At 47.6% G+C, this 115,343-nt stretch carries 96 protein-coding genes, 3 tRNA genes and 1 pseudogene (1 of these 100 running past the window's edge); 59 read left to right on the top strand and 41 right to left on the bottom strand.

The window, feature by feature from the left end; genetic code table 11:
- Window positions 1–165: the 5' end (the start) of a HipA domain-containing protein gene (locus NG792_RS15300; protein WP_261235941.1), read on the bottom strand. Its footprint begins 750 nt before the window's first position; the window shows 165 of its 915 coding nt (coding positions 1–165); the start codon lies at window positions 163–165; its stop codon lies beyond the left edge, outside the window.
- A gap of 344 nt (window positions 166–509) precedes the next feature.
- On the bottom strand, window positions 510–1,697 hold the full coding sequence (locus NG792_RS15295) for a M48 family peptidase (RefSeq protein WP_261235940.1): 1,188 nt from the start codon (window positions 1,695–1,697) through the stop codon (window positions 510–512).
- A 384-nt stretch (window positions 1,698–2,081) separates the two neighbouring features.
- Between NG792_RS15295 and NG792_RS15290 the strand changes: the two are divergent.
- A pseudogene (locus tag NG792_RS15290) lies at window positions 2,082–2,339 on the top strand (DUF1830 domain-containing protein); the annotation flags it as partial.
- 209 nt (window positions 2,340–2,548) lie between these two features.
- Window positions 2,549–3,313, top strand: a complete 765-nt coding sequence (locus tag NG792_RS15285; RefSeq protein ID WP_261235939.1) for an HAD family hydrolase — start codon at window positions 2,549–2,551, stop codon at window positions 3,311–3,313.
- 107 nt (window positions 3,314–3,420) lie between these two features.
- On the opposite strand, the gene NG792_RS15280 is transcribed toward NG792_RS15285, so the two are convergent.
- From NG792_RS15280 to NG792_RS15270, 3 genes are all read right to left on the bottom strand, one after another.
- Complete coding sequence (locus NG792_RS15280) at window positions 3,421–4,392, bottom strand: glycosyltransferase family 2 protein (RefSeq protein ID WP_261197557.1); 972 nt, start codon at window positions 4,390–4,392, stop codon at window positions 3,421–3,423.
- Window positions 4,393–4,501: 109 nt separating this feature from the next.
- Window positions 4,502–5,584: a phospho-N-acetylmuramoyl-pentapeptide-transferase gene (gene mraY, locus NG792_RS15275; protein ID WP_261235938.1), complete on the bottom strand. Its 1,083-nt coding sequence runs from the start codon at window positions 5,582–5,584 to the stop codon at window positions 4,502–4,504.
- Window positions 5,585–5,851: 267 nt separating this feature from the next.
- Window positions 5,852–6,085: a DUF3134 domain-containing protein gene (locus tag NG792_RS15270; protein WP_261197555.1), complete on the bottom strand. Its 234-nt coding sequence runs from the start codon at window positions 6,083–6,085 to the stop codon at window positions 5,852–5,854.
- A 318-nt stretch (window positions 6,086–6,403) separates the two neighbouring features.
- On the opposite strand from NG792_RS15270, the gene NG792_RS15265 reads away from it, so the two are divergent.
- Together NG792_RS15265 and NG792_RS15260 are read left to right on the top strand one after the other, a co-directional pair.
- Entirely contained in the window at window positions 6,404–6,991 is a 588-nt protein-coding gene (locus NG792_RS15265; RefSeq protein ID WP_261235937.1) for a PAP/fibrillin family protein, read from the top strand.
- A complete protein-coding gene (locus NG792_RS15260; protein WP_261235936.1) occupies window positions 6,988–7,839 on the top strand; it encodes a PD-(D/E)XK nuclease family protein in 852 nt (283 codons plus the stop codon). The genes NG792_RS15265 and NG792_RS15260 overlap by 4 nt, the downstream gene beginning before the upstream one ends.
- A 134-nt stretch (window positions 7,840–7,973) precedes the next feature.
- On the opposite strand, the gene NG792_RS15255 is transcribed toward NG792_RS15260, so the two are convergent.
- Window positions 7,974–10,652 carry a glycosyltransferase family 39 protein gene (locus tag NG792_RS15255; RefSeq protein WP_261235935.1) on the bottom strand — a complete coding sequence of 893 codons (2,679 nt, stop codon included), beginning with the start codon at window positions 10,650–10,652 and terminating at the stop codon, window positions 7,974–7,976.
- Window positions 10,653–10,893: 241 nt separating this feature from the next.
- On the opposite strand from NG792_RS15255, the gene NG792_RS15250 reads away from it, so the two are divergent.
- The 5 genes from NG792_RS15250 (at window position 10,894) to NG792_RS15230 (ending at window position 12,425) form a co-directional block, all read left to right on the top strand.
- The gene (locus NG792_RS15250) at window positions 10,894–11,343 is read left to right on the top strand and encodes a PPC domain-containing protein (protein ID WP_261235934.1); all 450 of its coding nucleotides are present in this window, start codon (window positions 10,894–10,896) and stop codon (window positions 11,341–11,343) included.
- 116 nt (window positions 11,344–11,459) lie between these two features.
- Window positions 11,460–11,532 (top strand) — tRNA-Phe (locus tag NG792_RS15245).
- Window positions 11,503–11,658, top strand: a complete 156-nt coding sequence (locus tag NG792_RS15240; protein WP_261235933.1) for a hypothetical protein — start codon at window positions 11,503–11,505, stop codon at window positions 11,656–11,658. The genes NG792_RS15245 and NG792_RS15240 overlap by 30 nt, the downstream gene beginning before the upstream one ends.
- Before the next feature lie 60 nt (window positions 11,659–11,718).
- Window positions 11,719–12,171 carry a PIN domain-containing protein gene (locus NG792_RS15235; protein WP_261235932.1) on the top strand — a complete coding sequence of 151 codons (453 nt, stop codon included), beginning with the start codon at window positions 11,719–11,721 and terminating at the stop codon, window positions 12,169–12,171.
- Window positions 12,172–12,188: 17 nt separating this feature from the next.
- Entirely contained in the window at window positions 12,189–12,425 is a 237-nt protein-coding gene (locus tag NG792_RS15230; protein WP_261197521.1) for a hypothetical protein, read from the top strand.
- Between the two features lie 108 nt (window positions 12,426–12,533).
- Here NG792_RS15230 and NG792_RS15225 read toward each other — a convergent pair whose 3' ends face one another.
- The gene (locus tag NG792_RS15225; RefSeq protein WP_261235931.1) at window positions 12,534–13,997 is read right to left on the bottom strand and encodes a TIGR03985 family CRISPR-associated protein; all 1,464 of its coding nucleotides are present in this window, start codon (window positions 13,995–13,997) and stop codon (window positions 12,534–12,536) included.
- Between the two features lie 65 nt (window positions 13,998–14,062).
- On the opposite strand from NG792_RS15225, the gene crn3 reads away from it, so the two are divergent.
- The 11 genes from crn3 (at window position 14,063) to NG792_RS15170 (ending at window position 24,897) form a co-directional block, all read left to right on the top strand.
- Complete coding sequence (crn3, locus tag NG792_RS15220; protein WP_261197519.1) at window positions 14,063–14,971, top strand: CRISPR-associated ring nuclease Crn3/Csx3; 909 nt, start codon at window positions 14,063–14,065, stop codon at window positions 14,969–14,971.
- A 48-nt stretch (window positions 14,972–15,019) separates the two neighbouring features.
- Complete coding sequence (gene cas10, locus NG792_RS15215; RefSeq protein WP_261235930.1) at window positions 15,020–17,287, top strand: type III-B CRISPR-associated protein Cas10/Cmr2; 2,268 nt, start codon at window positions 15,020–15,022, stop codon at window positions 17,285–17,287.
- Entirely contained in the window at window positions 17,284–18,012 is a 729-nt protein-coding gene (locus NG792_RS15210) for an RAMP superfamily CRISPR-associated protein (RefSeq protein ID WP_261235929.1), read from the top strand. The genes cas10 and NG792_RS15210 overlap by 4 nt, the downstream gene beginning before the upstream one ends.
- Complete coding sequence (gene csx10, locus NG792_RS15205; protein ID WP_261197516.1) at window positions 18,009–19,220, top strand: type III-D CRISPR-associated RAMP protein Csx10; 1,212 nt, start codon at window positions 18,009–18,011, stop codon at window positions 19,218–19,220. The genes NG792_RS15210 and csx10 overlap by 4 nt, the downstream gene beginning before the upstream one ends.
- The gene (locus NG792_RS15200; RefSeq protein ID WP_261197515.1) at window positions 19,217–19,681 is read left to right on the top strand and encodes a hypothetical protein; all 465 of its coding nucleotides are present in this window, start codon (window positions 19,217–19,219) and stop codon (window positions 19,679–19,681) included. Before csx10 ends, NG792_RS15200 begins: the two co-directional genes overlap by 4 nt.
- Before the next feature lie 16 nt (window positions 19,682–19,697).
- Complete coding sequence (locus NG792_RS15195; protein WP_261197514.1) at window positions 19,698–20,831, top strand: CRISPR-associated protein; 1,134 nt, start codon at window positions 19,698–19,700, stop codon at window positions 20,829–20,831.
- 33 nt (window positions 20,832–20,864) lie between these two features.
- A complete protein-coding gene (csx7, locus tag NG792_RS15190; protein ID WP_261235928.1) occupies window positions 20,865–21,728 on the top strand; it encodes a type III CRISPR-associated RAMP protein Csx7 in 864 nt (287 codons plus the stop codon).
- Between the two features lie 79 nt (window positions 21,729–21,807).
- Window positions 21,808–22,755: an RAMP superfamily CRISPR-associated protein gene (locus NG792_RS15185; protein WP_261235927.1), complete on the top strand. Its 948-nt coding sequence runs from the start codon at window positions 21,808–21,810 to the stop codon at window positions 22,753–22,755.
- Window positions 22,752–23,186 (top strand): hypothetical protein, encoded by a 435-nt coding sequence (locus NG792_RS15180; RefSeq protein ID WP_261235926.1) that lies wholly within the window; start codon window positions 22,752–22,754, stop codon window positions 23,184–23,186. The genes NG792_RS15185 and NG792_RS15180 overlap by 4 nt, the downstream gene beginning before the upstream one ends.
- Complete coding sequence (locus NG792_RS15175; RefSeq protein ID WP_261235925.1) at window positions 23,183–24,190, top strand: RAMP superfamily CRISPR-associated protein; 1,008 nt, start codon at window positions 23,183–23,185, stop codon at window positions 24,188–24,190. Before NG792_RS15180 ends, NG792_RS15175 begins: the two co-directional genes overlap by 4 nt.
- A 71-nt stretch (window positions 24,191–24,261) precedes the next feature.
- Window positions 24,262–24,897 (top strand): hypothetical protein, encoded by a 636-nt coding sequence (locus NG792_RS15170; RefSeq protein ID WP_261235924.1) that lies wholly within the window; start codon window positions 24,262–24,264, stop codon window positions 24,895–24,897.
- Window positions 24,898–24,972: 75 nt separating this feature from the next.
- Here the strand turns inward: NG792_RS15170 and NG792_RS15165 are convergent, their stop codons facing one another.
- Entirely contained in the window at window positions 24,973–25,902 is a 930-nt protein-coding gene (locus NG792_RS15165) for a DUF4351 domain-containing protein (RefSeq protein WP_261235923.1), read from the bottom strand.
- 253 nt (window positions 25,903–26,155) lie between these two features.
- On the opposite strand from NG792_RS15165, the gene cas2 reads away from it, so the two are divergent.
- On the top strand, window positions 26,156–26,371 hold the full coding sequence (gene cas2 / locus NG792_RS15160; RefSeq protein ID WP_261235922.1) for a CRISPR-associated endonuclease Cas2: 216 nt from the start codon (window positions 26,156–26,158) through the stop codon (window positions 26,369–26,371).
- A 247-nt stretch (window positions 26,372–26,618) separates the two neighbouring features.
- On the opposite strand, the gene NG792_RS29155 is transcribed toward cas2, so the two are convergent.
- Complete coding sequence (locus tag NG792_RS29155; RefSeq protein WP_435387582.1) at window positions 26,619–26,798, bottom strand: hypothetical protein; 180 nt, start codon at window positions 26,796–26,798, stop codon at window positions 26,619–26,621.
- 989 nt (window positions 26,799–27,787) lie between these two features.
- Here NG792_RS29155 and NG792_RS15155 point away from each other — a divergent pair.
- From NG792_RS15155 to NG792_RS15115, 9 genes are all read left to right on the top strand, one after another.
- Window positions 27,788–27,859, top strand: a tRNA-Tyr gene (locus NG792_RS15155).
- A 580-nt stretch (window positions 27,860–28,439) separates the two neighbouring features.
- Window positions 28,440–31,766 (top strand): non-ribosomal peptide synthetase, encoded by a 3,327-nt coding sequence (locus NG792_RS15150; RefSeq protein WP_261235921.1) that lies wholly within the window; start codon window positions 28,440–28,442, stop codon window positions 31,764–31,766.
- Window positions 31,763–36,478: a non-ribosomal peptide synthetase gene (locus NG792_RS15145; protein ID WP_261235920.1), complete on the top strand. Its 4,716-nt coding sequence runs from the start codon at window positions 31,763–31,765 to the stop codon at window positions 36,476–36,478. Before NG792_RS15150 ends, NG792_RS15145 begins: the two co-directional genes overlap by 4 nt.
- Before the next feature lie 35 nt (window positions 36,479–36,513).
- Window positions 36,514–40,533: a non-ribosomal peptide synthetase gene (locus tag NG792_RS15140; protein ID WP_261235919.1), complete on the top strand. Its 4,020-nt coding sequence runs from the start codon at window positions 36,514–36,516 to the stop codon at window positions 40,531–40,533.
- 327 nt (window positions 40,534–40,860) lie between these two features.
- Window positions 40,861–41,196, top strand: coding sequence for an RNA-binding regulator (gene rbp / locus NG792_RS15135; RefSeq protein WP_261201333.1), 336 nt, complete (start codon window positions 40,861–40,863; stop codon window positions 41,194–41,196).
- A 250-nt stretch (window positions 41,197–41,446) separates the two neighbouring features.
- Entirely contained in the window at window positions 41,447–41,626 is a 180-nt protein-coding gene (gene rpsU / locus NG792_RS15130; RefSeq protein WP_015146781.1) for a 30S ribosomal protein S21, read from the top strand.
- Between the two features lie 288 nt (window positions 41,627–41,914).
- The gene (locus tag NG792_RS15125) at window positions 41,915–42,499 is read left to right on the top strand and encodes a pentapeptide repeat-containing protein (RefSeq protein ID WP_261201332.1); all 585 of its coding nucleotides are present in this window, start codon (window positions 41,915–41,917) and stop codon (window positions 42,497–42,499) included.
- A gap of 128 nt (window positions 42,500–42,627) precedes the next feature.
- Window positions 42,628–44,154, top strand: a complete 1,527-nt coding sequence (locus tag NG792_RS15120; protein WP_261235918.1) for a BamA/TamA family outer membrane protein — start codon at window positions 42,628–42,630, stop codon at window positions 44,152–44,154.
- A gap of 59 nt (window positions 44,155–44,213) precedes the next feature.
- Complete coding sequence (locus NG792_RS15115) at window positions 44,214–45,104, top strand: pentapeptide repeat-containing protein (RefSeq protein WP_261201330.1); 891 nt, start codon at window positions 44,214–44,216, stop codon at window positions 45,102–45,104.
- Window positions 45,105–45,219: 115 nt separating this feature from the next.
- Here NG792_RS15115 and NG792_RS15110 read toward each other — a convergent pair whose 3' ends face one another.
- Both NG792_RS15110 and NG792_RS15105 read right to left on the bottom strand, forming a co-directional pair.
- Entirely contained in the window at window positions 45,220–45,915 is a 696-nt protein-coding gene (locus NG792_RS15110; RefSeq protein WP_261235917.1) for a pentapeptide repeat-containing protein, read from the bottom strand.
- 329 nt (window positions 45,916–46,244) lie between these two features.
- Window positions 46,245–46,589 carry a hypothetical protein gene (locus NG792_RS15105; protein WP_261201328.1) on the bottom strand — a complete coding sequence of 115 codons (345 nt, stop codon included), beginning with the start codon at window positions 46,587–46,589 and terminating at the stop codon, window positions 46,245–46,247.
- Between the two features lie 277 nt (window positions 46,590–46,866).
- Here NG792_RS15105 and NG792_RS15100 point away from each other — a divergent pair, with 277 nt between their 5' ends.
- Both NG792_RS15100 and NG792_RS15095 read left to right on the top strand, forming a co-directional pair.
- A complete protein-coding gene (locus NG792_RS15100) occupies window positions 46,867–47,817 on the top strand; it encodes an EamA family transporter (protein ID WP_261201337.1) in 951 nt (316 codons plus the stop codon).
- Window positions 47,818–47,915: 98 nt separating this feature from the next.
- Window positions 47,916–48,317: a DUF4087 domain-containing protein gene (locus NG792_RS15095; RefSeq protein WP_261235916.1), complete on the top strand. Its 402-nt coding sequence runs from the start codon at window positions 47,916–47,918 to the stop codon at window positions 48,315–48,317.
- Window positions 48,318–48,791: 474 nt separating this feature from the next.
- Here NG792_RS15095 and NG792_RS15090 read toward each other — a convergent pair whose 3' ends face one another.
- Window positions 48,792–49,454 (bottom strand): class I SAM-dependent methyltransferase, encoded by a 663-nt coding sequence (locus NG792_RS15090; RefSeq protein WP_261201325.1) that lies wholly within the window; start codon window positions 49,452–49,454, stop codon window positions 48,792–48,794.
- Window positions 49,455–49,526: 72 nt separating this feature from the next.
- Here NG792_RS15090 and NG792_RS15085 point away from each other — a divergent pair, with 72 nt between their 5' ends.
- The gene (locus NG792_RS15085) at window positions 49,527–50,003 is read left to right on the top strand and encodes a hypothetical protein (RefSeq protein WP_261201324.1); all 477 of its coding nucleotides are present in this window, start codon (window positions 49,527–49,529) and stop codon (window positions 50,001–50,003) included.
- Between the two features lie 21 nt (window positions 50,004–50,024).
- Here NG792_RS15085 and NG792_RS15080 read toward each other — a convergent pair whose 3' ends face one another.
- Both NG792_RS15080 and tftA read right to left on the bottom strand, forming a co-directional pair.
- Window positions 50,025–51,758 carry a pentapeptide repeat-containing protein gene (locus NG792_RS15080; RefSeq protein ID WP_261235915.1) on the bottom strand — a complete coding sequence of 578 codons (1,734 nt, stop codon included), beginning with the start codon at window positions 51,756–51,758 and terminating at the stop codon, window positions 50,025–50,027.
- Window positions 51,736–53,109, bottom strand: a complete 1,374-nt coding sequence (gene tftA / locus NG792_RS15075) for a hormogonium tapered terminus morphoprotein TftA (RefSeq protein ID WP_261201322.1) — start codon at window positions 53,107–53,109, stop codon at window positions 51,736–51,738. Before tftA ends, NG792_RS15080 begins: the two co-directional genes overlap by 23 nt.
- Before the next feature lie 518 nt (window positions 53,110–53,627).
- Between tftA and NG792_RS15070 the strand changes: the two genes are divergently transcribed.
- Both NG792_RS15070 and NG792_RS15065 read left to right on the top strand, forming a co-directional pair.
- A complete protein-coding gene (locus NG792_RS15070) occupies window positions 53,628–55,847 on the top strand; it encodes a GAF domain-containing sensor histidine kinase (protein WP_261235914.1) in 2,220 nt (739 codons plus the stop codon).
- Between the two features lie 222 nt (window positions 55,848–56,069).
- Window positions 56,070–57,743 carry an ABC1 kinase family protein gene (locus NG792_RS15065; RefSeq protein ID WP_261235913.1) on the top strand — a complete coding sequence of 558 codons (1,674 nt, stop codon included), beginning with the start codon at window positions 56,070–56,072 and terminating at the stop codon, window positions 57,741–57,743.
- 121 nt (window positions 57,744–57,864) lie between these two features.
- Here the strand turns inward: NG792_RS15065 and NG792_RS15060 are convergent.
- The 10 genes from NG792_RS15060 to NG792_RS15015 form a co-directional block, all read right to left on the bottom strand.
- A tRNA-Glu gene (locus NG792_RS15060) sits at window positions 57,865–57,937 on the bottom strand.
- Window positions 57,938–58,203: 266 nt separating this feature from the next.
- The gene (locus NG792_RS15055) at window positions 58,204–59,247 is read right to left on the bottom strand and encodes a M42 family metallopeptidase (protein WP_261201319.1); all 1,044 of its coding nucleotides are present in this window, start codon (window positions 59,245–59,247) and stop codon (window positions 58,204–58,206) included.
- Between the two features lie 82 nt (window positions 59,248–59,329).
- Complete coding sequence (locus NG792_RS15050; RefSeq protein ID WP_261201318.1) at window positions 59,330–59,911, bottom strand: YdcF family protein; 582 nt, start codon at window positions 59,909–59,911, stop codon at window positions 59,330–59,332.
- A 116-nt stretch (window positions 59,912–60,027) separates the two neighbouring features.
- Window positions 60,028–61,383 carry an S-layer homology domain-containing protein gene (locus NG792_RS15045; RefSeq protein WP_261201317.1) on the bottom strand — a complete coding sequence of 452 codons (1,356 nt, stop codon included), beginning with the start codon at window positions 61,381–61,383 and terminating at the stop codon, window positions 60,028–60,030.
- 258 nt (window positions 61,384–61,641) lie between these two features.
- A complete protein-coding gene (locus NG792_RS15040; protein WP_261201316.1) occupies window positions 61,642–62,508 on the bottom strand; it encodes a glycosyltransferase family 25 protein in 867 nt (288 codons plus the stop codon).
- Window positions 62,509–62,645: 137 nt separating this feature from the next.
- Window positions 62,646–63,734, bottom strand: a complete 1,089-nt coding sequence (locus NG792_RS15035) for a tetratricopeptide repeat protein (RefSeq protein WP_261201315.1) — start codon at window positions 63,732–63,734, stop codon at window positions 62,646–62,648.
- Window positions 63,734–64,912: an 8-amino-7-oxononanoate synthase gene (gene bioF, locus NG792_RS15030; RefSeq protein ID WP_261235912.1), complete on the bottom strand. Its 1,179-nt coding sequence runs from the start codon at window positions 64,910–64,912 to the stop codon at window positions 63,734–63,736. The genes NG792_RS15035 and bioF overlap by 1 nt, the downstream gene beginning before the upstream one ends.
- A 198-nt stretch (window positions 64,913–65,110) precedes the next feature.
- A complete protein-coding gene (locus NG792_RS15025; protein WP_261235911.1) occupies window positions 65,111–65,341 on the bottom strand; it encodes a hypothetical protein in 231 nt (76 codons plus the stop codon).
- Between the two features lie 247 nt (window positions 65,342–65,588).
- The gene (locus tag NG792_RS15020) at window positions 65,589–65,978 is read right to left on the bottom strand and encodes a helix-turn-helix transcriptional regulator (protein ID WP_261235910.1); all 390 of its coding nucleotides are present in this window, start codon (window positions 65,976–65,978) and stop codon (window positions 65,589–65,591) included.
- 119 nt (window positions 65,979–66,097) lie between these two features.
- Complete coding sequence (locus NG792_RS15015) at window positions 66,098–66,439, bottom strand: helix-turn-helix domain-containing protein (protein WP_261235909.1); 342 nt, start codon at window positions 66,437–66,439, stop codon at window positions 66,098–66,100.
- 864 nt (window positions 66,440–67,303) lie between these two features.
- On the opposite strand from NG792_RS15015, the gene NG792_RS15010 reads away from it, so the two are divergent.
- The 11 genes from NG792_RS15010 to NG792_RS14960 all read left to right on the top strand — a co-directional run bounded on the left by NG792_RS15010 (window position 67,304) and on the right by NG792_RS14960 (window position 77,652).
- Window positions 67,304–67,552 (top strand): hypothetical protein, encoded by a 249-nt coding sequence (locus tag NG792_RS15010; RefSeq protein ID WP_254563869.1) that lies wholly within the window; start codon window positions 67,304–67,306, stop codon window positions 67,550–67,552.
- 232 nt (window positions 67,553–67,784) lie between these two features.
- Window positions 67,785–67,997: a hypothetical protein gene (locus NG792_RS15005; RefSeq protein WP_261235908.1), complete on the top strand. Its 213-nt coding sequence runs from the start codon at window positions 67,785–67,787 to the stop codon at window positions 67,995–67,997.
- A 294-nt stretch (window positions 67,998–68,291) separates the two neighbouring features.
- Window positions 68,292–69,509, top strand: a complete 1,218-nt coding sequence (locus NG792_RS15000; protein WP_261235907.1) for a vWA domain-containing protein — start codon at window positions 68,292–68,294, stop codon at window positions 69,507–69,509.
- A gap of 21 nt (window positions 69,510–69,530) precedes the next feature.
- A complete protein-coding gene (locus tag NG792_RS14995) occupies window positions 69,531–70,337 on the top strand; it encodes a PP2C family protein-serine/threonine phosphatase (protein ID WP_261235906.1) in 807 nt (268 codons plus the stop codon).
- Complete coding sequence (locus NG792_RS14990; protein ID WP_261235905.1) at window positions 70,337–71,800, top strand: protein kinase domain-containing protein; 1,464 nt, start codon at window positions 70,337–70,339, stop codon at window positions 71,798–71,800. Before NG792_RS14995 ends, NG792_RS14990 begins: the two co-directional genes overlap by 1 nt.
- A 54-nt stretch (window positions 71,801–71,854) precedes the next feature.
- Entirely contained in the window at window positions 71,855–71,986 is a 132-nt protein-coding gene (locus NG792_RS14985) for a hypothetical protein (protein ID WP_261235904.1), read from the top strand.
- A gap of 408 nt (window positions 71,987–72,394) precedes the next feature.
- Window positions 72,395–72,643 (top strand): peptidoglycan-binding domain-containing protein, encoded by a 249-nt coding sequence (locus tag NG792_RS14980; RefSeq protein WP_261235903.1) that lies wholly within the window; start codon window positions 72,395–72,397, stop codon window positions 72,641–72,643.
- A gap of 357 nt (window positions 72,644–73,000) precedes the next feature.
- Window positions 73,001–74,296, top strand: a complete 1,296-nt coding sequence (locus tag NG792_RS14975) for an ABC transporter substrate-binding protein (RefSeq protein ID WP_261235902.1) — start codon at window positions 73,001–73,003, stop codon at window positions 74,294–74,296.
- A gap of 93 nt (window positions 74,297–74,389) precedes the next feature.
- On the top strand, window positions 74,390–75,298 hold the full coding sequence (locus tag NG792_RS14970) for a carbohydrate ABC transporter permease (protein WP_261201305.1): 909 nt from the start codon (window positions 74,390–74,392) through the stop codon (window positions 75,296–75,298).
- A gap of 99 nt (window positions 75,299–75,397) precedes the next feature.
- Window positions 75,398–76,321 carry a carbohydrate ABC transporter permease gene (locus tag NG792_RS14965; RefSeq protein ID WP_261201304.1) on the top strand — a complete coding sequence of 308 codons (924 nt, stop codon included), beginning with the start codon at window positions 75,398–75,400 and terminating at the stop codon, window positions 76,319–76,321.
- Between the two features lie 155 nt (window positions 76,322–76,476).
- Window positions 76,477–77,652, top strand: coding sequence for an ABC transporter ATP-binding protein (locus NG792_RS14960; RefSeq protein WP_261235901.1), 1,176 nt, complete (start codon window positions 76,477–76,479; stop codon window positions 77,650–77,652).
- 51 nt (window positions 77,653–77,703) lie between these two features.
- On the opposite strand, the gene NG792_RS14955 is transcribed toward NG792_RS14960, so the two are convergent.
- The 7 genes from NG792_RS14955 to NG792_RS14925 all read right to left on the bottom strand — a co-directional run bounded on the left by NG792_RS14955 (window position 77,704) and on the right by NG792_RS14925 (window position 85,426).
- A complete protein-coding gene (locus NG792_RS14955; protein WP_261235900.1) occupies window positions 77,704–80,157 on the bottom strand; it encodes a GH116 family glycosyl hydrolase in 2,454 nt (817 codons plus the stop codon).
- Window positions 80,158–80,317: 160 nt separating this feature from the next.
- Window positions 80,318–80,812, bottom strand: a complete 495-nt coding sequence (locus tag NG792_RS14950; RefSeq protein ID WP_261235899.1) for a hypothetical protein — start codon at window positions 80,810–80,812, stop codon at window positions 80,318–80,320.
- Window positions 80,809–82,167 (bottom strand): AAA family ATPase, encoded by a 1,359-nt coding sequence (locus NG792_RS14945; protein WP_261235898.1) that lies wholly within the window; start codon window positions 82,165–82,167, stop codon window positions 80,809–80,811. Before NG792_RS14945 ends, NG792_RS14950 begins: the two co-directional genes overlap by 4 nt.
- A gap of 203 nt (window positions 82,168–82,370) precedes the next feature.
- Window positions 82,371–83,162 (bottom strand): kinetochore Spc7 family protein, encoded by a 792-nt coding sequence (locus tag NG792_RS14940; protein ID WP_261235897.1) that lies wholly within the window; start codon window positions 83,160–83,162, stop codon window positions 82,371–82,373.
- 230 nt (window positions 83,163–83,392) lie between these two features.
- Window positions 83,393–84,610: a DUF3747 domain-containing protein gene (locus NG792_RS14935; protein WP_261235896.1), complete on the bottom strand. Its 1,218-nt coding sequence runs from the start codon at window positions 84,608–84,610 to the stop codon at window positions 83,393–83,395.
- Window positions 84,501–84,821 carry a hypothetical protein gene (locus tag NG792_RS14930; protein ID WP_261235895.1) on the bottom strand — a complete coding sequence of 107 codons (321 nt, stop codon included), beginning with the start codon at window positions 84,819–84,821 and terminating at the stop codon, window positions 84,501–84,503. The genes NG792_RS14935 and NG792_RS14930 overlap by 110 nt, the downstream gene beginning before the upstream one ends.
- 446 nt (window positions 84,822–85,267) lie before the next feature.
- Window positions 85,268–85,426 carry a hypothetical protein gene (locus tag NG792_RS14925; protein ID WP_261235894.1) on the bottom strand — a complete coding sequence of 53 codons (159 nt, stop codon included), beginning with the start codon at window positions 85,424–85,426 and terminating at the stop codon, window positions 85,268–85,270.
- Window positions 85,427–86,225: 799 nt separating this feature from the next.
- On the opposite strand from NG792_RS14925, the gene infC reads away from it, so the two are divergent.
- Entirely contained in the window at window positions 86,226–86,759 is a 534-nt protein-coding gene (gene infC, locus NG792_RS14920; RefSeq protein WP_261201822.1) for a translation initiation factor IF-3, read from the top strand.
- A 58-nt stretch (window positions 86,760–86,817) separates the two neighbouring features.
- Here the strand turns inward: infC and NG792_RS14915 are convergent, their stop codons facing one another.
- Entirely contained in the window at window positions 86,818–87,084 is a 267-nt protein-coding gene (locus tag NG792_RS14915; protein ID WP_261201818.1) for a hypothetical protein, read from the bottom strand.
- A gap of 541 nt (window positions 87,085–87,625) precedes the next feature.
- On the opposite strand from NG792_RS14915, the gene NG792_RS14910 reads away from it, so the two are divergent.
- The 3 genes from NG792_RS14910 (at window position 87,626) to NG792_RS14900 (ending at window position 92,201) form a co-directional block, all read left to right on the top strand.
- On the top strand, window positions 87,626–90,670 hold the full coding sequence (locus NG792_RS14910; protein ID WP_261201823.1) for an MFS transporter: 3,045 nt from the start codon (window positions 87,626–87,628) through the stop codon (window positions 90,668–90,670).
- Window positions 90,671–90,770: 100 nt separating this feature from the next.
- A complete protein-coding gene (locus NG792_RS14905) occupies window positions 90,771–91,259 on the top strand; it encodes a Crp/Fnr family transcriptional regulator (protein WP_015146734.1) in 489 nt (162 codons plus the stop codon).
- Between the two features lie 159 nt (window positions 91,260–91,418).
- Window positions 91,419–92,201, top strand: a complete 783-nt coding sequence (locus NG792_RS14900) for an SH3 domain-containing protein (protein ID WP_261235893.1) — start codon at window positions 91,419–91,421, stop codon at window positions 92,199–92,201.
- A 2-nt stretch (window positions 92,202–92,203) separates the two neighbouring features.
- Here NG792_RS14900 and NG792_RS14895 read toward each other — a convergent pair whose 3' ends face one another.
- Complete coding sequence (locus tag NG792_RS14895) at window positions 92,204–92,938, bottom strand: M15 family metallopeptidase (protein WP_261235892.1); 735 nt, start codon at window positions 92,936–92,938, stop codon at window positions 92,204–92,206.
- Between the two features lie 485 nt (window positions 92,939–93,423).
- Between NG792_RS14895 and NG792_RS14890 the strand changes: the two genes are divergently transcribed.
- Window positions 93,424–96,234 carry a WD40 repeat domain-containing protein gene (locus NG792_RS14890; RefSeq protein WP_261235891.1) on the top strand — a complete coding sequence of 937 codons (2,811 nt, stop codon included), beginning with the start codon at window positions 93,424–93,426 and terminating at the stop codon, window positions 96,232–96,234.
- A 231-nt stretch (window positions 96,235–96,465) separates the two neighbouring features.
- On the opposite strand, the gene NG792_RS14885 is transcribed toward NG792_RS14890, so the two are convergent.
- From NG792_RS14885 to NG792_RS14860, 6 genes are all read right to left on the bottom strand, one after another.
- Window positions 96,466–97,539 carry an endo-1,4-beta-xylanase gene (locus tag NG792_RS14885; RefSeq protein ID WP_261235890.1) on the bottom strand — a complete coding sequence of 358 codons (1,074 nt, stop codon included), beginning with the start codon at window positions 97,537–97,539 and terminating at the stop codon, window positions 96,466–96,468.
- Between the two features lie 98 nt (window positions 97,540–97,637).
- Window positions 97,638–98,933, bottom strand: a complete 1,296-nt coding sequence (gene purB, locus NG792_RS14880; RefSeq protein ID WP_261235889.1) for an adenylosuccinate lyase — start codon at window positions 98,931–98,933, stop codon at window positions 97,638–97,640.
- Window positions 98,934–98,999: 66 nt separating this feature from the next.
- Complete coding sequence (locus tag NG792_RS14875; protein ID WP_261201811.1) at window positions 99,000–99,173, bottom strand: hypothetical protein; 174 nt, start codon at window positions 99,171–99,173, stop codon at window positions 99,000–99,002.
- Between the two features lie 88 nt (window positions 99,174–99,261).
- On the bottom strand, window positions 99,262–99,459 hold the full coding sequence (locus tag NG792_RS14870; protein WP_261201810.1) for a hypothetical protein: 198 nt from the start codon (window positions 99,457–99,459) through the stop codon (window positions 99,262–99,264).
- Window positions 99,460–99,832: 373 nt separating this feature from the next.
- Window positions 99,833–100,243, bottom strand: coding sequence for a DUF3887 domain-containing protein (locus tag NG792_RS14865; protein ID WP_261201809.1), 411 nt, complete (start codon window positions 100,241–100,243; stop codon window positions 99,833–99,835).
- Between the two features lie 39 nt (window positions 100,244–100,282).
- A complete protein-coding gene (locus tag NG792_RS14860; protein ID WP_261235888.1) occupies window positions 100,283–101,812 on the bottom strand; it encodes a YifB family Mg chelatase-like AAA ATPase in 1,530 nt (509 codons plus the stop codon).
- 367 nt (window positions 101,813–102,179) lie between these two features.
- Here NG792_RS14860 and NG792_RS14855 point away from each other — a divergent pair, with 367 nt between their 5' ends.
- The 7 genes from NG792_RS14855 (at window position 102,180) to NG792_RS14825 (ending at window position 113,072) form a co-directional block, all read left to right on the top strand.
- On the top strand, window positions 102,180–103,310 hold the full coding sequence (locus tag NG792_RS14855; RefSeq protein ID WP_261235887.1) for an RNA polymerase sigma factor: 1,131 nt from the start codon (window positions 102,180–102,182) through the stop codon (window positions 103,308–103,310).
- A 438-nt stretch (window positions 103,311–103,748) separates the two neighbouring features.
- Window positions 103,749–105,968 (top strand): transporter substrate-binding domain-containing protein, encoded by a 2,220-nt coding sequence (locus NG792_RS14850; protein WP_261235886.1) that lies wholly within the window; start codon window positions 103,749–103,751, stop codon window positions 105,966–105,968.
- An 83-nt stretch (window positions 105,969–106,051) separates the two neighbouring features.
- The gene (locus tag NG792_RS14845) at window positions 106,052–106,987 is read left to right on the top strand and encodes an RNA polymerase sigma factor (protein WP_261235885.1); all 936 of its coding nucleotides are present in this window, start codon (window positions 106,052–106,054) and stop codon (window positions 106,985–106,987) included.
- Entirely contained in the window at window positions 106,927–108,663 is a 1,737-nt protein-coding gene (locus NG792_RS14840) for a tetratricopeptide repeat protein (protein ID WP_261235884.1), read from the top strand. Before NG792_RS14845 ends, NG792_RS14840 begins: the two co-directional genes overlap by 61 nt.
- Window positions 108,664–109,177: 514 nt before the next feature.
- A complete protein-coding gene (locus tag NG792_RS14835) occupies window positions 109,178–110,065 on the top strand; it encodes a C2 domain-containing protein (protein ID WP_261235883.1) in 888 nt (295 codons plus the stop codon).
- Window positions 110,066–110,500: 435 nt separating this feature from the next.
- Entirely contained in the window at window positions 110,501–112,168 is a 1,668-nt protein-coding gene (locus tag NG792_RS14830) for an ABC transporter ATP-binding protein (RefSeq protein WP_261235882.1), read from the top strand.
- Between the two features lie 43 nt (window positions 112,169–112,211).
- A complete protein-coding gene (locus NG792_RS14825; protein WP_261235881.1) occupies window positions 112,212–113,072 on the top strand; it encodes a class I SAM-dependent methyltransferase in 861 nt (286 codons plus the stop codon).
- Window positions 113,073–113,339: 267 nt separating this feature from the next.
- Here NG792_RS14825 and NG792_RS14820 read toward each other — a convergent pair whose 3' ends face one another.
- Together NG792_RS14820 and NG792_RS14815 are read right to left on the bottom strand one after the other, a co-directional pair.
- Window positions 113,340–113,783, bottom strand: a complete 444-nt coding sequence (locus tag NG792_RS14820; protein ID WP_261235880.1) for a type II toxin-antitoxin system VapC family toxin — start codon at window positions 113,781–113,783, stop codon at window positions 113,340–113,342.
- Window positions 113,783–114,043 (bottom strand): hypothetical protein, encoded by a 261-nt coding sequence (locus tag NG792_RS14815; protein WP_261201799.1) that lies wholly within the window; start codon window positions 114,041–114,043, stop codon window positions 113,783–113,785. The genes NG792_RS14820 and NG792_RS14815 overlap by 1 nt, the downstream gene beginning before the upstream one ends.
- Window positions 114,044–114,753: 710 nt before the next feature.
- On the opposite strand from NG792_RS14815, the gene NG792_RS14810 reads away from it, so the two are divergent.
- Window positions 114,754–114,915, top strand: a complete 162-nt coding sequence (locus NG792_RS14810; RefSeq protein ID WP_261201798.1) for a tocopherol cyclase family protein — start codon at window positions 114,754–114,756, stop codon at window positions 114,913–114,915.
- Window positions 114,916–115,343 lie beyond the last annotated feature (428 nt).

Raw genomic sequence — 115,343 nt, 5'->3', positions numbered from 1 at the left:
CGCTATCTTTTCTGACCAATCTTCTCCGGTATTGGGACGAGATTGTTTATAGAGGCAATTACCCAATTCAGGATGGTTAAACCAAAATTTATATTTAGTTCCTAGTTGTTCTACTTCTTGAGTAGCATTTTCTGGAATTTCTATAATGGGGAACAATTCTGACATCACTTTAGTTCTATAAATGAGATTTATCGAATTAAGTTAAAGGTTACTAACCTTATTTTGTATTGTAGCCAAGCAATTAGAAAACCATTACTAGCGGTGAGTAATGATTCAATTATAGCCTTTCTCTTGTTGGTGAAGTACATCAATGATCCCCCTAAATTCCCCTTTGCAAGGGGGACTTGGACGGTCCCCCCCTTGGGAAGGGGGGCTAGGGGGGCTCGCATAAACGTACCTCATGAATAGGAAAATTGCTATATCCTCTTAATAGGATTCATGATAGCCTCTAAAATTTATAAAATTTTACGTTTACTCCAGATCTATTGTCTCTCCCTTCCCAAACTCTCCTACTCCGATGCCAACCGAGTGAGCCATTGATCCGCCTCTTTATACTTGCGGAACTTCTGCTCGTCTTGGCGAAATTCTGGGGTATGCACATTTAAGCGCCCATTGACCCATTTTCCTTCATGCTGTTTGTGGAGCAACTCGTGATACAAGACGAACTCAACGACATATTGCGGAACCCGATCGCTATCTAAGCTAATACTTAATACCACGCGATCGCGTCCGCGTTCATAATGGCCGAATTTGCGGGTGGTAAAGGACCGATTCCAGCTTAGGCGCGGTTTGACCATTTTCCCCCCAAAATACTCTTGGTTGAGGGTGAGAAACAGGCGATCGAGGTTGTAGCATTTTCCTTGGGGATTTTCCGCTGCTGTATCAGCAATCAAATCCAGCTCTAACACAACTTCGCTGTATTCTTCGGAAAGAGCGTACTTTTTAATAGCTTGACTATCTTCTTGATTTTTGCCCAGAAATGCTAATCTAACCAGGGCGGCTAAAATCTCATCATCAGCGTTGATAAATGCTTGGTTAATTTGTGCAGATGCCTCTAATGGGCTGATTTTTCCTTTGTACAGATGGGTGATATTTATAAACTCAACGGCAATGGTTTTGCAGGGATGCTGCATCTGACTCCACAGCATTTTTTCGGCAAGTTTCTGGGTGCGTCTTGTTGTATTCAAATGGCGTTCTAAATTCGCCTCGTCGGTTAAAAATTTTATCCAAGCATAAGTCTGCCTGGACGTTTTGTTTAATTGAGCAGGGGTGGCATTCTGTTGAGTGCAGATTGCTTCGATTGCGGCAGCGGTTTTTTGAAGACTCTTGAGTAGTTGCTGTGTTTGTGAATGACTGTTTTGCGAATTGGCGACGATGGAGGCGATCGCGGCTAAAAACTGCTGTTGTTGATTGCGAATATTTTTGAGGCGAATCGGTTGTACGGATACGGAGGGACTATTCTGGGATGCCACAGGCAGGTTAGATAAGTCGATTTGTGCCAGGAAATCATACGCTTTGCGCGAGGGTGCCGGGAGTTGCGAGGGACTCATATTGGCGTTGGCACAGATTTCTTCAATCTTGCCGAGGGTTTCTTGGACGAATTGCTGAAAACTGAGCCGCCGACTGGGGGGGACTCCTTCCTGTAACTGACTTCTGGCGATTTGTGCTGCTTTGACGATTCCCTGAATCCGAATCATGCCGTTTCCTCCTGGGGCGATCCCCGTGGCGATTCATGTTTGAGGGTAACAGCAAAGGGATTGCTGCTGCAAATCCTCAACTGGGAGTGATCCCCGGAAGAATACTCGTTGTCGTCAGGAGAGAATTTTTTGGTGTAAATTAGCTATTGCCAATTCATAATTACGGATTAAAAATTTATGAATTGCAGTATTTGAAGGGTTGAATTTGTTACTGATTAGGCTGAAACCCTGATAGGGCAAGGATTTTTAGATTCAAAACTCCAAATATTAACACAATCTTAAGATTGATCCCCAATAATGTAACAAAAGGTTAATATCAAAGAGAGGGTTGCACTCAGCGCAGCCCTGTGCGTCGGTAATTTGATAAAAAAGAGGCTCTGAACAATGGCTCAACTCCAGGCTCCCGAAACAGTTATAGGTAATGGTACGGACATTCTTTGCTGCTACGTTAACATTACCAGCAAAATTCAGATTATCCGAATCTGTAATATTGCTAATTGGTATTTTGAACGGGTCATGTTTCCCGGACAACGGCTCCTGTTTAAGGCTCCTGAACAGTCCCTGTTAGAAGTGCATACAGGAGGAATGGCAGGGGCGATTCTCTCGGATACGATTCCGTGCGCTCGCCTGCTTTGTGATGAATAGAAACAGGTTTAACTTGGCATTTTTTTGGGAAAATCCCAGACTGAACGCCCGAGGGGTTCGTCGATAAAAGATATCGAATTTAAAACCTGAAATATTGTTAAGATGGATAACCACAGATTACTAACCACAGATTACACAGATTTGCACTGATTAAGTTTGTGATAATTAGGGTAATCTGTGGTTAAATATTTTTAAAGGGTTGGGTGATGAGTGAACTTCGTGCTTTGATTTTTGATGTGGATGGGACTTTGGCTGAAACTGAGCGAGATGCTCATCGTCCCGCGTTTAACCGGGCATTTAGGGAGGTGGGGTTAGATTGGGAATGGTCGGTAGAGTTTTATGGAGAGTTACTAGAGATTGGCGGAGGGAAGGAACGAATCCGACATTATGTGCAGCAGTATCAGTCAGATTTCCCGATTCCCAATCAGGATTTAGATCAGTTTGTTGTCGATGTGCATGAGATTAAAAATAAGTATTTTGGTCAGTTGGTGGTAGATCTGATCCCCTTACGTCCTGGGGTGTTGCGGTTAATGCAGGAAGCAAAACGGGAGGGAGTGCGTCTGGCGATCGCCACGACTTCTGATCCCCATAATGTAGAGGCGTTGTTAAAAAGTGCGATCGCGCCGGATGGTCCTAGCTGGTTTGAAGTGATTGCTGCTGGGGATATGGTTGCAGTTAAAAAACCCGAACCTGATATCTATCAATATGCCGTCCAGGCATTAAAGTTAAACCCCGAGGATTGCTTGGCGATCGAGGATTCCAATCAAGGATTATTAGCCGCTCAAGCCGCTGGGGTGAAAACGGTGATTACCATTAATAATTATACCCGAAATCAAGATTTTACCGGAGCAGAATTGGTGATAGATTCTCTCGGGGAACCGGATGAACCCTTTACGGTTTTATCTGGGGATGCCGGTGAAGCGACTTATTTTGATTTGGCATTGGCGCGACAGTTGCAACAGAGGGGATGAGTTGTTCGTTTTGTGGGAACTACGCGCACTCGGAAACGACTTTAGCCGTTACTACGAACATTAGAAAACGAATGTAGGGGCGGTTCGACAATCGCCCCTACAATGGGTTATAGGGAATCAATTTTTCGGGCGGTTTCTGATAGGTTAGCTTCTCTTTGACCTTGCGATCGCGCTTGGACACAGATTAAACCGATGGGGGTAGAGAGGATATCAGCGAGGGTGGCTTTTTTAGCAAATGCTTTTAAAATATTTAGGGGTAACTCTTTTAAAACCCAGCGACTTAATCGATAAAGATATTCCCGTTGGTCAAATTCTCTCATCAAATCAATCCCGTGGAGTTCATGTAAGTAGCGATTAGACTTGCCATATCTGCGCCATTGACTTTGTAACTCTTTCAAGGTTGTCCGATGTCGATGTTTGACGATCGCACTGGGGGCAAATTCTAACCTCCATTCGGTTTCTTTCAGGATGCGCCAGCAGATATCCGCATCTCCTCCGGTTGTTAAATAACTGCGAAATAACCCAACTTCGCCAAAAATAGACCGACGAATGCCCAGATTTGCCGTTTGTCCGTAGGGACAAAAGGGATGAGCTAAGGTATGTTTTTGGGAAAGAGTTTCTTCCCGTTCGGAATGTTGTTCTAGGAGGGTTTTTCCCGGTAAGGCGGCAATTTCTCCGACGACAATTCCAATTTTGGGGTTAACAAAGGGCTGAATTAAGGATAATAACCAGTTGGGTTCCGGACGACAATCAGCATCGGTAAAGGCGAGGAATTCCCCCGTAGCGGCGCGGATGCCGGTGTTACGGGCAGCGTAGGAACTTTGGATTTCAGGTTCGCTCAGGGGACGAAGGGTGATTTCTGGGGTGTTTTGAACCGCATCTTGGAGGAGAGTTGGGGTGCGATCGCTGCTATTATTATCCACAATAATATACTCTACCTTTTCCCGGGGATAGGTTTGCGATCGCAGGCAGTCTATCAAGTCCGGTAAATCTTTTTCACCATTATAAACCGGCACCACGACGGATACTTGGGGCAAAAACGAGGGCGGCATCGGTTGGGATAGGAGTTCAGGGTTCATCAGAATTTATAAAAGAATAATTTTAACTGATTTTAACTAATTTTAAATGACAATGGCGCACAATTGTGCGCCATTGGAGGGGAGTCACTACGCCGAAGCGAAACGAGAATTAGCCCAAAGCCAAACCGAGGAGAGCCAGAACCCCACAAATCACATAAAATGCAGCGACGATTTGCAATTCTGACCAGCCACTCAGTTCTAAATGATGATGAATTGGAGCCATTTTAAACAGTCGTTTGCCAATGCCATCGGGTCCTTTAGTGGCTTTATAATAAAGCACCTGGGCAATCACCGAGAGGGATTCCACAAAGAACAGTCCACTGATGATAAATAAAGCCCAAAGACTATCACTGGTAAGGGCAACCGCAGCTAAGGCCCCGCCCAAGGCAAGAGACCCCGTATCCCCCATAAAAACTCGCGCTGGGTTGCGATTATAGGCGACAAAACCGAGACAGCTACCACTGATGCAGGCACAGAAAATTCCTAAACTGGGATGGGTGGAGGCGACTAATGCACCTAATCCCAGAAAGGCGACTGCCCCGGTTCCTCCCATCAATCCATCAACACCATCAGTTAAATTTGTCGCATTACTTTCCGCAACCAGGACGAATTGGGCTAGGATCCAAAAGAAGAAACCTAACGGTAAAACGACGCCAAAGGGGAGGGTAATATTAGTAATCGTTGGGGGTTGAGTTAAAGCCAATCCCACACAAAAGAGCGCGCCGAAACCAAATTGTAAGGCCAATTTCATTTTCGGAGAAATGCCTTTATTCGACTTGCGCCTCAGAATTTGCCAGTCATCCAACCAGCCAATAAAACCATAACTGAGGGTGAGGGCGACTGCCGCAGTCGCCTCCGGTGCAAACCCTGACCAAATCAGCGCCACGAGGGTTGCCACCGGAATAAAAAACACCCCGCCCATTGTCGGAGTGCCTGCTTTTTTCAAATGACTTTGAGGACCATCCTCTCGAATCACTTGTCCAGTTTTGAGTCGTTGCAGGGCAGGAACTACCCAGTACCCGACAGCAACGGTTGCCAAAGTACAGGCAAACAGGGGTAGGGTCAAGGTTTCACCCAGATTGGCGACTCTCCCATTCAACCCATCCAGGATGAGGGATGCCCCAGTCACGGCAACGGTTAAGAGCCAAAATAAACGAGTTCCTGACAGGTTCAACGACTGAACCGATCCCATTTTTGCGTCCACTGATTTAATATCCTCACTCCACACAGACTGTTACTCCAAGCTCGGCGATCGCTTCTCCGGTGAATCTCCATATAAAATGCTCCAAAACCGAACAACAAGTTCAAACAGGAAGGTTACACGCCCACAGACTCCTCCCCAAACCCCTCCCCTCTTCGGGAAGGGGGTTGGGGAGAGGTCTGTGGGCCTCCCCACTCAAAACACCAGCGAGGGGACCACAGGTAGATTTAGCCTTGGTTAATACTGGAAGTCAGAGGTTTAGTCTTCCTCAACTAACTCATGATCATCATCATCATCATCGTAGGTGCTATCTTCTACAGACATGAGTGCAGCAATTTCTTCTTCATCAATGGCATACTCACTCTCTTTGTCCTCCCGGGCAATCAAGCGACCATTGGATTCTAGCCAATCAAGGATAGACGTTTCTTGTTGCAAAGGAATCACATCAGCAATTTTATAACGAGATTCTTCGCGTAGAGACGGGTTGTACATCTAAAACTCCTGAAAGTAAAGTCGCTCAAACTTAACGAGATCGGGCAAACTGTGGCGGGAGTGGGTGTCGCGGGGAGTGTCCCCTTCTAGAGCAGAAGTTTGGAGACTCCGGCGCTGTAGACCCTTGTCAACCCTTGTCAACAGCTTCTGAGAAACAGAGACGACGGGCTGACCCTGAACAGTACCCCTTGACAATTTTATCGGAAATAGAGTCATTCCCCCGGTTTTGGACCGAGAAAGACTCAACATCCCCTGCATCTGCAACAGAATGGCCTCCATAATGGTAGAAGCTGCTGAGTTGAACTTGAGGAAGTGTGAATGATTGGCAAAACAGAATTATTAGAGGCGATCGCCGGGAAAAATCGCGGAATACTCGCCACCCCCTCCCAAAAACAAGCCATTCTAGCAGCGGTTTCCCAACTGGAGGACCGCAACCCCACCCCCCGTCCCGTGGAAGCAACGGATCTCTTAGGGGGAAATTGGCGACTGCTGTACACCACTAGCGACGAACTCCTCCGCCTCGATCGCTTTCCCCTGGCAAGTTTAGGCCAGATTTATCAATGCGTGCGTCCCACTCAAGGCAAAATTTATAATATTGCCGAAATTTCTGGATTGCCCTACCTAGATGTTTTAGTCAGCGTAGCGGCTCGATTTGAAGTAGTTTCTGAACGGCGAGTTGAAGTAAAATTTGAGCGGGCTGTTGCCGGATTGCAGAGTCTAATTGGATATCAATCCCCCGACGCTTTCATCAACCAAATTGAAACGGGCAAAAAATTTCTCGCCCTGGATTTCCAAATTCCCAGCGGAGAACAACAAGGGTGGTTAGATATCACCTATCTCGATCGCGATTTACGGATTGGAAGAGGGAATAAAGATAGTATTTTTGTATTAACCAAATCATCATGAATGCCCACGCCACCCGAGAAAATTTTCCCGTCACTAGCCAAAATCGCCTCTCCCAAGGCCAACTGAATATGCTGCAAACTTGCCCGCGCAAGTTTCAATATACTTATCTGGAACATCTCTCTTCCCCCGTCACCCCCGACCAACGAGAGAAAATGCTTTGGGGGAGTCGGTTTCACCTGTTAATGCAGCAACGAGAACTCGGGTTACCCGTGGAAGTCTTGCTGCAAGCAGATGAACAAATGCGGCGGTGTTATACGGGGTTACTTGAGGCTGCACCGGACCTGTTTAAACCGGAATCTCCTGGAAATCGCCAATTTAGAGCAGCGGAACATCGGCGCATCATGAATTTTCAAGGGTATTTATTCACGGTTATTTATGATTTAATCATCGCCGATGCAACCCGTGCTCAAATCCTGGATTGGAAAACCTATCCCCTGCCCAAAAAAGACCGCACTTTAGAAGAGAACTGGCAAACCCGCTTGTATCCGTTTGTGTTAGCGGAAACTAGCGATTATGCACCGGAAGACATTACCATGACCTATTGGTTTGTGCAATCTGCGGAAACGGGGGATGATCGCCTGTCCAAGTGCGAATCTTGGACATTCCACTATAATTCTATTAAACATCAAGAAACGGCGCAATATCTCACTCACTTGTTAAATCAGTTGAACAGTTGGACCGAAGACTATGAAAGCCGAAAACCATTTCCCCAAGTTGCTCTAACTGAGGGAGTCTGTGACTCTTGTCCCTTTCTCACCCGCTGTCAGCGGGGACCCGATTCTGGGTTTCGGGTCAATGAAGGCGATCGCATCACAGCTTTTTCTGACATTGAAGAAGTAGAATTGTAAACCTAATATCATGTTTGCGCGATCGCCCACACTGACCTAACCCCCTTTACCCCCTTCCTTGCAAAGGAAGGGGGATTAAGGAGAAAAAAGGGTTTTTTAGGTTAATCCACCGGACTTGATATAATTTCTTAAATCTACTGAAATTTCTTACCCAAACCCTTTCGATATTTAGCCCCAATTACCACAATAATTACTCCTAACAGAAATAATATCATCCATCCAATCAAGACAACCCAGAATTGCACCGAAGGCGGAATAAACCCACGCAAGCGAGACCAAGTTTGGAAAATATTCCCCTGCATCAATGCCGAAATCCCATACAATAACTGCACTTCTATCCCCTCTGGTCCTAATTCAAGCGCCTGTTTAATAGCAGGTTCCCCTTGTCGGGGCTGCCAACCATACAGATTCACAAACCCTAAATAAGCATAAGCATAAGGATTTTCTGAATCCAGTTGCACCACCCGTTCAAAAGCAGATATTGCTCCTTTCACATCCTGCTGCAAAACATGACTAAAGGCTAAATTGTAAGCAAATTGTACATTTTTGGGGTCTTGTTGTAACCGATACTGCAGGGATTTTTCCGCTTGAATAAGATAATCTTGAATTGGGTCATATTGATTAACCCGTGCCATGTCATCAAAAATAAAGTCTAACGCCTTCGGTCCTTGGGGTAATGTCGCAGACAGCGATCGCAACTGGGTGATCCAATCCAGTTCCGGTGCCGGAGTCGCCGTTGCTGCGGGATTAATGGCGATCGCCACCCGAGGCACATTGAGCTCTTGAGTTTCCCCAGTTTTGCGATTCAAATAAGTCGCCGCCAAAGTATAAGTTCCCGGGGTCACATCCCCTGGCGGTAACATCGCCATCCGTTCTATCACCCTCGCCTGTAACGGTGCCGTCACTGCTTGTAACTCACCCTTGCCAATCCCATGATCATGCAACCAAGACTCACGCAACGAGGGAGATCCTGCCGGACTCTGCAACTGCCAAGTTAAAACCACCACTCCATCCCGCAACGAGTCCCAATCTCCCGTCCATTCATAAGTAACCGGAATCGGCACACCGGGAGGAGATTGCGCCGGAACCGTCACGCGATCGAGGGTAATAGTTGCTGGAGTCGCAGATGCCTCCAATGCCTCAACGGTGACCATTGGCAAGCGATGATGATACAAATTCAGGGTACTGTCATCGGGTAACGGCCAACTCGCCTGTAAATCAAATTCACCTCCCGTTTCCACCAGTGCCACGATCGCCGCTTGTGCCTCCGTGGGGACCGAACCCTGATTTCCCGTCTTAGTCAAAAACCAATCCAGCGATCGCGCATCTTGTGCAACGTGCGATCGCCGCGTACCCACCTGCCTGCCATAGACTTGAAATTGTTGCAAATTCCCATAGTAATTCAAATTATGCTGATTAATCATCGGCGTTGAAGGTAACACCCCCAAAGTCGATCGCAAATAGGGAGTGGTTTCCATAATTTCTGCGATCGCCTCTTGATGCGGCCAATCCGGTCCCCGATAGGCATGATGAGATGCCACATCCGGATGCCACTCATAAACCGGCCACACATCGGCCAAAATCAACACCAGCGCCGCACTACAAGTCCCCCAACGCACCCATTTTCCCCAATTGGCAGGAAACAGCATCAATCCATAAGCTAACACCAGGGAAACCACAGGCAGATAGGGTAAGACATAGCGAAAATCTTTATTCAGAATTAAAGAAAGTAATATATAAGACCCGGCCCAAAAAATGGCCAACCATTTGAAGGGAGAATTAAAATAGCTTTTCCAGACAGGATTTTCCAAATCTGCGGTCAACTCCGTTAAGTGGCGATCGCCTCGTGAACGCCACCAAGAAAAGACAAATCCGGCCAGGGGAACCACCAGAAACGGCCAGGATACATGATTAGGGAGTTGTTCTCCATAAAATGTCCAAGCGGGAAGCGTATGAATTGCCGGGTCACCTTCGACTACTGCCGCCTGAATAGCCGCACGTTGACTACCTGTGAACACCAGTAACCAATTAGTGCGATACCAGGGATACATCACTAACCCCGTCACCAAAAACGCCACCATTAACTGCAGGAATCTGACCCAATGCCGGTTTTTAATCGTACTCACAATCACCCAAACCAGTGGGGTGATGAGAAAGAATAAAGCAGTTTGTTTGATCAGCAGGGATAATCCGACAGATAATCCCAAGACGACGGCCCAAAACCAAGCTTGACAAGCGGGAGACCTCAGAACAAAGGAAATGTCATATCGAGGGGGATTTTCCGAGGGTAAAGATGTTAACGCTAACGGTTCGGTGACCTTCCACCGGGTGAGAGAATAGAAAGAAAAAGTTACTAGGGTAGTGAGGGGAAAATCCAGAAGAAAATCCAGACGTGCATGATATAAACCGGGAAACATCAGACATAAAGCTGCCGCCCAAACACCTATTTTGGGGTTAAACAGCAAGCGACCTAAACCATAGACTGAAGGGAGTAAAATTGCGCTAAAGAAGAGGTAAACCAGGGTGGCGTGATCGGGTCCAATCCCAAATAAATTGTGAAAAAAAGCGGTGATGATGTAAGTCGCCGGTGGTATTTTAGAGGACAGTAACCATAAACTGCGCCACCAATCCCCGGAAAACCACTGGGGGGTTTGTAATGCGTGCCAGTAGTTTAAGGCCCCAGTTAAATAATCGGCCTGATCCCAAGCGGGTATTGAGCGATCGAGGGCAAACCAGAGGCGATCGCAGAATGCCCCTAGCAACCATAAACCGGCGATCGTCAACCAACCGTGATATTTTTGATAGTTCTTCACCCGCCAAAATCCTCCTGATTTTCATGGATCGTTAGAAATCGCCACCCGCAACGCTGTAGATACACCAGGGTACTCCGAATTCCCTCCCACTCAGCAGCAATCCTCACCGGATTCTATGCTAGATTGCCATCTATATCATGGTGATCACCGATGGTAGACCGCAAAAATTAAATTTTCCTTTCCCCGATTTCTGCTCAGTCTGCCAGAAATTTTATGGAGTCTCTTGAGTTCTCATTTCTTCATGGTTAAATCTTTTATGGTCAACTTCCGCCTAGTCTCGATCCTGCCTGCCACCGCCTTGGCGATCGCCATGAGTGCCGCCAGCGTTGGCGCTCAAGATATGTACAACCCCATCCAGTTGCCATCCAATAATGAAATCACAGATACCTTATCTGAACGAGATATTCCCACCGGACAAGGTGGATTTGCCCGGGATTATATCGTCAGCTTACAACCGGGAGATCAAGTAGTGATCGACCTCCTCTCCGATAGTTTTGACAGCATTGTTACGATGATCGGACCGAATGGCATGACGATCGCCGAGAATGATGATGGCCCTGATGGGACCACCAACTCCCTCTTATTTTCCCGAATCACCGAGGCCGGGAATTATATCGTCCGAGTACGAGCCTTTGGCGAAGGGGGCATAGGAGAGTTTAACCTCAAAGTCACTCGTCTTCGCCCTATCTAATCCCTTTGAGGCGTGATTACAAATGTTGCTACAAAAATCACGCCTCAAAAAATTTTTCAAAAAACGCTTGCCAATTTCAGAAATATTTGCTATGTTAGTTAAGCATGAAAAAACCAGCCGGGATAGCTCAGTTGGTAGAGCAGAGGACTGAAAATCCTCGTGTCACGAGTTCAAGTCTCGTTCCTGGCATCGCTAGAAGCGCTGAAACCTTCAAATATCAAAGGTTTTGGCGCTTTTTATTATTCATGGAAAGACCGCGACATCACCACCCTCGAACCGATGCCTCAGACTGTTGCAAAAATAGCCTTACGCTAAAATTCAAGCCATCACGCCGGAAATGATGTCAGAACGATTAAGCGAGAGGATGCACCGGATATGAGTGACAACTACAGAATTTATCTCGATGCTTGTTGCCTGAATCGTCCCTTTGATGACCAAACCCAGACTCGCATTGCCTTAGAAACCCAAGCTATCCTCGCTATCTTGAGTCAATGCGAATCCGGACAATGGCAACTCATCACCAGCGCTGCTTTAGATGTAGAACTCGCTCAAATTCCCGATTTGGAAAAACTTAAGAACGTTAAGGCAATCCTGAGACTTGCTAAAATTAAGGCGATCGCCAGCTCATCCATAGAAAACCGTTCCCTAGAACTTGTTAAATTAGGCTTTTCAAGCTACGATGCCATCCACCTTGCCAGTGCCGAACGAACTCGTGCCGATATATTTTTATCCACCGATGACCGGCTGATCAAGAAAGCTAAAAGAAATATTCAGCTAATCCATGTACCCGTTGACAATCCTGTTCAATGGCTACTGAACGTTACCTAATAACCCTGAACACAACAATGACAAAAACTCAGCAAGAAATTATCAAAAAAGGATATCAAGCCTTAATCGATTCATTAGGAGTCGTTGATACCATTCGGTTCATTCAATACTTTAGTCCGGGTCAGGGTGACTATACCCAAGAGCGTCATCAATGGCTCGAAAAAATGTCATTAAACGATATTTTTTTAGCGATGAAGCAGGCCGAAAAACCCGATAATAATCAATATGATGAAATCATAGCAGATGAGGAGTAAAGGATATTCAGAAAAAAGATTAGGAATTTAGCACAGCCCGGTCTTCTTCCACAGGAATGGTGATGATTTCCGGGTTGAGAGTTCCCGGACCTCACCACTAACCATCGCCTAAAGCAGGGAACGATAGTGAGAGAGTTCGCGGGTTGCCTCCTGTGCCATCTGACGACGGAGAGACTGGGGTAAAATCACCTCGCCATTGGGTCGCCAAGAGCGTAAGCGCATTCGGACATTAATATCCCCCTCGCGAATCCAGGCTCGATAATAGGCATCAGTCTCACTGCGGTTTGCTAAAACTTGCAACGCTGCGGTGCGATCGCCCTCATCCTGTACCTGTCGCCTCACTAAATCCCTCAATGAGTCATACTCCACCGGCTCAAACGTTCCATGACGCACCGTTCCCTCCACATAGCGACGGGCAAAATCCCGAGGAAAGCGCAACAACAGCAACTTACGCGGCAAATAAAAATTAAACCCCCAAGCAGCCTCTAACTCTGCCTCCACCTCCTTGGAAGTGGGTAAACCCCCTTCCCGTCGCATCTCCCGCAACAGCTTGGGAATCTGGGGGTCACCCCAAGCTAATACGGTGAGTTTGGGGGAGGTGATGCGGTCTAAGCGATAATTGTGCCAACCCATCTCTCCCTCTGGCGTTTCTCCCCAAGCGCTGAGATACTTAGCCCGCCGCACATAATGTAAACAAACCGGATAAGTGGTGAATTGAACAATGCCACCTTGGGCCAACTCATACTCAAACTGGACTACCCCCGAAGAAGAAGTGCGCCACAGTTGTTCCAGTTGGTCCTGATAAGTGTCTACCTGTTCTTGCACCTCGGGAGAGAGGATGTAATCCAGGTGGATGAAAATCCGCCGTTGTCTTCGGTTATCGAGGGGTTCTGCTGGTTTTGCATCGGAGGCGACTTGTTCCCATAAGGATTGGATCAGCACTTCTAAATTCGGCTGAATGAAGGAAATATCTTCCAGTAAGGGTAACAATTCCCGGACTTGGGATAGGGATAACAATGCGGCATCAGGTTGAGGGGCGATCGCCCGCTGTAACCCAGGCAGCCTGGGCAATTCTTCCAGAGAGATACATTGATATTTCCCTCGGGATACGGACTCTAACCAGCCGAGTTCCGCCAGTTGCTTCAAATCATCGCGAATTGAACGGTGCACCGTGGTAAACGGCGCTTGTTGCACCAGTTCCTCTAGTTCCTCCGTTGCCAACCCACTCAAGTGGATGACATCCGGCATCCAAGACTCCGGGGACTGTTCGGCGGTTAACAGCAATTCGGTGACGGTGCGGTGACAAATACAGCGGCCATCGGTGCATTGGTATTCTAACTGTTCTGCGGTCAATAGGTCACTTTTGCCGTGAGTGGGAGCAAACAGGCGATCGCGCAGGTGGGGATAACCAAAGGGTTGGGGTAAGTCCATCGCCCAAGGGGACCTCTCTCCATACAGTTGGGTTAATAAGACCCACAACCGCAGCGATCGCAACAACCGATTCCCAAGCTGTCCCCCCGCCAACCACTGCAAAATATCCGGACTGGGTGGATAAGTAAAACTCGCGCTCATTTATGGAAGACCCCTCTTCAATGGCTATGCTATAGTAACACAAACTCCAAGTTCAGGAAAACCCCATGACCGAAACTGGCATTCACCTGGAAATCACTCAGCAAAAGGCTCCAAATGGGTTGAGATATCAACAGCTCACTATACAATTGAGGCGCAGCGATCGCGTAATTTACCCCGCAGAACTGAGCAAGTTAGAATTACCGAAAGGCATCGATACCACCCAGGGAATCGTGATTAATGGACGCGCTCCCATTTGGCTGTATGGCTACTTAATCCACGAGTTACATCCGACCGCCTGGGTGGCCTGCAACGACCCCAGACTCGGGGCTGTCGTGGTTGCCACTCATTCTAAAACTATGAAAATCGGTCAAGTGATTCCCCTAAAAGACCCAGGGGAAACTTTGAATTCAGCGTTAATGATAGTAGGACCACCAGACAGCGGCAAAAGCATTTTATCTCATGCTTTATTTCAAGCCTTATTAGAAATTGAGCCGAATATTTACCTCCAACGGGCCAACTGGGATGGCGAAGGGAATTATGTCTTGGAACTGGCCCAAGATGCTGACCCGGAGATATTTAAGGCGGCAAATAAGGGGGGATTGACTCCGGAGTTTTTCCCGTATCACGCCCAAGCTATTCTCAACCTCAGACGTAATAAAATTTTAACAATTGTCGATGTGGGAGGCATGGTACAACTAGAGAAGCAACCGATATTAGAAGCCTGTACACATTATTTAATTATTAGTTCCAAACCCGAGGCGGTGGAACCGTGGCACGAATTTTGTCGCGATCGCGGAAATTTAATTCCGGTTGCCGTTATTCACAGCAGTTTAGAACCATGCCAAACCCTCCACCAAGAGCAACCTTATTTAGAAATCACCTGCGGACCCTGGGTACGGGGGGATGCGACTGGCATACCAGAGGTGTTGATGGAACGGGTTAAGGGGCTTTTGGGAACCTCGGCTTTATCCTAGGCGGCGATCGCCTCTGATTCCACTATTCAAGTTCACACTATTATTATCATGACTGACACAAAACTTAAAATTACCGCCGCTTTAGCCTGGTGTCTCGCTTGGGGAGACGAACGAGAGTCTCTTTTACCGCTGCCGACGCTTCAAAAAATGCAAAACGCCATATTGAATGGTCAGGAAGTCCCGGCAGAAACCCGAGAAATTGTTCAACAGATTAAGAAGCTAGATGGACTGAGTAAACGCCTGGACAGTTTGCCATTTCCTAGCTTGGCAGATATCAAAAAGGATTATCCCGAACTCTGGCAACAGCAAACGGCGATCGGCTTAGTTTATGGGGGTGCAACCAAAATCAAAGGCTATGTTTTTGAGGCGTCAAACCTCCAAGACATTCGCGGTGCATCGGCTTTGTTGGATCGCATCAATCTTGTGGATCTTCCGGCTTTTTTTGGCAAAGTTAAAGATCACTCTGCGTCTCAATGGCTGGATAAAAACTTTTCGGGTCTGAAAGAGGCACTGATTCCAGAATTGATTATCTATTCCACTGGGGGGAATATTCTGGCATTTTGTCCCGCTGCCTTTGTGGATGATTTAGCGAATGCGATCGAAAAGCGGTACACCGAGGAAACGTTAACGGCGAATAGCTGTGCGGTTGGAGCGAGTTTCCGGCTGTTAGAAATTCGTCTAGGGTTGCTGAAAGACCCAATTGAGGAGACATTTTGGCTGGAAGACTACCGCAAAAATTACCAGCAACCTCTAGTTAAGGCGTATTTTGGCAGTCCGAAAACCGACGCAGAAATTGTTGAATTGTTTAAAAATCGTAAGAGTTTCAATGAGTTGGCGGGGAAATTAGCGTCCCTCTTTCAACAGCGCAGGAATGGGAATGAGGCTGGCAAGGAGTCTCGTCCCAGTCGTCGGTATCCGCCGATATTTGAAACCCATCCTTATGTGGTGCGGGATGAGAACCAGCAGCGATCGGCGATCGCTCATATAACACTGATTCCTGGAGAGCCTTGGTTCTCCGAAACGTTAGTCCGTAAACGCTTAATGGGTCAGCTCTCAAAACGAGAGTTTGGACCAGAACAACTTCCAGAGTGGTACACCCACTTAAATCTGGACTGGAAACCCGGTTATGTTCAAAGTTGGGTGAATCAGTTTGAAGAATTTGTGCATAAAAGTCCAAATAGATATTATCAGACGGTTCCCAAAAGCACAAAAATTGTGGAGGCACAGCGAACAGAAGAAATCGGCAATTATAGCGATGGATTTATCGCCTTCATCTATGCCGATGGAAACAATATGGGGGGATACATCCAGAAAATTCAAACTCCCCAGGAATATACGGAGTTTAGCCAGGATATTTTTGAAGCAACAAAAAAATCGGTTTTCCGCGCTTTAAGGGAACACCTCAACCCTTACAAGTTGCAAAACTTAGCCAATCCTGACTCAAAGCATCTCGATGGGACCTGGATTCATCCCTTTGAAATTATTGCCATTGGCGGGGATGATGTGATGCTAATCGTGCCAGCCAATCAAGCACTCGCTATTGCTCAAACCATTGGGGAGGAATTTGAAAAAATTCTCCTTGCCAACAACAAAACAACCTATCAGATTACCGAGAAGGATATCCTGAGCAACCCAGTCACTTGTCATCGGTATCAAGACCCCCAAAATCCACCCCAACCCTCGCAATGCCAATTGAGTATGTCCACTGGGGTGCTGATTACCTCCTACAGTACGCCAATTTACTATGCGGAGAAACTGACAAATCAGTTACTAAAATCTGCGAAGAAAAAAGCGAAGACGCTTAAAGAGGATTTCTGCTACCACGGTGGCACGATTGATATTTTGGCCCTAAAATCGGTCACGATGATTTCCTCGAATATTCAGGAGTTTCGCGAGAGTGGATTAACCAAAGAACAAGGCAAGCAGACGCTAAAACTGTATGGCGCACCCTATACCCTGTATGAAATTGGAGGATTGATTAAGACGATCGCCGCTTTAAAAGAGTCGGAATTTCCCCGATCGCAACTCTATCAAATCCGCAGTTTTATCGAACAAGGGAAGCGAACTGCTATCCTCAACTACTTATATTTCCGCAGTCGGTTAAACCCCGAGAAAGAAGCCTTACTCAAAAAGCAGTTTGACAATGCTTGGTGTCCAGCTAAAACCAATAACGGAAATATTGCACCTTGGATGTATGAAAGTGAAGACAAGGTTTACGAAACAATCTGGCGGGAGATGGTGGATCTTTATCCGTTTATTAACGGCGAAACAGTTGGCAGTTATCAAGAAGGCGATCGCGAGGAAAGTCTGACATGATTTATCTACAAAACTTGCTGGAAAATTCAGGAGAAACCATATCTTTAACCGCGATTATCGATACGGCATTATGTGTCGGCGCCGGAGGGTCAACAGGCTCCTTAGCCGATAAACCCATCATGCGAATGGCGAATGGGAAATTATTGATTCCTGGATCGCAATTGAAAGGACGATTGCGCCACGAGTGCGAAAAATTAGCGCGGGGATTAAAATGGCCCATTTGCGAGTCTCCGACGGCGGAAACAATGTGTCCTCAACTCGCTGGGTTTTCGGATCAAGACAAAGCGAAGTTTAATCGGTCCGATTATTGGATTGAAGCGGATCAGCGGCATCATTGTTTAATTTGCCAAATCTTTGGTAATCCGGCGTTAGCTTCGCGAGTTTTGGTCGATGATTTGATTTGCGATGAAGATCCAGACAATTTACCGGAAGTATTGCGTCCCTGCGTTACGATTAATCGCCGTCGGCAAACCGCAGAGGACAAAAAACTTTACTTTCTGGAAACCTCTCCTCCCAATGCTGAGTTAAAGTTTGAGGGAAGTCTTCATTTCCAACCCAATTTTCCCGATTATGCGAAAGCGCTGATTTTGTCAGCATTGCCGCATATTAATGCGTTAGGAGGGAGTAAATCGGCAGGATTGGGTTGGTTAACTTGGCACACTCCAAAAGACATTAAGATTGAGGATGACATCTGGTCGAAACTATTACCTAAAGGGGTAGAATGAACAAGATTGAGCTAACCATTACCGCTGAGTCACCCTTGGCGATCGGCGTCAAAAAACCAGGTTCAGTGAGTGAAGCGAGTGATTATATTCCCGGTTCGGTGATTCGGGGTGCAGTCGCCTCGGTATTGCTGCAACAGTCGGGACAGGAAAATCAGGATTTAAGTCAGGAGGGAGGCGATTTTCAAACCTTATTTTTAGGCGATCGCGCGGCTATTTTTCACAATGCCTATCCGGGTACTACTGACACCGAAGTGCTGGTGATACCCACTACGGCAGTGAGTTCCAAAACCAAACCGGGGTTTAAACCGAAAGGCAATGGCGTTTTCGATACCTTAATTGACCGCTTCTGTGCGGAACAATTTGGTCATCCTTATGACCCCAACGACCCGGCGGATAATGAAGGTCGGGTGGAACCCTATAGCGCATTTTTTAGCCAGAAAAAAGGCCAGTATCAAACCCATGCTGTAACCAAACGCCTGCTGACCCGCGTGGGAATTAATCGCCGTCGTGCCACGGCTCAAGAGCAGATATTGTACAGCATTGAAGTTCTCAACGAAACCCAAGGGAAAGAGAACGACCCAGCTATCTATCGCAGTAAGATTTACGTTGAGGATGATGCCTTAGCCAAATCGCTAATCGGGTTTATTCAGAAGCACCATTTTCGATTGGGAGGTGCAACCTCGCGAGGATTGGGTAAAGTTAAGATAGAACCCAAGGCAAGTAACGTTAAAAATAATCTTAACGAACGGTTGGCGAAATTTAATCAGCAATTGCGCCAACGGTGGCAAACTTGGAACAATATTTTTGGGAAAAAGAATCAGCAGTGGCAAGACAAGCACACCTATTTTACCCTGGATTTACAATCCGATGCCATCTTAACGGAAGATTGGCTACGCACCACAGTGATTTCCCCAGCAATGTTGTGCGACTTTGCGGGAGTCGATGACGCTTCCTTAGAATTATGCGTAGCTTATAGCAGCTATGACTATCGTTCGGGGTGGAATAGCGCCTGGGGTCGGATGAAAGATATCGAATTGATTACCAACAAAGGAGGGGTTTATCTATTTAGCACAGAGAATCCCAAACTGTGGGAACCGGCATTGTCAAAATTAGAAGTTTCTGGGGTTGGCGATCGCACCCCTGAAGGTTTCGGTCAAGTTTTAGTTTGTAATCCATTTCATTTAGTATTTCGGGAGAATGCTGTATGAGTTTATCCACCGAGCAACAGATTGAGCAACAGATTGAGCAACAGAAAAAGCAACAGATTGAGCTAAAAATTCAAAAAGGGATCCGCCGATTTGAGGATGATTTAGTCAAGTGCATTCAATCGGCATTAGACCAAAAAATCTATGGAAACTTAGAAGAATCCCAGTTTCGGAATGTGTTACGGGTTGCCGAAACGACAGATAGTGCCGAGGTCGTCAAAAATTTTCTGCGCTATCAAATGGGACGGGATGACAAATGGGGGAAAGGCAAAGATTCTTTGGCCGAGAAAATCATTAATGATATTGATAGGCTCATCCAGGATTCTAAAGATATCGCCACCAAAGCCAATGCAACCGAGCCTGAAAAATACAAAGATATTCATATTGAACTAATTCGCCGGTACTTGGGATATGGCTCACGGTATTTGAGATATAAAAAATCTCTGAATAAGTCAAGCAAATAATTAACTTAGGAGAACTATGCGTCGAGTTATCATTTCTACAATTGGCACGAGTTTACTAACTAATCCTATTAGTCGAGATAATGTTGATGAAAAATACTGGTATGCCAGTCTGCGGGATATGGCAAATCAAAAATGGGAAAATCTTTCTGAGGAAGTCAAGCAAATTATTACTACGCTGAAGGAAAGAGCGATCGCCCAACTAGAAGCCGGAAAAATCCAGACGATTCGGGGTGCTAGTGCCGAATTAAATGGGATTTATGGCATTTATCAAGAGGAACTGACTCAAGGGAAGGAGGACATTCACTACTTAATTGCTACGGATACCGCTCAAGGGTTTACCACCGCAGAAATTGTTCAAACCTTTTTGCAACAAAAGGGGATTAACAATATCAGCATTTATACCCCTTCTGGTCTTTCTACTGCCAGCACCACTGACTTTTCTGAAGGAATAGATGAACTGATTGTCTGGTTACAGAACCAAATTCCTCCCCTACGAAAAGACTACAAAATTTATTTCAACTTAGTGGGGGGCTTTAAGAGTCTGCAAGGCTATCTCAATACCATTGGGATGTTCTATGCCGATGAGATTATCTACATTTTTGAAGGCGTTGGTTCGGAGTTAATTACCATTCCGCGCCTACCGATCGCCATTGATATTGCTGCCATAGAACCCCACACCGTTAAGCTGGCATTGATGGATGCTGGTGCAGGACTTCCTCCCGAACAAGTCACCGATGTTCCTGAATCCTTGCTAGGAACTTTTAATGACAAGCGGGTGCTATCCACCTGGGGTAAACTGATTTGGGAACAGTCGAAAAATAAACTGCTTTCCCAAAAGTTGCTAGAGTTTCCGGGAATTGAATATAAAGACTCCTTTCGGGGGGATTACAACCAAATCAAGTCCCAAGCAGAACGGGTAAAATTACAAGAAACCTTGGCATTAGTCTCTTGTTTATTAGCACAATCTAACGGCGATACCAGCCGTCTCAAAACACATGGAGGGGTGCAGTATGACAAATATGAAAATAAGGGAAATATGGACCATTTTCGGGTAACCCAAGGGTTGCGGGTGAGTTGTACTTCAGCCAAGGGGGTTTTGCTGCTGCATCGCTATGGCAAAGAACCCGATGTTAATACAAACCCTTGGTAATCAGGCGACGGATAAAAAAAAGTGTGAGGAATTATGAAAACATTTGAAACGTTCACAAATCGGTTAAAAATTAGCGGAACATTGACTACGATTACGGCATTGCGAATTGGTGCGGGTCGTTCTTCAGAACCGATTGGGTCGGATTTGCCAGTGATTAAGGATGCTTTTGGACGTCCGTTGATTCCCGGGTCAAGTTTTAAAGGTGCGTTACGATCGCGCCTGGAAAGTTTCTTGCGCGGGATTTGGGGCGGCGATCGCCATTTAGTCGCTAATCCCGCCAATGAACAGGAGTGGTCCATTACCGCTAGTGAAATTAAAAAATTCAAGGAACAATACACCGATGATTTGAGCCTTACCGAAGCTATTGTTAACCAAACTGATTTGATATCTAGTCTGTTTGGTTCGCCTTGGTTTGCTAGTAAATTTCAAGTCCGAGATTTAACCGTATTGGCTGAAAATTGGTTCGGACAATACCAAGAACGAGATGGGGTGGCGATCGACCGCGATACCGAAACGGCTGCCGATGGCAAACTCTATGATTTCCAAGTTGTCCCTGCCGGAACGCAATTTGAGTTTCGTGCAGTGGTAGAAAATGCGGAGGAATGGGAGTTAGGATTACTGATGATTGGGTTGCATCAGTTTGAAACTCAGCAAATTCCATTAGGCGGAGGCCGATCGCGCGGTTTGGGAGTGGTTGAACTGGACATCGAAAAAATGCTTTGGGTCGATGTGGAAGGCCATCCGGAGTTTTTGTTGGACTATCTCCGCAAAATGGTCAATGAGGATGAAACAGCCTATGAAAATGCAGAAGATTATAAAGACGATTGGGTGCAATCTCTCATCAAGCATATTCGATGCAAAATGGCCGAATTAACTCCATCCTCACCGACATCCTAAAGGATGCTGTTCTAGGAATCAAGCCTGCCTGTGCAGGCTCAAATATTATCAAGTTTTGATTGAGAAAAATCGACAGATTATGCACAAACGTTTTGTAAATCAATGTACGGTTGAATTGACGATTTCCCCCGATGGACCGATTTTAATTAAGTCGGGGAAAGAAGGAGCAGACCCCACAAAACCGGATATGGAATTCGTGGAAACCTATCATGCCGGAGGGCGATCGGTTTATCTTCCCGGCAGCAGTCTCAAGGGTGCAATTCGCGCTCATGCCGAACGGATTGTCCGCACCGTGGGACAAGATAAAAGGCCCAGTAATCCTGAGCATTTATGGGCCGGTAATCCCCTGAACTTGGATGAATATAAATATCTGGACTCTATTACAGAAGCACCGGATATTTATCGGTTGTCCTCATTTACCGACCAAATATTTGGTCATACTTCTATTGCCAGCCGGATTAGAATTGAGGATGCCTATCCCACCCCCAAATCCCTCAAGTTAGAAGAACGCAATGGGGTAGCTATTGACCGGGTATTTGGGTCCGTGGCGGTCGGTCCGTTTAACTACCAAGTTTGTACTGCTGGGGAGTTTAAAACGAAAATTCACCTCAAAAACTTTACCCTAGCTCAATTGGGGTTAATTGGCTTAGTATTACGGGATTTAGATGAGGGGTGGTTTGGCCTAGGATTTGCCAAATCTCGCGGGTTAGGGGTGGTGAGAATTCATCTCGATTCCGCTGTGGTTCGCTATCCGGGTTGTACCATAGAAAATGAGCGCATTCGTCTATTAGGAAGCGATAAAAATTGGCCGCCAGTTCAGTTATTAGGTGCAGGAGAATTTATCGGTGAGGACCGTTCTGCTTATGGATTTCCAGCGGATGATTCGGAATCAACTCCGGTGAAAGCTGGATTGATGGAGTTGGGTTTAGGGGTAGAACTGCGCTGGGAAGGAACGGAACAAGTCAAAGATTTATTTACGCGATCGGTCAAAGCGTGGAGTCGGAAAGTGGAGGCAAAAGCCAAATGAATGGATTTGTTGGAGTCAGAAACAACCTGACGGAAAGCGACCTCAAAGCCTTGTTAGAACATCCCCCAAGTCAACCAACTTACTATTGTTTGCGTTGGCTGCATAAACTGGGAGAATTATCAACAGAATTACCCTCGGATTTTCCCAGTCCCGAAGGACAGATGTTTGACGAAAACCGGGAAATTCGCTGGCAGCAAAAAGGCGACTCCTTTAGCGTGTTGCTGCTGAGTACCACTGGGGAAGAACCCAAATTTACGCCCGTCGGCAACCGTTGGCAAGTTCAAGATCGCGATGCTCATCTTTATCCCGCCACGGAAACCCGATTTCCGAAATTGACAGGGAAAACCTCGGTCAATATCGGTCAACGCTATTTTTTCGATGCGGATACCTCAACGGTTCATTTTGTGGCTTTAAGGGTGAAAAAATCATGACAAACCAATTTGAAATTACTGAACCTAAACCTTACGAATTTGTTTCTTTTCCCACGCAAAGACCGCCGCTGCAAAGACCCATCGGCCACGATAAATATCATGCCGATCACATTTCTGGAACCTTATTCTTAACCCTCACAGTTCAGACTCCGGTCCATATTTCCACTGGGGTTGTCGCAATGGGAAGCGATGTTGGCGAGAACCGGATTCCGTTAATCAAACTGATGGCACTAAACGCCGGAAAAAATCCAGTGATTCCCGGGAGTTCTTTGAAAGGGGTGGTGCGATCGGTTTATGAAGCGATTACCAATAGCACCTTAGCGGTTGTTACTAATCGATACAGAAATCAAATTCCTCAAGACCGATCGCCCTGCAGAAATAAAGAACAACTCTGTCCCGCCAGTCGCGTTTTTGGGGCGATGGATTGGCAGGGAGTCATTGAGTTTAGTGATTCTCAATGTATTTCTGCCAAATATGGCGCTGGGTTTATGCCTTCCTTATATCGCCCCCGTCCCGATGAAACTCGACGGTATTTTGATACTCGGGGAATGGCAAAAGGACGTAAGTTTTATTACCATACCGATCGCCCTGCCAGTCCCGGGCAAAATAAAGGCATTCCCGTACAGCAAGCGGGAACTCAGCTAACCTTTAGCACTCGGGTACAGTTAACCAATTTAACTCCGGCAGAATTGGGGGTATTATTCATTGCCCTCGGACAAGATTCCCAGTATCCAATGGCCCTCAAAATTGGCGGCGGTAAACCCATTGGCATGGGAACCATGACCGTAGCGGTAACAGAACTGAAAAAACCAGATAATTTGCGCGATCGCTATCTCTCCTACAATCCAGAAAGCGAATCAATGACTGGGAAACCGTTGCAAGACTTTCTCGGAACTGCCATGCAACAGGCACACAACCAATTGATTCAAAAACAGCAACTCGAACAGTTGCATCGCGTCCTATTTTATCCTACAACGCGCCAACCTCCCCAAGGAATCTATTAATTTCTAGGGTGCGATCGCTGTAATCCTGCACCCCACCCTCAACCCTGTTTATCAAACCACTGGATACTTTTATGACATCTCTCTCAGACAATCAATGGAAAGTCGCCCATGCGATCGCCCAACAGTTGGTATTAAATGAAGCAGATGCCAACGAACTGGGAAAAGCCATCGCCTATTTACGAGCATTTGGAGATAAACCCGATGCCGGAAAAGGATTCTTTAAATACCTGCAAACCCTTTCTAATAATGGCCGAACGATTGGACATAGTGGAAAGACTTCGGGTTATTACCAGACTATTTCCAAGGTTTGCAACGAATCACTACGACAATATCAAGAGGACCCGGCTGCTATGCAGGAAATATTAGGCTGGGGGTTCCGCCTGATGCGCTATTACAAAAATGCCGTACCGACTGGGGAGTTAAATGCGATCGCCACCCAATCCGCCGCCGAACCCATCGTCTCCGAACGTCAGGCAGAAATTGCGGAAGTCTTGCAGGCACAGACGTTCCAAATCGGTCAACAACTTGAGGCAAAAGTAACAGCCATTAAAGGCAATAAAGTCACCTACGAAATTCTAGGAACGATTAAGCTCACTCAGAAAGAGCCGAAAAATTTTAAAATTCTGTCTGAGTCTCAAACCGTGACTGCGAGCATCACAGAACTGAGAGAGGATGGCAGTATTAAAAAAGTTAATTTAGAGGATTAATGCTTACCCCAACCCGGTGCGTCAGCAAACATCACGATCAACCCGATCGCCTGTTTATCTGACGCACCCTACCGATTAACCCTCGGTTCTTTCGTTCAACCAGGCGACGAGATCCGCTTCACTGGTAAAATCTAGCAGGGCCTCGCTCAAATCCTCTAAGCGGGGAGTCGGTAACTGTCGGACTGCCAAATCTAACTCGGGAGAAATGCCCCCGCAACGGCGATTCAGTAAACGCTCAACTAGGGAAACCGTTGCTTGCCGCATCCCCTGTTCGAGTCCTTGTTCGATTCCTTGTTCCATCCAACTGGTGACGATTTCCATGACTCCCTCCTGTTCTTGGGGTAAAATGGTACTTAATTGTGCTTGAAATAGGGCTTGTTCTTCTGGATTTAAGCGTAGGTAAATATCGATAAATCCGGAAATTAACTGGGTTCGGGCTGGGTTGAGGTTTAGGTGATGCAGCATTCGCAAACATTCTAGCTTGACTTGGGGCCGCTCGCCTCTTTCCATCTGCATTTTTGCCATCAATGCACAGCCGATCGCATTGTTGCTGTCCCGAAAATCTTGCCAATTCAGGCGATTTAACTGGATGACTTCATAGTTAAATCGGTTCACTTCTTTGCCACAACATTCCACTTGATAGGTATTCGGATCCGGTCGTTGGGGTGTATCAAAGGATAGCACGGCAATCGGATAAATGCTGATGGCGTATTTTTCTAGCAATCGGCAGAAGTAAATAAACATCCGACGCGGAAAGTTGGGTTCGGTGCGCGCTTGATGTTCGAGATGAATCAGGATGGGGATTTTCCCATATTTCAGTTGGGCTCGGATGACGAGATCCGCTGCGTATTTCTCCCCAGAGGTGATGTCGGTAAACAGTTCTTTATCTTGGAAGGATAAGGAGTCCGGGTCTATGGCGTTCCAGAGTTCGGGGAAGAACAGTTCCAAGAATTCGGGCAAGAAGGTTTCTAGGAGTTCTTTGAATAGGCGATCATGGTCTATCATGGAGATTTGATGGGAGTTGCACTTCTGATATTGTATTCTATTTTAATATCAATTCCTGTTTTTTATAATTGTATATAGCGGTGCGGTAGACTCGCCCTTACTGCTATAGCGATCGCCGCTATTGACCCGAATTTTATCAGCCTTTTTCGAGGCGATCGCCACCGGGAAAATTTCTCACTTTACTCCTTTAATCCTTCGGTAAGTTTTGACACTCTAGCCCGGTCAAAGGGGTAAATTTAATGACCAAAAGCTAATGGAACAGCGCTGCCAGAGGGTGCAGTATTCGGTGTTTGAGTGTCCCCTGGATGAGGAAACCCTCACGGGGTTGATGGAGAATCCCTGGGTGAAGGTGTTGAATCTGTCGGAGGACAGTCTGCGGGCCTATCCGTTGACTCGGACGACGAAGAAGCAGGCGAAAATTTATGGCAGTCCTCCCTTGTATGAATCCCCGGATTATTTGATTTTTTGAAGGGTTTATTCCGGGTTAGGGGGGTTAAGTTTTCCCTAATCCTTGACCCGGTGGGGTTTCTGGCCTTTGTAACGGAATGTAAATTTTCTCAGAGATTCGAGGGAAGGAGCTAGAGGGAGGATTTCAGCGTAATTTTGAGGGAGAATGAGATAAAGCGGGTAAATTCCCGCTTTTTTATTTGACCCTTTTGCGCTATTGTTTCGTTATGGACTGATTTCCGTCGGTCTTGCCCCGCTAAAGCAGCGCGTTAAGTTTTGTAAAGTTGACTTTCTGTACTTTGGCGCGATCGCACCTTGAAAACTAGATAGTGCAAGGGTTTCAACAGGATAGGATGAATTCCTATCCATTCCCCGCAAGGGGACGGAAACGGCCAAGTTTCTATGACGTGCCAGTTCTTAATAGCCCAGTTCAGTGAATTCCTATCCATTCCCCGCAAGGGGACGGAAACAACATTGGGCCACCAACCTTGGCAGCATAGACCCCCTTAGTAAATTCCTATCAATTCCCCGCAAGGGGACGGAAACTACTGCTCTCTTGAGGAAGAGAGACTTCAACGTTAAGAGGTAAATTCCTAATCAATTCCCCGCAATGGGACGGAAACCGATTCTGTAGAGTCAGCACAGACAGCATCTCAGGAGTTGTGAATTCCTATCAATTCCCCGCAAGGGGACGGAAACTACCAGTAGGCTTTAAAGCACCCTACTAGATAGAACAGGTGAATTCCTATCAATTCCCCGCAAGGGGACGGAAACTCTATAAGTTTAGAAGTCCATTTAGACTTTCCACTTACGAAGTGAATTCCTATCAATTCCCCGCAAGGGGACGGAAACAAATTAGCCAAAGGCACAGGTGTCCAAGAGGGTATAGCGTTAGTCCCTATCAATTCCCCGCAAGGGGACGGAAACTCCAAGTCTGCCGCCAATCGCCCCACGAATCTGCACTCAATCGTGTGAATTCCTATCAATTCCCCGCAAGGGGACGGAAATATTTTCCCGCTACCGTTGATGTTAATGGGACCCTCCAGTGAATTCCAATCCATTCCCCGCAAGGGGACGGAAAAGGTTAATTCCTATCAATTCCCCGCAAGGGGAGGGAAACTCTTCTCAAGAACACCAGCAGGAATATCAGGAGTTTCTGTTAATTCCTACACCAATTGAGGAGTTGGAGTTGTGAATTAATTAACAGAAGGAATATAAGCATATTAAGATTGACATCACCAATTGGTGGTTACTTGAACAAGTCGATATGAAATACCTGTAATTTAATAATGTCCTTCATTGTCCTATATGGATACCTACTCTGGATGAAGGACTTAATGGATAGGAGTAGAAAGAGATTGGATCTTGGTTGACTGATAAAGTTAAACATGATGATTGTCTCTCCTAAGGATTTACAGGGATGGTCCGTCCCTTTCTTACATCATTAACTCAACGGTAGAGTGTCTAGTGATAACACTAGAAAATCTAGGTTCAATTCCTAGATGATGTTTTACCTGCCTTATGTTTCATATGTGTTAATTCCTATCAATTCCCCGCAAGGGGACGGAAACATTAATTGTTGGAGTGTTACGATTGATTGAAGCATTTGATTTGGTTAATCCCTATCAATTCCCCGCAAGGGGATGGAAACTTCAGATTCTGGTAACCGGGGTGGATACCTGGGTCCTGGCTGACTGGACAACAAAACATCGGTTTTTTTTGTCGGCGTGCACTGCTTGCGCTTTCAATTTAGCATTTCTCACTAAATACCCAGCCGAATGTCCACGCACAAGAGGCGGCAAGTGACTATTAATATCACCTCTTTTAATACTTTATACAATTGTTATACTTGTGTAGCCTCCGCTTCTCTTCCTCTGGTGTGTGGACAACCGGGGAGGAGGGGTCTATCCTCTAGGAAATATCAGCGCTATGGCAGCAGTTCATGTTGAGGATTGACTGCTGACTCTCTGCGGTGTGACTTGGGCTGAATCTAGGTTTAAATCACCCATTCCCGGGTTTTAACCCGTTGATTTGACCTAATCGCCTCCGATGGGGTGCGCTGAAATTTACTGTTTTTCCAGATGACCCCAATGGAATCCAACATTTTCAACTCTCCTTTAACCCCCGCGCCGGATGCCTTAAATCTCTCTCCCGAGACAGATGTATTTGTCTTTCCCACCTCTTTTGCTCAACAGCGATTGTGGTTTATTGACCAGTTTGCTCCCGGTCATTCATTCTATAATGTCACCACGGCGCTGCGGTTAACGGGAGTCGTGAATTTCCCTGCTTTAGCGGATACTTTTATAGAAATTGGCAGGCGGCATGAAACTTTAAGGACGCGGTTTACCACCGTGGAAGGGGAACCTGTGCAGGTGATTTCACCGGAGGCGGATATCCCGGTGAATTGGGTCGATTTGCGGCAATTTTATCCTGGGGAACGGGAAGCGGAAGCGACTCGATTGGCGGCGGTGGAGGCGGAGTTTCCCTTTAATTTAGCAACCGGCCCTTTACTGCGGGTGACGCTGTTGCAGTTGGAGGATTCTCTGTCAATTTTACTGCTGAATATGCACCATATTATTTCTGATGATTGGTCGATGGGGGTGTTTGTTCAGGAGTTGGGAACAATTTACCGAGCATTGGTGGAGAATCGCCCGGTTTTGTTGCCGGAATTACCCCTCCAATATGCAGACTTTGCCGAATGGCAGCGGGAGTGGTTTCAAGGGGAGGTGTTGGAGGAGCAGTTAGGGTATTGGCGGCAGCAGTTACGGGGAATTTTTCCTCTGAATTTACCGGGAGACTATCCGAAACCGGCGACTCCTAGCTATCAGGGAAAGAGTCAAGTTTTTGAGCTTTCTCAACCCCTGACGGCGGCGCTCAAGGCCCTTTCTCAGCAAGAGGGGGTGACTTTATTTATGACCTTGCTGGCGGGGTTTCAAACTTTGCTGTATCGCTACAGTCAGCAGCATGAGATTACCGTGGGTTCCCCGATTGCCAATCGCAACCGCAGCGAAATTGAGGGGTTAATTGGGTTTTTTGTGAATAGTCTGGTGTTGCGGACCGATGTCTCGGGAAATCCGACGTTTCGGGAGTTATTGGCGCGGGTACGAGAGGTGACTTTAGGCGCTTATGCTCACCAAGATTTACCCTTTGAAAAGGTGGTGGAGGCGTTACATCCGGACCGGGTTTTGAATGTTCATCCCCTGTTTCAGGTGGTGTTTAATTTGCAAAATGCCCCGATGCAGGAGTTGGATTTGCCCGGATTAACGGTGAGTTCCATGAGTTTAGGGGTGAAGACGACTCGGTTTGATTTGGAGGTGCATTTGTGGGAATCGGCAGACAGTTTCCGGAGTGTTTATGGTCAGGATTGGCAGCATCAGGATAGTCTCCGAGGGTTTGTAATTTACAATACGGATAAATTTGAGTCAGGGACAGTCGCGCAAATGTTAGAACAGTTTAAAACTTTGTTAAAAAATATCGTTAAAAATCCCAATCAGCGGGTTGAGCAGTTAGAATTAATCAGCGATGGGGAACGGGACCGGATCTTAATTGAATGGAATCAGACTCAAGCAGAGTATCCGGCAGAAACGGCGATTCAGGCGCTATTTGAGGCGCAGGTGGCGGCGAATCCCCAGGCAGTGGCGGTGACGATCGCCGGGGAATCTTGGACTTACCAGGAACTGAATCAGCGTAGCAATCAATGGGCTCATTATTTACAACATTTGGGGGTGGAAGACGAGGAGGTTGTGGGACTTTGTGCGGCGAAATCCCTGGATACAATTGTCGGGATGTTAGGGATTTTGAAGGCGGGGGGTGCTTATTTACCTTTAGACCCCACCTATCCCAGCGATCGCCTGAATTGGATAATCGCAGATGCCGGAGCTCGTCTGTTGCTGGTTCCGGACGACTTACGGGGTAAGTTTAACGGGTTTGGGGGGGTGATGATAGGAGGCGACTGCGACTGGGAGGCAGTCACCCTGGAACCTGTGGAGAATCTCCCTCACTTCCCCGGTGGCAGTCGTCTTGCTTATGTGATTTATACCTCCGGTTCGACGGGAACACCGAAAGGGGTGGCAGTTCCTCACCAAGCGGTAAATCGACTGGTTCTGAATACTAATTACATCAATATAACCCCGACAGATACCATTGCTCAAGTCTCTAATCTGTCCTTTGATGCCGCAACATTTGAAATTTGGGGTGCTTTGCTCAATGGCGCTCACGTGAAGGGAATCAGCACAGAAATCACCCTCTCTCCTCATGATTTTGCCCGGGAAGTGCGCCAGCAACAAATTGATATTTTATTCTTAACCACCGCCTTATTTCAGCAGGTGGTGCGAACGGTTCCCCAGGCATTTCAGTCGTTGCGTTGCTTATTATTTGGGGGAGAAACCGTCGATCCCCGTTGGGTGAAAAAAGTGATAACTCAGGGAATGCCGCAGGAGTTAATCCATGTTTATGGTCCCACAGAAAATACCACGTTTTCGACCTATTTCCCCATAGAAGCGATCGCAGAACCGGCGAGTTCCGTCCCCATTGGCAAGGCAGTGGCGAATACAGAACTTTATCTCTTAGACTCGCACTTGCAACCTGTCGCCGTCGGCGTTCCAGGCGAATTATACCTCGGGGGAGAGGGACTGGCAAGGGGTTACTTGAATCGTCCGGACTTAACTGAGGAACGGTTTATTCCGAATCCCTTTGGGAAACCGGGAACGCGACTTTATAAAACTGGGGATTTGGCGCGCTATAAATCTGATGGGAATCTGGAGTTTTTAGGGCGAATTGACCATCAAGTGAAGATTCGCGGGTTCCGGATTGAATTAGGAGAAATTGAGGCGGTTTTGTGCCAATATTCTGGGGTGGCAGCAGCAGTGGCGATCGCCCGGGAGGAAATACCCGGGGAGAAAGAGTTGGTTGCTTACGTTGTTCCCCGTGACCCGGAGGGGACATCTTCTCCCCTAAAAATTAGCGAACTGCGGCGGTTTTTGCAAGAAAAATTACCGAGTTATATGGTACCCACCGCTTACGCGGTCCTAGAATTGTTACCTCTGACACCAAACGGAAAAATTAATCGGCAAGTCTTACCTAAGATAGATACACCATTCCAGGAGTTATCCGAAAATTATGTAGCACCGCGAACTTCGGTGGAAGAGGTACTGGTGGACATTTGGAGGCAGGTGTTGGGGAAACCACAGGTGAGTGTTTATGATAATTTCTTTGAGTTGGGAGGACATTCTCTCCTGGCAACTCAACTCATTTCGCGAATTCGCGACGGGTTAAAAATAGAGTTGCCCGTGAGTCAGTTATTTGAAGCGCCAACGGTGGCAAGTTTAGCCAATTATATTGAAACGGTTGGTTGGGCAACAAAACCCCAAAAATTGCCTAACTTATATCAGGAAGAGAGAGAAGAGGTAGAGTTTTGAATACCCTAGAATTTTTATCAAAATTGCGTAATTTAGAAATTAATTTGACCGTAGAAGGCAGTCGCCTGATTTGTAAAGCACCCGAAGGCCGGTTAACTCCCCAATTACGGGACCAAATTTCTCAGCGAAAGGCCGAGATTCTGGCGTTTTTTCAGAGGGCCAATCGCAGTATCAGTGAGACCCCAGTTAGCCTCAAACCGATTTCCCGGGCGGGCAATTTACCCCTTTCCTTTGCCCAACAGCGACTCTGGTTTTTAGACCGATTAGTGCCGAACAATCCCTTTTATAATATGCCTACGGCAGTGCGTTTAACCGGGGAGGTGAATATAGAAGTGCTGGAAGCGGCATTTAATGAAATAAAGCGCCGTCATGAAGGGTTGAGGACTTGTTTTCCCGAGGGAGAAGGGCAAGGAAGACAAGAGATTCAAGCTCATTTTTCGCTGCCCATTCATGTGCTGAATTTGCAGAATTTGTCCCCCCCCGAACAAGAGAAACAGCTAGAACGGATGATTACCCAGGAGGCGTTACGTCCATTTAATTTGGCCACGGGTCCTTTACTGCGAATTTCTTTAATTCAATTATCGGAATCGGAGCATTTACTGATGCTGAATATGCATCATATTATCTCCGACGGTTGGTCGATTGGGGTATTAATTCAAGAGTTAGGAATCCTTTATAGCGCTTTTGTCCAGGGAAAATCCTCTCCGCTGCCGGAATTAGGGTTTCAATATGCAGATTTTGCCCATTGGCAGCGGGAATGGTTACAAGGAGAAATTTTAGAGCACCAATTAGCTTATTGGCGACAACAGTTAGAGGGGATTGCTATGCTGAATTTACCCAGCGATCGCCCTCGTCCTGCTGTCCCCAGTTATCGCGGAAAACGTTATGGGTTCAGACTTTCCCAGGCAGTCAGTCAAAAATTAAATGCCTTGACTCAAGGGGAAGGGGTGACTTTATTTATGACCTTACTGGCGGCATTCCAAACCTTGTTGTATCGCTACAGTCAACAAGAAGATATTACAGTCGGTTCCCCCATTGCCAATCGCAATCGCAGTGAAATAGAACCCCTAATCGGTTTTTTTGTCAATAGTTTAGTCTTGCGTACCGACTTATCCGGAAACCCCACCTTTCGAGAAGTATTGGCCCGGGTAAAACAGGTGGCATTAGGCGCTTATGCTCACCAAGATGTCCCCTTTGAGAAGTTAGTAGAAGAGTTGCATCCAGAACGGTCCTTAAATCATAATCCCCTGTTTCAGGTGGCATTTGCGTTACAAAATGCCCCAATGCAGGGATTAGAATTACCGGGATTAACCTTGAGTCCCCAACCGTTAGAAGCGGGGACGGCCCGGTTTGATTTAGAATTGCATTTATGGGAACAGTCCTCTACCAATCCGATGTGGGTAGATAGTCGGGAAGGAATTAGCGGATTTGTGATTTACAGCACCGATTTATTTGAGGAAAGCACCATTGGCCGGTTAGTTGCTCATTTTCAAACCTTACTAGAAGCAATTGTGGCAAATCCGGACCAACGGATTGGGGATTTACCTCTGTTAAGCGAAGCGGAACGAGATCAATTATTAGTGCAGTGGAATCAAACTGAGGTGGATTATCCCCAAGAGTTAGCGATCCATCAGTTAGTCGAAATTCAGGCAGCAGAACATCCGGAGAAAGTTGCTTTAGTTTGTGGGAACCAAACTCTAACTTACGGGGAGTTAAATCGCCGCAGTAACCAACTGGCCCATTATTTGCAAAAATTAGGGGTAGGGGTGGAAGTTGTGGTGGGATTGTGCCTCGATCGCACCTTGGATATGGCAGTGGCAATGCTGGGAATTCTCAAAGCAGGGGGTGCTTATTTACCCTTAGACCCCTCAGTTCCTAGCAGTCGTTTAAATCGGATGTTAACGGAGGCCAAAGTTCCAGTTTTACTCACCCAGCAGTCAAATTTATCTCTATTTAATCGAGTCATTGGTAAGATTGTTTGTTTGGATACAGACAAGGAACTGATTAATCGAGAACGGGATGGAAATCTTAGCAGTCATGTGACTTCAAATTCCCTCGCTTATGTGATTTATACCTCGGGTTCCACCGGGGAACCCAAGGGAGTAGAAATTGAGCAAAAAAGTCTGTTAAATTTAACCTATTGGCATCAACAAGCATTTGCCGTGTCTGCCAGCGATCGCAGTACCCAGGTTGCCGGGGTTGCCTTTGATGCCTGTGGGTGGGAAATTTGGCCCTATTTAACCGCAGGCGCTTGTATTTATATAGTAGATAGCGAAACTCGGCGATCGCCTGAAAAATTGCGGGATTGGTTGGTAGAAAATGCGATAACTATTAGCTTTTTACCCACTCCCTTAGCAGAAAAAGTCTTACAATTAACCTGGCCGGAACAGACCCAATTGCGCCTGTTACTCACCGGGGGAGAAACATTGCATCAACATCCGTTACCCTCCCATCCGTTTCAGGTGGTGAATAATTACGGACCCACAGAAAATACCGTCGTCACCACTTCCGGCAGGGTTCCTGTTGGAAATGGCAGAGAGATTGCGCCGGGAATTGGCAAGGCAGTCGCCAATACTCAACTTTATGTCTGCGATCGCTACTTTCACCCCGTCCCCATCGGCATTCCCGGAGAATTGTATATTGGCGGCGATGGATTGGCAAGAGGGTATCGCCATCATCCTGAACTCACTGCCGAAGCATTTATCCGCAACCCCTTCCACCCAGAACCGGGCAAATTCCTGTACAAAACCGGCGATTTAGTGCGCTATCAACCCGATGGCAGTCTGGAGTTTTTGGGTCGTCTGGACCAACAAGTAAAAATTCGCGGATTCCGCATCGAATTAGGCGAAATCGAGGTCATTTTAGCCCAACATCCCGCCGTCAATCAAACCCTCGTCACCGCCTCGGATAATGACCGAGGAGAGACCCAACTAACCGCTTATCTTGCCCTCAATTTGGAGAGGGTAGAACTGGCCGAACTTAACCCCATTGCCTTGCAGGAAGAACAAATCCAGCAATGGCAAATTCTCTACAATGAAACCTATAAAATGCCTGCCGTGGGTATTGAACCCAGTTTTAATATTGTCGGATGGAATAGCAGCTATACCGGCGAACCCATCCCAGCGGCAGAAATGCGAGAATGGGTAGACCATCAAGCGGCTCAAATTTTAGCCTTCAACCCCAATCAAGTCCTAGAAGTAGGGTGTGGAACCGGCCTCTTACTCTTCAGAATTGCCCCTCACTGTACCGAATATTGCGGGACTGACTTTTCGCCCCCCTCCCTCAACTTTATTCGCCAACATTTAGGCAAATACGACTTAAAACAAGTCACTTTACTAGAAAAACTAGCCACTGATTTTGAGGGCATTGCACCCCAGAGTTTTGATACGGTCATTCTTAACTCTATCGTGCAATATTTCCCCAGTTTAGACTACCTCATTCAGACCATTTCCGGGGCCGTCACCGTCACCAAACCCGGGGGACGAATCTTCCTGGGTGACTTGCGGAGTTTACCCCTCCTCAAAGCCTTTTATACCGATGTAGAACTGACTCGCGCCCAACCTTGCGTGACGCGCCCACAGCTACAGCAACGGGTGGAAATGCAACTCTTCCAAGAGGTTGAATTAGCCTTAGATCCAGCCTTCTTTACCGCATTAAAATCGCGCTTGCCTCAGATAGAAACCGTAGAAATTCAATTGATGCGCGGTCAATCCCAGAATGAATTAACCCAGTTTCGGTATAATGCCATTCTCCATCTGGCCGGAACCGATATCCAAGCCAAATCCGACAATAATCATCGGATTACTTGGCTAAATCAGGGGGAAAATCGGGAAGATTGGACCGTGAACCAACTGCGCCAATATTTAATCGAAACCCACCCCGATATCTGTGGACTCTCAGGCGTTCCCAATAGCCGGATAATGGCTGCTGTGCAAGCAACGGAATGGCTGTTTAATTCTAGCCCATTTAAAACAGCCGGTCAATTAAAAAAAGCCGTTCAACGCCTCCCCAATTCTGGGATTAACCCCGAAGACTGGTATGGATTAGAACTCCCCTATCGCGTTTATATTCGCTGGTCCGCTTCCAGCAGCGAAGGCCGTTATGATGTCGTATTTGTGCGGGAAGATATTACAGATTTTATCCTAGAAGCAAGTTCCGAAATTGCTTCAGACTCCGCTTATGCTAACAATCCCTTACAAGGAAAAGCAGCGCGTCAATTTGTGCCGGAATTGCGCGAATATCTCAGCGAAAAATTGCCGGATTATATGATACCCTCGGCCTTTGTAGTCCTAGAGTCTCTCCCTTTGACTCCAAATGGCAAAGTCGATCGCCGCGCCTTACCCACTGCCACCGCTATCACCCCACAACTGGCAGGAAATTACACCCCACCGCGTACCGTCATCGAAGAACGTCTCGTTCAAATTTGGGCAGAAGTATTAGGCATCAAACAAGTGGGGATTTACGATAACTTCTTTGAATTAGGGGGACATTCATTACTAGCAACCCAACTCGCCTCCCGAGTTCGGGATAAATTTGAATTTGAGTTACCCTTACGCAGTGTCTTTGAAGCGCCCACAATTGCCCAATTAGCCCCCGTAATTCAGGAGTTACAACAGCACAATTCCACTTCTCCTGTACCGGCATTAGTTCCCGTTTCCCGGGAAAGACGGCGGATGAAGTTATCCTCGTTAAACCCCAAAAACCAATCATAATGATATCCGTTTAATTCGAGGAAATTTACCCTAACATGACTCAAGAAACCGAGGTTTTTGTCTTTCCCGCCTCCTTTGCACAACAACGGTTATGGTTTCTCAACCAATTAGCCCCCAACAACCCATTTTATAATGTATCCGCAGCGATTCACTTAACCGGGTATCTGAACTTATCCGCTTTAGAAGAAAGTTTTAATGAAATTGTTCGCCGTCATGAAATCTTACGCACTACTTTTACTCTTTTAGAGGGACAAGTGGTGCAAGTGATTTCCCCAGAATTGACTCTTGCTATCCAGGCGATCGCCTTGCAGCATCTCCCCCCAGTGGAACAGGACCGGGAGGCGCAACGCTTAGCGACTTTAGCAGCAGAAGAACCCTTTAATTTAACCACTGGACCTTTACTGCGAATTTCGGTGTTACAACGGAGTGAAATTGACTCGATTCTGTTGCTGAATTTTCATCATATAGTTGCTGATGGTTGGTCTATTGGCATCTTGCTGGAGGAACTAGGGACGTTATATACCGCCTTTGCTTATCACCAACCCTCCCCCCTGCAACCATTGCCGCTGCAATATGCTGACTTTACAGAATGGCAGCAGCAATGGTTGCAGGGAGAGTTTTTGGAAACCCAGTTAAGCTATTGGCAACAGCAATTACAACATCTGTCTCCCCTGAATCTACCTAGCGATCGCCCTCGTCCCCCAATTCCCAGCTATCGCGGTGGAAAACAAAAATTCGCCCTCCCTCCCACATTAACCGCCTCCATTAAACGGTTGAGTCAGCAAACGGAAACCACCCTATTTATGACCCTGCTGGCGGCCTTTAAAACCTTACTTTATCGCTACACCGGACAAACCGATATTGCAGTCGGTTCTCCCATTGCTAACCGCAACCGTCAAGAAATAGAAGGGCTAATCGGTTTTTTTGTCAATAGTTTAGTCCTGCGAACGGATTTATCTGAAAATCCTACCTTTTTGGAATTATTAACTCAAGTCAAATCGGTGGCATTCGCCGCTTACACCCACCAGGATTTACCCTTTGAAAAGCTGGTAGAAAAACTCCATCCTCAACGAGATTTGAGCCAAAATCCCCTGTTTCAGGTCAGCTTTAGCTTGCAAAATACGCCCATAAATGCCCTGGAATTACCCGGACTAACCTTGAGTCTGTTAGACTGGGATATGGGCACAGCTAAACTGGATTTAGAGTTTAATTTATGGGAAGAAGCTGACCAAATTCAAGGTCAAGTGATTTATAGTACCGATTTATTTGAATCTGAGACAATTACCCGATGGATGGGACATTTTCAAACCCTTTTATCCGCAATTGTCACCGACCCGAAGCAGAAGATTTCTGACTTGCAGATTTTAACGACCCTTGAACGGGACTGCCTGCTGAGTCAATTTAATTCTCCTGCCTATCCATCCCTTCCTCAACCTCCACTACAGCATCCCTCCTTTCTGCACTTATTTGAGGAAATTGTTCAGCGATCGCCCAATCAGATCGCCCTTGTCTCCGGTAAAAACTCTCTCACCTATCAAGACTTACACCACCAATCCAATCAACTCGCCCGGTATCTACAAGAAAGGGGGGTTAAACCCGAGGTTTTAGTGGGTGTTTGTTTACCGCCCTCCCTAGAGGCAGTCGCCTCTATCCTAGGCATTCTCAAAGCAGGCGGCGTCTATCTCTATTGTGACCCCAGCTATCCCCTAGAACGACTCCAGTTTATCCTATCCGATGCCGAAGTCTCTCTCTTACTGACGCGATCGCCCTTTGTCCCCTCCCTGACTCCCCCCCGAGTCTCCATCCTGGATTTAGAGCAACATCAACGGGCGATCGCGCAACAAAGTCCCGAATCCCTCACTTATCCCATCACTCCCAATCATCTTGCTTATGTGATCTACACCTCCGGTTCCACGGGAAAACCCAAAGGCGTCTTAATCGAACACCGAGGACTCTCTAACTTAATTATCGCCCAACATCAAATCTTTAAACTAAATAAACAGAGCCGGATTTTGCAATTTTCCTCCCTCAGTTTTGATGCTTCCATTTTTGAAATTGTCATGGCATTCAGTACCGGCGCAACCCTCTATTTAGCCGATGAAGAATCCCGCTATGGGGGAACAGCTTTAATGACCTTTTTAAGCCAATTTGCCATTACCCATGCCTCTCTCACTCCCGCCGTATTAGCCACCTTACCTCCCGGGAAATTACCCGCCCTTCATACCCTGATTTCTGCCGGAGAATCCTGTTCCCCAGCATTGGCTAAATCCTGGGTTAATTCTTGCCACTTTTTCAATGCCTATGGTCCGACTGAATCTACAGTATGGGCCACCGTTGCCGAAATTATCGACCCCACTCCCAACCCGCCCATCGGTCGCCCCATTCCTAATACTCAAATTTATCTCTTGGATGCCAATTTGCAGCCGGTTCCCATTGGAATTCCTGGAGAAATTTATATTGCCGGGGAGGGAGTTGCGCGAGGGTATCACAACCGGAAGCAATTAAACTCCGAACGGTTTATTACTCACTCTTTTCCCCCCCAACAAACAGTGCGACTGTACAAAACAGGGGACTTAGCCCGCTATCAAATCGATGGTAAATTAGAGTTTTTAGGCCGCATCGACCATCAAGTAAAAATTCGGGGTTATCGGATAGAATTAGGAGAAATTGAGACAACAATTACCCAATATCCCAACATCCAACAAGCCCGCGTCATGGCCACAGACCGGGATCAACTGGTTGCGTATATTGTCCCGCAAGGGAATCAACCCATTAACCACAGTTCACTGCGAAGTTTTCTGAGCAAAACGTTACCCGGATACATGATTCCCCAGGAGTTGATTGTGCTAAACTCCCTGCCCCTGACCGATCGCGGCAAACTTGACCGCACCCAATTACCAGCCGGTGAAACCCTCACCCCTGGGCAATTTATCCCCCCAGGCAACCCCAGCGAAGCCGCCTTAGCTCAAATTTGGGCTACCCTCCTCAAGTGCGATCGCATCGGCATGAATGATAACTTTTTCGACTTAGGCGGCGATTCCCTCCTCGCCGTCCGACTCCTGACTCACATTAACCAGCAATTCCAGCAACAATTACCCGTTTCTGCGCTTTTCCTCAACCCCACGCTCAAAGGATTAGCCGATTGTCTCTTTTCTGAACTTGATACCCTCCCTTGTTCTCCCTTAGTCCCCATTCAAACTCAAGGCACAAATCCCCCATTTTTCTGTATTCATCCCATTTTAGGCGTGGTCTTTCCTTATTATGAATTAGCCTTACATCTGGGAAAAAATCAACCCTTTTATGCCTTACAACCCCAAGGCATTGACGGCAAATCTCCACCCTTAACGCGCATAGAAGACATGGCCGCTTATTATATTAAAGCCATGCAGACTATACAACCCGAAGGTCCTTATTTCTTAGGGGGTTGGTCCTTTGGCGGGTTAGTGGCGTTTGAAATGGCCCACCAATTAAAAAAAGCAGGTCATGCCGTCGGGTTACTGGCAGTTTTGGATACCCTCGCCCCGCTTTCCACTAATCAACCCTCTCTCTGGCAGGGGGGTAAATTTTTGTTGACCACGGCGGCAAGTTCGATTTGGCCGTTTTTGCGGGATTATGTTTATTTGATGACCCAAGGGAAGCAGCGGGAGAAAGCGGCATTGCATCCCCAGGGCGATCGCCACCCTCAACGAGTTCATCCCCTCTTCCAATTTTTACACCGTTATCTCGCCAAAACGACCCTGGCGCAATCCTTGCATTCCACATCCGATCGCCGCATCTTACGGGAAGTCGCCCTGCGCCCCCTGTTACCCATTTTCCAAGCAAACAGTCAAGCAGTTCTCCAGTATCAACCCTCGATTTATCCCGATCGCATGACCTTGATTACCTCCAGCGATCGGGCGATCGCCACGGGTGAGGATCCAACCTTGGGCTGGGGCCAACTCACCCCGGAACCCATAGAACTGATTCGGATTCCCGGGAACCACCTCACCATGCTCAGAAAGCCCCAGGTGCAACATCTAGCCGATCGCCTCCGCGAATGCCTAGAATCTCGGTAGAGCAAAAGCCAGGTCCCCTAGTTTTTTGACAAAATCTCCCCTAATTCCCCAAAACTCAAACCTAAAAACCCCTCTCCCCCATCTCCTCCATCCCCCCCATCCCCCCCATCCCCCCCATCCTCCCCATCCCCCCCACCCCCTCCATAATTTCTCTAAACAAAAACACTCACCGACCCTGGGGCGGTATGTTAAAGTAGTGAAGAAAAATTTGATTCAGTAATGAGTTTTGCTATTTGCTTCAGAATTGCCTCCGGATCAATCCGAATCGGCTTCGTCGGCAGGTACTTCTGATGAAACTGAATCCCCTTAAACTTTTGGAGGCTTTCCATGTCGATTTATGTAGGCAATCTATCCTACGATGTCACCGAACAAGACCTAAACAGCGTTTTTGCTGAATATGGTACGGTGAAACGAGTTAACCTTCCCACGGACCGCGAAACAGGCCGTCCCCGTGGCTTTGGGTTTGTTGAAATGGACACCGATGCAGAAGAAACCGCTGCCATTGAAGCGCTTGATGGCGCTGAGTGGATGGGGCGTGATCTCAAGGTAAATAAAGCAAAACCCCGCGACGATAACAAACGCGGCGGCGGCGGCGGCGGCGGTGGTAACCGTGGTGGCGGACGTGGTGGTTACGGCGGCGGAGGCGGTGGCGGTTACAGATAATTCTCCCCAACCTAATCAATAGCATGATAGAGGGATGGTGAAAATCATCTAGCATCATTTCGCTAGGACATCTCCTCATCTGCAAACTTTGATATTAGAAACTCACCCTGGCGTGCGGGCTATCGTCAACCCTGTTAGGGCATAATACAGATAGGCCGCCATTTTTGCTGGCCTCAAGTAAAATAAGAACTGTAAAGTTCTGACTTGAGGCTATCTCACAGCCAATGGACCTCTAGTAAAAGGAGTAAGAATGACCCAAGTTTTAGTAGGAGAAAGCGAAGGCATTGAATCTGCCTTACGACGCTTTAAACGGCAAGTCTCGCGAGCGGGGATCCTCGCAGATGTTAAGTGCCGTCGCCATTTTGAAACCCCGCAGGAAAAGCGTAAACGCAAGGCCAGTGCTGCGCGACGCAAGAGACGTTATCGTTAATTAAAACGGCGATCGCCGTATATTTACTTTTGGTGTTTGCCGTCCACACTTGCTGGTCCTTAAGGAAATGTCCGGGCGCTGTGAGCGAAAGCATTGATCCTCAGCACCAAAGCCCAAAGCAGGTTGTGGGCGGCTTTATTCTGGGAACGGGTACAATCAAGGTTAGCTCCTCTGACCGCATTCCAGCAACAGGGTCGGATCTAACCCTCGCAACCCAGAGCAAAATCAGGGGAAATCAGGGCTGTCATCTTCTCATTTTTTCTGTCCTATCACTCTTCAACAAATCTGATGGATACTGATGAACTTCTCAATCGCTACAGAGAAGGAGAACGAGATTTCCCCGGCGTAGATCTGCGTCGTTGTTACCTTTATCGCGCTCATTTGCCCGACATTAACCTAGCGGGTGCTAACCTGACGGATGCTAATTTAGGTCGGGCTAATCTCAACGGGGCTAACCTCAGTGGAGCTAATTTAACCGATGCTAAATTGACTGCAACCCTCTTGAAAAAAGCGAATCTCAGTGATGCCTTACTGATTCGGGCTAATCTGATGCTGGCTCAACTCGGGCAAGCGGATTTAAACCGCGTGGATTTGCAGAGGGCCAGCTTGTGGAAAGCCAGCCTGAATAAGGCTGACTTAATGAATGCCAATCTGTCAAATTCCGATTGTTCTGGTGCGGATCTCGTCAGTACGAGCTTTGTCGGCGCCAATCTACAAGAATCGGACCTGAGCAGTGCAAACCTGATTGCCGCTGATTTTGGGGGCGCTAATTTAACCGAAGCAAATTTACTCGGGGCGAATCTCTGGAACAGCAATCTCTATGGTGCGACTCTGCGCAATACCATTCTTCCAGACGGACACCAACATTTGTGACTGGGTGGGGTTCACAGGGGCGATCGCCCTTCTGTCACGATTTCCCCATCCATAAAACACCCAAGCAATCTCCCCAATGCGATCGCCGGTCCCACAAATGCCTAAGATAGAGGAGATTTGGGGATCGGTTGGGATACAAACCCGCCCGGTATTTCTTCCACCGACCCCAATCATTGCTTTATCCAGTCGGGTTGCTCGATCGCCAAAACGAGCCGCCCGACACAATCATGGAGTCTGTGGGAGTCAACGGCATGACCGCGAACATCATCTTGTATAAATCCCTAGAAGCCCTAGCCTTGTTGCTAGGAGCGACTTCTGTCCTTTTAATCACTCGCCTCCCCGCTTGGGGACAAGGGACAGAAACAACCCCTTTGAATCTTCAATCTCTGTATCCCCCGGCAGCAGATTGGTTGCTCCCTGCAACCCCCTCCCGGGAAACCCCCCCACCCCCTCCCCTCCTAGGGCCAACCCAGTCCTCTGATTCAGCAGAGGGTTTAAAAGGCGAGGGTTTAGAACGGGGAATTTCCCAACAAAGACCAAATTCCCCGACTCAACCTCAGCGTCCAGAACTGGAAAACATTGAAGAAGAACTGGAGGAAGAACCGGATTTTGCGATCGTTCCCTTCCCTCGCTATAGCTCCATTAAAGGAATTCATGGCACCGTTGACTTGATTCTGACCAACCTGGGGGAAAATGACCAGACCCTAGATCTGCGTCTGGAAGGGGGTGAGCGCACCATTGGAGCACTTTTGCGCTATACCGACCCTTGGCTAGAGTCTGGACCCTCCGACTCGGGGTATCAAGTTCGGTTATTTAATACCCGATCGCCCGAGCCCCAGTTTCTCGAAGGCGATCGCGAAGTCAATCTCATCCATGACCACCAAGCTTGGGTCGATCGCCTCGGAGGCAGCTTCTCCTTTTACCAACCCGTCACCCCAACCGGCGTCGTTCTCTCCGCCGGAGCCAGTTATCAGCGCGTTGCCATTCGCAATTCTGCCTTTACCAGTCGCCTCTACGCCAGCGATCGCCTCGGCAATCCCCTAACCTTAAGCGAACAAGGTCTCGATACCCTCGTCACCCTCAACTTAGGGCTATTGCAGGACCGCCGAAACAGTAACGAATGGCCCACCCAAGGCTATCGCTTTCAACTGGCAACCGAACAATCCATCCCCGTTGGCAGTGCCGATCTCCTGTTTAACCGCTTAAGCGCCAGCTTTACCCAATTCGTCCCCTTTCAGAACCAAACCTTTGTCTTTAACCTCCAAGGAGGAACCATCCTCGGCGATGTCCCCCCCTATCAAGCCTTTAATCTAGGCGGCAGCGACTCCGTGCGGGGGTATCAAGATGGTGAAATCGGCACCGGACAAAGTTATATCCAAGGCACCGTAGAATATCGCTTTCCCCTCATTGAAGACTTAAATCTCCCCTATTCCTCAGCCTTAGGCGGCACCGTATTTGCTGATTTTGCCAGCGACCTCGGTTCGGCAGATTCCGTCTTTGGGGAACCCGGGGAAGTGCGAAATAAACCGGGCAAAGGGTTCGGCTTAGGTCTGGGGGTACGATTACTCACGGATTTTGGTCCCGTGCGTCTGGAATTTGCCGTGAGCGATCAACAGGACCTCAGCGCAATCTTTAAGATTGGGGAACGCTTCTAACCCAGACCCTTTCCCCAAACTTCAACTCACCCTCACCCAGGACAAATGACAAATGACAAATGACAAATGACAAACCACTCATGGACATTCATCAACTGCTAAACCGATATGCTCAAGGAGAAAGACTGTTTTCTAAGGTCAATCTCTGTGAAGCGCACCTGAGCGGGAGCAATCTCAGTCGAGCCGTTTTTCGCGATGCCAGCTTACAGGAAATTAACCTGAGTTCCGCCTATCTCCGCCGGACCGATTTTCGAGGGGCGGACCTCAAGGGAGCCGACCTGAGAGGGGCTTATTTGAAAGGGGCCGACCTGAGAGGGACGGATTTGAGATGGGCAGATATGGGTGCTACAGATATTTCTAATGCGCTCTATAATAGCCAGACTCAGTTTCCCGTGGGGTTTGATCCTAACGGGAGAAATGCTTATGCGATCGCCCCCAATGCCGATTTATCCCTCGCCTATCTTTATAAAGCGGACCTGCGCTGGACCAAGCTCACCCATACCAACCTCGCCCAAGCTTATCTCTACCGCGCTGATCTCCGTTCCGCTGACCTCCGGGGGGCGAATTTAAGTGAGGCGAACCTGCATTCGGCTCTGTGTAATCCGGATACTGGCTTTGATGAGGAGTTCGATGCCAACAGCGCCGGGGTTTACTGGATCTGCCCTCAGTCTTCCTTGGTTGATGCCGCCCTCTCCGGAGCCCGACTCAGTGGGGTGGACCTCAGCGGAGCCAATTTGAGCGGCGCGGACCTGACTCGGGCGGACCTCTCTCGCGCCAATCTGGAAAATACCAACCTCCGTGGGGCTAACTTAACGGGAGCTAATCTCCTCGGAGCTAATTTATTTGGTGCGAAGATCACCGATGCGGAGTTTGCTGAGGCTGATTTGCAAGGTGCGATCGCCCCCGATGGCAGTAGCGCTCTGATCGATCTGCAAAAACCCACACCCTAAAAAGTGTCAGTTTTAGCAATAAAAAAAAACAGAGAATTGAGATTTTATCGCTCTCAATTCTCTGTTGGCTCACAATTTCGCAGTTGCTTCGTCTGCACTCTGCGACGATCAGCCCTTAAAACTTAGAAATCGTAAAGCCTTGTGGCAGATTTGCACCGTCTAGTTGTGCCTGCTGTAAATTGGCATAGTTCACCTGAACCCCTGTGAGATCCGACGCCATCAGGTTCGCACCCATCAGGTTCGCACCCATCAGGTTCGCATCCCGCAGGTTGATCCCCGCGATATCAAAGGGATAGGGTCCGCCATCTTGAAGACTGAACTGAAGCTCGTTCTCCACAGACTGTGTGGTGTTATAAAGATTGGCTCCCACCAGTTCGGCACTCTCTAGGTTTGCACCGACTAAGTTCGCCCATTGCAAATTCGCATTCGTTAAATTCGCAATCACCATCCCCGCTAGTGTGAGGTTAGCACGTTCTAAGTCTACCTTTTCTAAATTTGCTCCATGTAGTCGAGCGGCTATCAAACTCGCCCCGCGCAATGAAGCATCCATGAGGTTCGCATTCACTAAATAGGCTTCATTCAGATTCGCGCCATCTAAGTTACTACCCTTGAGGTTCGCCCCCGCTAAGTTCGCTCCGCCTAAGTTTTGACCCGCTAGATTAACTCCGCTCAAGTCACATCCCTGACACTGGTTAGTTTCGAGCAACTGTTTCAGGTGTTCTGGGTTTTGAGCCACTGCCGGTGCTGTCATCGTGGCGGTCATCGTGATTGTGATTGTCCATGCGGCGATCGCAAATATACCTGATTTCATGCTCTTACACTCCCCATCACCTATCCTCATACTATCCATTATCAGGCATTATGGATACTTTCGCCGTGATTCTTATCGAAGACTCAATGCGATCGCGATCGTGGCTTCAGGGCGATCAATATCACAAGTCCCATGCTGAACCGAGAGCGTCTCCTTGAGTAGATTCACTCATGAACAACCGCTCACGGATCCGCTTCTCAAAAGCCCTCTGATTCAGCGGATTGCGCGTAGATGTTCCTGGACTTACGGGGGATAACAACTCAATTCGTGACATTGAACACCAAAAAACGACTGAAACCGTTAGTACAAGCTTCAGCCGTTCTCCTTTCTTAATCGTTCAGAATCGATTCAAAGGTAGCGCGTAATGAACCTATATCCGCCACGCGAGCTACTAATAAATTATGATCTCCAGCATCTTCTAACCGGCCTTTCCAATAGCCTATTTTATCCGGGTTATGCATCCAAAAGTTGATCACCGTTTGCACGACTCCATCCAAATCCCACTCTTTAGTCGGAGAAACCATTTGCACGGAATCAATAAAGGCATCCAAAGTACATTTGGGAGTTCCCAGATATTCCACTCCGACTCCTGAATCAGTGATCACTTTCTCCTGCTGTTGGTTAAAAAAATATAAAATTGGGGAAACCCCTAAAATGTCGAAGGTGTATTCCATCGCCACATCCTCCTGCTTTCTACTTTTGTTTTAATATCTCTTTGATACCAGGCTTTTTGCCAGAAAATCGTTACCTCTGTTACCAGATCTGCTTCTATTTTAAAAGTTTAGATTCAATTTGACAAATCTATTCCTCCAGGGTGCGATCGCCTGAATATCTATTAGCACTCTGGTCGGTAGAGTGCTAACAAATGGACCCTAAAACAGCCCAGGGATCGCCGATTACCGCCTAAACCTGATACTATAAATAGAACGCTAATTTACCCCTTTGTTCCGAATGAATGCGATCGCCGAATTTAAAGGTGAACTCGCCGCCATGAGTGCGGCATTATTATGGGCAGTTGTTTCCGTGGTTTACGGTTACCTCGGACAAAAAATTCCGCCGATGCTGCTCAATTTAACTAAAGGACTCGTGGCGATCGCCCTGCTGGTACTCACCCTCCTCCTGCGCGACTTCCTACTCCCTGCACTGGATTCCCCCACCTTCCTCCCCCCGCTTTCCTCTCCCTTCACTACCCTCAACCAATTCGCCTTCCCCCTGTTCCTGCTGTTCCTCAGTGGTGCAATCGGCATTAGCTTCGGGGATACCGTGTATTTTGCCGCCCTCAATCAACTCGGCGCAAGGCGCACTCTCTTAATTCACACCTTGGCACCCCCCTTCACTGCCTTACTCGCCATCCTCTTTTTAAGGGAACAACTCACCCTGATCGCCTGGGGTGGGATGCTGATCACCATTATTGGCGTTGCTTGGACAATTGCCGAACGGGTTTCCGGGACCAACAGCACCACCCGCTTGCTCCCTGGACTCACTTTGGGATTACTGGCGGCCCTTGCTCAGGCAGTGGGGGCGGTCCTCTCTCGTGCTGCCCTCGCACAAACGGCGATCGACCCCTTATGGAGTACCTTGATCCGCTTATTGGCGGGAGTCTCCCTCTTGCTCCTGTGGATGTTATGGAAACAGGGTCGCCAAGTCCTCTCGGGATTAGGGTCTCAACGTCTATTCGCGATCGTGTTCGTCACTGCTTTTTTTAGCACCTATCTCGGGATTTGGTTACAGCAGATTTCCCTAAAATTTGCTCCCGCAGGCATCGCCCAGACTCTCAGCGCCACCAGTCCAATCTTTGTTTTACCCCTGGCGATCGCCCTGGGGGAATTCGTCAGCATTCGCGCCATTCTTGGCGCCGTTGTCTCTCTTTTTGGAATCGCCCTCTTATTCCTCTGGCGCTAAGCTCACCAACATTCCCCAAAAACGCGACTTTTTTTTCTCAACCCCCTAGACGGTTCGTTTTTTTTGTGATAAGATAAAATTGATAAGGAAGAACTATTTTGCAATATATTGTAAATTGGCTGCCAAATCTCACAACTATGCAAAAAATTGGATGGGTTACCCTTGCGTTAATTTCCACCACCCTTCCTGCCCAGGCAACTGAACTCCGATGTGGTTGGCTGCACAATCCCACCCCCGCAAACTGGTGGTTAACCGATAAAGATGCAAGCTGGACTATTGGAGCGCAGGGTGGATATCAAGCACAAGGGATGGAAAATATTCCCGAGGGCCTCAGTGCCGAACAATTTGTTAGGACTAACGGTTATTATGGATACGGTTGCGCCTGTTTAGAAGTAGTCACCGATAGCGAGCGTCAAAGAATTGTTCGGATTGAAGGTGGTGAAGCCCTAGAGTTGAGCGTTTGCAGCACTGACCCAGATTTACCCGCCGTTCGGCGCTAACATTTCTCGATCTCTTGCCATCACACCTGATTGGACAGCATCCACAACCGCGATCGCATCCCTAGAAAAAGCAAACTTTGAGGCATCGGTGTCCAGAGGCAATCCGCGACTTTTTTTTCTCAACCCCCTAGACGATTCGTTTTTTTTGTGATAAGATAAAATTGATAAGGAAGAACTATCTTAAAGATAATAATTTCACGTAAATTCCCATTGTATAATAAGATCAAAAATTGTCAAGGTTGGGAAGTCCGAATTCTAACCAAAAAATCGCGACTTTTTTTCTCAACCCCCTAGACGGTTCGTTTTTTTTGTGATAAGATAAAATTGATAAGGAAGAACTACCTTAAAGATAGTAATTTCACGCAAATTTCCATTGTATAATAATATCAAAAATTGTCAAGGTTGACGAAAAAATAATTTCCCTCTTTTTTGGCGCCTTGACCCGTTTTCACCCAAGAAAACGGGCGATCGCCCCTACCGCTTAAGGGCCAGGGTCAGTCCATCGGCGATCGGCACCACACTCAACGAGATCCGTTCATCCTGGACTAACTTAGCATTTAAGGCTCGAATCGCTTCCGTACTGGCATCCTGAACCGTTGGGTCCGCGACACTACCCCCCCACAAAACATTATCAATAGCAATTAACCCGCCAACCCGAACCAGTTGCACAGCGCGTTCGTAATAGTTGTCATAGTTTTCCTTATCCGCATCAATAAAGGCAAAATCAAAAGTACCCGCCTCTCCAGATTCAAGGAGGCGATCGAGAGTCTCCAATGCCGGGGCGATGCGCAAATCAATTTTATCCGCCACACCTGCGGCCTGCCAATAGGGGCGTGCCACTGCCGTATAATCTGCGCTAATATCGCAAGCGACAATTTTACCCTGTGGCGGGAGAGCCAAAGCCACCGCCAAGCTGCTGTAGCCCGTAAAAACCCCGACTTCTAGGGTTTTAGTGGCTCCCAGTAATTGCACCAACAGGGCCATAAATTGACCTTGTTCCGGTGCAATTTGCATTTGCGAACGGGGATGAGCGGCGGTTTCCTCTCGTAAAGAGCGTAGAATATCCGATTCGCGCCCAGAAATCGATAGGAAATAGGAGTGGAGGCGATCGTCTAATCCCAAGGTTTTTTTGGTCATGGTTACAGGGGTTAAGGATGGAGTGTAATAACAGGAATAGATCTATAGTAGAGACTAAAAGGGGAGGTTAACATGAGTGGCATCCACATTAAAGCAATGTTGAGAGCGATCGCCCTGACCCTTTTAATCGGGTTATTGAGTGGCTGTAGCATTAATTTAAGTATCACCGGATTTCAGCCGACACGAGAAGTAGTGCAAGAGGCGATCGCCTTGGAACTGAGTCAAAACAAAGCCGAACTGCGCCAGCATCTGACTCAGCATGGGCAATCAGGGGAACCCCTGCCTAAGTATGAAGTGAATCGCGTGGAGATTTGGGAACAAGACCCTTTGAAAATTGATGGACTGCTGGCTTACCATGTCCAAGGCACTTATAACCTGACCATCCAACTCCCCGAAAAACGAGTCACCGATCGCAAAAATAACTTTGACCTCTATTTGCAACGGCAGGCAGAAGGGAAAACCTGGCGGATTGCCAAACCCCTTGGCACCGATGAAGCAAAGCACCAAACTTGGGCGACTTATTTGATTAAGCCCCCAGGTTATATGTAAAAAAACGCCGATGTAAACTGCCTATAAATTGTGGATCCATTGGCATAAATCCCAGTGGAATTGCAGCTTGAGCGGGTCCGGTTGAAATTCCGGGGCGATCGCCTCCCGCAGGCGTTTGCCGTGGTATTCAGCATAACTGGTTTCCCGGACTTCGGGAGAAAACAGCACCCTCAGAGATTTGGGTTCGATCACCAGCAAATGCAAGTCAAACAGCGTATGAAGATCCGATCGCAACAGTAACCCCGAAGACGGATGGGTGGAAGGATTGCGGTCCTGATATTTCAGGTAAACCGCTTCTAAAACAGGTTCGGCATTGCACCCCGTCACAGCACAACAGCCCTTGTATGCAGCGAGGAGATTTTGCCGGAATTCCCCAGGACCGCGCCGATGAAAAATGGCGATACTCGGGCTGTAAAGATACCTGTGCTTCACCAGGGGGATCCCCTCTTCTGACTGGGACAGAATCCCCGGACCCGGCGAGTGCAAACCCTTGCCATTTTCCGGTGGTAAGGGAGGAATTAGCACAGGTAAGGGGTCGGGAGTCGGAGGGAACTCAGCCTCTGGGGATTTTAGAGGCGATCGCCTTGCCTCTGGAGAAGGCAATCCTTCCGGGGAACCCCCAACGGGACCCCCGGATGAAGATAAGCGCGAGGTAGTCGAGTAACCATTAGCAATATCCAGTAAATCTTGTTTCGTTTGAGTCGTCCTCGGTTCAACCGGGGAAATCGGGGCAATCTGTGCCGGTTGCCGAGAGTCAGGAAGCGAACCATTCGGCAGCACCACTTGTTGTAAGCTATCCCCATTCGGCAACCTGGCCCCTTTCAAGTTGGCCCCCTTAAAAGAAACACCCAGCATATTCTCGATCGCCGGTAATTTAGCCTCGCTCAGATTTGCCCCCTCGAAATTGCTGCCAAACAACTTAGCATCGGTCAAATTAGCCCGTTGCAGAGAAGCTTGGTTGAGATTGGCCCTGGTCAAATTGGCCCCCATCAGGTTCGCCTGTTCCAGGGTCGCCCCTTGGAAATTAGCCCCTTCCAGATTCGCCCCCGTCAGATTCGCCCGGGTGAGGTTAGCTTCTTGCAGCTTCCCCCGTTGAATATCGGAATCGGATAAATCCGCATCCTGGAGCATTGCCACCCGCAAATCCACCCCATTTAGGTTCGCCTTGTCCAGATTGGCATCTTGAAACTTTGCCAAACGCAGACAAGCATCGCGGAGATTGGCAAACGAGAGATTTCCCTTAATCACCGTCGCCCCTTGAAGATTGGCTTCACTCAAGTCCGCCCATTGTAAACAAGCCCCTTTCAGATTCGCCTCTTTCAGGTTGGCTTGGTGCAAAACTGCATCAGACAGGTTCGCTTTTTGGAGGTCCGCCCAAGACAAATTGGCTCCTTTGAGATTCGCCCCTTGGAGTTCCCCCCAGCGAATATAGGCCCCCTGAAGATCCGCTTCTTGAAGATTAATCCGCTTGAATTCTAAGCCACTAAAATCCGCATTTCTAAAGTTTCTACGCCCCTCTGCATAAAAGTGTATGACATCTTTTAAGCTGATTTTATCCCCCATAGCAGCCAGTCTCCCTTCTTCGTTCTCATTATGAATTGTTTTGAAGGAAATGTTGAGGATCAGTCCTGATTTGTAGACGGGGATAGGGCGTGCACGGATGAGAGTCGGGTTGGGAATGGCCCGGTTACTCTCATCCGAGGGGGTGTAGAGTTGAGGGTTTGGAGTGGGCTTACAACAAACCCGACGATTCATACAGTCGTCGCAACAGGGCCAAAATTTTCTGACCATACTGGAGATCGGCGGCCCAGCGACCACTGAGTTGTGCCAGTAAAGGGGCGATGCCACGGGCCACAAAGCGAAAGCGCGGATCAACCTGTTCCATGACCAGGGGTTCAATACTCGCGTAAGCTTTCAAATGTTGGATATGGGCGCGGACCCCAATCCGAGCGCTGGGGAAAGAAGCGGCAGTATTGCCCCCACCCAGGGAACCCAATCCCGCAAAATTGTTTTGGGTAGGTTGGATTTCCCCATTAAAGCGCAGAAAGTTCGTTTCCAAACACATTTGACAGAAGGCGATATCGTAATTGATGCCTTCGATCGCCGCTTCTTCCCGATAGAGTTTAGGAAGGTCTGGGAACTGGACGATCGCCTGGGGATTGTTGCCTTTGAGAAAGACAATCAGTTGCACTTCTGAGGTGTTGCCATGTCCCATAATGCGATCGAGATAGCCCGGACAAATTTGTAAAATTGAGCGCAACAGCACCGTGCGCGTTCCCCCATCCCACGACACCGAAATATCATGTTCCCGCAACTCAATCGCCCGGACATATACAATATTGCGATAGGTTACCCGCCGAATGGTTGCATTAGTGGACAGGTTCACTTTAAAACTATCCGCAACATCAATGGGAATATAAGCATTCCCATTAATAATCACCCCCTGCTCGCCATAGATCTGCCCATTAATATTGATACTAATCGGGGGATAAGTCGGTGGCACCGGGGTGGAAGTCCCTGGAGGCAAAGGCTCAGGAAGCGGGGTCCCGGCAGCCCAAGCTACTAGCCCTTCAGCAATGCCGACTGCAAAGTCTCGACGACGATTTTGGAGTAAAGAGCGGTCCTCGGGGTTGGTGAGAAAGCAAACCTCCATCAGCAAAGAGGGGGTAATCACCCAGCGATTGAACGGTAAATTGCCCAGAGTCGTTGCCGTATCCGGTTTCACTCCCCGATTCGGAAGTTGGGGAACCCGCCGGAGTAAACTTAGCAGCAGTTGTTCGGCATTTTGCTTACGTTGGTCATTGTTGGCAATGTAGTAGACGCTGGCTCCACGGCCCGTCGGGTTAGCAAAGGCATTGGCCTGGATTTCCAGGGCCACATCAGAAGACCGAGCGCGGCTGTTAATCCAGGAGATAGACTGACTCATGCTCAGGTTATCGGGAACCGTTAAGACTTCTACCCCTGGGCGCGATCGCAACTCCGCCACAATTAAATCCCGCAGGAGAATCATTTCCTGCGCTTCCGTCGTTCCCCCGGCGATCACCCCAGGATCGAGTGCGCCATTCTCATAACCCCCGTGACCGGCTGAAATAAAAATTCTGCCCATATTTCTAATTTAATCCTGTGCACCTGTTTCCATCTATCTTCATCAACTCCGGTAACCAATCGGTGATACTAGCACTATCAAAGCAAGTTAATATTGGGTTTTTCGGGAGGGAGTTCCTTAAAAAGCTATCTCCAGCCCTCTGCCGCCGGATTTGTGGTAACAGTAGCATTCAGACTCAAATGATAAATTGCAGAGAAATCACGGATGCCATAGGGGTTCCCCAGGGTGTAACCTGGATCAAAAGGACTCAGCCCCACAGGGGGTGTCGTAGAAAACATCCTGATCCGCTTGGGATCAGCAGAGTCGGTCTATCATTGGTGGATAAAATGGCAGCTCGGTTTGCAGATAAAGCGAGGAACAGTTGAGAGACTCAAGAGGCAGTGGATCAAGTGCATGAACGATCCCGAAGACCGGATCTCAATGCACCCTTCCCGGCCACAAGGCCCCGGAAAATTACTGCCCCTAACCGACTCAACCTGTCCCTGTTAGATCTCGTCACGAGGAAAAGTATTGCAAACATGGCTGAGTCTTTTACTATACACCTGAGTTCACCCGTTCTGAGGCCCGAATCCCCGGCTCGATTCATGCAAGAGTTCCACCGCGCTGATTTAGGGAGACAAATTGCCCAAATCCTCCTGACGCAAACCGAGACCGGGAGCGTGTTGCGCGGCATTCTGGAGTGGGTTGGCTCTTTATTCCCCGCCGATTGTTGTGTGATGGTGGTTCGAGACCCCCAAGACCCAGGTCTACAGACCCACATTTGGCAATCCCCAGGCCCAAATGCCCCATTCTTGCCCGAGGAATTGGCAACTCTGCAAGGAGTAAATTGGTTAGAAATCCTGGCCGGTGCAAACCTGGTGGCGATTTCTGATACCCAGAGGGCATGGACAGAGGTCTTCGGGGGTGAGGCCGGGTGGGGGGTGCCAGTACGGAGAGTCTTGGGCATCACCACCCGATTCCAGGGAGAGATTAACGGAGCCATTATTGTGATGCGTGGATGTCTTCGAGTCGGGTTGGAACGAAAGAAGCCCTCAGATGGGAGGACCCGGGTGGAAAATTTGCAGCAATCCCAGGGGTCATATTGGACCTCAATGGAAATGATGAACCTAACGGCCCTGTCCGAACAAGTGGCGATCGCCTTCAATCAGGTCCTTCAGACTCAGGCAGTCGGATCCTTAGAACAACAGGTTCGCCAAAAAGAAAAATATCAAACCCTGATCCACGAGCTCACGATCGCAATTCATCGCGGGGCCGATATTGAACGAATACTTCAGATGGCAATCCCTAGTCTGGCTGAAACGTTGCAAGCCGATCGCGGTCGCATTCTGCTCTTAAAATATGCCGACCCCCTGTTTAAACCGGGCGTCCAGCCCAGCAACCGGATCCCCGCTTCCCGAGAGGGTGATTCCGAACGGCCCCCGGATTCGGCAGCCTCACGCATTCCTAAAGCCAAAGTAACGGTTGTCTCTGACAGTATCCCCCACGCCCAAGAGGATTTGGAGTCTTTCACCCCCCTTGGAGAGGGCCAGTCCTCCGGTCCCCCATGCGATCGCTCGTTTTGGTTGTCCGAATGTTACTGGTGTCAGCAAGCCTTTTTAGCCGCCCCCAGTTCCTTGGCGATCGCCGATCGCCGTACCCTCCTCGCCCTCAATCCTGAGATCGGCACCTCCCCGATCTTCTCTCCCGAATCTATGCCAGCCCTCCTCACCTTTCCCTTGGTCGGGATTACCAGTGCCGGATCCGGCCCAGGCAAGGTTTTGGGCTTTCTTGTCCTAGAACACAGTACACCCCGTCAGTGGCAAGTGGAGGAACTCCGTCTCGTCGAATTAGTAGCGGCCCAATTGAGCACCGCTATCCTCCACCGACAAACTATGCAGCAAGTTCAGGCATTGGTCGAAGAACGCACGGCTCAATTACAGCGCTCTTTGGACGTTCAAGCCAAACTCTACGAAAAAACCCGTCAGCAAATTGACCAACTGCGCCAATTAAACCAACTCAAGGATGAATTCCTCACCACTCTCTCCCACGAACTCAATACCCCCCTCACTAGCATGAAGGTGGCAATCCAGATGTTGCGGCAACCGGGAATTACTCCCGATCGCCAAACCCGCTATCTGGATATCCTAGAGTCCGAATGGCGCAGAGAAAGCAATTTAGTCCGCGATTTGCTCAAACTTCAGGAGTATGAGTCCAATCAAGCCACCATTCATGTCCAAAACCTGGACCTGAAACTCGTCCTCACCGAAATTGCTAACTCGTTTCAGGACAAATTTGAGGAAAAGGGATTAAATCTCACCTTGGACTTGCCTAAACGCGCCCCCAAAGCCCTTGGTAAGAAATTTTTTAAACTCAACACGGACGCCGAAAGTTTTGAGCGGATCCTGCACGAACTGCTCACCAATGCGGGCAAATATTCTGACCCCGGGACGACGGTTTATTTACGAGCGTCTCACCAAATTGATTTACAACAAAACCAAGTGATCGTGACGTTAACTAATACGGGTGCAGGCATCTCTCCCGAGGACCTCCCTCATATTTTTGAAAAGTTTCGCCGGGGTCAAGGGGTCACCCAACAGGCGATCGGCGGGACTGGCTTAGGTTTGGCCCTGGTGAAATGTTTGGTTCAACATCTCAATGGCTCGATTGCTGTCTCCAGTACCCCCATCCAAAACTCTACAGCTTGGGAAACCTGCTTTACCCTGACCTTACCTCAGTTGGTGGACAATGCCCTGGGTTAGTTGTGAGGGGAGAAACCTCTTGGAAGGCCCTCTCCTCTTAGGGGAGGGGTGGGAAGGGGGTTAGGTCTCTTTCCCCCCTCGGTGGCACTCCCCCTGGCCCGATTTCATGTTTTAATGAAAGACAGTAGGGTGGGCGATCGCCATCCGATGGCCTAGATCGTACAATTTGAGGTAAAGAACTTGTCGCTTGTTCGGGGTGAATTCACATCGCTTGACCGAAAAATGGTGGTAAAGACGGCACCGAAACCACTCCGGTGGCAACGCTCTAACTATTCTTTGCTAGGGCGTCAGCTTGATATTTTTAGCTCGGCAGCCCAGTTCATGTTCTATTTGTGGTGGGATGACAAGGTGGCTGGTAAGACCTCCCATCACCGCTATCGGCGGGCCGAATGGTTAGTGGGAACCCTCCTGGATTTAGGCCCGACTTTTATTAAAATCGGTCAGGCCCTCTCTACCCGGGCCGATATTCTCCCCAAAGAATACGTTAAAGCATTGGCAACCTTGCAGGATCAGGTCCCGGAATTTAGTTCCCTTGAGGCGATCGCCGTCATTGAGTCCGAACTCGGCAACTCCCTTTACTCCCTCTTTCGCGATTTTGATGAATTCCCCATCGCTGCTGCAAGTCTGGGTCAAGTCCACAAAGCTCGCCTCCATAGTGGGGAAGATGTGGTCATCAAGGTCCAGCGTCCGGGGTTAGAAAAATTATTTCAACTCGATTTTCAAGCATTGCAAGACCTCGTGAAAATTTGCAATCGCTTTTTCCCCTGGACTCGCAAATACGAACTCCAAGAAATTTATCAGGAGTTTGTTAATTTTTTATCTCAAGAAATCGATTACGTTCAAGAAGGCAAAAACGCCGATCGCTTCCGCGACAATTTTAAAGATTACTCTAATATCATCGTTCCTAAAATCTATTGGCGCTACACGAGTCGTAAGGTTTTAGCGATGGAATATTTACCGGGCATCAAAATTAACGATCGCCAAACTTTAGAATCCTGTGGCATCGATGTCCAGCAAGTCAATGTCCTAGGAATTTGCTGCTATCTCAAACAATTGCTAGAAGATGGATTCTTTCAGGCTGACCCCCATCCGGGGAATATGGCAGTCAATCAGGAAGGCAGTATCATCTTTTACGATTTTGGCATGATGGCGGAAATGAAGTCTCTGGCCAAAGACCAGATGATCCGCACCTTCTTTGCCGTTTTAAGAAAAGATACAGAAGCGGTTCTCAATAGCTTAATTGAGATGGGATTAGTCGTGCCGGTTCCGGATATGAAACCCGTGCGCCGCATGATTACCTTTTTATTAGAAAATTTCACGGAAAAGCCCTTAGAAATTAGGGCATTACGGGAACTGCGAAGCGAGTTGTATGCGATGTTTCAGCAGCAACCCTTTCGCTTACCGGCCCAAATGACGTTTATTCTCAAATCCCTCACTACCCTCGATGGAATTGCCCGGACTTTAGACCCTCAATATAATCCCGTTGCCTGTGCTAAACCGTTCATCCGCAGGGTAACAATGGCCCGAGGTAAAACCAGTCTGATTAGTGGCCTAACTCAACAGGCGCGAGAGTTTGTTAAATATCGATTACAACAACCCAGGCAAGGGGAAATTATCCGCCGGATGGAACAACGGATTGAACGGGGGGAGTTGGAATTTCGCGTACGTTCCTTGGAAAGCGATCGCCTCCTGAAACGGCTGAATTTAGGGATTAAAAGTTTGATTTATGCTTGCGTCAGTGGCTTTTTTCTGGTGGCGGGTGCAGTGCTGTGGATTGGGACCTATCCAGGCGGGGCGATCGCCTTCTTTACCCTCTCCGGTTTCACGTTTCTGATTTTCCTGCGCTCTTTACTCAATCTATCGGTTCAGGAAAAGTTGGATAACCTCTCGGAATAATCCCAGGGATTACCGCTGATTTTCCCCCAGGGTTCAATCAGGGGACTTAACCTGATTGCATTAAAAAAGGCAGCTCCTTTTGAGCTGCCTTTTTTATGAATCCTGCCGAACTGCGGTATAATACCCCCAGGGGAATTCGAATCCCCGTCGCCTCCGTGAAAGGGAGGTGTCCTAGGCCTCTAGACGATGGGGGCAGGTGTTTCGTGCTTTGTTGAGGTCGTCTTTCGCGGTTGTTTTTCGCTTGCCCTCAGCACCTTTTATATATTAACCAGGTAGCCTAGTATTGTCAACCCCTTTTTCAAAAAAATTTTAGAAATTTTAGTCGGATTGCTGAAAGTCATGCCTAGCAAGGATTTAAGCGCTTAAAAATTATTGATGTAGCCCTGCTGCGGCCATCGGGGAGGCTACATCGCGGGATGGGACCTGATGAATTTCCAATCCCTGAGCATCCTAATCGGGGTTATTCCTGGAGGCAGTACCGTTGGAGAATGCGAATGCAGTTGGCGATCGCCCCGATATGGGCAATTTCATAGCCGTGAGTATTCTGGGTGGGAAAGCCCAAACAGGCAGCCCGGGCGACATGACCGAATTTCATGGCGATGGAGGCATCACTGCCAAATCCGCTAATGGTTGCCAGTTGCAAGGCGACTGCCTCTTGTTCTGCCGCCTGCCGAATCTCCCGATTCAACCCTTCATCGTAAATCCCATACCCATCCTGAGACAGCAACACGGGAACCTCCCCCTCGGCGATCGGATATTCCGGGGCCACGGGACAAATTTCTAAAGCAATTAAGGCATCCAACCGTTGACGGTTAGTAAAATACAAGGCCCCCACTGCCCCGACTTCTTCCTTTGCCGATGCCACCCAATAAATATCGCCCGGGGGATTCTTCACGGTTTCCGCCAGGGCTAACAAAATTGCCACCGATGCTTTATTGTCCAGGGTGTAACTGGCGATGTAATCCCCCATCCGCAAGGGTTTTTTCCGATGTTTGCCCACCACCATGCGAGTACCGGGACGGACCCCAGCCTCGGCTAATGCTTCCGGGGTGCATTTGGTTTCCACCCAGGCATCTTCCCAATTTAGGGGTTTATCTTTCTGAAATGCCTGTTGGGGGGATTCGTGGGAGATGTGACGGGACCCAAAACTGAGGATGCCACTGACAACCTGGCGATCGCCTAAAAAATCCACCACTCCCTCCCCATAAATCCAAGGGAACGAACCGCCCAATTTGCGGACTTGGACTCGTCCCGTGGGTTCGATGGTTTTGACGATCGCCCCAATTTCATCCTTATGTCCCGTAATCCCTAGGGACTTTCCCCCCGGGCGTCCCGGAGTTTTGGCAATCACATTTCCTGCCGCATCCTGCCATACCTCCACCCCAATCTCCTGAAATTGATTCAATAACCAGCGATCGATTTCGCCCTCATCCCCACTGGGCGAATGATGCAAGACTAAGGTTTCAATCGTCTCGAATAAGCGATCGTACTCTAACACTGACATGATTATTTACCTAATTAAGATTTCCCCTGCTATTTTCCGACAGATCCAGATCAGTCACTCCTCAAGTTTGTTGCCCGAAAACTTAGGGCAAATTGGGATTAAGATCTGCCCCGGAATAGCGGGTAAAGATCCACAGAATTGAACGCAAGCAGTCGCGAAGAACTCGCCTAGGGGACTCCGAGGGCAACCCCCCAGAAGGTACGGCAATCGGGGTGATGATCATACCGCGACTGCCAAACACGAAAAAGGCGATCGCCCAGGATCGGCGAATATGATAATCCGATGTGATTAAATACACATGGCGCAGACCCCGGGCAACCAACTCCTGACGCATATCGGTAAAATTTTTCACTGTATCCGTTGATCGCACTTCAAAATGCAGTTGCGCTTCGGGGACTCCCGCTGCTTGGAAAATCTGACGATAGCCCGGATTATCCACCCCAACTCCCGACAGCCAGATATCCAACTGGGGCTGCTGCTGCCAAAACTGGGCGGCAAAGCTCATGCGGTGGGGATGTCCTTCTAAAACCACGATCGCTTGAGGAAGCGGGTTCAACAGGCGGGCGATCGCAATTTGCACGGGAATCCATCCCACCAGCATCACCAGTACCGTAGTGAGGAATAACCTCAAAAATTTTTGACCCACTGATAAACGTTGACTCACTTTTGTCCTAAACCTTGACCCGGTATCTATCTCAAGGAGAGGGGAACTATCCCCTGTCGATTTCATCCGTTGGGGCTTTCGGTAGATATTACCCCAAATGCTCTCCCTTACCGCCTTTACGGTGCTACAGGACTGGGATTTGTCATGGCATCTGGAACCGTTAGTCCTTCCCCTTGTAGCCCAAAAAACCACAAGGCAGCAGCCGCTTCAGCCCGAGTCACCTCTTTTTTGGGTTGAAATAAGGTGGTATAACCAAAAGCACGGCGAATATTCGATCGGTCCCCATTCTGATAATCGGCATAGACTGCCCGCAACGCATTCGGGTCAATTTTACTGGCATCTTGGAACCCCCAGCTTTCTTTAATCGCATCTACGGATGCGCTGGGTAAATTGCTGCGCCGATCTAAGGGTACTTTCCACAACAGCAATTGTTCTCGGGTGATTATGGCATCGGGACGAAATGTAGTGGCGCTACTATCCCCACTCAATGAACTGGGAATAATCCCGGCTTCGGCTAATCCTTGAATTACGGGGAAATCGGGATGGTTTGTACTGACGTCGGAAAAGGCTGGGTTAGCGGTGGTAGGTGCTAATCGGACTTGTTTTCCCGGTTGGTTGGCATAGATTTTATTATTGACTTCTAACAACCATCGCGCAAATTGCTTTCGAGTAATTCCTTGGTTGAGATCCACGGTAGATTCGGTAGCATTAGCGCTGGTATTTCCGGAGGGTTGGGCGATCGCAATGCCCATTTTTTCTAAGTCGCGCAGATAGGGTCGCAACTGTTCCGGAACCTTTTCTAGTGCAGTGGGGGTGGCGGAGGTTGTGGAGGGTTCCGAGGCGGGTGGAGAAACTGGGGTTGCCGCTTCAATGGCGATCGTTTTGGGGGGTTGATCTGCGGGGGTTTCTCCCGTGGTTGGCGTGGGATTAGCGCGAACATAACTAATCAGAAATTCTCCTTTCTGTGGAGGATTTTCCCCCATCCCGATTGGCGGTTTGAGGTCAATATTCACGAGCAAATCCATTCCGTAACGGGCGATTAAATTCGCTGGGGATTCGGTTTGATTGGTTTGGGGTACGATTTCCCAATTCGGCTGATTAAACTGTTGTTGATAAAAGTTCAGCACTTGTTCAAGACTGTCTGAAGTTTGCCAGAGGGTAACAACTCCCTCATCTACTTTTGGGGCTTCAGGAGTCTCATTCGGGGCGATCGTCCGGATAAATTCTGCATTGGGATAGGAGGGGATGGTGTCTGGGAAATCCTGGGGAAGTTCAGAGGAGCCTTCCACTCCCTCCAAGGCGGGATCCGCAGGCGGTGGCGGTGTCACTGGAGTTTCCCCATTCTCTTCCAGCAGCGGATCTGCAGCAAAAGTCCGTTCTAAGGTTTGGCTATTCGGACTGTTGGCACAGGCACTCAATCCGATCACCAGGGCGATCGCCGTCAGGGATGCCGATAGAGGTTTTAACAACATCACGATTCAATAGGAGAAAAAATATACGCTATTTTTACCCTAACGTAGTTTCCACAAATTGCAGGGGGGCGATCGCGACGGGTTGAGGGGGAGAATCCCCCCGTCTGCTGACCATTGCTCTCCTCCTGGGGTACAGTAAAGGTTACCAACGCAGTTGCTGTCCAAAATTTGGGCTTTCTTTGTCACAAATCTAGACGGTGAAACCTCGTTTCTTGTCCCGCTTAGCTCCTCCTTCACCGGCACTCTAACCCATTCCCCTCACAGTCTCAGGGTGAGGTGTCGGCGAATGGCAAAACTCAGGAGTCTGCCTGGAACACTCGACTGTTTTAGGATCGGTAACCGCAGATATCGTCCCGTTACTAAACGCCCGATGCCTTTAAGACGCGCCTTGAGTCGCACTCCCAACACCGGAAAACTCCCGTCGTGATCTTCGGAGGCATACATCGGTAAAAAGGCTAGTTTTCCATAAAGAACGTCTGCGCGATGGCTGGAACTGAGTTGATTTTGACGATGTTCGGGATTAGGACGTCCCCCATGTTCTCCATAGTTGCGAAAGGGGACGTAATTGTTAAATTTATTTTTGCGCAAAAATGCATCAATTTCTGAATCCCAAGCAGAGTAATTTTTCGGTCCTATTTCATCTTTGATTCGCTCTGCCAGTTTGATTAAATACTCAGCGCTCTGATTGGTGATGATATAAGCTACCATTGCGGTAGAAAATCCCTGGGCATAACCTTCTTGAGAAACGCTATAAATTTGGGGGGCACAGGTATAAAGCCACGCAATTCCCAGATCGGTGCGATCGCCTGGATAGGGTAACGGCAGTTCTCCAAATCCCTGCACCGGCACAAAATCTGCTTCTATAATTAAGGTGGGTTGCGGTTCATTCAAGGCTTTTTCCCAGGCAGATCGATGATTGAGCAGACAGCGATAGCTGGAGGAAAAGTCCTGCATCGCGGGATTTTCTGCCTGTCGCATTACTTCCGGGGTTAACCCTTCCTCACGTAACGTCTTCTCTAGCAAATCCGTGGATTCTTTGTACGCAATAATCAAAACCTTGCCAATGCGATCGCCCAGTCGATTAGAAATGGGCGGCTGTTCCATCGCCCCATCGATTGCCTTCATTGCTTTTGGGAATAGGTTGACCTTTCTAGTTTACCTCGGAATCGAAATGCTTCTATCCTGGTTTGATGTTTTGGGATACCCCGGTGACTTTTGTACTTTTCCCCTCGGATTTTGCCGGACTTTTGTGAAACTTTGAATTACCGAGTGAGATTTTCTATCGCCTTGATCGCATCTTGATATTTGGCTGTCAATCCTTGCCTTTGATAGAGTTGCGCGGCTTGTTGAAAATCCGCCCGGGCGGATTGTGAGTCTCCCATCCGTTGGTAAGTCAGCCCGCGATTATAATAGGCTTCTCCTAAGTTGGGATTAAACCGAATGGCTTGGGTATAGTCGGCGATCGCATTGGGAAATTCTTCCAGTAACCCATAAGCCACCCCCCGATTTAAGTAGGAATTTGCATCGGTTTGATTAATCTCGATCGCTTTTGTATAATCGGCGATCGCCCCACGATAATCTTCTAAGCGACGCCGGGTAATCCCTCGATTATAATAGGCTTGTGCTAAAGTCGGGTCCAGTTCCAAGGCTTTCTCGTAATCGGCGAGGGCAGCTTCACTCTCCCCGATATCGTCATAAGCATTTCCCCGAAACACATAGGCGAGGGCATCATTGGCATCCAGTTCAATGACGCGATTAAAATCTTCAATACTTCCAGGATAATCCCCACTCCGGGCGAGACTTTGCCCCCGTCTTCTATAAAATGTGGGGTTATCTGGTGCCAGTTCGATCGCCCGGTTATAGTCTTGAAGCGCTTGCGGAAACTGCCCCAGTTCCGTCTGTGCCTCTGCCCTAAGCATATAAGCATCCGCATCCCTAGGATTCTCCTCAATCACCCGATTAAAATCCGCGATCGCCGCCTGATACTCTCTTAAGTATAAATAATCTAAAGCCCGTAACCCATAAATTTGATTATTTTCAGGCTGGATTTCCAGCACTTCCGTAAAATCTTCCACCGCCCCCCGATAGTCCTCACTGCGGTGACGAGCAATTCCCCGGGCTGTATAAGCCTCCACCAATTTGGGATCTAACTCGATCGCCCGGGTCAAATCTGCGATCGCCCCTTCGTAGTCTTCCGCCTCCAATTTCTGCACCCCCTCCGTCAGGAAATCTTGAGGGCGAGTTTGGGCGACTGCCTGCGGTACAGCCAACATCGGCAAAATTACCGGACCTCCCATCAGGGCGATCGTCAGTCCCAAAGCAGGAAAAACAGCATTTAGCGTTCGGTTCATCAGGATTTTAAGAGAGACTGCAACCCTTCAACAAGTCGCTCACAGTGAGCCTTTTCGTGAGTTGCCATCACCGTCACCCGAATCCGGCTGGTTGGAACCGTCGGGGGACGTACAGCACCTACTAAAATCCCAGCAGCTTTGAGTCCCTCTCCCACGGCTAAAACCGTTTGAGCATCAGGGACTTGCAAACACAGAATCGGGGACTCTGAGGGCAGTAACCGGGATGCCACCGAGGGTACACTCTCTGCCAGCAACTGTTTAAGGTATTTGACATTTTGCCACAATTTAGCCCGTCGTTGCGGTTCCTGATTCACAATGGCGATCGCCCCTAATCCGGCTGCCGTATCTGCCGGGGAAAGTCCCGTGGTATAAATCCAACTCGCCGCCCGATTTCGCAGAAAATCAATTAACGGCGCCGTTCCTGCCACATATCCCCCCAAACTCCCTAATGCCTTACTCAGGGTTCCCATTTGAATCAAACCTCGACCCGTACAGCCCAAATATTCCACCGCCCCCGCGCCCCGGTCCCCAAACACCCCCGTGCCATGTGCCTCATCCACTAACAGCATACAACCATAAGTTTCCGCTACATCTAATACTTCCGGTAAAGGACATAAATCCCCATCCATACTAAACACTGTATCGGTCAAAATCAAACAGCGCCGATAATCCTTTCTATGGGATTCTAACAGGAATTTTACCCCCTCCACATCCCCATGTTTATACTCTAAAACTGTCGCCCCACTCAGAATTGCGCCATTTTTCAAACTCGCATGATTGTATTGGTCCGACAGAATTAAATCTCGTTTCCCCACTAAAGCCGAAATTGCTCCCAAATTGGCTAAATAACCCGAACTAAAAACAATTGCATCCTCTGTTTGTTTCAGCTCAGCGATCGCCCGTTCCAACTCCCGATGAATCGGACGATGCCCCGTAATCAACCGCGAACCCGTCGCCCCTGTCCCATACAATTGAGTCGCTGCGATCGCCGCAGAAATTACCCGACTATCCCCCGCCAAACCCAGATAATCATTACTCGCAAAATTAATCAACTCTTGCCCATCTATCCGCACCACCGGACCCGGACAACCCCTGATTTCTTGCACCGAACGATACCACTTCGCCCGATGAATCGTCCGGAGAGAGTCTTCTATCCAACCATAAGGATTTGTTGACATAGTTCATCCAATTAAAACTACAATACACCCCCACCAATCCTCGTTCTTAGGCTCTGCCTAGGAATGCCCAATTGGAGGCTCTGCCTCCTCCCCAAACCCCCACAAAAAGCCCCCAATCCTCGTTCTTAGGCTCTGCCTAGGAATACCCAATTGGAGGCTCTGCCTCCTGTCTAATCTATCCGAATTAACTACAACCCATTAACCTTCCCCCGGCTCATCAGGCGGAGATTGCTGTTCCTCCTTCCCCGCCTTCCCCCGTTCCGGATACACTCTATCCACCAACCCCATTTCAAACGCCACATCCGGTAATTGTCCCACCGGATAAAGCCCAGGATACAACACACCCGTACTCGTAAAACAAGGCTGCTTCAGTTCAACAATCTCAGTAGCCGCAAAAATATCCCGAGACATTCGCCTTTCGATTCCCATCAATTTTCTACCCAATTTATCAAGCAATTCAAACCGTAAATTCCGGCCCCATTAAAAGTCCTTTAATGATTAAACTTCTCCAGTGTAGGTTTAAACAAAATTAACTTTACCATAACTGATGGCCGATATTAATCTAAGCCTTTATTTTAACATAACTCCAGTACAATCAGGAAACTCTACAACCTCACGTTCCAACTCCTCCCCTGTATTGGAAATGGAGAGATATCATATAAATTCATCAAAGGGGCTAAGGTTCTTCTAAAACATTATAAATTAGTTCAGCCGCCAGTTCTAACATATCCCGTTTTGTGAGGGCCTCCAAATCCACCGGGGCGATCGCTCTCACATCCTGGGGCGATCGCACAGCCGGTGCAGCAAACGCGCGTTTCTGAGATTTCCCCCCCTCCGGCAACGCCCAGGAATCGTAGAATGAATCGATCGCCTGACCATAAACTGCCGCTAATGCCGGTAATTCCCGTTCCGCATCCACCTTGCGCTTGCCATTTTCAATCGAGGACATCGCTTGTTGGCTGAGACTCACCCCATAGCGAATCTCTAGCTGTTCGATCACCTGTTCTTGAGTCAATCCGAGGGACTCGCGGGTAGCCTTGAGACGCTTGCCGAGGGAGAAGGCCATATCAGAAAATCATGTAAACTACACGAAAGTCTTACATTCTCCAGAGTCTCGGTAGTATCCGATAAAAATGTCCAATTCCAATAATCATGTATGGCCCCCGGAGGAGCCACTCAGAACCGCTAGGAATTGAGGAAAACTTGATGCAGGAGGGCGATCGCCAGATGAAATTTCTCCTCCGGGGTCAGAGACTGTAAATCACCCCCAGACACCGAGGGAGCCTCCACCACTGCCGGTAGAGTCCAAGACTGATAAAACGAATCGATCGCCTGACCATACACTGCTGCTAATGCCGGTAATTCCCGTTCCGCATCAATCTTGCGCTTGCCATGTTCAATACAAGAGAGCGCCTGTTGACTCATCGTGACACCATAGCAGTCTTTAAGCTGTTCAATAACCTGTTCCTGAGTTAAACCAAGTCGTTGCCGGGTGGCACGCAGCCGAGGACCAAGGGAAAACTCCATGCAATTTATCAAAAATTCATGTATCTACATGAATAGTATATATTTCCCTCAGAGAAAATTCAAGGGTTTTCCCAAATATTAGAAAATCAAATTGACTTAGGATATTTTGATAAAACAGGGGGGTTAAATAGAGCAAACAGAGGACCGCCAGGGTTGAGAAAGGGAAGTGGGTCCAGAGGCCAATTGGCATCAACCGCATCCCGCTTGAACCAAGTCTCTGGACAAGTAAGCTATGGACAATTACAGTCACAGAGGTTGTGGCTTATCGAAAATTGACCCGTCTGAATCGGGTAACATAGTCTAAGTCATCGTTTTTTGACAGACAAGATTGACACAGCCTCAAGTCCACCAACGATTTGCTAAATTCTGTTTTAGGATCCGAGTAGCGTCTTAGATTCAACGGTCCAGAAATCCGGTTTCTCAGTTTTGCGCCAGATGCTCTAAGCGGTTTTCAGTTTTGCAAACACCTATTCCTGAGTGCAATCAAGTCGGTTCGCGATCGCACCCCCTGACATAGAGGATAGTTGATGATAGATATCAGAAAAGTTGGTACTCACCCGAATAAATGATAAATTTTGTAAAGTCAGGTTGAAAACTCCGCCCAAATACTCAATAATAAGATTGACTTCTAATAATTAGGTAAGATTGGGAGGCAATACAGAGAATAGAGGGACTCCCAAGAGCGGGGTTTTTGAAAGCCAACGGGATACCAGCGTTTTATAGCTGGGTTCATGGCTCACTTAGGCGATCAACTGCTAATCATACTTTCGGAGGCGGGAATCCACAAACAATGTGGACTGCGCGCCCATAAACCCCGGTATAGCCAAGAGATTAAGCGTATCTTCTGACAAAGGATTTCCTGCAATGAATACAAACAACCCAAACCAAGGGAATAATCACAGCCATCAACCCCGATCGCCGGAAAATATAGCGCAAGAGGTTGAAAAAGACCAATCGTATTACGATCTCTATGAAGATGAAGAAGACTTGCTACCCTATCCCCCAGGCGAAGCTTATGATGCCTATTGCGAAAATCCCACATATAATAATGCCATAGAGGCAGCAGAAGAAATTTGGGGGATTCCCGATCCGAGGCTAATTGGCTTAGATTAAACCCCGTCACTAACGAGAGGAAAATTGTAAACTCCCGTAGCCAACATCCAGGAATAGTTAGCATTACAGGACTTTAACAAAGCTCTAAGGCTTATAACCTGGGTACTGTGTAAAGCGCCCGCTTGTCATTGGCGATCAGTTTCGCTATGCATATTGGCTTGACATCTTGTTCGATTTCTTAATGACCAATTCATTTAGACTCGCTACCTTCAAACTATAAGGATACATGAACATGAACATATCAGCTAATTTTCCAGATACCGCTTCATTAAAAAGGTTTGTGGATAGCCTGGAATCTATTTTTTCTAATTCTAAGTATCGGGATAAAAATATTCCTGTAGATGACCAAAGAAATCAATTTATTTTGGAAATAATCAACGTGCCACCAGAATTTGTGGGTAACATTAAATCACTGGCAAAGAAGTGTGGAGGCAGTCATCAGTAATATAGCAGGATAAATTGCCTTTAGCTTTTTAAGCAGAGTCCAGTTATATCTGACGAATGAAATACCGTTTTTGATAGCTTGGGACCCAACAACTCACCGAGGGCTTTCATAATCGATATATAGCGGTTCCTGGACTCATGAGGTGAAGAGATTCTAAGGAGTGCGAGCATCTTGATCGCTCAAACAATAGCGAGCAAGATGCTCGCACTCCAAAAAACATACGTGAATAACTGTGTGAACCACCATAAATGGCTCCAGTAAAATACTTAATCAGACCTAAAGGAAACTTAAATTATGTTTAATTTAGAACTAGCCTGGAATAAACCAGCCAAAACTTGGAATCAATCGACTGATCATGTATTAAGGGTACAAATTCGTCCCCAATCGAATACAGTAGGATTGCCCTTAAGGATGGCGATCGCCTTAGATACTAGCAGTTCCATGCAAGGGGAAAAACTAACAGCAGCCAAAGAAACCTGCCGTTCTGTTGTGGCTCAATTACGCAAGATAGATCGCCTAGAGTTGGCTAGTTTCTCCACTCAAGTACAGCCTCTGCTCAAATCTCTGGCCGGTGGTTCAGAAGCCTTAGATGCTGCAAATACAGCCATCACGAAGCTGCAAGCGTCTGGCGTCACTCGTACAGATATGGCATTAGAGTGGATTCAGAAGACTTTACCAGAGGAAAAAGGCGTTGTTCGTGTAGGAATTTTGATTACCGATGGTCATGCCACAACTTCTCAAGGAGCTATTCTCAGTGATGTGACTGCCTTGCTGGATAAAGCTGCTGAATTGAGCAAATCAGGGATTTTAATTTATCCGGTAGGTTTGGGAAATGCGAGTAACTTTAACAACGTCTTTCTGATTGATTTGGGTAATCGAGGACAAGGGGAGTTTATCTATGCTGAAACTCCATCAGAACTACAGCCTAAATTAAGAGAAAGGCTAACCGCAAGCCAAGCGATCGCCATTGATGATGCCCAAATTCAGTTTACTCCCAAATCTGAAGTTACCCTCAAAGCCTTCTGTCGATTCAGACCTGATTACTTGCCATTAGAAGAAACAGCCAAGGGAAAGCTGAATATTGGAGTGATTCGGACCGATACCCCAACGGATATACTGGTCAAAGTGGAAATCCCCAAATTAGGTGTCGGGGAATCTTTAGGTAGCCGTGAGTTGCTGCAAGTTGAGTTAACCGCTACCAATTTATCTAAAGTCAGTGGGAAAGCCTCTATTCTTTACACTAAATCGGCCACAGAAGCGGAACAGCTTAACAATGATGTAGACAACAACCGCAAGCTTTGGGAAATTAAGGAGAATATGAACAGCTTGATTCGAGAAAACGATCCCAAACGGACGAGGCAGTTATTGGATCGACTAGAAATAGATACCTTACAAGATGGGTTAAGCGAACTGGCGGAACAAGTTGCTCAATTAAAAAACGACCTGGAAAAAACTGGTAAAGTGGATGAAGGTCGCAAGACTAGAGCTTGGGAAAACGTCCAAAAATCGTAATAGCAGACATAGTAATTAAAGATGTCAGATAAGGAACTGAGCAAGCTAAGACTGGTTTATGATCAGAAAACCAACAAGGGCCAAGTGCGAAAAGTTAACGAAGACGCTAAGTTTGTCAAGCCTTGGCCCGATAAATCAGCACTTTTAGCCGTTGTTGCTGATGGAATGGGGGGACAACGAGGAGGGAAAGAGGCGGCTAAAATTGCCATTGATACTTTCAAAGAACTATTAAAGCAGCCTTTACCTGCAACACCAGAAGAACGCTATCATTTCCTCTTGCAGGGTTTTCATGCTGCTGACCAAGCAATTCGAGAGCAAGCATCGCAAGACTTTGGCTTGATGAAAATGGGGGCCACAGTGGTGGCCGCTATTATTACACAGAGTGAATGTTTACATCTGTATGCTGGAGACTGTCGTTTTTATCATTTTAGTGGTGATGCTTCCCCTTATGTAACATCGGATCATACACCCATCAGCGTCCTCTTGAAACTAGGCGAAATTACTCCGGAAGAATCGGTTAATCACCCTATGCGTTCTGTTGTCACGTCCTGTTTAGGCGGTGGGGAAAAAGCTAGATTATCAGTTGACCCTAAATGGAATGATCCTAACTCTCCCGTTCTTCGAGAATTGCATCCTGGGGATGTGTTAGTTTTATGCAGTGACGGGTTACATGGAGAAATGAGTGATTCGGAGTTACAATATTTCGTTAAAATCCATAAAAAATCTCCATCAGAGTTAACCAAAAATTGTGTAAATAATGCCTTAAAACAAGGAGGAAAAGATAACATTAGTATGGTGGCTATTTTAGTTCAGGAGGAAGATAACTGATGAACGGGGGATGGGGATTTCTAAGAGGACAGAAAGTTAAAGACTATAGTCTAGTAGAAATATTAGGCGTAGGAGGCGAGGGATGTGTTTTTCGGGCAAACAAGATTATAGGAGACCGGATACTGGCACACCAATATGCTGTAAAACTTCGGTCCACTGATACAGAGAACTTTGATCGGCATTTGAAGGAACTAGATGCTGCCAGTCGGCTAAATCACCCTCACCTAGTACGAGCTTTAGATGTAGGTGAATGGCAAATAAACAATGACCAGTTTTTGTTTCTGGTGATGGATGTGGCAAACGGAACGTTAGGCGACCGCTTAAGCCCAAATTCTCCTTTATCAAAAATAGAAGTGGTAGAGGTAGTCAAAAGTCTGGCTTCAGCACTGGAGTATATGCACGGTCAGACTGAGCCTATTGTACATCGAGATTTGAAGCCCGGAAATGTAATGCGAATGGGCGAAGAGTGGAAAATCGGCGATTTTGGTATAGCGGGGGAGACCAACCCCCAAGGAGTTCGTGTCACCAGTTTAATAATGGGTACTAAAGAATATGCTCCACCTGAGTCATATCAAGGAATTACTTCATTACCTTGGGATTTATGGTCTTTAGGTGTAATGATTATAGAAATGCTAACCGGAAAATTACCATTCAACACGAGCACTGATCAAGTTTTACAAGTAGAAATCATGACAGCTGATAGACTACAATTAGCTGAAAATCTTCCTGCACCTTTTGATAAAATTGTGGGTGGGTGTTTGATTAGAGACCCGAAACAGCGTTGGACAGCAACGCAAGTATTAGATGCAGTTAAGTCTCGACCCGAACCACGACAACCACCCGGACCACGACAACCACCCGGACCACGAAAAGGAGGACTCCCGAAATTCTCCGACCCTTGGGAAATCTTACAAGAAAAATATGACAAAAAGGAAATGATAGAGGTTCAGATAACAAGTGTCAATAATGAGGGTATCGTTGTTAACATATTTAATATGAGTTCTTTTATATATAAAAAAGATCTAGTGCAACTACCCCACACCTACCGGGGCCTTGTTGGTCAATCATTAGAAGTTTTAATTTTAGAAATAACCAAAGCAACTCAACAATTAAAATTTTCAGAAAAACTGCTTAAAGCTTCTTCTTTTGAAACGGGCCAGCTTATTGAAGGAGAAATAATGAAAACAGAAGATTATGGTGTATTTGTTAATTGTAAGGGGTTATGGGGATTGCTCCATAAAAGTCAAATAAGCAATAAGTTTGTGTTTCCTAGCCACATTAAAAATTTATTTATATCCAATCAAATGATAAAAGCAGTCATCATAAATGTCTCGGGAACTCAAATTAGCCTTTCAACAAAAATTTTAGAGAAGTATCCTGGAGAAATGCTGGAAAATATGTCACAAGTTATGAATCAAGCTGAAGAGAGACTTGCTGAAGCTAGGCAAAGAATTTCTCCGTAGATATTAAACTACATAAGGAGAATCTATATTTGACTTGGAAAAGATAGTTGCGCTGTGTTTTCTGCTGCGTTAACAAATTTAATCACTGAGCTTGCCTCGAAGGATGCAAGAGTCAACCCGCAATCCTTCGGGGTAAAGCGGCGATCGCCTCCTGAAATTGCTGCCATCCGCAATCCTTCTCGGTGAAGCGGCGATCGCCGTTTACGGAGAAGTCTTCTCCCCTAGACTCTCAAGAAATCTAACGGGCGATCGCCCCCAAATTGAGCATCGGACGTCCGCTGGTAACCCCTGATTTGCCCGAGTCGGGGACATTCCCCTAGGGATGAGATAAAGACCCCAAGAAGCCCGGTTAATCGGTCTAATGGGGTCCGCATGAGTAAAAATGTTGGGGAGTAATTCCGTTAGTCTTGCCCTGACTGTAGCGACGCCCGAAAATTTCATCGCCAAAATATATCCCGGGATAGTGGGAGACCCACCCGAGACCAGGCTAAACTGGCTCTGAATCGGTAGGAGTCAGAGTTTTGTACCCAGTCCTACCCAGCGGAAAACCTGTGGAAATTTATCAAATTTTTAGAAAAAGGTGGAGGTACAATCATGTTAGAGCACCGGATATTAGAACAGGGAAGTCAAGGGGAAGAAGTTAAAGAAATTCAACAGATTTTATTAAATATGGGATACGATGTAGGCGATGCGGGAGTTGATGGAACATTTGGGCCTCAAACCGAAGCAGCCGTTAAAAACTTTCAAGGAGATCTCAATTTGCAATATCCTGAAGCAACGGTGATTATGGATGGAAAGGTTGATCACCAAACTTGGTTTTTCTTAAAAAAAAGCCGTCCCTAACTCTAAAATTGCTCCATCCAAAGCCGGCAAAAACCCATTGAACCGGCATTTTTTCAGTGGAATAATAGAGGGATAGGCGAAAGAGTCTGAACTTCGAGGAGATACCCAGGCAGTCGGCGATCGCCTCCGGTCAGACTCACTTTGTTTGCTCTCCCTGGTGCTAAATTGAATAGGAAACAGTCTCACCCGGAAGTGATTCCAACCCTTCTTTAAAAAATCCAAGTTTTGATGACGTTGGGTTAAAAAACTTAAAATTATTTGGGTTTTCTTCCCTAAACCCACAAAAAGATCCAATTTATCGTGAAGATAGAGGTAGCATGGGAACCAATGATGTTTGGGAATCACAATCAACCCGCCATGAAATTTAAACGTTTATATCGAATACTTGCTTTTACGGTATTTCTGCTGACCATCGTGGTTGGATGTGTCAGGAATGCCAGGGAACCCGGAACCCTCGAAGTCTGGGCGCACGCGGGTCAAGATGCAGAACGAATCACCCTGCAAGAACAAGTCAATCGGTTTAATGCCGCTCATGATGAGGTTACCGTTAATCTCACTTTTCTACCTGAAGGTTCCTATAATGCCCAAGTCCAAGCGGCAGCCATCTCACAAGATTTGCCCGATGTTCTGGAATTTGATGGGCCATTTATCTATAATTATGTCTGGCAGAAAAACCTTCGACCGATTGACGACTTGATTTCTTCAGAAGTCCGTATGGATTTGCTGCCGTCGATTCTCACTCAGGGAACCTATAGCGATCGCCTTTATTCCGTGGGAACATTTGATTCTGCACTAGGAATTTATGGACGCCGCAGTATCTTAGAATCCGCTGGAATTCGCATCCCCCAAGGGAATGCCGACGCTTGGACGGCAGAGGAATTTAATCGTGCATTAGCAGCATTAGCGGAAAATGACCCGGACAGGCAAGTTCTGGACCTTAAACTGAACTATTCTGGAGAGTGGTTTACTTATGCCTTTATGCCGCTATTATATTCTGCGGGCGGTGCCACCATTGATCGCACAAATTACCAAACCGCTTCCGGGGTAATGGATAGTCCCGAATCCGTGGCAGCAATGGAACAAGTGCAGTCTTGGATGCAAAATGGCTACGTTGATCCGAATGTGGATGACGCCGCTTTTACCACCGGACGGGTAGCGCTTTCTTGGGTGGGACACTGGGTTTATCCGAGTTATGCAGAAGCGTTTGGGGATGATTTAGTGGTGTTGCCTCTGCCGAATTTAGGCAATGGATCAAAAACTGCCCAGGGTTCATGGAATTGGGGAATCACACAAAGAAGTCAAAACCCCCAAGCAGCAATGGCATTTTTGGAGTTTTTATTACAGCAGGATGAAGTGATCGCCATGTCCAATGCCAATGGGGCCGTCCCCGCCACCCAAAGTGCGATCGCTCAATCTCCCTTATACCGCGAAGGCGGAGCGCTACGCTTATTTTCTTCGCAATTGTTGAATAACAAGACCATTCCCCGTCCCCAAACTCCCGGTTATCCGGTGATTACTTCAGCCTTTCAAGAAGCTTTTAATAACATTCGCAATGGTTTGGAAGTGCAACAAGCCTTAGAACGGGCCGCCACAGAAATTGACTTAGATATTCGGGATAATGAAGGGTATCCCAATGTGAGTCAGAACCCCTAAAAGCTTCCCCTCTTTTTCAGAAACTTTTTCTAAAATTGACCCCAAATTGACCACATTTTAGTGATGATAAAGATTAATTATTAATCTAAACTTATGGCAAATCGAACTACTCTAACTGCTCAAAATGATACGCGTAGCGCCCTAGGGATGGCAGCCCCTGCCTTGATTGGATTATTCCTATTTGTGGCCTTGCCTTTTACCTTAGCGGCCATTTTGTCTTTTACGAATTTAAGACTGGGTTCACCGTTACCAACGAGGTTTATTGGGTTAGAACAATATGCGCGAATTTTTAGCGAACCCTCGTTTCGTCGCGCCTTACTCAATAATGCCATTTTTGCCCTGGTAGTTGTGCCGTTGCAAACAGCGATCGCCCTTGGGTTAGCCCTCTTACTCAACCGTCCCCTGCGCGGCATGGCTATCTTTCGGACCTTGTTTTTCATGCCGGTAGTTTTTCCGATGGCGTTGGTTTCTGTCATTTGGATTTTGATTTATGCCCCCGGTGCCAATGGTATGATGAATTCATTTCTGGATTTTATTACCTTTGGATTGTGGGAACCGCGAGATTTTCTGCGTGACCCCTATCTAGCACTTCCGGCGATTATGCTGCTATCTATATGGCAGGGAGTGGGATTTCAAATGGTGATTCTCTTAGCCGGTTTGCAATCAATTCCCAGTGATTTATATGAAGCTGCCGCCATTGATGGCAGTAATAAATGGAACCAATTTCGGTACGTCACCTTACCCCAACTGCGAAATACTTTAATTTTCGTCATGTTGGTGACTTCCATTCTGTCATTTCGCCTGTATGACCAAATCGAAATCATGACCAATGGAGGCCCGCTGGATGCCACCACAACGGTGATGTATGAAGCGGTAACCGCTGCCTATCAACAGCAAAAAATGGCCAAAGGGGCAGCCATGACGGTGGTCTTTTTCCTAGTTGTTCTAATGATTACCCTCATCCAACGGACCTTGATTAAAGAAGAACGGGCGATCGATTAAATTGTCAGTTTTAGCAACAAGGGCGGTAACAGTTGCCCCCCCTCATCCAGATGAAAGTGATAAATCACTTGCTCAATAATCCTTCACAACTCTAAATTAATGAAACAAATTACAAACATTTCCCAGGAAGCATCAACCGGAAGAAGTCGCGTTTCGGCGATGACTCATGATGAGTTAATAACCCGCCGTCAAAACCAGCAGAGGGTTAGTATGATTCTCAGCTATGTAGTTTTGACAATTTTGGCCCTGCTGTTTATTGCACCCATTTTATTTATGATTATGGGCAGTTTTAAGCCCGATAATCTGGTGTTAGTCGAGGCGGGTTCATTTAAAGCGTTTGTCACGGATAAACCATCCTTGCAAAACTATCAAGATGTATTTAAGAGGGTTAATTTTACTCGGTTTTTCTGGAACTCGATTTTTATTACGGCGGTGATCGTCCTCTTGGGACTCCTGGTCAATTCAATGGCGGCTTATGCCTTTTCTCGGTTGCAGTGGCGGGGACGGGATATTATTTTTCCGGTGATTATCGCTTTAATGATTATCCCCTTTGAAGCCATTGCCGTTCCGCTGTTTTTTCAAATGACCTGGCTGGGATTACGCAATACTTACATCGCCCAAATCATTCCGTTTATTGCGAATGCCTTTTCTATCTATTTATTTTACACCTTTTTTATCGTTTTGCCCAAGGAATTGGAAGAAGCAGCAAGAGTAGATGGGGCGGGTCCAATCCGGACCTTTTTTGAAATTATTGTCCCGGTTTCTAAACCTGTTTTTGCATCTGTAGCGATTCTAACTTTTTTAACCCAATGGGGGTCATTTTTGTGGCCCACGATGATTGCTGTGGGGGAAAGAGTCCGTCCTTTACCCGTAGCGATCGCTCAATTTCAAACCTTACCTCCCGTTCAATGGGGGGATATTATGGCCTTTGGGGTGATGATGGTTGCACCCATGTTAGTGATTTTCTTAATCTTCCAAAAAGGGTTTGTTCAAGGGGTTGCTTCTTCGGGTATTAAGGGTTGAAAATTAGCCCGCATCCTAAAGGGTCTGGCTCTACAAACAAAGCCCGCCTGCGCGGGCTACTTGAATTAAGTATTGTCTGAATTGATGAGTTATCGCGATTTTTCCCCTCTCCTTCATTCAATCATTGCTGTCTAAACTATCCAAAAATTAAAACAATGGCAAAAGTAGAATTTGACCACATTTACAAAGTTTATGCCAATGGCTTTACCGCCATGAAAGACCTCTGTTTGACCATTGAAGATGGGGAATTTATGGTCTTTGTTGGACCTTCCGGTTGTGGCAAATCAACTGCCTTGCGGATGTTGGCGGGGTTGGAAGAGATTAGTGCAGGAAAATTAATCATCGGTCAGGATGTGGTGAATAATAAAAGTCCCCAGGACCGGAATATTGCAATGGTTTTTCAAAATTATGCCCTGTATCCGCACATGACGGTGCGGCAGAATATGGAATTTCCCCTCCGCATGATGAAAGTTCCTAAAGGAGAACGACAACAGCGAGTTATGGAAGCGGCTGAAAAACTGGGATTGACTCATTTGCTGGATAATAAACCCAAACAAATGTCTGGGGGACAACGGCAACGGGTGGCAATGGGACGGGCAATTGTGCGAGACCCGGCAGTGTTTTTAATGGATGAACCCCTGTCGAATTTAGATGCAAAAATGCGGGTGCAAATTCGCACAGAAATTGCCGATTTGCAGCGCAAAATGGGAACAACAACCGTATATGTGACGCACGATCAAGTAGAGGCGATGACAATGGGCGATCGCGTGGCAGTGATGCGCTTGGGGGAACTGCAACAAGTGGCACCGCCTCAAGAGTTATATGATCGCCCCAGGAATGTCTTTGTTGCGGGATTCATGGGGTCTCCGGCGATGAATATCTTTCATAGTGAGTTACACAAAACCGAAAGCGGTCAATTTGCCATCACCTACGGAACCCAACACCTGGCGATCGCCCCTGAAACCTGCGATCGTTACCGCGAAATTGAGCGCTATCTCAACAAACCCATTTTTGCCGGATTGCGCCCCGAAGCCTTTTTAATAGCAAATAGCAATACTCCCGAAAGTCATAAAATTGAAGTAAAAATCACCACCCTTGAATCCCTGGGTCATGAAACGATTATCTATTTCAATTCTCCCATTGCTAAAATTGAAATTCAAGATAAAGATGACCTAGCCAAAGTGCTAGAAAAACCAACAGGAGAGAGTCAATCCATTGCGATCGCCCGAGTCGGTTCCGCCCAAAAACTCCACCATGCTGATCGCCTCTCCCTCGCCGTCGATACCCGCCAACTCTACCTATTCGATCGCCACGGCAACGCAATCCTCTAAGGATTTCCCCCGAAAGGACAAGGCAATGCCTTGTCCTTTCTTATTGTTCACCTATTTAAACCCAGTCAACACCCCATAAACGGCCCAAATTGCCATCGCCCGTAAATAATGAGAAGCGCGAAACGTTCCCACTGCCGTAATCGCTTCCGGAGTGCGGAACTGCAACCCATTATCATAGACTTGCTGGATCACGGTTTCGGTCAATTTAAACCCTTCCTCCTTCATTCCCATTTGCAACAGAAAGGCCGCCAATCCGAAATTAATCCCGGTCCAGACTTCTAACGGATGAGTGGCATTTGGATTCACGGGTGAACCATCGATTAATAGACCATTGGCTGCTCCAAATTTCCCCTGATGAAACTTTAGAAAACAGGAGTCATAGACCGTTTTTAAAGCTGATTCTGCACAGTCTATTGGCACAATATCGGCTAACCCTAATAACCGCGCATAGAATTGACCACAAAGCTGATCCGCCATTACCACCTCGGAACCGCTTTCACTGTCAAGGCGATAATAAGTACCATTCCAGAGTTTTTCTTGATACAGCGTTCGTGCCTGTTCCAACCAATCTTGATAGGTACTCAGGGTTTCTTGAATTGTTGCCGGTTCGAGTAATTGCGATCGCTTCTGCTCATAAATCGTATCGGTAAAAACGCCCGAATGGGGAGGATTGTGTAAAATTACGGCACCAATGGCGATCGCTGCTTGTAATGCCGCCATCCACAATCCGCCACAATAAGCGCTGACGCCACGCATCGGCCAATCATCAAAGGTCTGATCTGGTGCACCGCCATTTTCGGGAATCCCATCCCCATCTTTATCAAAGGTTTTTAAATAGGCGATCGCCTGTACCATTGAGGGCCAACAATCCCATAAAAACTCATAATCATCCCCCCCCGTCAACAGAAAATCCCGATACACCAGCAAGGCAAAATCACAGGGTAAATCCTTCCACAAATTACAATCTTGATAACTGGTATAATTCGTTTTCACCCAAGGATGTTCATTCGGTGCACCCAAATCATGAGGCGTCGCATCGGTCACTTTGCGCACTGCTGCCGCTTGATTATACCCAATAATCCGGGGTGTATCATCCCCCGTAGGAATCGCCCGCGCAAACCCTCGCATCACGGATTTTTCCAATTCCGGCCACAACATCAACAGGGCAAAAGACCCGTATAATCGCACGTCTAAACTTTCGTACCAGCGATAATCGATACATTCAAGCACTGCAAATTTACCCCGAGGTTCCTCCGCATCCTGGGCCGTCCATAATGTTCCCCCATCAGTGAGAATATATAACTCGTTAAATAGAGCCATTTTTACTGAGTCGGACAAATCCTCCCGGCCTAAAATTGAGTTTTGCCACGTGATGATAGTCTCACGCCACATATCCGAATGCTTGAGTGCAGTGCGAATCATGGACCAGGAATTTTTGCCATGACGCCCAAAAAAGTCCGTATAGCGGCGGTATTCCCAGACTCCCGCAGCGAATTCAGTCACGGGAAAATCCCAAGCGAGGATAAAGGGAATTTTCCGGGTTTTTCCCGGTGGAAGGGTGAAGCGAACGGCCAATGCTACCCCAATCCGTTCTCCCTTAGCTGCCGGGGTTTCATCGGTACAATCCAATAAAGAACCATCCCGAGAAAACTGTTCCCAGACTTCTTTACCGCTGCCGGTGGGATTCCATCGGGTGTTTTTGAAGGTATCAAGAAAGGGATTGGTAGCAATGGCGATCGCCAGTTCTCCCTCCCCTTCCTGGGGAACCTCTCCCAAGTGACCCCCGGCCATTATACACCCAATCCGATAGAAATCTTCTACATAGCGATTAGAATTGCCCTGACTTTGCCCCCATTTGGATTGGTATTCATAGACGGGTGAACCATCATCTCTCACTTTGACTGTGGGGGATTTGATGGCATTGGTAAACCAACCCACCACATTTTCCCAAGTCAGCAGAATACTCAGGGTAATTGGTTCATCGGTAGGATTGTAGGCCGTCCATTCAAAAATTGCGATCGGATAGCTACATTCTTGGTATTTTCCTGGCAAAATTGGGGAAAATTGCTCACAAGTGAGTTGTGCCTTAAAAACATTTTGATAGACAAACCAACTCCGAGGATACAAAGCGTGATATATTCCGGTAGAAGTCTCCTCAGTAGAGGCGGGATACCATTGCCAGGAATTCAAACTGCCATCGGAAGGGGGTTCCGTACAAAGTGCGTAAGCTTGGCGCTTGCCTTGAGTTTCTTCAAAAACGCTAAACTGACAGGCGGGAAGGGATTGGAAAGTATGTTCCCCCCCGTCGAGATGCCACAGATCAAAGTCACCGCGAGGCGATCGGCCTATACAACCGGCCCCAAACCCCCCAAGGGGCATTCCATGCCAGGGACCATCATCGAGATTACTGCCATAGCGAACAGTATAGGGTTTGTCCCAATCTAAACCAATTGGACGCTGCCAAGTCTGGGGAGGAATTTGAGGGGGAGTGGATGGAGTCGTCATAGTTCTGCTTGAATCAACACTTTCGATTAAAGCAGAAGCGCAGACGATGCTACCATGCAGAACCGCTGTTTTTTCTCCGGTTGAGGGCAGAGGGTCCCCCAATTGGCGATCGGGCAACCTCTGGATTGAGTCGCCACTTTATCCCGAAACCGCTAAATTTTTAAATAAAATCCTTCTCATACTGTCGAGAACTGTACTCCAAATTCCCCTGATATTTTCTTAACAATTTTTTCAGTCTGACCACCTTAGCATCATTCTCGATACTCTTAACTGAAGGAGATTTACTCAAGACGACGCGACCAAAGACTTGGGCATGATTAAGTGGGGGCTTAAAATGGTCGATAGTCTGAGTTAACTGTTCGACGGCATGGATTAGGTCTTTTCCTTTTAATTCAACAAAGTAAAGTTGCTCTAAAGACTGTAACTTTTCCTCTTCTACTTGCTCTGGATTGCAAACGATGAATAAGTAGTCACATTTACATTGTTCTTGGCTGGTAATTACACAGTCATCTACTCTGACTTTGCAGACCCGTCGTTGGGATAAATTGTTGAAAATATATTTTCTGCCATTCTCCTGTGCTGTAATGATCTTACGGTCAGAGCAAGAGGTACAATCGGGATAATGGGTCTCAAACTCTTGGCAAGTACAGTTCATGCTTCATCCTCAAGCTCAAAGAGTTGATTAAAAGTGGTGACAATAATATCTGAAGCCTTATCTATTTCGGCTGACTCAATCAATCCCATTTCTGCATCAAAGATAGAACGAGCTTTGCCACTTTCTAAGATGTAAGCATCGAGTCGATTCGGATTGATCCACAAATGGCGATTAACAACTCGCTCGACTTGTTCAGATTGCTTTGAACCTAAGTTATAAGCATACAGCAGATTATTGAAGGATGAGAGAATATAGGGACTATGGGTGGTTAACAAAACTTGATTGTGGGTTTGATTGACCAAGAGTCCGATTAAATCAATAATTTCCTTTTGGGCTACGGGAAACAAATGTGCTTCAGGTTCTTCTATGACTAGAAATACTTGGCGTTGATTGACAATCAACAACTGGATGAGTAATAAAATCCACACCACTTCTTGTTGTCCTGATGAAGCAAAATTAATTAACGTGCTATTTTTATCTCCAATATCAATCCATTCATTGCCATTTTGATAGCGGTAAGAGCCTTTTAGGATAGAATTGACTAAATCTTGAGCTAAAAAAATCACCGATAAAAGTTCAGAATTGTTACTTTCTGAACTTTGTTCTTGAATTAATCGTGCAAGAGAAGTTTGATTGAGAATAGATTTAGCTCCATCAATCCGATTTAGAAATATTTCCATCAGATAATCTAGTTTAATCAAACTATTTTCCTCGGAAAACTCATCACCTCGGTCAAGTCTATCAATCTTATAAAGTTGCTGAGATAAGGTAGTAATCAAACTACGACCTGCGGGCAAAAACAGTAAATCACTTTCATCATTAAAAAGTTGATTCACCTGGTCAGCAATTTTTTCAAACAAAGCCGCTTCTTCAGCCTTAATCAGCGTAATCTCGCGGGAAGAAGAAAATTTAAGGGGTTTTTGCTTGAGTTCCGTTTTTTTACGTTGAAATAAAGAAACAATTTGAGAAAAATTATCTTTAAAATAGGGATTAAAGATAATATCAGTAAACTTCTGGTCGGGAGATGCTCTGACAATTACCTCCATGCCATTTCCATATTGGTACTTAAGTTCCATGTCAGGAAATTGCAAAACGGAACCATAAGTTTTAATCAATAGATTTTTTGCCTGTTTAGCAAAAGGAGTAATGGAAGGGGTAAAATTATCTTGGGTGTAGGCTTGATAAAAATACTGGATTAATTCATCTCGTAAGGATTTAAAGAAAAATATAGCTTTACTAATTGTGCTTTTGCCGCTGGCTTGCGAACCAATAAACAGCAAAATATCTTTGATGTCAATCTGAACCTGGCTAATCGGACCAAAGTTTTGAATACTTAACTGCTGCTGTTGAGACATAATTTCCAAAAAAAGACTAGGGATGAAAAATTTTTATAGTCCGTTATCTAAGGGGCTATATATCGATTGAATAGATGCAGTTGACCGGCCTAGGGTGGGACTGCGTAACAAAAATTAACCCTTGTCTCTTCTCAATCCCTGGGAGATGGGTTGGATGCAAATGGTAAGCCAACCCATCGCAGATTTAGAGAGTCCCTTGAGGGTTACCCTTCGGCTTCTAACTTTTGAAGGGCGCGGTTGAGATGTTGGAGATAGGGTTTAACCACTTCGCGATTTTGCTGTTGCAGTTTGACAATTTGGCTTTGCAGTTCATCCAGTTGGATTTGAACAGCGGTGTCGTCGGGGGCCACTGGTTGGGTTAAGGCTTGGAACTGGGTTTGAATGTCGGCTAAACTTTGCGCGAGGGTGAGTAATTCGGCTTTGATGTTTGCCAGTTCAGGGGAGGGAACTGAAGGGGGAGATGCTAACTCTTGACGGAGGGTTTGGACTTCGCTATTGAGGGTTTCTTGGAGTTCGCTGAAGCGGGTTTCGGTGACATCCCGCAGGCGCATGACTCCGCGACGGACGATCGCAAATTCCCGTTGGATTTCTTCATCATTGGGGTTACTGGAATTAGCCCGATCGCCTTGTTGTTGCAAGATAGCGATCGCCTCCGAAAGACGCATCAACGTATTTTCCACATCCTGAATCCGTTCTGATTTGGGCAAGGTTTGTAAACTACTGTGAACCGCCGTAACTACCTGATACATCTCGGCGATCGCCCCTTGGTGTTCGGTCCGCATTTGCTCCCCGAACCGACTGCGATTCAGTTGATTCAACCACAATGCCAGAGTAATCGGAGTCGCCGCAAATAAAACCTGTCCAGACAAACCCGCCACCACGGATCCCACAGCCGAACCAATCAGGGATGCCGACTCAGCGAGTTCGAGGCGATCGCGCTCTCGAATTCGAGACAGAAAGCTTGGAAAAGCCCGGTGGCGGTTAATGTGCTGCATGGCTTTGGAAATAACAGTTTTAAAATGTTTTCTGCCACTGATTGTAAGCGATTTTCGAGAAGTCAGTGGGTAAGCCCCCTCTCTAGGGCAGTCAAATAGCCCATTTCTACTTGATCCCTAGCTTAATAAATACAAAAAAACTGACAACAAGATATTGTCAGCTTTTAGGAAGTTTATCTAGGAAAAAATCCCGTCAACTCAACAGAATCATCGGGTTTTTACCCCTTCCCCTACTGTCTCACACAGTTAACCATCCGGACCGTTGCCGCTGCGGCATAATTTCGCAACGTTGGAGAGTTCGGAGAAAACTGTGTTCCCGATTCATTTAATGGAGAAGCAACCTGACAATAACTCGACATATCGGAAATTAGAGAAGCGGCCCAGTGATTTTGGGTATCCGAGAAATTAGTAGGCGTGCGGGTAGCCGTGAGGGTAGTACCCCGACCCCGCAGAGTATTGCCATATTCAGCAGCGCGACGTAACACCGCCATCATTTCAGCACGGGTCACGGTTTGGGCTGGACGGAAACTCTGATCTTGATAGCCACTAATAATATTATTGTCTTTGGCCCATTGAATTTTAGCCGCACTCCATCGCGACGCCTCCACGTCAAAATAGGGCCGAGAGGAAATCGCGGTGGGAATATTGATATTGGCACCGGGAACGTTTTTCAATGACTCGATAACCATTGAGACCAACTGTTCGCGAGTCAGGGCCACTTGGGGGCGGAACGTATTATCTTCCCGGAAACCCGAGACGAACCCTAGGGCCACCGCTTGCTCGATTTCCTGAGCGTAGATATCCGATCGCGTATCTGCAAAGGAGACCTTCACCGGCGGGGGAGTCGTCACCACCGGAGGAGAAGTCGTGCCCGATGAACCCATCGGTTTAGCAAGGGCGGTTAAAGATTGGGTGTTGGCGAGATAGACGTGACCCAAAGTCTGACCGTTATAGGTGCGTTTGGCAAACTGCCATCCGGGATTGAGGACAATTTTATTAAATCCATTGGCGATGCCGTTCGTGCGTCCAATTTCTATTTCCCGACGTTCAAACGTATTCACCCCAAGGAGGACCAGGTTTCCATTGCGCTGTACGATCCTCAAGGTGTACTGAAGGCCGACATCTTCACCGCCCACTCGGATAGAATAGCCATTGCTATCCGTACTGCGACCGCAAATCCCGGTGAAGTCAAAATTGACTAAGAGGGGATCCACGCGAACTGGATTGCTGCCACTTTCGCTCCAACATTCCCGAGCATTGGAGACTTGCTCAAGGATTAACAGGGGGGGAGCAACGCCACCGCTAAAAGATTGGGCAACCGCGATGAAGCGGCTTTGATCAACGCTTTGTTGTCCGAATATCGAGGCGATCGCTTGAGGGGCAAGGGTCAAAGCCGAGAGGGTTGCCGTGGCGATCGCAGCCGTTTTGAGTAGGAGTGAAGTCTTCATAGTGCGCTTGTTTAACCGTCGGGTGAGTGGTAAATGCCTCTGGGCATAGTTTTATTGTGAAGCCAGGGAGGCGGATCAAAACAGAGTTGATGTTGTGGTTCGTTAACTGTCCCCTGGGCGATCGCCACCATTGTTCGAGTCTAGTTTTGAGGGGAACTTCACCCCGGGGATCTATATCCTCCCGTACCGAACCAACGCCCACTGTCAACACAAGCCAGGGAGCGTTTCTACCCCGATAGCCAGGGAGCCGTTGTGCCCTGCCTTGTTACAATACCCGAAGTGTCCCCTAGGGCAATAGGTTCCCTCCACCCCGGAAAATTCTCCCTCGGAGGATAGAATCACCAGATCCACTTCAATCCCTGACTAACCGGGAAGTTTCACAACAGCCAAATCCCTGGAGACCCGCCCCTTTGTTCGCGATCGGGGCCGTGGGATTTATCCGGTGAAAGCTATCTAGGATACCGTCGAAGGGCAGACTTCCTGTTATGCTTGAAGGGATAGAGACTCGCTTTTACCCGTTTTCTCTCAAAATCCAAACGGGCGAAGCCCCAAGTTATATCTTAAGTTAGATGAAGATTCATCAAAAATTCATTAAGACTGAGTAAAATGATAAGTACGAGTTCATCTTTAGTGAATTAGCCACCCTTAGCATCATCCTTAAAATGGGATATAACTTGTGGTTGGAGAAAGCAACAACGGACTGGAGGTTTTGGTAACGACATCAATCTGGGTAGCCTGTAAGGAGTTGACTTCCACCCCGATGGGCTTATTCTCGATGCCTGATCCAGGACCATCAACCCGATCGCCGCTCTCCATCGATTCACCTGAACATACGGTATGCCTAGAAGCCGAAGTTCTTTAAAGAACCCGGACCCCAGGCGATGCTATTCCATTTATTACCCGTCAAAATGCAGTTATAATCAAGAAAGCCGGAAGAATAACTATCTGCGCGTTGAAACAATCCAATCAGAGTGAAAATCCTGCTTTAACTCGTCTACGGTATGATTGCAGTAGCCAGTTAAACAAGCACTCCTTGAATTGTTGAGCGTACCCAACTGACAACAGTGATAGATTCTGAAAGCTGATTTCCCTCTCAAAAAGTAAGCTCAATTGCAAGACCTTTCGTACAGGTTGTTGTTTTGAGCCGGTAAAGGTACTTTGACAATGCCTTTTAAGTTAATCTTAAAGAATCTCAGAGTCTTCAGCCGACCCCCGTCAGAGCAAGGATTTAATCCTATATTTGCTGGGCATCTGTGGATAATCGGGTATAATATCCCACAAGAGTTGAAAATGGATCCGCCAAGGAGCGCCCTCTATCAAGATTTTTCCGCCCTACCTTTGAGACTTCCTCGCTTGGTTGCCGAGGTTCGTGTGGATTCTTGAGTCTAAGAGGGTCCCAGTCTAATAATGCTCATCGACCTTAAACCATCAAGCGCTTTTAGAATCTTTCTAAAAGCTTTGCGGGATACCGCCTCTGTCCCCTTATAAGGGTGATAGTGCCATCGCTGCATTGTCCAGCAATAGCCGGACAAATGTCGCGTAAATGTATCAGTGTCAACTAAACTTTTAGAAAATTTACTCTGTGAACGACTTGCTTCCATCATCTTCTTCCAGAATGCCTGTGACTGAAAAAAGAAGAAATCGGGATTTACCTCAAATTAATGAAAGAATCCGATTTCCTCAAATTCGAGCCATTGACACAGACGGCAGCCAGCTTGGGATTCTAACGCCTCAAGAGGCGATGCGAATCGCTGAAGAAAAAGACCTCGACTTGGTGTTAGTCAGCGATAAAGCCGATCCCCCAGTTTGCCGAATCATGGACTACGGCAAATATAAGTTTGAGCAAGAGAAAAAAGCGCGGGAAGCTAAGAAAAAGCAGCATACCGCTGAAGTCAAAGAAGTCAAGATGCGCTACAAGATTGAAGAGCATGACTATAACGTGCGTCTCAATCAAGCCCAGCGCTTTCTGAAAGTGGGAGATAAGGTAAAAGCGACGATTACCTTCCGAGGGCGGGAAATTCAACATACGGACCTGGCTGAGGAATTACTCAAGCGCATGGCAACGGACCTCGAAGAAGTCGCCGAAGTGCAGCAAGCCCCTAAAAAAGAAGGGCGGAGCATGATGATGTTGCTCTCTCCTAAAAAATAGGGAAAATCGTCCAAAAATCGTGAGGGCGCAGGTACTTAAGTCAAAGTGCACAGCGCCCTCATGGTTTGACTGGAGAGAGAAAACAGCGGCGATCGCCTCTGGGGTCTGATAAGTGGGTGACAAGCCGGACTGAAAGAGAGAAGGCAGTAGAGGCTTGTGGCCCACCGGGACTGACGAGAGCGCGAACCGACCAGAGCAACGAGAGATTTCCCCCAAAAATTGTGCCGAGAAAAACCAGCGGGGGAAATCCGGCGATCGGGGGTGACGACCCCCATAAAGCGATAAAATAACCATCAGCCCTGGCTGTTAGGATTTGAACCCTCAAATCAAGCACTCTTAAACCCTGGAAAGGGAATGCTGGTGTCGTTCCCCTAGAGGGGCGAACCGGGACTGACGAGAACTGAGGTATCCTCATAAAGCGCCGATCGCCGCGATCGGCGCAAGACTTGTTTGCCGCCCTCAAACCAGCCTCAGAGTCTCAGACGACCGAGCCTTGCAAGCCCTTCTCAACCCTCGCCAAAACCCTGTCAGCTTCCTTCCGGCATCACCAAGCCAGAGCAATTGAAAAATAGTAGAGATTATGGTAATCAGAAGGAAGAAAAACTCCAATGAATCGTTCTAGTGATTGACTGCGCCAGGTAACGGGACAGGAGCTAGGCATCAGGGAATTAACCCCTGGAAGCCGAAGCAAGCCCCTAGAGTCAACCATTAACGAGAACCCGTTGGCGACAAGAGCAGAGGATAATGAGCGAGCAACTGGGCTTTTTCATGCCAAAACCGGGTATGGCATTCTAAATACCAGAACAATAGTAGATGAAGAGAACCGGCTTTCAGGGAAACTCTACAACACGGGAAATCAACGCTGCATGGAACTAAAAGAACAGCGGTTTGCCGCTAAGGGTAGGTTAGCAACCGCATTGCTACAGTGGTTAAATCTCCGTCCCGAGGAAGGAGAGCGCACCTGGTTGATGTTTGCATTCTATACCGTCACCTCAATCGGGATGTTGTGGTTAGAAGCAAGTACAGTGGGTCTGTTCTTGAATGAATATGGGGCGGAATCCCTGCCCTGGATTTATGTGGCGGGGGCGGGTCTGGGTTCCTTCCTAGGAGTCCTGTACTCCTGGATGCAACGGTTCCTCCCCCTACGACAAGTGATCGTCTCCGTGGCGATCCTGATGGCGATCCCCTTGCTATTTTTTCGGGTGGCATTAAATATTGCGATCGCCGCTGCCGTCACCATTTTCTTGATGCGCTTGTGGTTGGAAGCCATTTTTGCCCTGAATGACCTCAACACCTCCATCGCCGCTAACCAACTCTTTAACATCCGCGAGATTAAACGCACCTATCCCCTCATCAGTAGCGGTATTTTACTCGCCGATGTGATTAGTGGGTTTTCCCTCCCCGCATTGCTCAGAGTCGTGGGACTGAATAACGTCCTCGTAGCCTCCTGCGTGATGATGCTGTTAGGGGCATTTTTGCTATTTTACCTAAGCCGCACCTACAAACAAGCCTTTCCCGACGCTCCCCGGACCAGCACCCTCGAAAATGAACCCGATTTCACTAATCGCCGACTGGGTGGACCCCTGAAAGGCTATGTGATTCCTCTGTTTGGATTTTTTATCCTCGCCGAAGCCTTACATCTCGTCGTTGACTTCCTATTTTTAAGTGAATTAGAACAGCAAAACCCTGCCGGACAAGATTTGGCGATCGGGATTGCTAGTTTCCTGGGCGTCTTTAACGGCGTCCTGGGCCTCTTTGAACTGGTGATGCAGTGGTTTGCCTCCAGCCGGATTGTCGAACGCTTCGGGGTCTTTGCCGCCGCCACCCTCTTACCCGCTGCGGTGGTTTTACTCAGCGCCTTTTCCCTGACCCCGATTGTGCCCTTCTTTTGGGGGCTAGTTTCCCTGAAATTTATTGAAGAACTCCTCAAATACACCCTAATCGAAGGGACTGGTCCCGTCTTTTTCCAACCCCTCCCCGATAGCATTCGCAGTAACATCCAATCGATGGTGAATGGTATTGCCGAACCCCTGGCAGTGGGGGTAACCGGCGTGGCAATTTTAGCCGCGATTTGGGTGTGCCGGATGATCTTTCCTCAAGCTACCGCCGAAGAGATTCTGGGGTATCAAGGCTCCGTTTTCTTGGTATCAGTAGTTTTGATGGGGTTAGGCTGGTTTTTTATTGTCTGGATCCTGCGATCGCGCTATCTCGGCTTATTAGTCTCCAGTGCGGAACGGGGACGCCTGGGAGTTTCCGATGTGGATATGCGGGCGTTAAAGCGCACCGTGGTGGAAACCCTTGAACAGAAAGGCAGTGAAGAGGATAAACGCTCCTGTATCGAATTGCTGACCCAAATTGACCCCGAGCACGTTGGCGAAGCCCTGGCCCCCCTGCTGCCCAATCTTTCCCCCAATCTACAGCGTCAAAGTCTGGAGGTGATGCTCAACCATCCCAATCCCACTTACACCTCCCATCTGCGAACCCTCCTCAACCAATCCGTCACCCCAGAAGTCTTAGCTTTGACGTTGCGCTATATCTGGCTAACGGAACCGGAACTCGATATCGAGCAATTGCGCCCCTATCTGCGTGCAGATGTAGACCCAGTGGTTCGCGGGACCGCCGCCTCCTCCATCATGCGGCGAGGCAACCGCGAACAAAAAGCTGAAGCGACTAACGCCCTGCGCCATATGTTGACCCACAAACAGGAACGGGAACGGGTAATGGGCTGTCGTGCCCTGGGGGAAGCCGATTATTTGCAAGGGTTACGACTGTTTATCCCTAATCTGCTTCAGGATGAGTCTTTGCGAGTCCGTTGCGCCCTGTTGGAGGTGATTGCATCAACTCATTTAGAAGAGTATTATCCTTCGCTGTTGCGCGGACTTTACTATAAATCAACCCGGGACTCGGCGATGCGGGCTTTGGTACGGTTGGAGAATGAAATTCTAGACCGCCTCGTGGCCCTGGCGGAAGATATTCACAAGCCCGATTTAGTCAGGATGCACGCTTGGACGGCGATCGGTCAGATTGGCACCCTGGAATCCCTGAATGTATTGGTGAATCATCTGGTCACCAGTTGGGGAACCACCCGCCGCAATATCCTGCGCATTCTGTTAAAAATCCCCAAGGAAGGTGGAATTGAAGGGGTTTTAGATCGGATTGGTCGCAGTGGGGTGGAAATGTTAATCGACCAAGAATTGATGTTGATGGGTCAAATTTATCAGGCCCTCATCGGACTCAATCCCGAAGAAATTGTTGGACGAGAAGCGAATTTACTGCGCCGCGCTTTGCGCGATGTCATTTCGGATTCTGTGGACCGCTTGTTTTTGCTGATGAAGTTTCTCTATCCCCTCGGGTCCATTCAAGCAGCCGCTTTTAATTTAAAGTCCGGTGTACGCACGAATATGGCGCGGGGGTTGGAAATTTTGGATAATACTTTGGATATTCCGAGTAAGCGGATTTTGCTGAGTATTCTCGATCGCCGTGCCGATGAAGAAAAACTCCAAAGTCTCTCGGAACTGATTGCGATCGAATCCCTCTCCGCGAGCGATCGCCTCCGGCGATTGGTGGACTTACGCCACTTTATCTCCGAGTGGCCCCTGGCTTGTTGTTTTCACCTGGCTCGGGCTTCTCGGTGGAGTCTGAGTGCTGAACAAACTTTAGCCTGTTTGAACCATCCCAAAAGTTTTGTGCGTGAAGCTGTGTTAGCCTACCTGAAAGTGGCCTCTCCTCGTGCCCTCGCCGAACTGTTGCCCCGGATGAAAAACGATCGCGATCGCCTCGTTGCCTCTCAAGTCAAGGAAATGATGGCTGAATTGGGCATTGCGGATTCACCGCAGCAAACCTCATCCACTGCCGGAGGCCCCCAGGGTTTTCCCAATTATCCGGGCCTTCCCGGGTTAGAAGCGACCTAAAGTACGGTAAAAGTAAAAAGATAAAAGGAAAATTTTTGTTTTTGCCTTTTTACTCCTGATTACTTTTTAAGCTTTATTTTTTACGGTTTACTGCCTTAAGATGCTCACCAGTGTTGACCGATTATTATTTGTCAGGGCCGTTCCGATTTTTAAGGAGCTTCGGGATGACTTTCTCGTGCGTCTGGCTTCCGTGATGGATGAGCTATCTTTCCCGGCAAAGCATACCATCTTTACAGAAGGTCAGGAGGGGCGATCGCTCTATATCGTCGTTTCTGGTAAGGTCCGCGTTCACATTGGCAATCGAGACCTCGCAAAACTAGAACAGGGGACCTGTTTTGGCGAAATGTCTTTGTTTGATGCTGAACCTCGTTCAGCTTCCGTCACCACCCTCGAATCTTGCGAGTGTCTAGTGTTGACTCAGCAGCAACTCTACGATGCCATTGATGAAACCCCCGGAATTGCCATCAATATCATCCGCCTGCTCTCTCGTCGGATCCGCGAACTGAATCGAGTCAACGCTCAAACTGCGGCTCAATCACAGCCTTCGGGAAGCGACTTACGCAGTGCGGGAACGAATGTGCCCGGATAGCCCGGTCCAGAGGTAAGGCTAAACCCTCCGGATGCACTCATTCCTGATGGAAGAGTGGGCCATTCTCCCCGGGTTCATATCCATCTGTAAAAAACCCCACCCCTTCTCCGGTTTAGAGTGGGTGAGTGGTTCTATTTTGGCTCAGATCCCATCAACGTTATGCAAGGGAACACACCGTTTATAATTGCTTTGGCTGTAGGTGCGATCGCCGCCGCACTCGCGGGAGCCTATTTCGCGTCCCAATCCCCTCAATCACCCCCTCCAGTCACTCAATCCCCCACCCCATCTCCCCCATCTTTCCAATCCCCCCAATCTCCCCAATCCCCCCAATCTCCCCAATCCCCCCAAGCTCCCCCAACCACCCCATCTCCCCCAACCCCTACTTCAAAACCGATTATGATTACTCCTTCCCAAAACAATTGCAAAATTACCGCTGCCATTGTCTTTGATCCCAACCCGCCAGCTAACGTTCGTTCCAGTCCAGAAGTGACCGCCACAAATCTTTTAGGCACACTGAGTAATGGAACCTATCTCACCGTTACAGAAGAACAAAATGGCTGGTTTAAAATCAATAGTCCGGTGGAAGGTTGGATTGCCAAAAGTATCACCGAAAGTTCTTGTTCTGAAATCACAGAACGGATTAATTTCCCCCCTAATGGCACCTCTGCGCGGGTCAAAGGGCGGATTATTGGCGGCGGAAGTCATGAATATCTGCTCAAGGCATCTGCTGGTCAAACCTTGACCCTCTCGGTTTCCGAAGGCGCATTGCCGTTTGTTTTTATTCCCAATGACCCCAATCAGCAAACTGACCTCACCGGGGGGGGTCACTATACGGGTCTGACAAACTGGAGTGGGACTCTCCCCACAACCGGCGACTATCTCCTGGTTTTAGACTCCCATTTCCGAGGGTTTACCTATGATTTTGTCGTCGAAGTCAAGTAAACCTAACCCGCATTGATTTCCTCTAAAGAAATATCCAGCAAGGGATAGTCTTGCCAGTTTTCGGCATCAAAATGCCACCATTCGGTAATCAAGGGAATAAAACCTTGTTGAGTCATCACTCTTTCGAGTAACTGACTATTTTGGCGGGCTTGAGGGCTGACATCGGTTCCCTGATAATCTCGGGCCGCGCGATCGCTAAAATCATCAAAGTCCGTGGGCATTTCTAACTCATTACCCCTTGCATCAATTAAGGTTAAATCTATCGCTGCACCGCGATTATGTCGAGACCCTCTTGCCGGATTGGCAACATAGCGCGGATCTGGCAAAACTTCCCACATTTTCCGGGTTACAGATAAAGGTCTATAACAATCAAATACTTTTAACCCTAGTCCCATTGCTTGCAATTGCTCTTGAACAAGGGATAACTTTTGGGCAACGCTAGTTCGCAGAAGACATCGAGGAACAGAGTAAAGTTGAACTTTTAAGAAATTGTTGGCCGTGGCATAGCGGATATCAAGAATAATCTCAGGATTAATATCTTGAATATCTACCAATTTTTCCCCCTCTAACTGAGGGGTATCAGCAGTTTTAGGCATTACCATTGATGGACTTTGTGGGACAACTTCTCCCAACTTCAATCCGTCTAAAATCCGAACAGATTCCGCTCTTTCCCAAGAGCCAGTGGTGATGACCGACCCTAAAGCAACTGAGAATAAAAGGGGGTAATTAATTTTCATGCTGTTTTTCATGGTTTGGGGAGCAAAATTGAAGAAGTAATATTTCCATAAACTATAATTTAACTTATAAATTATAAAATATCATGAATTAACAGACTTTAAAACATTAAAAAATTAAAGCATTTTTTAAATAGCGAGGTTTACGCCGTTAGAAAAGTAACGAGTTATTAAAGAAGCACTAATTGGACCGATAAAAAGAAGGCCGATTAAGGGTGGGGTCCGGTATTAAAATGATAGACCCACTCTAAATTATTCTTTCCCTAAAATTAATCGTGGGGAGCATCTTGCGATGATTGGGAGCAGTAGGGAGGAAGATGCTCCCACTGGGGGCTGAAATTTGCCCATTTATTTAGAATTGCGATGGTTGCTTCATAAAATTTAACCAAACCCAGATCCCGAGAAGGAGCGGAAAAGGAATACTGTGAAAAGACCGATAAAGAGCTTGACAGTTTCTGCGTAAAACTGACCCCTACGGTAAAATCATCATGCCCATCTTCCCACTGGATCGGGGTGAACGACCCGAATCCCTCAATCCTTTAAATCCCTATCATTATGGTCTGCTGGCCTACTGGGTCTTTTTTCGTCCCAGTGTACTCCGAAGCTATTTGTACAAAGCTGCCCCTGATTTGTATCGACAAAGCGGATGGAGTAAATTCCGGGGGAGTTTTAAGGTTCGGGGATATCGAAACCTGTATCTGATGGCGATCGCCTCGGTGGTGAAATGTTTGTTCTTACTGGCATTCACATTTTTCCTCTATACCATTGCGGTGAATCAAGGTCATACCGGATCCATTAATTCGGTCCTGGCCCTTTCCAATACCGAAGCGATTTCCGCCTCCGGGAGAGACTTTACCGGAGACAGCAGCTTAAAAGTATGGGATTTAGAAAGGGGTGCATTGGTCCGAACCTTACCGGCTAATACCAGCGGGATTAACACCATAGCATTACTCTCAAAAGACCGGGTTATTTCAGGCGGAGGAGACCGCGCGGTTAATATTTGGGACATCAAAAGCGGCGATCGCCTCAATAGTCTCCAAAACCACCGTCGCTGGATTGAAGATCTCGCAGTCACCCCAGACCAAAAATTAGCAATTTCCGCCTCAGCAGACAATACCCTCATCGTCTGGAATATTGAGTCCGGAAAAAAACTGCATATCCTGGAGGGACACACCGGACCTGTAAACAGTCTAACCCTCACCCCAGACGGAACCCAGGCCATCTCTGGATCTGGAGATGGAACCGTGAAAATTTGGAACCTGGAACAGGGATCTCTCGTGCAAACCTTAAGCGGTCATACCGCAGGGGTTAAAGCTGTCTCCCTCACGCCTAATGGAGAACAGGTGATTTCGGCCAGTCTGGATGGTTTCGTTAAAGTGTGGGCCCGGTCATCTGGAACGGAAGTCCAGAATTTGACGGCACATCCTGGAGGGGTCAATACCATTGCAGTCACCCCAGACGGAGAGCAGGTGATATCTGGGGGTGCAGATGGAACGGTCAAGGTCTGGACCCTAAATGACGGAGCCCTGCGGTACGACTTAACGGGACATCAGGGGTGGATTAATGGATTAGCTATCACCCCGGACGGACAGCAAGTGATTTCGGCCTCTTCTGACCATACCCTCAAAGTGTGGAACCTCCAAGAAGGGTCGCTGATGCATACTCTGGTTGGACATCAAGAGTGGGTGAGATCTGTTGCGGTGACCCCAGATGGACAACGGGTGATCTCGGGTGCAGGCGATCGCCGCTTGAAAGTCTGGAATCTAACCTCCGGCGAGGAAATTCCCCTCAAATCGGTGGAACGCACTCTGTTTTGGACTACCCTCGGGTTTGCAGTTGGGGCCTTTTTCCTATGGATCTGGATTATATTCGCAACGGCGCTGATTCTCACTTGTAGTTTTATGGCCCTGGGGTTGGCGGGTAGTGTGATAGCCGCGTTGGTCCTGGCCCTAGCAGGGAGTTTCCTATTCACCAACCTGGTGATCTTGAATGATTTGCTTAAGATTAATCCACCCTATCAACAGATGTTTGGGGCGATCGCCATTGATCCCTGGGTGCTCACGGTCGGGTTTGCGATTTTCCTGGGAATAATCTGGTCTGTGGCCTTTGCCTTAGCAGGACGCAGTGGGGTGGCTGCCTTTGCTGGAATAGGGTTGATTTTGATGATCGCTGTGGCCCTGGCTGCTTTCGACGCGAATATCATTAAAGATAAAGATATTGCCTCCCGAGTCCGGTTCGTGGCGGGAATTTCCCGAGGGGTTGAAATCGGATTTTACTTTAATTTGCTCGTGACAATCGGATCGTTGCGCCTCCTGTTTTACCCGATTGAGTGGATAGCTGCACTGAAACCAAACCGACGCGGTGAGGGACATCCGGTGTTTTGGGATGAGTTGCTCGTGTTGCCACTGCCGAATAGTCGCAAATATCTACTCCAACAGTTGCAACGGGATGAAAAGGCGGGTTTACACCGGATTGCGGAAGTCTGCCGCAACCCCTTTCAACGTTCAGTTGCCTTGAGTGCTTTATCTCGGTATTTACATTCCACCGAGTACCCCCTCCATCTGCTGTATGCGATCGCCCGTGACCCGGATTTAATGGCCTATCTCTGGTCCCCAGTCAGTGCCGAAGATTGGCTCGGCATCCCGGAACGCCGACAAGTGTTATTGGGCGAATTGGGGTTACAACCCGTAAAATGTGGGAGTGATTGGTTGAATCAATTCGCTGAGGATGCGATTCGGGTGCTGACTTGGTTCCAGCGATCGCATCGTCAAACCCCCTTAACTCGTTTCGCCGCCCTCCTCTACCACTTCCTCAACTGGGAGGGAGATTTGTCCCCGTTAGATTGGACCGACTATAAGCCAACCCTGGGGAGCTTACGCGACTATCCCGGGGGTTTAGAAATTATCGACTCTTTGACCATTTTGGCCCGATTTGCCGCTGTGCAGGACCTCTCAGACCTCAAGATGGCCCTAGAAACGATGAGTGAGTCTACTACCGCCTTTTATCCGGGGGAGGGAGAAGCTCAGATGGAGGGATTGGGCCTAATTCGACCGGAAGTCCTGAGTGCGATCGGTCATCTGGCAGAAATTGGGACCTTGGTCGGTGGCAATTCTCCTGTGACGGATTCCGAACACCGACTAGCAACCTTGGCCCAAGCAACGGTGGCCCTGGATACCCTGGAAGCCGAGGCGCTCGCTTCCTTCGTCACTCCGGAACGAGGTATTTTTGAGCAGATTATCCGCCAGTGGCGGCAGTTGTTACTGCGCGAAACCGCTGCAACGGCCAAAAGCCTGGTTTAAGGGCAATTCCCCCGGGAAAATCCCCCGCTGATATTGCTCGATATTGCTCGATATTGCTCGGTTGCGATCGGGTCTGTTCCGGGCGACCACCAACCCCTATCCCTCCCGAACCACTAAACACCCCTGGAACCTCCGCTAAGCCTCCACCCTTGAAGGGGAGGTTTTTGCAGACCGATTAGGGTCATGCCAGGGGTAAGAACAGACATCTTTTCCGAACCCGGATCATCGGCTCTATTCTGTCCCTTTTAACTCTTCCCACATGGCATGATAGGCGGGTTTAGGTTGATAGGATTTGTCAAAAATTAACGGGTCTTTACTCCCGGTAAACCCCGTCAACCAGGTATGGCGATCTGTAAATCCCCACATCACTAATGTGTTGCAGTTGGAGGCATCCAAACAGACCTTCAGGAAATCCTGGTACATTTTAGCTTGTGCCTCTAATTGCTCCTCTGGAGTTCCGCTAAACTGATCAATCGGAACATCCATTTCAGTAATCATCACTTCTAACCCCAGTTCGGCATAGCGCTTCATATTTTCAGCGACTTCTTCAGAGTTATCAGAGGATAAAAATCCCACGTGGGTTTGGAAACCCACTGCATCGAGAGGGGCTCCTCTTTGTCGGAGTTCTTTTGCTAAATTATAAAAGGATTGAGATTTAGAATTAAGTCCTTCTGCATAGTCGTTAATATATAATAAGGTATCGGGATCGGCTTCACGAGTCCACCGGAGCGCTAGGTCAATATATTCCGGTCCAATGGTTTTATACCAGATAGTTTCTCTTAAACTCCCATTGGCTTCTACAGGTTCATTAACCACATCCCAAGCATAAATCTGACCTCGATAGTGATCGACTACGGTCTGAATGTGATCATGGAGGATTTCCATGAGTTCCTCCCGGGAAAAATTCCCTTCCACAACCCAGCGGGGAAGGGCGTGAAACCAGGCCAGTGCATGACCAATCACCTTTATATCATGTTCTTTGGCAAACTGAACGATCGCATCGGCTTGAGTAAAATCATAGCGATCGCGTTCTGGATGAAGTCGCGAAAATTTAGTATGGTTCTCCGGGATGATGATGTTAAATTCCCGTGCCACCACCTCTCGATAGGTAGGCTCGTCTTGTAAGGGTTGGGGTTTGACAGCAGTTCCAATTAAAAAGTCCCGCTTTGCTGCCAGCGATCGCAGGGATTCTCCAGCTAAGTCGGTGGGTTGGGGTTCTGGGTTGGTGGCAATACTTGCGGAGGAAATTGACCAGACGATCGCCAGCATCACCAGAATATATGCGATGAAGGAACGGAGTTTCATGCGCGACCTCTATGAGAATTAAGGGGAAGGATGAAGGATGAACCGAACCCTTGACCATTCAATTCATCGTTCATCCCTTCGCTTCCTTTAGGCAGGTTTTAAATGTTTAACCGTTGGTAAACTGTATCCAGGTGTCTTAGCTGATATTTCGGGTCGAAACAGTCTTCGATTTCCTCCGGTGACAGCTTCTCTGTGACGGCGGCATCTTTGACGATCGCTCCATGAAAGTCTCCCTCGGGTTGATTCCAAGCTTGATGAGCGCAGGATTGTACAACTTTATACGCCGCTTCCCGATTCATGCCTTTTTCCACTAAAGCCAGCATGACGCGCTGACTGAAAATCACGCCGCCGTAAACGTTCATATTTCGCTTCATGTTCTCGGGATAGACTTGGAGATTTTTCACCAATTCTGAAATTTCCCTTAACATAAAGTGAGTTAAAATGCAAGCATCGGGCAGAATCACTCGTTCGACGGAACTATGGGAAATATCCCGTTCATGCCAAAGCGCCACATTTTCCAAAGCTGTTCCGGCATGACCCCGCACGATTCTCGCCATCCCGGTTAAGCGTTCGGACCGAATTGGGTTACGCTTATGGGGCATGGCAGAGGAGCCTTTTTGTCCTTTGGAGAAGTATTCCTCCACTTCCAAAACATCGGTGCGCTGGAGGTTGCGAATTTCTACGGCAAAGCGTTCGATAGAAGCTGCCAGGAGGGCGAGATGCTGCAAGAAGTCAGCATGGCGATCGCGCGATATCACCTGAGTGGAGGCGGTATCGGGTTCAAGTCCGAGTTTCTGACAGGCAATCTCTTCAATCCGGGGTTCAATGTTGGCGTAGGTTCCTACAGCTCCGGAGATTTTACCCACGGCAATGGACGATCGCACCCGCACTAGGCGATCGCGATGGCGCAACATTTCCGCTAACCATCCGGCCAGTTTAAACCCAAAGGTAATCGGTTCAGCATGAATTCCATGCGATCGCCCGATTTGCACCGTATCCCGGTGTTGCTGCGCTTGATAGCGAATCGCGGCGATCGCCGTTTCCAATTCCGACAGCAACAGATCCAGACTCGCCACCATCTGCAATGCTAAAGCTGTGTCCAACACATCGGAACTGGTTAATCCCAAATGAATGTACCGTCCGGCTTCCCCGACGTACTCATTCACATTGGTCAAAAAGGCAATCACGTCATGGCGAACTTCCGCCTCAATTTCGAGGATGCGCTTGGGGTCAAAATTAGCCTTAGCTTTAATCTCTTCCACTGCCGAGGCGGGAATATAACCCAGTTCGGCTTGAGCGTCACAAACCGCAAGCTCGACTTCGAGCCAGGTTTTAAATTTATAGGTCTCAGTCCACAGTGCGCCCATTTCGGGCAAGGTATAGCGCTCGATCAACGTCCGGCACAGAACACAACTGTCTCATTTTACCCCCTCTGTCTACATAATCTTTCCGTAATCCACTCAATCTTTTTCTGCTGGATTTCCTACCTTATTTTTGCCCCAACAGTCGTTACGATTTATGACAACTGGGAAAAAACCGTAGCCGAAGCGATCGCCTAGGGCGTTCTGAGCCAGGAAGCTAATTCTCTCCCTGGCTGCGATCGCTTCGGCTACGGGACAGAACCTTACTGTCACCTTGCCGGTTTATGTTTTTGAACTGGGGTAAGGGGCTCTTTTTCCATTGCCCTTGACCCCTAGAGGGGGCTTCCCGACCTCAGACTCCCTAGCTTGGGGCGTGGTGATTTCTCTGGGGGGAGGGGACGTGATCGCTAAGCAGAATCATCCGCGCTATATAAAAGTCCCGAGACACATTGACGAAGGCCAGCCATCCGTTCACGAGCAAGCGGAATAGTTTGATTTTCATCAAACTGGCCTCTAGGCGATGGAAGTCAGAACCTAAATCCATTTTTACTCGACTCATAGCCGTTGGCTTTACTGTAAAAGCCACTGAATTCTTCTATTTCTATATTATCACCCCAATTCAAGGAATTTAACATAATGTTTTATGAAGCCTCTCAATAAAACATTAATTTCTTCCGTAGTTTTACGCGATTTTTTCCCAGTCCATTCCCAGGGGTTTTGGGTTTGATGAGAAATCAGCACCTTTTCCCGAAAACTGCTGATGAGGAGCGGCATAATCTGCCTCTTTTCCCCCCTCCAAGCCCAACTCTGAGGGAAGCACCCTAATCAACCGATCGCTCCCTGGATTGAGGGAGCGGTTACAACTCTCTTCTATTTCTGCAATGCAATCCTGGCGAATCTAACTCCAACAATGGGTTAGGCGATCGCCTGGGTTAATAGGTGAAACTGTTAAGTTGTTGCTCGCTATCAAAAATAACGAACAACACCACCGTCTCCTGTTCAAACCGAGTCGTTACTAGAACCACCTCTTGCTCCTCACCCGGAACCACCTCGGTCGAAACAATTTCTTGAAAATCCCCCGATTTATCCACTAAATCTTGCCAAGTTGTTTCCAGAGTTTCTGGGGTAATATTTTGTCGGGCAATAGCATCGTATTTCTGTAAAGCCTGGTTAAACTCTCCATCGGCGAGTAAAGACACAAATTCTTCAGCTTGGGAGACCATTGGAGTAGCCTGGGCAATCGCTTCAACCCCCTTGAGGGGTTGGAAAGTTTGAGCCTGAGCCGGTAAAGTATCCAGAACAGCAACAGTCGCCAATAAAACCAAAGAAAGAAGAGTTTTCATGAGAGTTAGCTCCTTAAAATAGCCAATAAAAAATGCTATTTACTGCATTCTATCAATTGTTCTATATTGGATGGCTTCTGCCACATGGGAGAGATTGAGTTGCTCATCACCAGCGAGGTCCCCAATGGTGCGGGCTACCTTTAAAATGCGATCGGTTGCTCTGGCTGAGAGTCCCAGCTTACGGATGGCTCCTTCGAGGAGATTGCGGGTTGCCTCATCCAGGGGACACCATTGGCGCAGTTGAGCGGTTTGCATTTCGGCATTGCAGCGAATCTTGGGTTCGGCTTTAAATCGCTCCCGGGCGCGATCGCGGGCTGCCTGAACCCTCTGTCTGACTGCTTCGGAACCCTCTCCGGTAGTTTGACGGGTAATTTCTTCTGGTTTTAAGCGATTCACTGCAACTTGCAAGTCTATCCGATCCATAAGGGGTCCTGAAAGTTTAGCCCAGTATTGTTCTCGGTGACGGGGGGAACAGGTACAGGGTTGAATCGGGTCGCCAAAGTAGCCACAGGGACAGGGATTGGTACTGGCAACTAAGGTAAATTGGGCAGGGAACTCCACACTTTGTTTAGTGCGGGAAATGGTGACACGCCCATCTTCTAAGGGTTGGCGCAGGTACTCTAGCACATCCCGCTTAAACTCTGTGAGTTCATCTAGGAACAAAATACCCCGATGAGCGAGGGAAATTTCTCCCGGTTTGGGATAGCTGCCACCGCCGACGAGAGAAGGACCGGAGGCGGAGTGATGGGGACTGCGAAAAGGGCGATCGCCAATTAATGCCCCGCGATTTTTCAGTAACCCCACTACGGAATAAATTTGGGTGACTTCTAAAGCTTCTTCAAAACTCAGGGGGGGTAAAATACCGGGTAACCGTTTAGCCAGCATGGTTTTCCCGCTGCCAGGGGGACCGACAAAGATTAAGTTATGTCCTCCGGCTGCGGCAATTTCTAAGGCGCGGCGTCCATGCGCTTGACCCTTGACATCTTGCAAGTCTAAACCCCCGAAGGGATGGGGTGCAAAGGGGACATTGCCATCGAGTTGGGTGGGTTCGTACTGACTGGGGTTGTTCAGTAAGGCGATCGCATCAGACAAATGCCGACATCCATAAACCTGCAACCCTTTCACTACTGCTGCTTCCCCCACATTACCTTCGGGGACGACTAAGGCGGTAATGCCCATCTCTTGGGCGGCAGCAGCAATAGGGAGGACTCCAGCAACGGGACGTAAGGTGCCATCGAGGGAGACTTCCCCCAGGAAAAGAAAATCTCCTAAAAGTTGGGCGCTGACTTGTTCTGAAGCGGCGAGAATTCCGATAGCGATCGGTAAGTCAAAACAGGGCCCCTCCTTGCGTAAATCCGCCGGGGTCAAGTTAATCACAATCCGGCGCAGGGGGAAGGCGTAGCTAGAATTTTTTAGGGCTGCTTTCACCCGTTCCTTGGATTCTTGCACCGCTGTATCGGGCAATCCCACCACGACGATTCCTGGCATTCCCCCCGAGACGTCTATTTCAACGCCAACCTTGACCGCATTAATCCCAACTAACGATGCACTCCAAACTCTAGCAAGCACGGCTGATGTCCTGATGACTGCTGGGAGCATTATAAGAAAGGCGGGGTAAAAAAGGAAGAGGGGGGGGAATACTCAGAGTGGGTTGAATCCCCAATCCGGTTGTTGCCCCTTTACAAAAACTTTAACCCTGGGCATTTGACGTTTCTCTCGCTGAAAAGTTAGGATAAATCTACCTGAAGATAGAGGACAAACTTATCATATTTGGTTAAGGGCGGCCAAAAAACCCTCGGGATAGAAATATGGGTCCTAAGCAACGAGAGTTTCTGAACCACCGAGATTGCAAACCTCATCAAGTGTAGCCACCACTCCTGGTTTGAGATGCATCATCCCAGATTCATCACTCCCCCTAGAGTACCCACTAGAATCTATGACTTCAGCCGTTGAGAGACTTTCCCGCCCAGACTGCCCGAATCCTAAGAGACAGAAGAAACAGCAGGATGCCGCATTTTGGCAGCAATGGATTTGTTATCAAGATGAGCTTTATCGCGACTGCCTCCAGTATATGCGGAATCCCACGGAGGCAGAGGACCTGCTTTCTGAGGCAATGCTCAAAGCGTGGCAACAGGTAACAACCTGTGTAACTGCTATCAAGAACTTCAGGGCCTGGGTTAAACGACTTACGAAAAATCTCTGCCTCGATTTCCTTCGCCACAGAAAGAAAATAGCGGTTCAGGATATCGAGGCGATCGCCCCGCAAGGAGAATGGGCTAACCAAGGACAAAACCCAGTTCACGATGCTATGCATCGTGAACTGGAAAATTTTTTTGAAAATGCCATCGATGGCTTACCCCACAAGTTACGGGAGACATTTGTTCTCTACTATGAGAACGACGAATCCTATCCAGCCATCCTCGAACCCCTACAGATTTCTTACTCAACTGCCCGCAAACGGATTTCCGATGCCCGGAAAATTTTGCGTCACCAGTGGAATGATTATCGCGGTGCGGAAGAAAATCCCAGTCTCGGGAGTTTCAACCCAAGTTCAACCCAGCAAAAGACGCCGCCACCCCTCATTCAATCCGAACCGACTCCCCCGGTTCACCAGCCCCCTCACCCTGTAGATAGAGCCACTGAGCAACATCAGCCCGTTTTAGAGGCAGTTGAGGGAGGGGAAAATATCTCCAGTCCACCCTTATCGGTCACCGCAGAGCAAGGCGGAGTTCCTCAAATTTCCTTAGTTTTACCCGATGCGACTGGCCCTGATTCCACAAAGGGAGGAGGATTAAAGTATAAAGTTCTCACAAAAATTGACCCTAACCCAGTTTTACCCATTAGATTCAGTTTCACAACCGTACCCGTCCTAAATGGAGGGGCGATTCGCGAATCGCCTCTCCATTTAGGGTCGATTTTCAACCTCGGCGTAAGTCCTATGAGTCAGCCCAAGATAAATTATCAGACCTTAACTCGCTCTCTCCTAGACTCCTTCCAAAAACAGTTTGGACTGTTGTGGCGAGTCTGGATGGATAGTGGGGGCTATTGCCATTTGTATCGGGATTAAACCGGGAATTATAGCGTTCCCCATAGTTATTCCCGTACATCTTGCTCGCAGTGCTTTAAATATCTGCCATGCATAATTCCCCGAAGCCATATTACTGCGGTTTTTACAGGATAAAACATCGCAAAATTTCCCCTAGATAAAAATAAAAATTAGGGCAAATCTTCAAGCTAGATGCATAGCTATGACTTACACAATCTCTATATTTTGGGTAAATTCTAAAAATTTCCGTAAGTCCTGATAGATTTTACTCATCTCATTTCCTTAATTAATTTACAAAAATTGACTCACAGTTAGCCTACCTAAAACGTCTATATAAACGAAGGATAGAACAGTGACCCAAGGGTTAAGCTCTGAAGCGACCCGGGTTTTTACCTTACAGGTGCATCTCTCTTAACCTCAGCCAATTGACTGCAAAAATTCTCTAACTCACTGGAAATTATGGCCCTGCCTAACTTTAACGAAAACGCCTACCTTCAACAAAACGCTGACGTGGCCCGCGCCGTTACGAATGGCTCATTTACCAGTGGCTTACATCATTGGACAACATTTGGATTTAAGGAAGGCAGAACGCCGCAAATTGCGTTTTCAGAGAACTTTTATCGGGACTATTACCCCGATGTAGCCAATGCCATTACTAATGGGGGATTCTCCAGCGGATTGGAGCATTATGCCCGGTTTGGTGCGGCGGAAGGTCGAGCATCTGTTGCCAGTGATACTCGCCCCGGTTCTCAGTTGCAAGAGATTATTAATCGCGGATTTGTAAGGGTGGCGGTTAACGAGGATGCGATCGGATTTAGCCAACGGGAAGCCGATGGTTCTTTTAGCGGGATAGGGGTAGATTTTAGTCGGGCGATCGCCACTGCCTTATTCGGGGACCCAGAGGCGGTTCAGTATGTGGTAGTAGCCCCTGGACAAGAATTTACTCGTGTTGCCAATGGTGCAGTAGATATCGCTGCCACCTTGCCGACTCATAGTCTCCTGCGCGATGCCACCTTGGGAGTGGACTATTCCCCCACAGTTTTCTTCGATACTCAAGGGGTAATGGTGCGGGGGAACAGTGGGATTAATTCCATTGAGCAGTTGCAAGGAATCACCATCGGGGTATTAGAAGGAACAAGGTCCCGGCAAAACTTACAAGATGCCGCCAGTCGTGCGGGAATTACCCTCAATTTTCAAATTTACCCCTCTCAAGATGCCCTATTTGCCGCCTATGATGCAGGGCGATTGGGTGCAGTTTCCATCAATCGCGGAGTTCTCACCAATCGAATTCCGACCCTATCCAATCCCGGGAATCATGTCATCCTGGAGGAGAATCTGGGTAAAGAACCGTTAGGACTCATCGTGCCAGAAAACGAGTCCGAATGGGCCGATGTAGTGCGCTGGGCCGTCAACGCTCCCATTCAAGCCGAATTTTTTGGCATCAACTCTCAGAATGTCAATGAATTTCTGGATGGAAATAGCGACATCAAACGCTTTTTGGGAGTGGAAGGAAATTTAGGAGCATCCCTGGGAGTCTCCGATGACTTCGCCCTGAAAATTATCCAACAAATCGGCAACTACGAAGAGATTTACAATCGCAACTTCGATGAAACCGCTTTACCTCGGAATCTCAATGAACTGATGTTTGTGGAGCCAGGGGGACTGGTTTATTATCCCCCCTTTAGCGGTAGCGATAGAGTGACTGTACCCTTGGTTGATAACAATGACCGCAATGTTTTGCAAGAAGTCTTAGACCGAGGTTTCGTGCGCGTCGGGGTGAGAAATGATGCCCAAGGACTGGGTTTTGCCGATGAAAACGGCAACTTAAGCGGCTTTGATGTGGATTTGGGTCGGGCATTGGCAGCTTCTCTATTTGGCGACCCCAATGCCGTAGAATTCGTGATTCAGACATCCGGTGCCCAGCGCTTTAGCGATGTCGCCAATGGCATTGTGGATGTCACCAGCCGGAATGCCACCCATAACCTGAGACGGGATGCGTTGTTGGGAGTAGACTACGCTCCGATTAATGTCTACGATGCTCAATTTGTAGATACTCGAACTGATAGGGGGATTACTTCGTTTGAGCAGCTTGAAGGTCGTCGAATTGGGGTCAGTGCGGGTACGACTTCTGAGACCAAGCTGCGAGAAAAGCTCGACTCTCTGGGCATTAGTGCGGAAATCGTTACCTCTAATAATTTTCAAACCCTATTTGATAGTTATATCAATGGCGAACTAGATGCCATCACGGGAGATGGGGGGCTGATTATCTCCAGTCTTCTCACCTTACCTCCTGAACAGCAAAGCATCTCTCAACCGCTCCCAGAAGTCTTGGGAGAGGAGCCTTTAGCAATGGTCGTGGATGAGAATCAATCTCAGTGGAAAGATGTAGTTTCTGGGGTGACTTATGCGGTTTATGAGGCGTTAGAACTGGGTCTAACTTCAGAAAATGTGGCTAAAGCCGTCAATAGTTCAAATCCAGTTATTCGCCGCTTTTTAGGAGGGGAAGGAAATATCGGGGAAAGTCTGGGTTTGTCCAACGATTTCGCTCTAAATGCGATTTCGGCAGTGGGGAACTGGCGTGAAATGGTAGACCGCAACTTTCCGGGCATTCCTTTTAATGAGGCTACTGCGGCTCCTTATACCGAAGGCGGTAGTATTTTCTCCCTTCCTTTTGCTTAATTTTGCTGAATCGGGGTCAGTCAGAAATGGCCCCGACAGTTATAAACCCTACAGATTTATTTTCAATAAATTGACGAGGTAAAATGATGGACATGAAAGCCACTACTAATCAACTCCCACCCTTAACCAAAGAATCAGAACTCTTACATCGCCTTGCTGCTGGGGAAACTCAAGCGTTCTGGCAACTCATCCAACCGTACCGAAACTATCTGTTTCGGTGCTGTCTCAAGTGGACAAACGGCAACTCAACCGAAGCAGAAGACCTCCTGAGTCAGGCTATGGTTAAAGCGTTAGATAAATTACAAGACCATGCCGAAAAAATCACTAACCTCAGAGCTTGGCTCACTAGCTTGACCCGTAATCTATATACAGATATCTACCGAAAACGTCGCCGACAAGCAATGCAAATGGAGGATATTGAAGAAGTAGCTGCCCAAGGAACCTCAGCAGTTATTTTGGGTTCTGGCTCTCCTGAAGAGGCACTTCTACATCATGAGTTGGGACAGTACCTTCGCCACGCTATTAATTCTCTTCCTTCTCGATTACGAACTCCATTTATCTTGCGTTACTGGCATCAGATTCCCTATCAAGATATTGCCCAACAACTTGCTCTTTCGCTCAATAACATTTACAAGCGCATCCAACAGGCCCGAGATATTCTGCAAAAGCGTTTGAGCAGGTATTTTTCAGGACTGGATGATGCCCGATTAGATTCCTCCGAGTCCTTTAAAAAGCGGGATGTTGCCTTGAGCCGGGATGATTTTGCCCCAGGGATAGCGCCCGAGTGCCTACCACCTCAAGATTATGGAGCAACCACGGGAGAGGCGATTCCCTACGGGATAGCTTCGCTTCACGCGGGGGGATTGCCCCTACAATCGAATGAGACGATCGCATCCGACTCGATCGCCGCGATGGCAGAGAACATTGGCGAGACAATTAATTATCAAGTAACAGCAATATGTCTAGAAACACTACACTCCGGGTGGTATCCCTCACTCAGTCCTCTGGGGTGGAGTTGAATGCTTACCTAGTTATAGACGAAAAGCCAGCCCGAATTGACCAGAAGCTGAAAACCTTAAGTGAGTACGTGCAGCAGCATCCTTCTGGATGGAAGAAACGGTTGGAATTGGCGAATCTGCTCTATGCAATGGGTCGTATTGAGCAGGCGGTTGAGGAGTATCGCCAAGTAATCGATCGGCAGCAACCATTGATTGGCGTGCGGTTGCAATTGGGGAAACTCTTGCAGCTTATGGGACAAGAGGCTGAGGCAGTAGCGGTTTATGAAAATGCCTTGGCTAATGCAGGCAATGAGGCGACTCGGCAGCATATTTGTGGAGCGATCGCACTCTGTAGAGGTGACACTCAGGCAGCGATACTCGCTTTTGAGTCGGCTGCTTCCCTAGAACCAGATAATGCGGCTCACTGGCTGGCGTTGGGGCAGGTGCAAATGGGGAGAGGGGATGCGGTTGCAGCTTTGCGATCGTTTGATACGGTTTTGTCACTGAACCCGGATGATGTTGTAGCGCTGATTGACAGCTACGACGCGAGTCAGGCGGTGGGTAATGTGCGCCAAGCGCAGCGGCGGTTGAGCAAAGTGCTAGAGGTGGCTCCGGGTGATTTCCGAGCGCTCAAACGACTGGCGGATACTCGTTGCCGGATGAGATTGGTATCCGGTGAGGAGGGGAAGCAGACTAAAAAAATAATTAGTTCTGTGCTGCAACAGGCTCCTGATGCGGCGGATGCCCGCGAGTTGCTGGCATATTATCACCTGTTCCGGGGGGAGTCGGCTAACGGGATTGGGGTGTTGGAACGGTTTACTGAGGAACACCCGAATCATCCGAGGGGTTGGTATTCCTATGGGCGGTGCTTGTTCCATACGGGGGAATATCAGAAAGCGGCTGAGGCGATGCTGAAGGCTTATCGTCTGTATCCCCAGGATTGTGAAATTTATCGGGCGTTGTGTGAGATTTTGCCTTTAACCTCTCCCCCAGCTCCTCTCGATCCCCCCCAGCCCCCCTTAAAAAGGGGGGAGCTAGAGCAGGCAAAGTCTTCTAATTGCAAGGGGGGAACTCCTCTGGAAGTCCCCCTTTTTAAGGGGGATTTAGGGGGATCGAACCGTCAAGTAACCCTTACATCAATAGTAGAAGAGATGCTCGATCTTTTTCCCGAACGCTGGAATGTTTGGACGACGGCGGGGCGGGTGTTGGTGGAAAGTTTTCAGGAAATTGAGCGGGGGTGTGGTGTCTCTGTGCGGGGGACGCAACTTGAACCGCAGTTACCTGATGCTTGGTTTTGTCATGGGCGGGTGTTGGCGCTGGCGGGGAAACACCGGGAAGCGGTGGAGGCTTTGGCGCAAGGATGGCAGTTGCTACCAGAAGATGGGAGTTATCTGCAATCTGTGTCTGCTGCGGTGTGGCTGGGAGAGAGTTATCGAGGGCTGGGGGATGAGGTGGCGAGTTGGAAATGGTTGGAAAAGGCTTGTCAGTTCGCTCAGGAATTGATGGAGTTTGACCCGGCTATCGCTTGCTACTGGCAAGGGAGAGCGTTGTTGGGCTTGGGGGATGTGACGGAGGCTGTGGAGGCGTATCGAAGTGCGCTGAGTCGGCGGTTGCTCTACCCTTTTCGCGGTGAGGTTGAGGAGGCTGTGAAACGGTTGAAAGGTAAGAGGCGAAAGGGCGATCGGGCTAAAGCGTAGAGCCTTGACTTCTTAGGGAAGTCGGGGATCTGAACCTCTCAGAGTGCATTGAGTTAGGAAAAAACAGCCTCTAACTCGAAAAATTCAGAAATTGACCTCTGGATTCGTCTTATAGGTGTAGAGACAAAAATACAATTTCGTCTCGACTAATCTTGAAAAAAATTGAGAATAAAACCTCAATCAAAAACAACAAGTAAAACTAGCAAAAAGGAGATTAATCATGAGATTTCGTAGAGGTTTCTAGAAACAAAAATCAATTGCGATCTCAAATTGATCGGTAATTGAAAATAGATGTAGGGTAGGCACTGCCGTCAGCGCCTACCCTACATTTTTTGTTGCTGACCTTAAGTTAATGACAAAACCTGGTGCAATGGGTGGAAATTATAGTTCTCGTGTTTGAGGTGGGTTTCATGGGTGGATTGAGTTAGGGAAAAACAACGGCTAACTCGAAAAATTCAGAAATTGCGTTCTGGAATCGTCTTATAGATGTCCAAGAATTAAAGAGGATGATGAAATGGCTAAGATTTCTCTAAGCAGACTGAAATGCATTAAAACGTCTAGTGGCGGTGGTGCTGATGATGTATATGCAAAATTTTTTGTAGATGGGCGGGAGACTCAACGATGGCCGCAGGGCGGTGATTATGACATGAACATCGGAGATGTAGCAACCCTCAACTTGACATTTAGTTTTAATAAAGATTTGAAGATCGAGCTGTGGGAATATGACACCACCTCGTCTGATGACTACATGGGTACGCAGGTATTTTCTGCAACGGGTTCAGGTTCGGGACTGGTAAAGCTGACCGATCCAAAAGAAGGGAACGTCTATGAATTGAATTATGAGTACCTGGCAGCCAAGGTCAAGGTCGTCAGGCCCCATTCCCTCAAGTGTGTAGCCATGTCAGAGAGTGTAAATTCTGGGCTCGTTCAGCAGGCTGCAGGTTTGTCAAGTGCCGTTTCAGCTGCTGCAGGTGTTGTCCTGGGTAACGTTCCAAACCCTAAAGCTCAACTGGTTGCACAAGCTCTGAACGCAGGTTCAGCAGTTTTGGAAAAGATTCCAGGCTTGGTAGACGCAATTGGTAAGGCAGGCAACTACCCAGATCAACTGTACATGACTTTTAGCAATCAACCGGGGATTGGTAAGCGGTTTTGGCCTCAACCCGGTAAATTCTATGAAATTTATGCGGGTCAAATTATACGGTTTGATGAATTGCGTTATTCTCTCACTCAGCCTATAGATATCAGCCTTTGGGAATACGATACTATTTCCTCGGACGATCAACTCGGGAGTTTCGCAATTGAACAGGATACTGCTCCAGGAGCTTATGTAGTAACAGTCACAAGTGCGAGTGAAGCTTCTATCTACTTAGTCGCATACACCGTGGCAGAAGAAGAATGGTAATTACAGGGCCAACAGCTCAAAAGTAGTGCGATCGCCTCTTTCTTTCTTTCATCAATCTGAGTTCGCTCCCTAGCGGACAACCGTATAACTAAGTGTCAAGGCTTGTTTTATGGATAAAGACAAGGCTTGATTCCTTTTATTACTAAAAAGTAAAAGCCTCCGCCGATTAGCGCAGACAATTCGATTAATTTTCAGTATTATTACCGATGTCTTTTAGCGCATGATATTGTATCAGTCACTCAGAAATATATCAATTAAGCAAAGATCCTACTTTTCCGACTTTACGATCCGACTTTTCCGAGTGACAGGGGTGGGCGAGAGGAGGGATGATAGAGACGATGCCGCCTCAAAAAAAGAGCAACTGAATCCAATCTAAAACTGGATAAATGTTACGTCAAAGTATAAATCGTGCCTCTAGACAAACTCCCATAACTCATGGAACTTATTTGGTTCTTTAAAACCCTCAACAAATACATTGCCTCCTACAAAGGGCAATTTATTTTACTCTTTATCTGCCTAATATTCGACGCAGCATTTGATTCAGTCTTCCGAGCCAGCTTAAAATTTATCATTGATGCCGCCATCGTTCCCCAAAACTATAGTCTTCTGGTTCTAATCCTGTCATTGCTAGTCGTCGGAGCAATTCTCTATGCCTGCATCGGTTTGCTAGGAATTTTCCTAGGAGCGCGTTTGGGCATTTTAATCACTAACAATATCCGACACTCTCTATTCGAGCATCTCCAAAGCCTTTCAATGGAGTTTTTTGGACGACGTTCAGCCGGGGATATTGTCAATTGTCTCATCGCCGATGTCCAAAAGGTGGAAAATGGCGTAATTACAATGGGGCTGACAGTTGTTGTTTTAGAACTTTCTAACTTCCTATTTTCTCTGGCTTTCCTCTTCTTACTCAACTGGCAATTAGCCCTGCTCAGTTTAATCGGTTTAACCCTCTGTACCATTGCTCCAATAAAAATTGCCAGCCTTGCAACCGAAGTCGGTTATAAGTTGCTGCAAAAAGAAGGACAGATTGCCAGCGTTATCGAAGAGAATATCCTCTCGCAAACCGTTGTCAAGATATTCGGGCTGGAAAACCAAATGACCAAGGATTTTGCCACCGATTTGAATGACTTAAAACAGGTTTATGTCCGCGCAACCTTTCTCTCCTACTTAGTGCAGAAAGTCCCCATGATTGGTTTTGTTTTGACGCAGCTTATCGTTTTAAGTATCGGTGCTGTCATGACATACCAGAATATCATTTCCGTAGGCACTCTTGCCTCCTTTCAAGTTTTAATGCTAGGATTGAATCTCAATATCCTTGGTTTAACTTCGTCACTTCCTGCATTTATCGATGGAGTAGCAGGGCTGCAACGCATCAGCGATATTTTATCAGAAACTCCGGCAGTTCAGGATGCAGCGGATGCGATTGATTTGCCTCACTTTTCCAGTGAAATTAATTTTGAAGATGTTACCTTTAGCTACTCCCAAGATAGAGGAGGAGTTAAAAATCTATCCCTGAAAATTCGCCCAGGAGACTTCGCGGTATTTGTCGGGCAAAGTGGAGCAGGCAAAAGTACAATTGTCAATTTGCTGACGCGATTTTACGAGCCAGATAAAGGACGCATTTTGTTTGATGGAGTTGATTTGCGTCATGCATCAATACGCTCCCTCCGTTCTCAAATTGGACTGGTTTCTCAGGATGTAATTCTCTTTAATAGCTCCGTGCGAGAAAACATCCGCATGGGCTATCTCGAAGCTACTGACGAACAAGTCGAAGCCGCAGCCAAAGACGCCGAGATTCACCAATTTATTTTGTCCTTACCCCAAGGCTACGATACACTTGTTGGTGACAGGGGCGGACAGTTATCAGGGGGACAACGGCAAAGAATCGCTTTAGCTAGAGCCTTGGTGAGAAATCCAGCAATTCTGATTCTCGATGAAGCCACATCTGCCCTCGACCCCGCCACAGAAGCCAAAATCCTTACCACCATCGAGCACATTAGCAAAGAACGCACCGTGATTTTCATCACCCACCGCATAGCTAATGCATTGCTCGCGGATGTCACTTACGTGATGGAAAACGGCAGCTTAGTGGTGAGTGATTGACCCGCAGATTTGACCTATACTGAACATTTTGGAGTTAAAAATTATGACCAGCACAAATGATTACAAATGGCTAATTCCCTCTTCTCCTAACCTAGGCTCGAAATCCATTGAAGAAGAGAAAGCTCTCTGGGATAAAAACCACGAAGATTATACCAACACCTCTTTCAGCATCACCCAAGACCCCAAAATCTGCAAAACCCTAATCCGTCCAGAGCATTGTCCAGGCTATGATATTCCCAACTCGCCTGATATCAAAGTCCTAATTCCCGGTTGTGGCTCAGAAATTTATCTTCAGAAGACTTTACTAGAATTTTGCCCCCAAATTGGACAAGTCTACTGTACTGATTTTTCCAAAACAGCGATTGAAAAATCACAAGCAGACTGGAAAAAAGCAGAGGGAGATTCTCGAAGCCACAACCAACAAATCATATTTGAGGAACTAGACTCTACGCGAATCACTGAACAAAAACCGGAGTGGAATGAAAAATTTGATTACGTCCTTCTCGCCAATTCTGTAGTTTCCAGTGAAGATAAAACCAACCGCGAGATGATTCGGGAATTTGGTAAAGTTCTCAAGCCCGGTGGCAAGATATACGGATATTTTCCAACCACCTTATGCTTCTTAGAAATTGCCTATTTCAGCCGCAAACACGCTCACTGTGTTACAGAGGGATTTATCGATGTCTACGGCAATAAAGTTTGGGACGCTGAGTGGCAAGAGGCTCAGATTTATTACACTCCTTTGCGGTTAAATCGCATTTTTAAAGAAGCGGGATTAAAACAACTCAGTTTGGAGATGCAGTTTTTAGACTATGAGCCTTTTGTTTCCCTGTTTAAAGAAATGATCGATCATGACGACCCGGATATTTTTCTCTGGCATCTTCTAGTCCGTTATGAAAAATAGGACTTAGGCATTGGGGCAAAGCATTTCTCTGGCTACTTCGTTTCATTGTTGGGGGCCAGGTCTCGGGATTAGTCTCCTATTTATTACGATGGAAATTATCGCCATATTGGTGGCAGTTTCCATTTACCGCTATCCTCGCCTGCGGTTTGTAGAACGCGAGTTGCCTGATGTGATTTAGTGATGGTTCAGAAACCGGGTTTCTCCAGTAAATTTTGGCTGTTGTGGTCAAAGTTATCGCAGAATCCCGGTTTTTTTTGTCCCAAAAGTTTACGATCGCATCTCCATTGGATGCACTGCTGTCACTTCCCCATATCGCGCAAAATCCTTGGTATTAAAACTCAGGATATGAGTCAATCCATGCACCAACATTGCTGCCACCAACCTCGCATCATGGACATTAACTCCCCTCACCTCATAAGCCAGCACCAACCGTTCCCACTCAGAATAAATGGCTAATGTATCCGGTAACAGCAAAAAAAGCCCTTTTAACCGATTGACTTCGGCAGCAGCTTCTGCTGGGGAATGCCCTAACCCATTCTTGTCCGCAGGGCGGGTGTAAACATTCCAAAACTCGATTAAATTTTGGGGAATGATACAAAGCTGATGCCCTTGACTGCGTAAACTGGTGGTGGCATTGATGGCATCAGCGTGCATGGGATGGTTAGGGTCCGCACTCCGCAACAGAATATTAGTATCAATCAAAAATGACATTAACCCCTCTCTCCGTAAATACTTTCTCGGCTAATCGCTTCATCAGATAAAGAGGGCTGATTGCGTGGGTGACTCTGGGCCCACTCCTGAAAAGCTTTCACCCATTCTGCGGGAGTGGCGGTTTCATAAAAAGGACGCTCTTTTCCCTCGGCTGAGGTTTGCTCCTGGTGTGCTTTGAGCTTCTCCTCTAAAAGCGATCGCTCCTCTGGGGAAAGAGATTGAACAACTTGGGCTAAAGATTCTACTAATTTAATGTTCATAAATTCTCCTGTCATGCCGTGGTATGGAGCAGAAACGGGGTTACTTACACAAATATAAGCGAAAATCCCCAAGCTTGGGTTCGGGTTTCTGGTCCCAACCGCTAAAGAAACTGAGTTTCTGTATGGATACTTCTGGCTGAGTTAGGTGACATCCTCCTCTTGAGCATCCGGATTACCTACGGTTGCCGAACTTTTGGCGACTCCTCAAAGGCGAGATAAATTTTCGCGTTTTAAACGGGGCTGAGTTTCGGGTTGGAGACATTCTAAAAGCACCTGTACCCATTGCGAGCGATCGCTTGTGGGTAATTGTCAAACTGGTTTTGGCGTCTCTGGTAACGTCCTGGGGATAAAAATACCTAAATAAACCTGGAAATCTACGGGTTTTTGCTTAATTTTCCTGATCCTTCTAATTGATTACTACAGAGAAGGTAAAGGAATAGATAAAAAAAATCTGAACAAATCCCCATAGTAGCAACAGCTAAGATGGCAAAAATCGCCGGTTTGGGCTGGCTGGGATTGGCGAGTAAGGTCGCTTGAACGTTTCTAAAACATAACTCGACTTTTGGCTTTATGTATTCCATTAATGACTGGTGGAGGAGACCCAGAGATGCCTAATTTTACGCCGAACTTGGCTAGAAATGAACAATATTTGTGCTTTTACCCACGGGTAAAAGTGGAGTGATTTCGCATATTATATCTTAAATCCTTTGGTGAAATTTCCTCCTTCTACTAATAAGTATGTTAAGCTGAGATATTTAAACCCGAAGGAATTTGATGCCACCCTTGCCGAAGGGTATCACGTGAATGCCATTGGGGATCAGGGAAAATTAAAAGACCCTAGAACTCAACAAGGGTGTCCCTGGGAATATTAAATTCAGCATCGGCTCAGGTGCCAGAGGCGATCGCCATACTTTCTCTTGAGGCTTGACCTAACGCCGTGAGAGTGCATGGATGAAAGTGTAGACTATATTTAGAAAAAGCAATACTTTATACCACTGTATATAGCGGTTAATTTAGGGATCTGGCTCAGTTCTATCCCTCGAAGTCCAAACGGGATTTGCTATAAATTAAATTTATGGTATCCATTGGGAATCGCATCTTTACTTATAAAAGAGTTTAGCTTATGATAAATGCCAGCAACGTAAGGGAAACTTTACGGAACAGTTAATCCGGAGCATTTTCAGCGGTTACTTTGTACTGTTGATTATTTTATTTCCTCTGAGAACTGTCTTTAATCCCCGGCTTGCAGTAAGCCAAATTAGCTGACTGATTCAATCGCTTTTATCCATCGAAGGGAACT

The sequence above is a fragment of the Laspinema olomoucense D3b genome (genome assembly GCF_025370785.1).
In the GTDB taxonomy this organism is placed as follows: Bacteria; Cyanobacteriota; Cyanobacteriia; order Cyanobacteriales; family Laspinemataceae; genus Laspinema; species Laspinema olomoucense.
This window is presented reverse-complemented; position numbering and strand designations above follow the sequence as displayed.

What these genes read in the sequence shown, in the direction of transcription:
- NG792_RS15295 (WP_261235940.1), bottom strand. Translation starts at nt 1,697, where the DNA reads ATGATTCGGATTCAGGGAATCGTCAAAGCAGCACAAATCGCCAGAAGT.
- NG792_RS15285 (WP_261235939.1), top strand. Translation starts at nt 2,549, where the DNA reads ATGAGTGAACTTCGTGCTTTGATTTTTGATGTGGATGGGACTTTGGCT.
- NG792_RS15280 (WP_261197557.1), bottom strand. Translation starts at nt 4,392, where the DNA reads ATGAACCCTGAACTCCTATCCCAACCGATGCCGCCCTCGTTTTTGCCC.
- mraY (WP_261235938.1), bottom strand. Translation starts at nt 5,584, where the DNA reads ATGGGATCGGTTCAGTCGTTGAACCTGTCAGGAACTCGTTTATTTTGG.
- NG792_RS15270 (WP_261197555.1), bottom strand. Translation starts at nt 6,085, where the DNA reads ATGTACAACCCGTCTCTACGCGAAGAATCTCGTTATAAAATTGCTGAT.
- NG792_RS15265 (WP_261235937.1), top strand. Translation starts at nt 6,404, where the DNA reads ATGATTGGCAAAACAGAATTATTAGAGGCGATCGCCGGGAAAAATCGC.
- NG792_RS15260 (WP_261235936.1), top strand. Translation starts at nt 6,988, where the DNA reads ATGAATGCCCACGCCACCCGAGAAAATTTTCCCGTCACTAGCCAAAAT.
- NG792_RS15250 (WP_261235934.1), top strand. Translation starts at nt 10,894, where the DNA reads ATGGTTAAATCTTTTATGGTCAACTTCCGCCTAGTCTCGATCCTGCCT.
- NG792_RS15235 (WP_261235932.1), top strand. Translation starts at nt 11,719, where the DNA reads ATGAGTGACAACTACAGAATTTATCTCGATGCTTGTTGCCTGAATCGT.
- NG792_RS15230 (WP_261197521.1), top strand. Translation starts at nt 12,189, where the DNA reads ATGACAAAAACTCAGCAAGAAATTATCAAAAAAGGATATCAAGCCTTA.
- NG792_RS15225 (WP_261235931.1), bottom strand. Translation starts at nt 13,997, where the DNA reads ATGAGCGCGAGTTTTACTTATCCACCCAGTCCGGATATTTTGCAGTGG.
- crn3 (WP_261197519.1), top strand. Translation starts at nt 14,063, where the DNA reads ATGACCGAAACTGGCATTCACCTGGAAATCACTCAGCAAAAGGCTCCA.
- cas10 (WP_261235930.1), top strand. Translation starts at nt 15,020, where the DNA reads ATGACTGACACAAAACTTAAAATTACCGCCGCTTTAGCCTGGTGTCTC.
- NG792_RS15210 (WP_261235929.1), top strand. Translation starts at nt 17,284, where the DNA reads ATGATTTATCTACAAAACTTGCTGGAAAATTCAGGAGAAACCATATCT.
- csx10 (WP_261197516.1), top strand. Translation starts at nt 18,009, where the DNA reads ATGAACAAGATTGAGCTAACCATTACCGCTGAGTCACCCTTGGCGATC.
- NG792_RS15200 (WP_261197515.1), top strand. Translation starts at nt 19,217, where the DNA reads ATGAGTTTATCCACCGAGCAACAGATTGAGCAACAGATTGAGCAACAG.
- NG792_RS15195 (WP_261197514.1), top strand. Translation starts at nt 19,698, where the DNA reads ATGCGTCGAGTTATCATTTCTACAATTGGCACGAGTTTACTAACTAAT.
- csx7 (WP_261235928.1), top strand. Translation starts at nt 20,865, where the DNA reads ATGAAAACATTTGAAACGTTCACAAATCGGTTAAAAATTAGCGGAACA.
- NG792_RS15185 (WP_261235927.1), top strand. Translation starts at nt 21,808, where the DNA reads ATGCACAAACGTTTTGTAAATCAATGTACGGTTGAATTGACGATTTCC.
- NG792_RS15180 (WP_261235926.1), top strand. Translation starts at nt 22,752, where the DNA reads ATGAATGGATTTGTTGGAGTCAGAAACAACCTGACGGAAAGCGACCTC.
- NG792_RS15175 (WP_261235925.1), top strand. Translation starts at nt 23,183, where the DNA reads ATGACAAACCAATTTGAAATTACTGAACCTAAACCTTACGAATTTGTT.
- NG792_RS15170 (WP_261235924.1), top strand. Translation starts at nt 24,262, where the DNA reads ATGACATCTCTCTCAGACAATCAATGGAAAGTCGCCCATGCGATCGCC.
- NG792_RS15165 (WP_261235923.1), bottom strand. Translation starts at nt 25,902, where the DNA reads ATGATAGACCATGATCGCCTATTCAAAGAACTCCTAGAAACCTTCTTG.
- cas2 (WP_261235922.1), top strand. Translation starts at nt 26,156, where the DNA reads ATGGAACAGCGCTGCCAGAGGGTGCAGTATTCGGTGTTTGAGTGTCCC.
- NG792_RS29155 (WP_435387582.1), bottom strand. Translation starts at nt 26,798, where the DNA reads ATGGATAGGAATTCACTGAACTGGGCTATTAAGAACTGGCACGTCATA.
- NG792_RS15150 (WP_261235921.1), top strand. Translation starts at nt 28,440, where the DNA reads ATGGAATCCAACATTTTCAACTCTCCTTTAACCCCCGCGCCGGATGCC.
- NG792_RS15140 (WP_261235919.1), top strand. Translation starts at nt 36,514, where the DNA reads ATGACTCAAGAAACCGAGGTTTTTGTCTTTCCCGCCTCCTTTGCACAA.
- rbp (WP_261201333.1), top strand. Translation starts at nt 40,861, where the DNA reads ATGTCGATTTATGTAGGCAATCTATCCTACGATGTCACCGAACAAGAC.
- rpsU (WP_015146781.1), top strand. Translation starts at nt 41,447, where the DNA reads ATGACCCAAGTTTTAGTAGGAGAAAGCGAAGGCATTGAATCTGCCTTA.
- NG792_RS15125 (WP_261201332.1), top strand. Translation starts at nt 41,915, where the DNA reads ATGGATACTGATGAACTTCTCAATCGCTACAGAGAAGGAGAACGAGAT.
- NG792_RS15115 (WP_261201330.1), top strand. Translation starts at nt 44,214, where the DNA reads ATGACAAATGACAAACCACTCATGGACATTCATCAACTGCTAAACCGA.
- NG792_RS15110 (WP_261235917.1), bottom strand. Translation starts at nt 45,915, where the DNA reads ATGAAATCAGGTATATTTGCGATCGCCGCATGGACAATCACAATCACG.
- NG792_RS15105 (WP_261201328.1), bottom strand. Translation starts at nt 46,589, where the DNA reads ATGGAATACACCTTCGACATTTTAGGGGTTTCCCCAATTTTATATTTT.
- NG792_RS15100 (WP_261201337.1), top strand. Translation starts at nt 46,867, where the DNA reads ATGAATGCGATCGCCGAATTTAAAGGTGAACTCGCCGCCATGAGTGCG.
- NG792_RS15090 (WP_261201325.1), bottom strand. Translation starts at nt 49,454, where the DNA reads ATGACCAAAAAAACCTTGGGATTAGACGATCGCCTCCACTCCTATTTC.
- NG792_RS15085 (WP_261201324.1), top strand. Translation starts at nt 49,527, where the DNA reads ATGAGTGGCATCCACATTAAAGCAATGTTGAGAGCGATCGCCCTGACC.
- NG792_RS15080 (WP_261235915.1), bottom strand. Translation starts at nt 51,758, where the DNA reads ATGAATCGTCGGGTTTGTTGTAAGCCCACTCCAAACCCTCAACTCTAC.
- tftA (WP_261201322.1), bottom strand. Translation starts at nt 53,109, where the DNA reads ATGGGCAGAATTTTTATTTCAGCCGGTCACGGGGGTTATGAGAATGGC.
- NG792_RS15070 (WP_261235914.1), top strand. Translation starts at nt 53,628, where the DNA reads ATGGCTGAGTCTTTTACTATACACCTGAGTTCACCCGTTCTGAGGCCC.
- NG792_RS15065 (WP_261235913.1), top strand. Translation starts at nt 56,070, where the DNA reads ATGGTGGTAAAGACGGCACCGAAACCACTCCGGTGGCAACGCTCTAAC.
- NG792_RS15055 (WP_261201319.1), bottom strand. Translation starts at nt 59,247, where the DNA reads ATGTCAGTGTTAGAGTACGATCGCTTATTCGAGACGATTGAAACCTTA.
- NG792_RS15045 (WP_261201317.1), bottom strand. Translation starts at nt 61,383, where the DNA reads ATGTTGTTAAAACCTCTATCGGCATCCCTGACGGCGATCGCCCTGGTG.
- NG792_RS15040 (WP_261201316.1), bottom strand. Translation starts at nt 62,508, where the DNA reads ATGAAGGCAATCGATGGGGCGATGGAACAGCCGCCCATTTCTAATCGA.
- NG792_RS15035 (WP_261201315.1), bottom strand. Translation starts at nt 63,734, where the DNA reads ATGAACCGAACGCTAAATGCTGTTTTTCCTGCTTTGGGACTGACGATC.
- bioF (WP_261235912.1), bottom strand. Translation starts at nt 64,912, where the DNA reads ATGTCAACAAATCCTTATGGTTGGATAGAAGACTCTCTCCGGACGATT.
- NG792_RS15025 (WP_261235911.1), bottom strand. Translation starts at nt 65,341, where the DNA reads ATGGGAATCGAAAGGCGAATGTCTCGGGATATTTTTGCGGCTACTGAG.
- NG792_RS15020 (WP_261235910.1), bottom strand. Translation starts at nt 65,978, where the DNA reads ATGGCCTTCTCCCTCGGCAAGCGTCTCAAGGCTACCCGCGAGTCCCTC.
- NG792_RS15015 (WP_261235909.1), bottom strand. Translation starts at nt 66,439, where the DNA reads ATGGAGTTTTCCCTTGGTCCTCGGCTGCGTGCCACCCGGCAACGACTT.
- NG792_RS15010 (WP_254563869.1), top strand. Translation starts at nt 67,304, where the DNA reads ATGAATACAAACAACCCAAACCAAGGGAATAATCACAGCCATCAACCC.
- NG792_RS15005 (WP_261235908.1), top strand. Translation starts at nt 67,785, where the DNA reads ATGAACATATCAGCTAATTTTCCAGATACCGCTTCATTAAAAAGGTTT.
- NG792_RS15000 (WP_261235907.1), top strand. Translation starts at nt 68,292, where the DNA reads ATGTTTAATTTAGAACTAGCCTGGAATAAACCAGCCAAAACTTGGAAT.
- NG792_RS14995 (WP_261235906.1), top strand. Translation starts at nt 69,531, where the DNA reads ATGTCAGATAAGGAACTGAGCAAGCTAAGACTGGTTTATGATCAGAAA.
- NG792_RS14990 (WP_261235905.1), top strand. Translation starts at nt 70,337, where the DNA reads ATGAACGGGGGATGGGGATTTCTAAGAGGACAGAAAGTTAAAGACTAT.
- NG792_RS14980 (WP_261235903.1), top strand. Translation starts at nt 72,395, where the DNA reads ATGTTAGAGCACCGGATATTAGAACAGGGAAGTCAAGGGGAAGAAGTT.
- NG792_RS14975 (WP_261235902.1), top strand. Translation starts at nt 73,001, where the DNA reads ATGAAATTTAAACGTTTATATCGAATACTTGCTTTTACGGTATTTCTG.
- NG792_RS14970 (WP_261201305.1), top strand. Translation starts at nt 74,390, where the DNA reads ATGGCAAATCGAACTACTCTAACTGCTCAAAATGATACGCGTAGCGCC.
- NG792_RS14965 (WP_261201304.1), top strand. Translation starts at nt 75,398, where the DNA reads ATGAAACAAATTACAAACATTTCCCAGGAAGCATCAACCGGAAGAAGT.
- NG792_RS14960 (WP_261235901.1), top strand. Translation starts at nt 76,477, where the DNA reads ATGGCAAAAGTAGAATTTGACCACATTTACAAAGTTTATGCCAATGGC.
- NG792_RS14955 (WP_261235900.1), bottom strand. Translation starts at nt 80,157, where the DNA reads ATGACGACTCCATCCACTCCCCCTCAAATTCCTCCCCAGACTTGGCAG.
- NG792_RS14950 (WP_261235899.1), bottom strand. Translation starts at nt 80,812, where the DNA reads ATGAACTGTACTTGCCAAGAGTTTGAGACCCATTATCCCGATTGTACC.
- NG792_RS14945 (WP_261235898.1), bottom strand. Translation starts at nt 82,167, where the DNA reads ATGTCTCAACAGCAGCAGTTAAGTATTCAAAACTTTGGTCCGATTAGC.
- NG792_RS14940 (WP_261235897.1), bottom strand. Translation starts at nt 83,162, where the DNA reads ATGCAGCACATTAACCGCCACCGGGCTTTTCCAAGCTTTCTGTCTCGA.
- NG792_RS14935 (WP_261235896.1), bottom strand. Translation starts at nt 84,610, where the DNA reads ATGAAGACTTCACTCCTACTCAAAACGGCTGCGATCGCCACGGCAACC.
- NG792_RS14925 (WP_261235894.1), bottom strand. Translation starts at nt 85,426, where the DNA reads ATGGAGAGCGGCGATCGGGTTGATGGTCCTGGATCAGGCATCGAGAAT.
- infC (WP_261201822.1), top strand. Translation starts at nt 86,226, where the DNA reads ATGCCTGTGACTGAAAAAAGAAGAAATCGGGATTTACCTCAAATTAAT.
- NG792_RS14910 (WP_261201823.1), top strand. Translation starts at nt 87,626, where the DNA reads ATGGAACTAAAAGAACAGCGGTTTGCCGCTAAGGGTAGGTTAGCAACC.
- NG792_RS14905 (WP_015146734.1), top strand. Translation starts at nt 90,771, where the DNA reads ATGCTCACCAGTGTTGACCGATTATTATTTGTCAGGGCCGTTCCGATT.
- NG792_RS14900 (WP_261235893.1), top strand. Translation starts at nt 91,419, where the DNA reads ATGCAAGGGAACACACCGTTTATAATTGCTTTGGCTGTAGGTGCGATC.
- NG792_RS14895 (WP_261235892.1), bottom strand. Translation starts at nt 92,938, where the DNA reads ATGAAAATTAATTACCCCCTTTTATTCTCAGTTGCTTTAGGGTCGGTC.
- NG792_RS14890 (WP_261235891.1), top strand. Translation starts at nt 93,424, where the DNA reads ATGCCCATCTTCCCACTGGATCGGGGTGAACGACCCGAATCCCTCAAT.
- NG792_RS14885 (WP_261235890.1), bottom strand. Translation starts at nt 97,539, where the DNA reads ATGAAACTCCGTTCCTTCATCGCATATATTCTGGTGATGCTGGCGATC.
- NG792_RS14870 (WP_261201810.1), bottom strand. Translation starts at nt 99,459, where the DNA reads ATGAGTCGAGTAAAAATGGATTTAGGTTCTGACTTCCATCGCCTAGAG.
- NG792_RS14865 (WP_261201809.1), bottom strand. Translation starts at nt 100,243, where the DNA reads ATGAAAACTCTTCTTTCTTTGGTTTTATTGGCGACTGTTGCTGTTCTG.
- NG792_RS14855 (WP_261235887.1), top strand. Translation starts at nt 102,180, where the DNA reads ATGACTTCAGCCGTTGAGAGACTTTCCCGCCCAGACTGCCCGAATCCT.
- NG792_RS14850 (WP_261235886.1), top strand. Translation starts at nt 103,749, where the DNA reads ATGGCCCTGCCTAACTTTAACGAAAACGCCTACCTTCAACAAAACGCT.
- NG792_RS14845 (WP_261235885.1), top strand. Translation starts at nt 106,052, where the DNA reads ATGATGGACATGAAAGCCACTACTAATCAACTCCCACCCTTAACCAAA.
- NG792_RS14840 (WP_261235884.1), top strand. Translation starts at nt 106,927, where the DNA reads ATGTCTAGAAACACTACACTCCGGGTGGTATCCCTCACTCAGTCCTCT.
- NG792_RS14835 (WP_261235883.1), top strand. Translation starts at nt 109,178, where the DNA reads ATGGCTAAGATTTCTCTAAGCAGACTGAAATGCATTAAAACGTCTAGT.
- NG792_RS14830 (WP_261235882.1), top strand. Translation starts at nt 110,501, where the DNA reads ATGGAACTTATTTGGTTCTTTAAAACCCTCAACAAATACATTGCCTCC.
- NG792_RS14825 (WP_261235881.1), top strand. Translation starts at nt 112,212, where the DNA reads ATGACCAGCACAAATGATTACAAATGGCTAATTCCCTCTTCTCCTAAC.
- NG792_RS14820 (WP_261235880.1), bottom strand. Translation starts at nt 113,783, where the DNA reads ATGTCATTTTTGATTGATACTAATATTCTGTTGCGGAGTGCGGACCCT.
- NG792_RS14815 (WP_261201799.1), bottom strand. Translation starts at nt 114,043, where the DNA reads ATGAACATTAAATTAGTAGAATCTTTAGCCCAAGTTGTTCAATCTCTT.